The organism is Maribacter litopenaei (genome assembly GCF_025244665.1).
In the GTDB taxonomy this organism is placed as follows: Bacteria; Bacteroidota; Bacteroidia; order Flavobacteriales; family Flavobacteriaceae; genus Maribacter; species Maribacter litopenaei.
The window spans coordinates 230192-345534 of the sequence record NZ_CP104205.1; the positions used below are offsets into that span (position 1 = coordinate 230192).

109 protein-coding genes, 1 tRNA gene and 22 pseudogenes (2 of these 132 running past the window's edge) are annotated in these 115343 nt (G+C 40.3%); 34 read left to right on the plus strand and 98 right to left on the minus strand.

The window, feature by feature from the left end:
- From NYZ99_RS01280 to flxA, 36 genes and pseudogenes are all read right to left on the minus strand, one after another.
- A protein-coding gene (locus tag NYZ99_RS01280; RefSeq protein ID WP_260573142.1) for an MMPL family transporter crosses the window boundary here: on the minus strand, positions 1–190 show its 5' portion. The gene continues 1253 nt to the left of window position 1, outside the view; 190 of the gene's 1443 nt are visible here — the first part of the coding sequence; it begins with the start codon at positions 188–190; the stop codon falls past the left edge of the window.
- 120 nt (positions 191–310) lie between these two features.
- Positions 311–1381, minus strand: a complete 1071-nt coding sequence (locus NYZ99_RS01285) for a DUF2062 domain-containing protein (RefSeq protein ID WP_338039219.1) — start codon at positions 1379–1381, stop codon at positions 311–313.
- A 56-nt stretch (positions 1382–1437) separates the two neighbouring features.
- The gene (locus tag NYZ99_RS01290) at positions 1438–1920 is read right to left on the minus strand and encodes a hypothetical protein (protein WP_260573143.1); all 483 of its coding nucleotides are present in this window, start codon (positions 1918–1920) and stop codon (positions 1438–1440) included.
- On the minus strand, positions 1920–2288 hold the full coding sequence (locus NYZ99_RS01295; protein ID WP_260573144.1) for an ApeI family dehydratase: 369 nt from the start codon (positions 2286–2288) through the stop codon (positions 1920–1922). The genes NYZ99_RS01290 and NYZ99_RS01295 overlap by 1 nt, the downstream gene beginning before the upstream one ends.
- Entirely contained in the window at positions 2289–2606 is a 318-nt protein-coding gene (locus NYZ99_RS01300; RefSeq protein WP_420845157.1) for an outer membrane beta-barrel protein, read from the minus strand.
- Between the two features lie 270 nt (positions 2607–2876).
- Positions 2877–3484, minus strand: a pseudogene (lolB2, locus tag NYZ99_RS23130) (flexirubin biosynthesis protein LolB2).
- Entirely contained in the window at positions 3465–4082 is a 618-nt protein-coding gene (gene lolA2 / locus NYZ99_RS01315; RefSeq protein ID WP_260573147.1) for a flexirubin biosynthesis/transport protein LolA2, read from the minus strand. The pseudogene lolB2 and the gene lolA2 overlap by 20 nt, the downstream one beginning before the upstream one ends.
- On the minus strand, positions 4075–4716 hold the full coding sequence (locus NYZ99_RS01320; RefSeq protein WP_260573148.1) for a polysaccharide deacetylase family protein: 642 nt from the start codon (positions 4714–4716) through the stop codon (positions 4075–4077). Before NYZ99_RS01320 ends, lolA2 begins: the two co-directional genes overlap by 8 nt.
- 126 nt (positions 4717–4842) lie before the next feature.
- Complete coding sequence (locus tag NYZ99_RS20920; protein WP_338039220.1) at positions 4843–4986, minus strand: hypothetical protein; 144 nt, start codon at positions 4984–4986, stop codon at positions 4843–4845.
- Between the two features lie 25 nt (positions 4987–5011).
- A complete protein-coding gene (locus tag NYZ99_RS01325) occupies positions 5012–5911 on the minus strand; it encodes a beta-ketoacyl synthase N-terminal-like domain-containing protein (RefSeq protein ID WP_338039221.1) in 900 nt (299 codons plus the stop codon).
- Complete coding sequence (locus NYZ99_RS01330; RefSeq protein WP_260573149.1) at positions 5908–7107, minus strand: beta-ketoacyl-[acyl-carrier-protein] synthase family protein; 1200 nt, start codon at positions 7105–7107, stop codon at positions 5908–5910. Before NYZ99_RS01330 ends, NYZ99_RS01325 begins: the two co-directional genes overlap by 4 nt.
- Before the next feature lie 62 nt (positions 7108–7169).
- Positions 7170–7424 carry a phosphopantetheine-binding protein gene (locus NYZ99_RS01335; protein ID WP_260573150.1) on the minus strand — a complete coding sequence of 85 codons (255 nt, stop codon included), beginning with the start codon at positions 7422–7424 and terminating at the stop codon, positions 7170–7172.
- On the minus strand, positions 7417–8028 hold the full coding sequence (locus tag NYZ99_RS01340) for a 3-oxoacyl-ACP synthase (protein ID WP_260573151.1): 612 nt from the start codon (positions 8026–8028) through the stop codon (positions 7417–7419). The genes NYZ99_RS01335 and NYZ99_RS01340 overlap by 8 nt, the downstream gene beginning before the upstream one ends.
- A 4-nt stretch (positions 8029–8032) precedes the next feature.
- Complete coding sequence (locus NYZ99_RS01345) at positions 8033–8551, minus strand: methyltransferase (RefSeq protein WP_260573152.1); 519 nt, start codon at positions 8549–8551, stop codon at positions 8033–8035.
- Between the two features lie 29 nt (positions 8552–8580).
- On the minus strand, positions 8581–9093 hold the full coding sequence (locus NYZ99_RS01350) for a methyltransferase family protein (protein WP_260573153.1): 513 nt from the start codon (positions 9091–9093) through the stop codon (positions 8581–8583).
- A 59-nt stretch (positions 9094–9152) separates the two neighbouring features.
- Positions 9153–9455, minus strand: coding sequence for a hypothetical protein (locus tag NYZ99_RS20925; RefSeq protein ID WP_338039222.1), 303 nt, complete (start codon positions 9453–9455; stop codon positions 9153–9155).
- On the minus strand, positions 9445–9591 hold the full coding sequence (locus tag NYZ99_RS22640) for a hypothetical protein (RefSeq protein WP_420845158.1): 147 nt from the start codon (positions 9589–9591) through the stop codon (positions 9445–9447). The genes NYZ99_RS20925 and NYZ99_RS22640 overlap by 11 nt, the downstream gene beginning before the upstream one ends.
- Entirely contained in the window at positions 9528–10190 is a 663-nt protein-coding gene (locus tag NYZ99_RS20930) for a beta-ketoacyl synthase N-terminal-like domain-containing protein (RefSeq protein WP_338039223.1), read from the minus strand. The genes NYZ99_RS22640 and NYZ99_RS20930 overlap by 64 nt, the downstream gene beginning before the upstream one ends.
- Before the next feature lie 98 nt (positions 10191–10288).
- Positions 10289–10724: pseudogene (locus NYZ99_RS01360) on the minus strand (acyl-CoA thioesterase).
- Positions 10714–11049, minus strand: a complete 336-nt coding sequence (locus NYZ99_RS20935; RefSeq protein ID WP_420845242.1) for an ABC transporter permease — start codon at positions 11047–11049, stop codon at positions 10714–10716. The pseudogene NYZ99_RS01360 and the gene NYZ99_RS20935 overlap by 11 nt, the downstream one beginning before the upstream one ends.
- A gap of 2 nt (positions 11050–11051) precedes the next feature.
- Positions 11052–11624 carry an ABC transporter permease gene (locus NYZ99_RS20940; protein WP_338039225.1) on the minus strand — a complete coding sequence of 191 codons (573 nt, stop codon included), beginning with the start codon at positions 11622–11624 and terminating at the stop codon, positions 11052–11054.
- The gene (locus NYZ99_RS20945) at positions 11590–11940 is read right to left on the minus strand and encodes an ABC transporter permease (protein ID WP_338039226.1); all 351 of its coding nucleotides are present in this window, start codon (positions 11938–11940) and stop codon (positions 11590–11592) included. Before NYZ99_RS20945 ends, NYZ99_RS20940 begins: the two co-directional genes overlap by 35 nt.
- A 31-nt stretch (positions 11941–11971) precedes the next feature.
- Positions 11972–12715 carry an ABC transporter ATP-binding protein gene (locus tag NYZ99_RS01370; protein WP_260573154.1) on the minus strand — a complete coding sequence of 248 codons (744 nt, stop codon included), beginning with the start codon at positions 12713–12715 and terminating at the stop codon, positions 11972–11974.
- A gap of 13 nt (positions 12716–12728) precedes the next feature.
- Positions 12729–13735, minus strand: a pseudogene (gene darH / locus NYZ99_RS01375) (BtrH-related acyltransferase DarH).
- Positions 13719–14127, minus strand: a pseudogene (gene DarG / locus NYZ99_RS01380) (flexirubin biosynthesis protein DarG). The pseudogenes darH and DarG overlap by 17 nt, the downstream one beginning before the upstream one ends.
- Before the next feature lies 1 nt (position 14128).
- Positions 14129–14584, minus strand: coding sequence for a hotdog family protein (locus tag NYZ99_RS01385; protein WP_260573155.1), 456 nt, complete (start codon positions 14582–14584; stop codon positions 14129–14131).
- A 5-nt stretch (positions 14585–14589) separates the two neighbouring features.
- On the minus strand, positions 14590–15024 hold the full coding sequence (locus tag NYZ99_RS01390) for a hotdog family protein (protein ID WP_260573156.1): 435 nt from the start codon (positions 15022–15024) through the stop codon (positions 14590–14592).
- Positions 15025–16158, minus strand: a complete 1134-nt coding sequence (gene darB / locus NYZ99_RS01395; protein WP_260573157.1) for a dialkylresorcinol biosynthesis protein DarB — start codon at positions 16156–16158, stop codon at positions 15025–15027.
- Positions 16158–16478, minus strand: coding sequence for a hypothetical protein (locus NYZ99_RS20950; protein WP_338039227.1), 321 nt, complete (start codon positions 16476–16478; stop codon positions 16158–16160). Before NYZ99_RS20950 ends, darB begins: the two co-directional genes overlap by 1 nt.
- 28 nt (positions 16479–16506) lie before the next feature.
- Positions 16507–17085: a flavodoxin family protein gene (locus NYZ99_RS20955; protein WP_338039228.1), complete on the minus strand. Its 579-nt coding sequence runs from the start codon at positions 17083–17085 to the stop codon at positions 16507–16509.
- Positions 17082–17969 carry an LpxL/LpxP family acyltransferase gene (locus tag NYZ99_RS01405; RefSeq protein WP_260573158.1) on the minus strand — a complete coding sequence of 296 codons (888 nt, stop codon included), beginning with the start codon at positions 17967–17969 and terminating at the stop codon, positions 17082–17084. Before NYZ99_RS01405 ends, NYZ99_RS20955 begins: the two co-directional genes overlap by 4 nt.
- Before the next feature lie 24 nt (positions 17970–17993).
- Positions 17994–18236 carry an acyl carrier protein gene (locus tag NYZ99_RS01410; protein ID WP_260575308.1) on the minus strand — a complete coding sequence of 81 codons (243 nt, stop codon included), beginning with the start codon at positions 18234–18236 and terminating at the stop codon, positions 17994–17996.
- A gap of 11 nt (positions 18237–18247) precedes the next feature.
- A pseudogene (locus tag NYZ99_RS01415) lies at positions 18248–19467 on the minus strand (beta-ketoacyl-[acyl-carrier-protein] synthase family protein).
- Positions 19468–19486: 19 nt separating this feature from the next.
- A complete protein-coding gene (gene flxB, locus NYZ99_RS01420; RefSeq protein WP_260575309.1) occupies positions 19487–20218 on the minus strand; it encodes a flexirubin biosynthesis SDR family reductase FlxB in 732 nt (243 codons plus the stop codon).
- 28 nt (positions 20219–20246) lie between these two features.
- A complete protein-coding gene (locus NYZ99_RS01425; protein ID WP_260573159.1) occupies positions 20247–21368 on the minus strand; it encodes a WG repeat-containing protein in 1122 nt (373 codons plus the stop codon).
- The gene (gene flxA, locus NYZ99_RS01430; RefSeq protein ID WP_260573160.1) at positions 21365–22900 is read right to left on the minus strand and encodes a flexirubin biosynthesis tyrosine ammonia-lyase FlxA; all 1536 of its coding nucleotides are present in this window, start codon (positions 22898–22900) and stop codon (positions 21365–21367) included. The genes NYZ99_RS01425 and flxA overlap by 4 nt, the downstream gene beginning before the upstream one ends.
- 118 nt (positions 22901–23018) lie before the next feature.
- Here flxA and NYZ99_RS01435 point away from each other — a divergent pair, with 118 nt between their 5' ends.
- Positions 23019–24263 (plus strand): NAD(P)/FAD-dependent oxidoreductase, encoded by a 1245-nt coding sequence (locus NYZ99_RS01435; protein ID WP_260573161.1) that lies wholly within the window; start codon positions 23019–23021, stop codon positions 24261–24263.
- A gap of 29 nt (positions 24264–24292) precedes the next feature.
- Here NYZ99_RS01435 and NYZ99_RS01440 read toward each other — a convergent pair whose 3' ends face one another.
- The 3 genes from NYZ99_RS01440 to NYZ99_RS01450 form a co-directional block, all read right to left on the minus strand.
- Positions 24293–24646, minus strand: a complete 354-nt coding sequence (locus NYZ99_RS01440) for a hypothetical protein (RefSeq protein ID WP_260573163.1) — start codon at positions 24644–24646, stop codon at positions 24293–24295.
- Complete coding sequence (locus NYZ99_RS01445) at positions 24630–24893, minus strand: hypothetical protein (protein ID WP_260573164.1); 264 nt, start codon at positions 24891–24893, stop codon at positions 24630–24632. Before NYZ99_RS01445 ends, NYZ99_RS01440 begins: the two co-directional genes overlap by 17 nt.
- An 87-nt stretch (positions 24894–24980) precedes the next feature.
- Positions 24981–26117, minus strand: a complete 1137-nt coding sequence (locus NYZ99_RS01450; protein WP_260573165.1) for a serine hydrolase domain-containing protein — start codon at positions 26115–26117, stop codon at positions 24981–24983.
- 367 nt (positions 26118–26484) lie between these two features.
- Between NYZ99_RS01450 and NYZ99_RS01455 the strand changes: the two genes are divergently transcribed.
- The 3 genes from NYZ99_RS01455 to NYZ99_RS01465 all read left to right on the plus strand — a co-directional run bounded on the left by NYZ99_RS01455 (position 26485) and on the right by NYZ99_RS01465 (position 28146).
- Complete coding sequence (locus NYZ99_RS01455; protein ID WP_260573167.1) at positions 26485–26922, plus strand: sodium:solute symporter family transporter; 438 nt, start codon at positions 26485–26487, stop codon at positions 26920–26922.
- Positions 26912–27304 carry a sodium:solute symporter family transporter gene (locus tag NYZ99_RS01460; RefSeq protein WP_260573168.1) on the plus strand — a complete coding sequence of 131 codons (393 nt, stop codon included), beginning with the start codon at positions 26912–26914 and terminating at the stop codon, positions 27302–27304. The genes NYZ99_RS01455 and NYZ99_RS01460 overlap by 11 nt, the downstream gene beginning before the upstream one ends.
- 83 nt (positions 27305–27387) lie before the next feature.
- Positions 27388–28146: a sodium:solute symporter family transporter gene (locus NYZ99_RS01465; protein WP_260573169.1), complete on the plus strand. Its 759-nt coding sequence runs from the start codon at positions 27388–27390 to the stop codon at positions 28144–28146.
- Positions 28147–28226: 80 nt separating this feature from the next.
- Here NYZ99_RS01465 and NYZ99_RS01470 read toward each other — a convergent pair whose 3' ends face one another.
- A complete protein-coding gene (locus NYZ99_RS01470) occupies positions 28227–28982 on the minus strand; it encodes a phosphatase PAP2 family protein (RefSeq protein WP_260573170.1) in 756 nt (251 codons plus the stop codon).
- Positions 28983–29087: 105 nt separating this feature from the next.
- Positions 29088–29991: pseudogene (locus NYZ99_RS01475) on the minus strand (histone deacetylase family protein).
- Between the two features lie 53 nt (positions 29992–30044).
- Here NYZ99_RS01475 and NYZ99_RS01480 point away from each other — a divergent pair.
- On the plus strand, positions 30045–31001 hold the full coding sequence (locus NYZ99_RS01480; RefSeq protein ID WP_260573172.1) for an L-threonylcarbamoyladenylate synthase: 957 nt from the start codon (positions 30045–30047) through the stop codon (positions 30999–31001).
- Positions 31002–31146: 145 nt separating this feature from the next.
- On the opposite strand, the gene NYZ99_RS01485 is transcribed toward NYZ99_RS01480, so the two are convergent.
- From NYZ99_RS01485 to NYZ99_RS01500, 7 genes and pseudogenes are all read right to left on the minus strand, one after another.
- Positions 31147–33291, minus strand: a complete 2145-nt coding sequence (locus NYZ99_RS01485; RefSeq protein WP_260573173.1) for a Tex family protein — start codon at positions 33289–33291, stop codon at positions 31147–31149.
- A 27-nt stretch (positions 33292–33318) separates the two neighbouring features.
- The gene (gene metG, locus NYZ99_RS22645) at positions 33319–33753 is read right to left on the minus strand and encodes a methionine--tRNA ligase subunit beta (protein ID WP_420845159.1); all 435 of its coding nucleotides are present in this window, start codon (positions 33751–33753) and stop codon (positions 33319–33321) included.
- Complete coding sequence (locus NYZ99_RS22650; protein WP_420845160.1) at positions 33743–34396, minus strand: class I tRNA ligase family protein; 654 nt, start codon at positions 34394–34396, stop codon at positions 33743–33745. Before NYZ99_RS22650 ends, metG begins: the two co-directional genes overlap by 11 nt.
- Positions 34344–35302, minus strand: a pseudogene (locus NYZ99_RS22655) (class I tRNA ligase family protein). Before NYZ99_RS22655 ends, NYZ99_RS22650 begins: the two are co-directional and overlap by 53 nt.
- Positions 35256–35396, minus strand: coding sequence for a class I tRNA ligase family protein (locus NYZ99_RS22660; RefSeq protein WP_420845161.1), 141 nt, complete (start codon positions 35394–35396; stop codon positions 35256–35258). The pseudogene NYZ99_RS22655 and the gene NYZ99_RS22660 overlap by 47 nt, the downstream one beginning before the upstream one ends.
- Before the next feature lie 125 nt (positions 35397–35521).
- A pseudogene (locus NYZ99_RS01495) lies at positions 35522–37223 on the minus strand (DUF1501 domain-containing protein).
- A gap of 145 nt (positions 37224–37368) precedes the next feature.
- Positions 37369–38616, minus strand: coding sequence for a DUF1800 domain-containing protein (locus NYZ99_RS01500; protein WP_338039476.1), 1248 nt, complete (start codon positions 38614–38616; stop codon positions 37369–37371).
- A 303-nt stretch (positions 38617–38919) separates the two neighbouring features.
- Between NYZ99_RS01500 and NYZ99_RS01505 the strand changes: the two genes are divergently transcribed.
- The 3 genes from NYZ99_RS01505 to NYZ99_RS01510 all read left to right on the plus strand — a co-directional run bounded on the left by NYZ99_RS01505 (position 38920) and on the right by NYZ99_RS01510 (position 40018).
- Complete coding sequence (locus tag NYZ99_RS01505; RefSeq protein ID WP_260573174.1) at positions 38920–39279, plus strand: YraN family protein; 360 nt, start codon at positions 38920–38922, stop codon at positions 39277–39279.
- A gap of 77 nt (positions 39280–39356) precedes the next feature.
- Entirely contained in the window at positions 39357–39530 is a 174-nt protein-coding gene (locus NYZ99_RS22665; protein ID WP_420845162.1) for a hypothetical protein, read from the plus strand.
- The gene (locus tag NYZ99_RS01510) at positions 39521–40018 is read left to right on the plus strand and encodes an aspartate kinase (RefSeq protein ID WP_420845163.1); all 498 of its coding nucleotides are present in this window, start codon (positions 39521–39523) and stop codon (positions 40016–40018) included. Before NYZ99_RS22665 ends, NYZ99_RS01510 begins: the two co-directional genes overlap by 10 nt.
- Here the strand turns inward: NYZ99_RS01510 and NYZ99_RS01515 are convergent.
- The 8 genes and pseudogenes from NYZ99_RS01515 to pdeM all read right to left on the minus strand — a co-directional run bounded on the left by NYZ99_RS01515 (position 40015) and on the right by pdeM (position 48495).
- On the minus strand, positions 40015–40359 hold the full coding sequence (locus tag NYZ99_RS01515; RefSeq protein ID WP_420845164.1) for a TlpA family protein disulfide reductase: 345 nt from the start codon (positions 40357–40359) through the stop codon (positions 40015–40017). The genes NYZ99_RS01510 and NYZ99_RS01515 overlap by 4 nt on opposite strands.
- A 33-nt stretch (positions 40360–40392) precedes the next feature.
- Positions 40393–41334: a hypothetical protein gene (locus NYZ99_RS01520; protein ID WP_260573175.1), complete on the minus strand. Its 942-nt coding sequence runs from the start codon at positions 41332–41334 to the stop codon at positions 40393–40395.
- Positions 41335–41340: 6 nt separating this feature from the next.
- Positions 41341–42657 carry a serine hydrolase domain-containing protein gene (locus NYZ99_RS01525; RefSeq protein ID WP_260573176.1) on the minus strand — a complete coding sequence of 439 codons (1317 nt, stop codon included), beginning with the start codon at positions 42655–42657 and terminating at the stop codon, positions 41341–41343.
- A gap of 3 nt (positions 42658–42660) precedes the next feature.
- Positions 42661–43936 (minus strand): annotated as a pseudogene (locus NYZ99_RS22670) (APC family permease).
- An 86-nt stretch (positions 43937–44022) separates the two neighbouring features.
- Positions 44023–44358, minus strand: a complete 336-nt coding sequence (locus NYZ99_RS01535) for a TerB family tellurite resistance protein (RefSeq protein ID WP_260573177.1) — start codon at positions 44356–44358, stop codon at positions 44023–44025.
- Between the two features lie 94 nt (positions 44359–44452).
- Positions 44453–45874: a TRCF domain-containing protein gene (locus NYZ99_RS22675; protein ID WP_420845165.1), complete on the minus strand. Its 1422-nt coding sequence runs from the start codon at positions 45872–45874 to the stop codon at positions 44453–44455.
- Positions 45859–47859 (minus strand): CarD family transcriptional regulator, encoded by a 2001-nt coding sequence (locus tag NYZ99_RS22680; protein ID WP_420845166.1) that lies wholly within the window; start codon positions 47857–47859, stop codon positions 45859–45861. The genes NYZ99_RS22675 and NYZ99_RS22680 overlap by 16 nt, the downstream gene beginning before the upstream one ends.
- 78 nt (positions 47860–47937) lie before the next feature.
- Positions 47938–48495, minus strand: a complete 558-nt coding sequence (gene pdeM / locus NYZ99_RS01545) for a ligase-associated DNA damage response endonuclease PdeM (protein ID WP_260573178.1) — start codon at positions 48493–48495, stop codon at positions 47938–47940.
- A 193-nt stretch (positions 48496–48688) separates the two neighbouring features.
- Between pdeM and rbsK the strand changes: the two genes are divergently transcribed.
- On the plus strand, positions 48689–49588 hold the full coding sequence (gene rbsK, locus NYZ99_RS01550; protein WP_260573179.1) for a ribokinase: 900 nt from the start codon (positions 48689–48691) through the stop codon (positions 49586–49588).
- A gap of 65 nt (positions 49589–49653) precedes the next feature.
- Here rbsK and NYZ99_RS01555 read toward each other — a convergent pair.
- The 3 pseudogenes from NYZ99_RS01555 to NYZ99_RS01565 form a co-directional block, all read right to left on the minus strand.
- Positions 49654–52120 (minus strand): annotated as a pseudogene (locus NYZ99_RS01555) (ligase-associated DNA damage response DEXH box helicase).
- Between the two features lies 1 nt (position 52121).
- A pseudogene (locus NYZ99_RS01560) lies at positions 52122–53815 on the minus strand (ATP-dependent DNA ligase).
- A pseudogene (locus NYZ99_RS01565) lies at positions 53812–54835 on the minus strand (ligase-associated DNA damage response exonuclease). The pseudogenes NYZ99_RS01560 and NYZ99_RS01565 overlap by 4 nt, the downstream one beginning before the upstream one ends.
- 95 nt (positions 54836–54930) lie before the next feature.
- Here NYZ99_RS01565 and NYZ99_RS01570 point away from each other — a divergent pair.
- Positions 54931–55362: a tellurite resistance TerB family protein gene (locus NYZ99_RS01570; RefSeq protein WP_260573180.1), complete on the plus strand. Its 432-nt coding sequence runs from the start codon at positions 54931–54933 to the stop codon at positions 55360–55362.
- Positions 55363–55407: 45 nt separating this feature from the next.
- Here the strand turns inward: NYZ99_RS01570 and fbp are convergent.
- Positions 55408–56416: pseudogene (gene fbp, locus NYZ99_RS01575) on the minus strand (class 1 fructose-bisphosphatase).
- Positions 56417–56527: 111 nt separating this feature from the next.
- Between fbp and NYZ99_RS01580 the strand changes: the two are divergent.
- From NYZ99_RS01580 to NYZ99_RS01590, 3 genes are all read left to right on the plus strand, one after another.
- A complete protein-coding gene (locus NYZ99_RS01580) occupies positions 56528–57007 on the plus strand; it encodes a GNAT family N-acetyltransferase (RefSeq protein WP_260573181.1) in 480 nt (159 codons plus the stop codon).
- A gap of 23 nt (positions 57008–57030) precedes the next feature.
- Positions 57031–58278, plus strand: a complete 1248-nt coding sequence (locus NYZ99_RS01585) for an aspartate kinase (RefSeq protein ID WP_260573182.1) — start codon at positions 57031–57033, stop codon at positions 58276–58278.
- Positions 58279–58363: 85 nt separating this feature from the next.
- On the plus strand, positions 58364–60178 hold the full coding sequence (locus NYZ99_RS01590) for a lysophospholipid acyltransferase family protein (protein WP_260573183.1): 1815 nt from the start codon (positions 58364–58366) through the stop codon (positions 60176–60178).
- Between the two features lies 1 nt (position 60179).
- On the opposite strand, the gene NYZ99_RS01595 is transcribed toward NYZ99_RS01590, so the two are convergent.
- From NYZ99_RS01595 to NYZ99_RS20995, 17 genes and pseudogenes are all read right to left on the minus strand, one after another.
- Complete coding sequence (locus tag NYZ99_RS01595) at positions 60180–60674, minus strand: GNAT family N-acetyltransferase (RefSeq protein ID WP_260573184.1); 495 nt, start codon at positions 60672–60674, stop codon at positions 60180–60182.
- Positions 60675–60744: 70 nt separating this feature from the next.
- Positions 60745–61179: a DUF6428 family protein gene (locus NYZ99_RS01600; RefSeq protein ID WP_260573185.1), complete on the minus strand. Its 435-nt coding sequence runs from the start codon at positions 61177–61179 to the stop codon at positions 60745–60747.
- Positions 61180–61193: 14 nt separating this feature from the next.
- The gene (locus NYZ99_RS01605; protein WP_260573186.1) at positions 61194–61517 is read right to left on the minus strand and encodes an ArsR/SmtB family transcription factor; all 324 of its coding nucleotides are present in this window, start codon (positions 61515–61517) and stop codon (positions 61194–61196) included.
- 77 nt (positions 61518–61594) lie between these two features.
- Entirely contained in the window at positions 61595–61807 is a 213-nt protein-coding gene (locus NYZ99_RS22685) for a TM2 domain-containing protein (RefSeq protein ID WP_420845167.1), read from the minus strand.
- Positions 61808–61809: 2 nt separating this feature from the next.
- Complete coding sequence (locus NYZ99_RS22690; protein WP_420845168.1) at positions 61810–61974, minus strand: hypothetical protein; 165 nt, start codon at positions 61972–61974, stop codon at positions 61810–61812.
- Between the two features lie 53 nt (positions 61975–62027).
- The gene (locus NYZ99_RS01615) at positions 62028–62414 is read right to left on the minus strand and encodes a VOC family protein (RefSeq protein ID WP_260573187.1); all 387 of its coding nucleotides are present in this window, start codon (positions 62412–62414) and stop codon (positions 62028–62030) included.
- A 7-nt stretch (positions 62415–62421) separates the two neighbouring features.
- Positions 62422–62878, minus strand: a pseudogene (locus NYZ99_RS01620) (DUF1801 domain-containing protein).
- Positions 62812–63252, minus strand: a complete 441-nt coding sequence (locus NYZ99_RS01625) for a VOC family protein (protein WP_338039231.1) — start codon at positions 63250–63252, stop codon at positions 62812–62814. Before NYZ99_RS01625 ends, NYZ99_RS01620 begins: the two are co-directional and overlap by 67 nt.
- 27 nt (positions 63253–63279) lie before the next feature.
- Positions 63280–64225, minus strand: a pseudogene (locus NYZ99_RS01630) (2-hydroxyacid dehydrogenase).
- Between the two features lie 9 nt (positions 64226–64234).
- Complete coding sequence (locus NYZ99_RS01635; RefSeq protein WP_260573188.1) at positions 64235–64600, minus strand: cupin domain-containing protein; 366 nt, start codon at positions 64598–64600, stop codon at positions 64235–64237.
- Between the two features lie 5 nt (positions 64601–64605).
- Positions 64606–64851: an alpha-glucosidase C-terminal domain-containing protein gene (locus NYZ99_RS23135; protein WP_476738698.1), complete on the minus strand. Its 246-nt coding sequence runs from the start codon at positions 64849–64851 to the stop codon at positions 64606–64608.
- A gap of 45 nt (positions 64852–64896) precedes the next feature.
- Positions 64897–66344: pseudogene (locus NYZ99_RS22695) on the minus strand (alpha-glucosidase); the annotation flags it as partial.
- 95 nt (positions 66345–66439) lie between these two features.
- Positions 66440–67796, minus strand: a pseudogene (gene mgtE, locus NYZ99_RS01645) (magnesium transporter).
- Positions 67783–68652: pseudogene (gene rsmA / locus NYZ99_RS01650) on the minus strand (16S rRNA (adenine(1518)-N(6)/adenine(1519)-N(6))-dimethyltransferase RsmA). Before rsmA ends, mgtE begins: the two co-directional pseudogenes overlap by 14 nt.
- 28 nt (positions 68653–68680) lie before the next feature.
- Entirely contained in the window at positions 68681–69310 is a 630-nt protein-coding gene (locus NYZ99_RS20990; protein WP_338039233.1) for a DUF4286 family protein, read from the minus strand.
- Between the two features lie 122 nt (positions 69311–69432).
- Positions 69433–70866 (minus strand): hypothetical protein, encoded by a 1434-nt coding sequence (locus NYZ99_RS01665; protein ID WP_338039234.1) that lies wholly within the window; start codon positions 70864–70866, stop codon positions 69433–69435.
- Positions 70805–71131 carry a tetratricopeptide repeat protein gene (locus tag NYZ99_RS20995; protein ID WP_338039235.1) on the minus strand — a complete coding sequence of 109 codons (327 nt, stop codon included), beginning with the start codon at positions 71129–71131 and terminating at the stop codon, positions 70805–70807. The genes NYZ99_RS01665 and NYZ99_RS20995 overlap by 62 nt, the downstream gene beginning before the upstream one ends.
- A 207-nt stretch (positions 71132–71338) precedes the next feature.
- Between NYZ99_RS20995 and NYZ99_RS01670 the strand changes: the two genes are divergently transcribed.
- A complete protein-coding gene (locus tag NYZ99_RS01670; RefSeq protein ID WP_260573189.1) occupies positions 71339–72646 on the plus strand; it encodes a ComEC/Rec2 family competence protein in 1308 nt (435 codons plus the stop codon).
- 5 nt (positions 72647–72651) lie between these two features.
- Here NYZ99_RS01670 and serS read toward each other — a convergent pair.
- Positions 72652–73923, minus strand: a pseudogene (gene serS / locus NYZ99_RS01675) (serine--tRNA ligase).
- Between the two features lie 78 nt (positions 73924–74001).
- Between serS and NYZ99_RS01680 the strand changes: the two are divergent.
- Positions 74002–74382, plus strand: coding sequence for a VOC family protein (locus tag NYZ99_RS01680; protein ID WP_260573190.1), 381 nt, complete (start codon positions 74002–74004; stop codon positions 74380–74382).
- On the opposite strand, the gene NYZ99_RS01685 is transcribed toward NYZ99_RS01680, so the two are convergent.
- On the minus strand, positions 74379–75698 hold the full coding sequence (locus tag NYZ99_RS01685) for an HTTM domain-containing protein (protein WP_260573191.1): 1320 nt from the start codon (positions 75696–75698) through the stop codon (positions 74379–74381). The two genes, NYZ99_RS01680 and NYZ99_RS01685, sit on opposite strands and share 4 nt — an antisense overlap.
- The gene (locus NYZ99_RS01690; RefSeq protein ID WP_260573192.1) at positions 75698–76627 is read right to left on the minus strand and encodes a bifunctional riboflavin kinase/FAD synthetase; all 930 of its coding nucleotides are present in this window, start codon (positions 76625–76627) and stop codon (positions 75698–75700) included. The genes NYZ99_RS01685 and NYZ99_RS01690 overlap by 1 nt, the downstream gene beginning before the upstream one ends.
- A 53-nt stretch (positions 76628–76680) precedes the next feature.
- Here NYZ99_RS01690 and NYZ99_RS23140 point away from each other — a divergent pair.
- From NYZ99_RS23140 to NYZ99_RS01715, 5 genes and pseudogenes are all read left to right on the plus strand, one after another.
- Positions 76681–77802 (plus strand): annotated as a pseudogene (locus tag NYZ99_RS23140) (reprolysin-like metallopeptidase); the annotation flags it as partial.
- Positions 77803–78084: 282 nt separating this feature from the next.
- On the plus strand, positions 78085–79656 hold the full coding sequence (locus NYZ99_RS01700) for a proprotein convertase P-domain-containing protein (RefSeq protein ID WP_338039479.1): 1572 nt from the start codon (positions 78085–78087) through the stop codon (positions 79654–79656).
- Positions 79631–80467 carry a T9SS type A sorting domain-containing protein gene (locus NYZ99_RS01705; protein ID WP_260573193.1) on the plus strand — a complete coding sequence of 279 codons (837 nt, stop codon included), beginning with the start codon at positions 79631–79633 and terminating at the stop codon, positions 80465–80467. Before NYZ99_RS01700 ends, NYZ99_RS01705 begins: the two co-directional genes overlap by 26 nt.
- The gene (locus tag NYZ99_RS01710; protein WP_260573194.1) at positions 80464–80790 is read left to right on the plus strand and encodes a LolA-like protein; all 327 of its coding nucleotides are present in this window, start codon (positions 80464–80466) and stop codon (positions 80788–80790) included. Before NYZ99_RS01705 ends, NYZ99_RS01710 begins: the two co-directional genes overlap by 4 nt.
- 181 nt (positions 80791–80971) lie before the next feature.
- Positions 80972–81145 carry a hypothetical protein gene (locus tag NYZ99_RS01715; protein WP_260573195.1) on the plus strand — a complete coding sequence of 58 codons (174 nt, stop codon included), beginning with the start codon at positions 80972–80974 and terminating at the stop codon, positions 81143–81145.
- Here NYZ99_RS01715 and pth read toward each other — a convergent pair.
- The 3 genes from pth to NYZ99_RS01730 form a co-directional block, all read right to left on the minus strand.
- Complete coding sequence (gene pth / locus NYZ99_RS01720) at positions 81142–81771, minus strand: aminoacyl-tRNA hydrolase (RefSeq protein WP_260573196.1); 630 nt, start codon at positions 81769–81771, stop codon at positions 81142–81144. The two genes, NYZ99_RS01715 and pth, sit on opposite strands and share 4 nt — an antisense overlap.
- Positions 81772–81855: 84 nt before the next feature.
- Positions 81856–82512 carry a 50S ribosomal protein L25/general stress protein Ctc gene (locus NYZ99_RS01725; RefSeq protein ID WP_260573198.1) on the minus strand — a complete coding sequence of 219 codons (657 nt, stop codon included), beginning with the start codon at positions 82510–82512 and terminating at the stop codon, positions 81856–81858.
- Between the two features lie 50 nt (positions 82513–82562).
- Positions 82563–83534 (minus strand): ribose-phosphate pyrophosphokinase, encoded by a 972-nt coding sequence (locus tag NYZ99_RS01730; RefSeq protein WP_420845169.1) that lies wholly within the window; start codon positions 83532–83534, stop codon positions 82563–82565.
- A 132-nt stretch (positions 83535–83666) separates the two neighbouring features.
- Between NYZ99_RS01730 and NYZ99_RS01735 the strand changes: the two genes are divergently transcribed.
- Positions 83667–83748 (plus strand) — tRNA-Leu (locus NYZ99_RS01735).
- Positions 83749–83803: 55 nt separating this feature from the next.
- Here NYZ99_RS01735 and NYZ99_RS01740 read toward each other — a convergent pair.
- Both NYZ99_RS01740 and NYZ99_RS01745 read right to left on the minus strand, forming a co-directional pair.
- Positions 83804–85156 (minus strand): TolB family protein, encoded by a 1353-nt coding sequence (locus tag NYZ99_RS01740; protein WP_260573199.1) that lies wholly within the window; start codon positions 85154–85156, stop codon positions 83804–83806.
- A gap of 98 nt (positions 85157–85254) precedes the next feature.
- On the minus strand, positions 85255–85995 hold the full coding sequence (locus tag NYZ99_RS01745) for a hypothetical protein (protein WP_260573200.1): 741 nt from the start codon (positions 85993–85995) through the stop codon (positions 85255–85257).
- Positions 85996–86372: 377 nt separating this feature from the next.
- On the opposite strand from NYZ99_RS01745, the gene NYZ99_RS01750 reads away from it, so the two are divergent.
- Both NYZ99_RS01750 and NYZ99_RS01755 read left to right on the plus strand, forming a co-directional pair.
- Positions 86373–87083, plus strand: a complete 711-nt coding sequence (locus tag NYZ99_RS01750; RefSeq protein ID WP_260573201.1) for a Gfo/Idh/MocA family protein — start codon at positions 86373–86375, stop codon at positions 87081–87083.
- A gap of 46 nt (positions 87084–87129) precedes the next feature.
- Positions 87130–87486, plus strand: coding sequence for a Gfo/Idh/MocA family oxidoreductase (locus tag NYZ99_RS01755; protein WP_260573202.1), 357 nt, complete (start codon positions 87130–87132; stop codon positions 87484–87486).
- 11 nt (positions 87487–87497) lie between these two features.
- On the opposite strand, the gene NYZ99_RS01760 is transcribed toward NYZ99_RS01755, so the two are convergent.
- A complete protein-coding gene (locus tag NYZ99_RS01760; RefSeq protein WP_260573204.1) occupies positions 87498–88154 on the minus strand; it encodes a 3-keto-disaccharide hydrolase in 657 nt (218 codons plus the stop codon).
- Between the two features lie 288 nt (positions 88155–88442).
- Here NYZ99_RS01760 and dinB point away from each other — a divergent pair, with 288 nt between their 5' ends.
- The 6 genes from dinB to NYZ99_RS01785 all read left to right on the plus strand — a co-directional run bounded on the left by dinB (position 88443) and on the right by NYZ99_RS01785 (position 96919).
- Positions 88443–89657: a DNA polymerase IV gene (gene dinB / locus NYZ99_RS01765; RefSeq protein WP_260573205.1), complete on the plus strand. Its 1215-nt coding sequence runs from the start codon at positions 88443–88445 to the stop codon at positions 89655–89657.
- Positions 89658–89789: 132 nt separating this feature from the next.
- On the plus strand, positions 89790–91664 hold the full coding sequence (locus tag NYZ99_RS21000) for a DNA polymerase III subunit alpha (RefSeq protein ID WP_338039236.1): 1875 nt from the start codon (positions 89790–89792) through the stop codon (positions 91662–91664).
- An 8-nt stretch (positions 91665–91672) separates the two neighbouring features.
- Positions 91673–92800, plus strand: coding sequence for a helix-hairpin-helix domain-containing protein (locus NYZ99_RS21005; RefSeq protein WP_338039237.1), 1128 nt, complete (start codon positions 91673–91675; stop codon positions 92798–92800).
- Between the two features lie 107 nt (positions 92801–92907).
- On the plus strand, positions 92908–93648 hold the full coding sequence (locus NYZ99_RS01775) for a family 43 glycosylhydrolase (RefSeq protein WP_260573207.1): 741 nt from the start codon (positions 92908–92910) through the stop codon (positions 93646–93648).
- Between the two features lie 80 nt (positions 93649–93728).
- Positions 93729–94622, plus strand: coding sequence for a discoidin domain-containing protein (locus tag NYZ99_RS01780; RefSeq protein ID WP_260573208.1), 894 nt, complete (start codon positions 93729–93731; stop codon positions 94620–94622).
- A gap of 599 nt (positions 94623–95221) precedes the next feature.
- Positions 95222–96919, plus strand: coding sequence for an alkaline phosphatase (locus tag NYZ99_RS01785; protein ID WP_260573209.1), 1698 nt, complete (start codon positions 95222–95224; stop codon positions 96917–96919).
- A 154-nt stretch (positions 96920–97073) separates the two neighbouring features.
- Here NYZ99_RS01785 and NYZ99_RS01790 read toward each other — a convergent pair whose 3' ends face one another.
- From NYZ99_RS01790 to NYZ99_RS01805, 4 genes and pseudogenes are all read right to left on the minus strand, one after another.
- Positions 97074–98525 carry a TolC family protein gene (locus NYZ99_RS01790; RefSeq protein ID WP_260573210.1) on the minus strand — a complete coding sequence of 484 codons (1452 nt, stop codon included), beginning with the start codon at positions 98523–98525 and terminating at the stop codon, positions 97074–97076.
- A pseudogene (locus tag NYZ99_RS01795) lies at positions 98518–101759 on the minus strand (efflux RND transporter permease subunit). Before NYZ99_RS01795 ends, NYZ99_RS01790 begins: the two are co-directional and overlap by 8 nt.
- Positions 101760–101781: 22 nt before the next feature.
- Complete coding sequence (locus NYZ99_RS01800) at positions 101782–102864, minus strand: efflux RND transporter periplasmic adaptor subunit (protein ID WP_260573211.1); 1083 nt, start codon at positions 102862–102864, stop codon at positions 101782–101784.
- Positions 102865–102996: 132 nt separating this feature from the next.
- On the minus strand, positions 102997–103410 hold the full coding sequence (locus tag NYZ99_RS01805) for a hypothetical protein (RefSeq protein WP_260573212.1): 414 nt from the start codon (positions 103408–103410) through the stop codon (positions 102997–102999).
- Positions 103411–103713: 303 nt separating this feature from the next.
- Here NYZ99_RS01805 and NYZ99_RS01810 point away from each other — a divergent pair, with 303 nt between their 5' ends.
- The 3 genes from NYZ99_RS01810 (at position 103714) to NYZ99_RS01820 (ending at position 106172) form a co-directional block, all read left to right on the plus strand.
- On the plus strand, positions 103714–104124 hold the full coding sequence (locus tag NYZ99_RS01810; RefSeq protein ID WP_260573213.1) for an SRPBCC family protein: 411 nt from the start codon (positions 103714–103716) through the stop codon (positions 104122–104124).
- A 147-nt stretch (positions 104125–104271) separates the two neighbouring features.
- Positions 104272–104682 carry a VOC family protein gene (locus NYZ99_RS01815; RefSeq protein ID WP_260573214.1) on the plus strand — a complete coding sequence of 137 codons (411 nt, stop codon included), beginning with the start codon at positions 104272–104274 and terminating at the stop codon, positions 104680–104682.
- Between the two features lie 266 nt (positions 104683–104948).
- Positions 104949–106172: a site-specific integrase gene (locus NYZ99_RS01820; RefSeq protein ID WP_260573215.1), complete on the plus strand. Its 1224-nt coding sequence runs from the start codon at positions 104949–104951 to the stop codon at positions 106170–106172.
- A 426-nt stretch (positions 106173–106598) separates the two neighbouring features.
- Here NYZ99_RS01820 and NYZ99_RS01825 read toward each other — a convergent pair whose 3' ends face one another.
- The 8 genes and pseudogenes from NYZ99_RS01825 to NYZ99_RS01860 form a co-directional block, all read right to left on the minus strand.
- Positions 106599–107720 carry an ABC transporter permease gene (locus NYZ99_RS01825; protein ID WP_260573216.1) on the minus strand — a complete coding sequence of 374 codons (1122 nt, stop codon included), beginning with the start codon at positions 107718–107720 and terminating at the stop codon, positions 106599–106601.
- A gap of 92 nt (positions 107721–107812) precedes the next feature.
- Positions 107813–108919: an ABC transporter permease gene (locus NYZ99_RS01830; RefSeq protein WP_260575314.1), complete on the minus strand. Its 1107-nt coding sequence runs from the start codon at positions 108917–108919 to the stop codon at positions 107813–107815.
- A 6-nt stretch (positions 108920–108925) separates the two neighbouring features.
- Positions 108926–109645: pseudogene (locus NYZ99_RS01835) on the minus strand (ABC transporter ATP-binding protein); the annotation flags it as partial.
- On the minus strand, positions 109645–110547 hold the full coding sequence (locus tag NYZ99_RS01840; RefSeq protein ID WP_260573217.1) for an ABC transporter ATP-binding protein: 903 nt from the start codon (positions 110545–110547) through the stop codon (positions 109645–109647). The gene NYZ99_RS01840 and the pseudogene NYZ99_RS01835, both read right to left, overlap by 1 nt.
- Positions 110548–110910: a cupin domain-containing protein gene (locus NYZ99_RS01845; RefSeq protein WP_260573218.1), complete on the minus strand. Its 363-nt coding sequence runs from the start codon at positions 110908–110910 to the stop codon at positions 110548–110550.
- An 11-nt stretch (positions 110911–110921) separates the two neighbouring features.
- Positions 110922–111818 carry an HlyD family secretion protein gene (locus NYZ99_RS01850; RefSeq protein ID WP_260573220.1) on the minus strand — a complete coding sequence of 299 codons (897 nt, stop codon included), beginning with the start codon at positions 111816–111818 and terminating at the stop codon, positions 110922–110924.
- Between the two features lie 7 nt (positions 111819–111825).
- Positions 111826–113079: a TolC family protein gene (locus tag NYZ99_RS01855; protein WP_260573221.1), complete on the minus strand. Its 1254-nt coding sequence runs from the start codon at positions 113077–113079 to the stop codon at positions 111826–111828.
- 4 nt (positions 113080–113083) lie between these two features.
- Positions 113084–113695, minus strand: a complete 612-nt coding sequence (locus NYZ99_RS01860; protein WP_260573222.1) for a TetR/AcrR family transcriptional regulator — start codon at positions 113693–113695, stop codon at positions 113084–113086.
- Positions 113696–114087: 392 nt separating this feature from the next.
- Between NYZ99_RS01860 and NYZ99_RS01865 the strand changes: the two genes are divergently transcribed.
- Positions 114088–114465 (plus strand): hypothetical protein, encoded by a 378-nt coding sequence (locus tag NYZ99_RS01865; protein WP_260573223.1) that lies wholly within the window; start codon positions 114088–114090, stop codon positions 114463–114465.
- A 153-nt stretch (positions 114466–114618) separates the two neighbouring features.
- Positions 114619–115343: the start of a TonB-dependent receptor plug domain-containing protein gene (locus tag NYZ99_RS01870; RefSeq protein WP_260573224.1), read on the plus strand. The gene runs 1282 nt beyond the window's last position; 725 of the gene's 2007 nt are visible here — the first part of the coding sequence; it begins with the start codon at positions 114619–114621; the stop codon falls past the right edge of the window.

A 115343-nucleotide genomic window follows, 5' to 3' on the forward strand; every position in this document is an offset into this window, starting at 1 on the left:
CAATGGACTTTAAAACTTTCTGTATACGTCTTGTTTCGGGATTGGAAGGAATTAATGCGGTGATGTCATCCTTAAAATTTACTTTGGAAGTGCAAAAGGCCAAACCTGCAATGACAAGAAGGAGCAAGAAGGTACTGACCTTCCTGTTTTCCCTTATTTTTTGGTATGTCCTGTAAAAGAAATCACCCATTGTTCACGGCTATTTTCCGCTTTCCAAAAAATGTTAGGGTAAGATAGGCTATTCCACCTAGAAGTAAAGCACCACATATGGCCAATACCAAACTTCCTAGAAGATACGCCTTTAGATGAATCAGAAAATCAAAATTTTTATCGATGGAATCCAGTGAAAACGAAAAAGACTCACCCGAATCCAACTTCCTATTTGTAGACTAGCAAGCACAATGAAGGGAATGAACGGTGGTAGACTCACGTTTGAGAACGCAAATGCGATGGGTTTGTTCAATTTTAGTAGAATGGCTAGTGAAAGCACCAAAATCGTATGTAGTCCCCAAAACGGACTTAATCCTATAAAGACGCCTAAGGCAATGGATAACGCCTTTTTCACAGGAGTATCGTTACTACCCAATACATCGTTTAGGAGGAATTTCTTGATTCCTTTTTTTTTAATCTTTCTAAAAAAATCCCTTGGTTTTATATAAAAAATGGTCACTAGTACGAACCAGGTATTAAGGATGCTGATTCGTGTAAAATGCGGTACAGTTCTAAAATGGGAGACGCGGTCTGCATCTTCGTACAGAATTTTTACAGGAACGTTTTTTACCAAGGTACCATGCCATGAGGCTTTTACGATCACCTCTATTTCAAATTCAAATTTGGGCGTATACAAGGATAGCTTTTCAATCTCCTTCAAGGGATATAATCGATAACCGCATTGGGTATCCTGTAACCAAGTGCCAGTTTCAAACCAAAACCGGAAATTGGAGAACTTGTTGCCAAAACTACTTTTACCGGGAACATCGGCCTGGGTCATGTTTCGTGCACCTATATAGATTACATTTTTTGTGGTTTCCTTCTCCAACGCATCCAGAAAGACAGGGATATCCTCGGCAAAATGCTGACCATCGGAATCCATGGTAATGGCATATTCATACCCTTTGTGTAAGGCCTCCGTAAATCCGGTCTTCAGGGCCTTTCCTTTTCCTTGGTTTTTTTTAAGATGAATTTGATGGACTTCTGAAAACCCTTCCAAAATTTTAGGGGTACTGTCCGTTGCACCATCATTTACAACAACAACATTTGAGGTGTACTTTAATACATCCCTTAGAACCCGGGCCAACGATTTTTCGTTGTTATAGGTGGGAATCAGCACACAACAACGCCATTGTTGCATTCTCTCATGTGTGGTTGCTTGGTCGGGCACTGGGCTTAAGATTTAATGAACCTAAAATCTTGGTAAAGATACATAATCAAAAAGGTCTATAAGCCCGACTTTTCTACATCGGAAAAGGCCTTCGAATCCTTTACGAATTTATATATCAAGTTTTTTACGGAGCCGTCCTTTAATTTGGATAAACGACCCGGAATAAAGTTTTTGTCCTCTTCGATATGGTCACGGTATTTTAAAATTTTTGGAGCGTTTTCTTGCACGCTCAGTCGAATAAAGCGGAGCTCTATATTATCCGGTTCAGCTGCTATCGCAGCTTCAATGATACTTACCCCTTCTTTAAAAAATTCTTTTTTCTCCTTTATTGCTTTGGCATGTTTGGCCTTTAAGGTGTAAACGGCCCCTTTGTAACCATAGAGCGTCTTGTCGTCCTTTTGCGAAATGGAAGAAAGTTTTTTATGGAGCATATCTGTTGTGGAGGCATCTTCCATGGCATTTGGATATAATCTCCTAGCTTCCTCTAGATTTATGTAAAAAAGAAAAAAGGATAAAAAACCAACGAAAAGCATTTTCATTACGCTCTAATTTTAAAATTGGCGTTCAATTTTAATGCCAAGGTATCCTCAAAGCTGACCGTATTCTTTATTTTAACTTCATCCCCATTTTCTGCAAGTTCAATTTCAAACTGCACAATATCATTCTTTTCTGGATTGATGACGGCCATAAACTTTACATTGGAGGCCACGGACAACAAAAGTTTTTTTTCTAGGGACTTTTCTGTCAGTTCCTTTATGATCTGTATTACACAGACGCCCGGCAATACGGGGTGGCCAGGAAAATGCCCTTCAAAGATTCTATGTTCCTTGTTAAGTTTTATGGTCGCCTTCACATGAGGTTCTGCGTATTCAAATTCTTGAATCTCGTACAATCCTTCTAACAACATTTATTTAAGTTTAAATTTATAGGAAGCACCTAATTGCAAGACACCGTTCAAGTTGCTCCCATCCTCTTCGTAAAGGTCGTCCGCCCCAAAAAAGTCCACACTTACGGTTCCCTGTTTATAACGGGCCTCAAGGGTAAGTCCAAAATTGAATTCATAGCCTATCCCTCCAAAAACCACCACATCAAAAGGTGATATTTCACCATCCCCGTCTCCATTGAACAAATTCACAAAATTGTTTTTTAAGTTAATGTCCAATCCCGGACCCAAATTAAAATGAAAACCCTTGTTCGGATCTACATAAAATTTATTGGCGGCCATAATGGATAAATAATCGATTTCTACATCTCCATAATCAGGGCTGGTGGATGCTCCTCCTTGTGATGAATATAAAATTTACGGTTGAATAGTGTATCTCGGAAGAAATGGGGATATCAATAAACCCTCCTATATATAATCCCGATTTTGGCTCCAAGCGGGTCTTGCTAATTGTACTTTCGTTATAACCTAACTTTATACCTGGAGCAACCTGTGCTTTTAATTTTGCCAAAGAAACACAAGCAAGAAAAAATAGTATGGGTGTTAAACTCCTCATTTAATAGCCTGTAAAGATATGGCAAGTTTAACGTTTTTGTGCGTGATTTGAATATGTCTTGCCATCCTATTGTCAATTTCTGTAAATTCAATCAGTACTTTTTCCTTTTGATTTCCAACCCTTACAATATCCGATAGCGTATCATTTTCAAACCTATAATAATGTGGTTTGGAACCTATTTTGACTTTGGTCAGTATTTCATTCTCCTTTTTAAAAATTTCCGAGGCGGTCGATTTTTCTTTGATCAAGGCTCTAAAATCCCGCTCCAATACATTTAGAAGTATCTTACGATCCATTTCTTTTAGGATGCGGTTTACCTTAAGTTCTTTTTTGTCGATGGTAAAATCAAAGATGGTATTTCCAAGTTCCGTTGTGAAAGCCATCCGGTGACTGGTATCGTCTAGCTTTTTAAGACCAAAATCCCCCCGAAATTATTCTTAAAAACAGTGATATTGGCCTTGTAGACATAATCCCTGTTCATGTCAGAGAAATATGGGTTGATAATCATTTGAGAGGCACTGTCTGTAGTTTGATATCCCAATTTTTTTGGATAAGAAGTACAACTTACAAGTAGTAGAAGAATACTAAAGGTCAAAAACCGCATCGGGTATGGTTTTGTTTTCTTCCCTATTGGAAAAGACGATCTTTGTATAATCTCCACTAGGTTCGATCATTTTTACCTCTTCCACGGTACCTTCCTTGGAAAATGTGATATGAAAGGCCTTGATGAATTCGGAAAATTGTGTGTCTTTAGGTAAAAAGTGGACTACACTGACACTGGCTTCTTTAAAATAGGCAATCTGAAATTCATCGGCGTTGAACATGTCTCCATTGATACTGGCGCTGATCAAATGGTTTAATTGTTTGAACAATTTATTGGAACCAAGGTCTAGTTTACTTTTATTGCCATTATCGTTTATAAGAAGCTTCTCATCCTTAAAAATAACCTTATAAGAAAAAGGGGATAGATATTGCCAGCTAATGTTATCAGGACTTTTAAAGGCCAATTTGCCGCTCGATTCAATGTCGTTGGACAAAAACTCTAAATGTTTGTATTGTACAAAATCACTGGTAATGGTTTTGGTCTGTTGCGATTTTTGTCTCACCAATTCCTGTAAGGACTTTGCTTCCTCAGCAGTCATATTGGTTTGGGCCATCCCTACCCGGATGCCCAACAAGAAGATTACCAAGAATTTATGCATAGGCCTTTATTTGAAGTAATTGGTGCACCGTGACCGATTTCAACTTTCTTTCCTCCAAAAATACCAATAATCGTTCCAAAACGGCCATAGATTTTTCGCTGGTATCATGAAGCAAAAGGATGGCTCCTTTTTCCGTACGCGAGGTTATCCTGTCTAAAATCTGTTTTTCGTTCCTAAAAGTGGTGTCCAATGAGCGAACGTTCCAACCGATGGATCTAAATTTCAACTCTTTTACCGCCCTTGCTATGCTAGGGTTGGTGACTCCAAAAGCAGGTCGGTACAATACCATTTGTAATCCTGAAAGGTTTTTGACTAGATTGTTCGTGCGTTTCAATTCTTCCACCACCTTTTTTGTACCAAAAAAGCCAAATGCATTTGAATGTGAAAATGTATGATTTCCCACCGAATGCCCTTCTTTTATAATTTCTTGAAAAAGCTCGGGATACTTCTCTATATTTTTTCCGATGCAGAAAAAGGTCCCTTTTGCATTGTACTTTTTGAGAAGGGATAGGGCCTTGGGAGTATGTTCCGGGTGTGGGCCGTCGTCAAAGGTAATCGCTACCTTATTTCCCGTGATTTTTTTATTGGAATTTAAGGATTGTAGGTGGTAATTCCATTGAATAAAAAAATCCACATAAAGTTAATACGAACCAAATAAGTGCTAAAAGAAAGAAAACAGACTTTGGAAACGGCTGAAAAAAGGATAGGGTCAATAGAAGAATAAAGCCGATTAAAAAGATACTATTTACGTTTTTTCGTCTTAGCATTTCTCCAATACTACAAGACTATGGTTCTTTCCCCTGTATTGGTTGTACAATAAAAGTCTTTTCGGTTGATTTACTTCAATATCGTTCCAACGAATAACATCGGGAACTACCCCCGTTTTGAAAATTTTATTCGCCATCCAAAAGCCAAATCCTGAGGCGGTATCAAACTCGCCGAGAAAGGTGCTTGTACACAAACTGTGGTATTTCCTTGAATAGGGAAGTTCCCAAATCGTTATAAATGGAATCGTGCTCAACATCCCCATTGTTTCCTAAAATAACACCATCCAAGTCTTTCGTGGAAAGGTCATTCCTTTTCAGGAAGTCAGAGATGGTTTCTGAAACCTCTGTAGTTGGAAGGGTATTGTAGACGCCCAGATCCACCAATTTGGAATAGGTAGATTCCTGTTTTTGGTTGGACAGTACAAAAAAATGTGATCCTTCCCCAAAGACAATGCCCTTGGTGCCTGAACGGAGCACATTCTCCATAGCAACCGGTTCCTTTTTTATGTGATCTATGAATTGATGGGTCTTTATATGGTGATCAACTACTTCATCTACCGCTCCGACCAAAATAGTTTCAGCTTCTTCATTGGCCAACTGTAACTTGGCGTCCCATAAACTGGATTCGAAGGAAATATTGGCATGGACGTATGTAAAATTGTATCCCTTGCACCCCATATCCAAGGCAATGGAGCCTGCCACCGTGTTATGGGAGGATTGAATAAATCGGGTAGGGGTCAGATATTGCTCGTCGTTATCCAACAAATCCCGCACAAATTTTTCTGAATCGCCCAAGCAGCCAAGTCCTGTACCTACAATAATCGCATCTACATTTTCAAGACCTGCCTCTATCATGGCATTTTGGGAACTAACCGCACTCATTTTAATGCCCTTGGCCATTCTTCGCGCAGCGGCCGGAGGTATGTACTCTTTATAATTTGGATCCACTGCTTTTACGGAAGTACCCTCATAATTGACCACCTCATCCAAAAATCCTGAATTGTCAAACGTTTTTTGAACCGAAACCGAGCCAACGCTATTTATGAAGACTTCCTTTTTCATGCCTCTTTGGTAAAAATAAGGGTAGAACAATTACCTCCAAAACCAAAGGAATTGGAAAGGATCGTATGAATCTCCTTGTTTTTTAATTTTGTTTCCGGTACAAGGTTAAACTCGCTCATCGGAGTTTTAAAATTTAGGTTGGGGTAAATGACGTTGTTTTGGATTGATAATACGGAATAAATGGCTTCTACACCCGCTGCTACGGCCAACGTATGGCCAGTAAAGGGTTTGGTAGAACTAAATTCCGGTACGTTATCCTTAAAAACCCTTTGGAGGGCACGTCCCTCGGAAAGGTCGTTATTGGGTGTAGCCGTTCCGTGCGCATTGATATAATCCACTTCCTTTGGAGAAATTCCAGCCACTTTTAATGCTTTTTCCATAGCCAATACGGCACCATCCCCGTGTTCTGAAGAAGCAGTTTGGTGAAAGGCATCGTTGGCATTACCATAGCCTTTTACATATGCCAATACTTGCTTATTTTCTTTGGATACAATTGCATCCGATTCCAATACCAAAAACGCCGCGGCTTCCCCTAGATTTAGTCCTTTTCGGTTTTCATCAAAAGGGGTGTTATAGGTATCGGATAAAATCATTAAGGTCTTAAAGCCATTGATGGTAAATTTCGAAAGGCTATCGGACCCACCAACAATAATGCGATCCAACTCACCACTTTTTATCATTCTAGCTCCTAACATGATGGCATTTGCCGCAGAGGAACAAGCAGTACTAATAGTGGTTACAAAACTTTTGGATAGACCTATGGCATCGGCAATTTTTTGGGTAGAATCACCGGCGTGCAATCCATTGATATGGTTCCAATGGGCATTGTTTTCGTAAAAATCGTAGAAATATTGTTCGGATTTATCCATTCCGCCGACAGTAGTGCCGGATATCAGTCCAGTTCTGTATTCAGAGATATCTTGGATACCCGCTTGTTTCAACGCTTCCTTGGCAGCCATAATTCCCAATAGCGGAGTCCGTGAATGTGAATCAGAAGGAAAACCCAATAATTTCTCCAAGTCTTCATTGGTCAAGGGCACTTCCCCTACCATTATCTCATTTTCATGAACCGTTTTGATTTGCTTGATTTTGGAAACGCCGGTTTTACCTGAAATCAACGATGCGAAGTTCTCGGCTACATTGTTCCCAATGGCCGAAATCATGCCCATTCCAGTAATCGCAACTCCTTGGTTCATTGAAAATATTTAGACAAACAGCAGATTACACGTTTAAAATATATGTGTAATAGGATATACGGTTATGCTTTGTGCGCACTTATATACGCAGCCATAGAATCTATAGATTCAAAAATCTTGCGCCCCTCTTTTGGGTCGGCCAATTTAATTCCATAATCCTTATCCAACATTACGATAAGCTCCAAAGCATCAATAGAGTCGAGACCTAATCCATCTCCGAAAAGTGGGTCATTGTCCGCGATTTCATCGGCGGTAATATCCTCTAGGTTCAATTGCTCTATTATTTTTTCCTTTAATTCTTGTTTCAAATCACTCATTGATCGTCTTGTATAATCGGTTTATTTCAGCATCGGAATGCACAAAAGTACCTTTCTTTGCTACAACATACAAAAATGCATTATATTTTCCATTATCCACATCTACCCAGCCACATATTACTTTTTCAGCCTTTTTTTCGTCTAATAGTTGGGTCGTATACGGGCTTAGGGTTTCAGGGAAAAATTCCTCAGTAATAAAGAAGCAATTTTCAGAGTATATCTTGTGCTTAATGCTAATCTCGCCCATTAGTATGTTCGCCAAGGTATACACAAATACAGCTGGGCTTGGATAGTATTGAGTAGGGTCCTTTATAGAATCCTGATATCCTCTGTCCGTATCCAAGCTGGACGCTCTGTTTGAGAAGACCATGGCCATATTTTTTTCCGACTCCTCCTTCAATAAAACCTCCGCGGCGCGAACTCCCAATTTGCTAAGGTTATCCATCTTAAAGAACTTGGGGTAGTCAACAATCAGGTTTTTATAGGCCGCTTTCATCACCGATTTAAAATCGGTTTCCAAGGTCTTAAAAATGGCTTCGCCATTGACATAAACAGTACCATTTTTAACATGGCTAAAGGATTCTATGTAATAGGTATTACTCAAAAAACTATTTCTTTTTACAAACGAACAAGGTGTGGAAATCCCCTAGACTTATATCATCTTTTACTGTTAGACCGGCCTCGTCCACAAGTTCCTGTAAATCGGTTGCTTTGTACATCTTGCTATTCCCGTTGGCCGGAGCGGTAAAATATAAAGAGGTAGCCTCAAGTGTGAACTTAGCGTTGTCAAAATTTTGCCGATCCGTATAGGTCTCAATAATAATTAATTCCGTTTTGGAATCCATGGCATTCGCTGCCGTTTTTAGAATCTTCAGGATTTCTTCCTTGGAAAAGCAATCCAAAAACTGGCTCATCCATATGGTATCTGCACCGTTGGGAATTGTGGGGTTTTCAGAAAGCCAATCTATTTCGGTTCCTTTAACCCTATCTCCAAAACCTTTTTCCGAGGTGTTTTTTAAGGCCACTTTCAATTGTCCCGGCAAATCAAAAATGTGCACGTGGATATCCTCATTGTAGGAACAACATTGAATAGCAAATTTTCCCGTATTTCCTCCAATGTCGAACAATAATTTGGGCTCATGTCTAAAAACGATTTTTAAGGCTTCCTCGAAAATGCCATCCGAATAGAAATGGTCAAAATCGAACCAAGACTTCGGATTTCCGGTTTTAATTGGGATAGACCTTCATAAATAGTGGGCCAATCGCCCAGTTCCTTTAAACCGGCCGGTTTGCCTTCGCGAATGGCTTCCTCCAAATGATATAGTCCCTGGTAACAGACATCTTGGGTGAAATTCATATTCACCTGCGTCATGGGATTGTAATTTAAAAAATACCCTATTTTGGTCAGCTCATACCTTTCGCGTTCATCTATGGATACAATATCGGAGCTTTCGGCCATTTCCAAAAGCACGCCAAGGCCATATTCACTGATGGATAGTGTCTCGGCTATTTCCTCCAAAGTGACCCCTCCTTTGGCTACATTCTTGAAAATGAAGTCAAAAACCCCTAGGTTCTTAAGAGAAACGGTTGTCTGAAATACAAAGGGTGCAAAAGCTATCTTTTGTGCTTCTTGAAGTGCGTCGATAGCCTTGATATACTTTTTTGGCATTTCTTTAATTCAAAGATTGAAAGTGGCGAATTTAATATCCCACGTATTAATAACAAAGTTTAGACCTTTTTAAAGATAACGGCTGTATTGGAACCTCCAAACCCCGATGCGGTTTTTAAAAACGCGCCAAGTTCCGTTTTAGATGTTTTGGTAATAATGTTCATTGGTCTCGATACCCCCAACTCTTTAAACCCCAGTGAGGCGAAAAGCGTATTTCGATGTAGGGAATGCATACCTATAATGGCTTCCAATAGGCCGGATGCACCTAGGGTATGCCCAAAATAACTTTTTAGACTGTTCACGGGTGTTTTGGAGAGTCCGGCCCTTTCAAAGGCAATAGATTCCATTTCGTCATTGAACATTGTCGCCGTGCCATGTCCGAGAAATATAGTCTATGTCCTCTTTTTTTAAGCCCGATTGTTCAAGGGCGTTCTCTATACATCTAAATAAGCCTTCACCGGTGCGGGATGGACCGAAATATGATTGGCATCGTTGCAAGATGCCTCACCTATAATTTGAACCGATTCATGTGTCAATTCGCCAGGGTTATTTGTTACCAAAACACTCGCTGCTACTTCACCTATATTGATGCCGGTCCGCGAATTACAGTACGGTCTGCAAGGTTCCAAGCTCAATGCTTGAAAAGCATTAAACCCCGAAAGTATAAATTGCGTTACCATGTCCCCGGCTACCACAAAAACACGGTCATATTTACCTTGTCTAATCAGTCTTTTGGCCACTGCTATTGCCAAAATGCCGGATACACAGGCATTTGATACGATTATAGGATTGTCCTTAAAACCAAAGAATTTTTGTAAATGGTTCCCTAACTCTGCAAGATAGGCCCTAGATTCTAGAAAATTGCTATCCTCCTCCAAAACGTCAATGTTTCCCTTGGTAGTAGAAATTACTAGACCGGTGCGGTCATCCAGGGGTAGGTTTGATTTGGATATGGTATCCGATAGGGAAACCAACATCATTTTTTCCAAACGGGTATGCTCGTATTTGGCTTGAAGCTGTTCGTATCTTTTGTGCAGCTCCCCTTGATCGATTCTCGGATGAGCAAAAGGGAATATGCAAGACCTTAGTATCTTCATAAACTGATAACCCGCACTTTCCCTGTTCTATGTTATCGATTACCGAGACGCTATCAAAACCTAAAGATGAAACGATGTTGTTATGTGATAGGTAGACTTTATCCATCCAACAATCCTACTTTTTTCTTCCAATCCTTAAAAAACTCGGGATAACCAAAGATAGTTCTCCTTGTAGTTCCACAAAAACCTGTACGGTTTCCCCTGTACACACGACTTTTCCTTCGGATTCATGATTTCATACTTGAAGATCATTTTGGCAGCGGCAGAATCCACATACGTCGTCTTAATTTCTGCAACATCGCCATATTTTAAAGGCAATTTGTGCTCACAGGTCGATTTTACAATGGGTGAGGAAAAATTATGTTTTTTCTGATCTAGGTAGGAAATACCGTGGTGCCTTCCAAAGGCCTCCCGACCATCCTCAAAATATTGGATATAGTTGCCGTGCCATACAATTCCCAAAGGGTCGGTTTCCGTAAAACGAACACGGACTTTACTGGTGAAACTTATTTCTTTGGAAGTGCTAGACGGCATTTTTTCTTTCGTTATAAATAATGGCTACCATTGTTGTCGCTATAAAAAATAGAAATAATGCTGAAATTTCGGGGAGTATTTCACCAATTCCTACATTTCTCAAAAATACGTCATAAAAGGCATTTAATCCCCAATTCATTGGAGATAGCTTGGAAATGGTCTGCATAAAATGTGGCATGGCAAAAACCGGTACCCAAACTCCACCAATAGCTGCAAGTATCACTACGAAGGTAGCTCCAAATGGAGCGGATTGCTCTTGGGATTTTGCTATGGTACCCAGTAAAAGACCGAGACCAACGGCCGCTAAACCTGCGAAAAATGCCACTGTCAAAAGTAATGGAATTCTCCCGGCAACCTCCAATTCGGAAGTCCCATAAGAGGAAAAAGATAGATGCCCATTAACAACATTAGCACAAATTGAATAAGGGATACCACTAGAAAGACAACAGCCTTTCCACCTAAAACAGTTGTATAGGGGATAGGTTGTGTCCGTAATCGAATAAAGGTTCCCTGATTTTTTTCGTTTACCATATTAATGGAAAGGGGTAAAATGATAAAAAAAATAGCGAACAACGTCCATGCAGGAATATTGTGCTGGGTAGAATTGGGAATGCCTTCTTTTTTATCGGCATTTGGGACTATTTCAGTAAAGGAAATGAAGCTTTCCGTATCAAAAATGGAACTATTTTCATCCTCGCCCAATTCCTCTTGAAAGGCCCTATAAATAGACTGGCTTTCGATTTGGGAAATCATTTTATCTATATTATTTCGAACCGAATTTTTGAATGATTGTTGGGTAGCTGGATCAAAATAAAGCCTGATTTCCTTTTTCTCGATTTTGGCCAGCGATATTTCTTCCTCTTGTTCAACCCCGAATTCTGCTAAAATTCCGAGATACATTTTGATCAATCTTTCGTTTTAAGTCCTTCGTCAAGTTTTTAGGTAAAATGATGGCCAGTTGATAATCACCTTTTTGCACTAGGTCTTGGGCATTTGTCTCGCTATCCTCTTTTATGATTTCAAAAAGACTGGATTCCTGAAGGTTCCTGTTTACTTGATCGGATACGGTGCCTTGGTCCAAATCGACCAAGAGAATTGGTATTTTGTTTTCCTGAATGGTCTTGAACGTATTGTCCTGAATAAGTGTTATGGTAATCACCAAAAGTAAGGGCATTAGAAACAAAACGGCCAGGCCCCCTAGGTCTCTAGTGAGCAACCAAAACTCTTTTTTTGCCGATACCCAAAGCTTATGCATAGTCTCTAAGTGCTTTTCCGGTTTTGGCAAGAAAAACTTCCTCCGGATGTTCCGCGCCCTGTTCATTTTGAATTAGCTCCTTGGGAGTACCCAAACATACAAGCTGCCCGTGGTCTATGATTCCTACTCGTGTACAAAATGTTTCGGCTTCGTTCAAGTGATGCGAGGTGTAAACTATGGTAGTTCCACTGGTATTCAACTCTTTTAAAAAATCGATAATGACCGTTTTGGATTGAACGTCCACCCCAACTGTTGGCTCGTCTAAAAATAGTACTTTGGGTTGATGAAGTATACTGGCAATGAGGTTTACCCTGCGTTTCATTCCCCCTGAAAAGGCCTTTATTTTCTTATGGGCAAATTTTTCGAGCCCAAGTCTTATGAGGTGCTCTTCAATGGAGTTCTTGAAAAGCGTTCCCTTTAATCCGAACATACTACCAAAATAATAGAGGTTTTCGTAAGCGGTTAGACTGGGGTAAAGGGCATATTCCTGTGGTACAATGCCAATCAATTTTTTTAATTCCTTTTTATTTGATGTGTAATCGAGACCATCTATTTTGAAAGAACCGGAAGTAGGTTTGATCAAACCGCTGAGCATGGAAATAAGCGTGGTTTTTCCGGCTCCATTGGATCCTAAAAGTCCAAATATTTCACCATGGTCAATGTTGAGGTCCAGCCCGGAAAGGGAAAAATGTTCAGCCTCCTTATATTTTTTAGAAAGTTGGTCAATTTGGATCATGGCGTAACCGGTCTTAGACCGCTTTTTTCAATTTTTTGAAGAATTGCTCTTCCCTGTCGGCCAGTGCTTCCAACTGAATGGCCACATCTTCATAACCACGGCTTTCCGAATTTCTGTTTTTGTAGATGCGCGAAGCATCTACCGCAAAGTCGCGCCAGGCATCGCCAATGGAGGTCATTTCCTTGGAAAGCGCCATGAGTTGAGGGTTATTCAAAATTGAACTGGCCTCTTGTAAAAATGCGGCATAAATGTATCTAAAACCTCCCCCACCAGTACCTATTTCCTCCTGCATACGAACGATCTGACCCGGATAATGGTTTGCTTTTTTTGGGCCAAGTTTTTTGGGCCATTTCCGAATGTTTTTAGCTACCCAGCGCATGGCCTTTACCCCAACAATGGGAACAGGAGCGGTCATGTCCCTAGCCGTTTGTTTGATGCCTTTTACTATGGCCGATTCCAAGGCTAGTCTCTCAGGAAAGGAAATAGGGTAGTACATATGTCCTTTAGGGGCAAAGGCACCTTTGGCAAATCGTACTTTTTCCAGTTCCTTTTCGGTTAGGCTGGTAACCTCTTCCATTACGGGGTCGCTGATTAAGTAACGATCTCCCTGTTTTCCATAGACCACCATGTTGTGGGCGTTGAAATGGAAGCGGTATTCATCCGGGAAATATACTAGATTATAAACCCCTACTTGTAGTCCAACTGGATTGTTCTTGGCCAAGTTTTGGTCCAGTCGTTCCTTGGCAACCTTGGGATTTTTAAATTTTTCCCGCTTCATTTTAATACCGATCCGCTTTGCGAATTTATTGAAGATGAATCCCGGCATAGATCGGTAGGTGAATACTGGGGCGTAGTTAACCTTCAAAAAAGGAAGGTAACTGAATAATAAACCGAGCCAATGCCAAACACCATGGGCTCACTTATGTGAAAGCCATTGTGTTTCATGAGATTTGATACAACCCCATTTTCGCAATGTGCCGACTGATTATGTGTAAAGTCTATTTTAAGATTTTCCGTCATCAATAGATTTCAATTGTTCGATACTGATATCGAAGACATCAGCATATTTTTGTAATGTTTTTTGGTTCAATTTTTTGAATACGGATGGCTTAAAGTGTCTTTTTACGCGCCATTGCCAAAGGCCCACATAGCTTGCGGAACGGGCAGATCCATTTTATGGACTTCCATGTAATATTCAATTGGGCTAGTTTCATTATTCAACACCTTTTTTTTGCATGGGAGATTCTTTCCTCTATTTCCATGATGGCATTGTCCAAGGCAATTGTTTTGGGATCCCAGCCAGTACTAAGTGAAGTTGTGTACTTGCCATCGTCATCAACTGCGTATACCATTTCCCGTATGTTGGCAGAGCCAAGATTGCTCTTGTCCTGCGGTACATCTTCTTTCTTCATACTATACTTCTTGAATCAAACAGTTTAAAGTACAATCTACAATTAAATCGTCATTTCTAAAAGTATTGGAGCTCATCGTGCAGATACTGACTCCGTTAAGGTCATAGCGTGACAATAGTTTTGCCTTGGTCACTAGCACCTCATTCACTTTGGGCAATTCAAAAATTTCCACTTTTTTTATGGCACTTATATATCCAATGAGGTTATTGCTGGTACCTTCAAAATCCTTTTCGTCGTAAAAACTTTGTCCTACGATGGCAGAACAGGTTTGGGCAGCATTCTCTATAAGTCCGGATTCGGTAAAAAATCCATTTTCCAAAAAAAGACAGTTAGGATGAATATTGAACTCTGTTATTACGGAAGTACTGTCCACAAAGGGCATATTACTTACTAATAACATAGGAGGTCTGTGGGGCAAGAATTTTCTAATGTCTATTTTTTGCCCATCCCTTTCCATAAGGCTTATGCTAAAGCGGTTTTAATTTCACTGGTGGCGATCAACGTTTCCCCACATTCTATTTTTGCCTCCACCAATGTAACCCCCATGATATCATGTAAAATGGTAACTGTCGTTGTCAATTCCGAGCCCAATTTGGGAAGTTCAAAAATTTCCGCTTTTTTAATGGCGCCAATATAGCCTACCGGAGCGGGCTCATTCTTTAAATAATAGGTATAACCCTTGTGCATGGCTACCGTTTGTGCCATGTTTTCTATAAGTCCCGGCTCTAAAAAGAGGTTATTGGTACAGAAAATATTTTCTTCCTTTACGGTTAATCCCGAAACAATTTTATTTTCCGAAAAATGGTGCAATTTGTCCACCATTACAAAGGGTTCTTTTTGCGGTATAAGTTCAGTGACAAATTCCTTATTTGTAATGGGAGGATGTAACCGACTCATCTAACAAACGGTTAAGTAAGCGTACATATAGGAAAAGCGCGCACTTTCGGGTACATGTAATAATATTTTATCCCCTTTTTTTAATTTTCCGGATGCCACCAATTCCTCAAGCATTACATAAATAGAGGCTGCGCCCACATTGCCAACGTGTTCAAGGTTCAAAAACCATTTTTCCCAAGGCATTGGTATCCCTTGTCTTTCCATTTCCTCATATAGGCCTTCCTTAAAATAATAAGAGGAAATATGGGGTAAATAGTAGTCTACGTCTTCAGGGCCTATTCCATGTTTTTCATAAGCTTGTTTGAGGCTGTCCACTCCTTTAACCAATATATTGGCTCCTAATAAACGGGTGTCCTGCTTCATGGCAAATAAGGACATTTTCCCCCATTCATCGGCTGGAAACTCGCTCCATGGTTTTAGGTTTCCGTCTTCTTTTTTTTCGGCTCCTGCATACATACAGGCATCCATTTCAAATGCATAGGAATATCCTTCCATCCATTCAATTTTTAATGGATTTTTCCCTTTTGGTTCGCTCTCCAATAGAAAAGCACCCGCTCCATCGGATAGCATCCACCGCAAAAACTCCTTGTTAAAGGCCAGTATAGGATTGTCCTCCAACTCTTTTAAATGGGTAACCTCGTTTTCAAAAATATCACTGGTCATCCAAGAAGAAGTGCGTTCAGAACCAGCACATACTGCATTATCCACTTGTCCTGTCATAACCGAAAGATAACCGTACTTAAGCGCATTCATTCCCGAACAACAAGCACCTGATGGAGAATTAATTTCCATATTGCCGTTCTTCAGATAGCCGTGTACCATGGCGGCGTGGGAGGGTAAAATTTGATCCGGACTAGAAGTGCCACAGGACAATAATTGTATATCCTTGGTGGTAAAGTTTTCATCACAAAGCTTCTCAACCACCTCCTTGGTCAATTGTGCATTGTTGTGGGTAGTATTACCATGCTCATCAATAGCATAGTAGCGTTGTTTTATTTGATTGTTTCGAAGGACAACACGTCGTGCTTTGGAAGCTTTACCGTCTATAACTCCCAGTTTTTCCTCCATTTCTTCGTTGGAAACGGGTTTGTTAGGCAAAAATTTGGCAATTTTAGTTATATAAACGTCCTTCATCAATTCTCTTTTAACGCAACCGAAGAATAATAGGCTTTATCAATTCTTCTTCGATTGTAGCTCGGCAAATAAGTCAGCAAAAATACGATAAAAACTATAGGGGCTATGACCCAAATAGCAAATAACAAATAAATTTTGAAGAAACCAATCCATTTAAGTCGTTTGGGATTTCCGGGTTGTCCTTTCTTGATAATATGATTGGCCCACTTGGAAAATAGGACATTTCCTCTTTTATCCGTCATGATGAGGAAGGGGTTTACCTTTACTCCATTTAACTCAATGATTTCATTTTGAAGATTGTCAAAATTGTTTGATTGCAAGGCTTTTTTTATGGGTGTTCCGAATCGTTCAGCATCCTTTATATCCTTGTTGGAAACTCCTGGTTTTGGGAAAATCCCTAAATAGCGATCTTTTCTTCCGAGAAAACATCCAATGGGCAATAGTAATGACACTAATATGGTTTATGTTTCTATCCACTAAAGCTATATGCCCTACTAATTTGGCTTCAGCATCAAGCAACAGTTTTTTCATTTTTTCCTGTGCCATGATCCACATGTTTCTACAGGCCACAACCGTAACTACAGGGGTGTCCTTAAGAATTGATTTTGCTGCGACCGATTTCAGGAAGGAATTAATTGGAATAGAAGGAGTTAAGAACCATACTTGATACCCCAAAAGAACCAAATCATATTTCTTGCTTAAAATATTTTCGGATGGATGCTCAAAATCTTGTGGAATCTGTAAAAATGATTCCGGAAAACTGTCGTAGAATTTTTCCTTTTTCCAGGGAAACTCATAGACAGGTTTGGGTACTATTTCATAGTAGGAAATATTGACATTAGCACCTTCCATATCTTTGGCCATATTTTCCAATATGGACAATAACTGACCTGTTTGGGAATAGTAAATGATTAAAACTTCTTTCATTTCTTTAGACTGTCTTTCCAAAAGTCAAAATAATTAAACCATTGAAAAGGATATTTTTCCAAGATCCACTCCATACTTTGGGTGTATTCCTTTAGTAAGGCTTGCGGATCTCTTGCCTTTGCAATCGCTTTTTTTGCATAAAGATGATATTCCCTTTGAGGCCCTTTCATTACATACACGAAAAGCACAGGAACTTTTAAACGGGTTGCCAAGAGATAGGGGCCTAGCGGGAATTCCGCCTCCGCTCCCAAAAATTCCTGTTTTAGGGTCTTCGTTCCAGGAAGATATCTGTCGCCCGTAAAAACCACTAGCCCTCCTTGATCCAATGCGTTGTGTATCTCAAATATATGGGACATATCTTCCTGCACCACTATAAATTCCATAGAGGATTTTGCAACGATACCGTCCATATATTCCTTAATATTCTCATGTTCCGCATGTGTGGTTACCATAAAAATCTTTGAAATGGAGTATCGGTTCTCCAAAAAATAATGGGAAACCTCAAAGTTTCCAATATGGCCACTTATCAAGATTCCACCTTTATTCTTTTTAAGAAGATGATCAATATGCTCTATTCCATTATGTGTATAATGATACTTGTCCCTAAAATTGGTTGAAATGGCAACCCTATCCGTTAGTACCTTGCCAAGCATATAGTAGCTTTTGTAAATGGCAGGAATACTTTTAAATATAGAATAGTTTAACCTCTTGTTGAAGTAATAAAAAATGGATTTGGAACTTCTAAAGGAGAACAAAAAGTAATAGAAAACTACAAACCTTAGAATAAAATAGGCCGTTCCAATTCCAAATGTGTTGAGGAAAAAAATGTATAGCTTATAACCTAGGACGGTACCTTTAGATTTTCCTTCCCACTCAGTCGCCATTCATCTAAATTCTAAGGATTGGGTTTAGTCCAGTTTTTTTTCAATAAGATTGTAGAAATCCTGAAGAGTAACAACGTTTGCAAAATCCTCACCAACCAATTTAACCCCAAAATTGCTTTCCACGGCGACAACCAGATCCACAAAATCCAAACTGTCCGGACCTATGGTGTCCTTAAGGTTTGCACTTGGTTCCAATTCTTCCTCCTCTACTTCAAAATCTTCTATCAAGAAGTCGTTGATCTTCTCGATAATGGTCTGTTTGGTCATCATATTGTTGGTCAACATTTTTTAACGATAAGGGCAGAGTTTGTTCCACCAAATCCAAATGAATTGGACAAAAATACATCAATTTTTTTATCTATGGTTTTGTTGGCCAAGTTAAGTTTTGCAGAGTCCTCGTCCGGATTTTCCGGATTAATGTTTGGCGCTACAAAGCTGTGCTCCATCATTAACATTGAATAAATTACTTCACTGGCTCCCGCCATCCAACACTCATGTCCTGTCATAGATTTTGTTGAACTGATCAGGGGGTTGCTTTTACCGAACACTTCAAAAAGGGCCTTTGCCTCATTAGCATCCCCTACAGGAGTAGATGTGGCATGAGCATTTATATAGTCAACAACCTCTGCCCCAATGTTCGCATCTTCCAATGCTCTTTTCATAGCTCTTGAGGGGCCATCGACATTGGGCGTGGAAATGTGGTCACCGTTGGAAGAAAACCCATAACCAATAACCTCACCTAAAATGGGTGCACCTCTTTTAATAGCACTCTCGTAACTTTCTAAAATCACGGTAGCGCCACCACCACTGGGAATTAAACCGTTTCTATCCTGGTCAAATGGTCTTGAAGCTTTTGTAGGGTCATCCGGGCGAATACCAAAAACACCCAAACCATCAAAACTTGCCATAGAAATATGATTGGTTTCCTGAGCTCCACCGGCAATGATACAATCCTGTAAACCGCTTTTTATCAAATGGTAGGCCAGGCCAATGGAGTGAGACCCGCTGGCACAGGCTGCACTTAAGGTCAAATTGATACCCCGTAACTTAAAAATAGTGGAGAGGTTCATCGTTACTGTGGAGTTCATGGCTTTAAAGATAGCTCCTGATCCTACTAAGGTGGTGTCTTTCTTTTCTTTGATGATATCTACTGATTCAACAACGGAGAGGGCAGTACTATCATTACCATAAATGATCCCAACCTCGTTTTTCTCAAAAAAATCTTCGGTGATTTGTGCTTTTTGCATTGCCTCTATGGTAGCAACATAGGCATAGCGACTTTCCTCACCCATGCTCACCCGTTGTCTTCGGGAAAGCATTTTCTTAAGGTCCAGATCCTCAACTATACCTGTAAGCGGTGACCTAAAGCCAAACTCTGTTCTTAGAGGGTCTATACCAATCCCCGAGTTTCCCTTATACAAGGAATCTTTTACTTCTTCCGATTCTTGCCAATGCATGAATATATGCCCATACCTGTGATAACCACTCTCTTCATCAGCCTCTACGTTTTCAATTGATCAGGAATAAATGCCTCCGTTGATATTAATTACTTCGCCTGTAATATAGGATGTTTTGTCCGAAGCTAAAAATGAAACTACATGGGCTACTTCCTCAGGCTTTCCAAATCTATTTACGGGAATCATTTTTTTGAGTTCCGCTTCATCCAACTCTTCGGTCATATCGGTTTCAACAAATCCTGGCGCCACGGCATTCACGGTAATTTTTCTCTTTGCAACTTCTTGCGCTAGTGCCTTTGTGGCACCGATTACAGCACTTTTGGCCGCAGAATAATTTGTTTGACCTGGAGTACCCTTGAGTCCGGACACGGATACGATGTTTATGATTCTGCCATATCTATTCGTCAGTAATTTTTGTATGAGGGCGTTGGTTACGTTATAAAATCCGTTTAGACTTGTGTTTATGACGGACGACCAGTCCTCCATGGGCATCCACATGAACAGTCCGTCCTTTTTTATACCTGCATTGTTCACCAATACCTCGATTACTGCATTTTTATGTTGTTCGTGCCAATCTTCCAAGGCGTTTTTAACGTCATTGGAATCGGTAACATTGAATTGGATAATTTGCCCTGAACCACCTACTTCCTCAACCATGGCAAGGGTTTCCTCAGCGGCCTTCTTGTTACTGTTGTAGTTTATTAATAGCTTATAGTCCAAATCCTTGGCAAGTTGAACACAAACGGCCCTTCCAATTCCTCTAGATCCACCCGTCACAAGGGCATATTTGATTTTTTCCTCTCCCATTAAAGAAATTGAATTAATTTTTTACAAAGGGTTCGGCGTTTTGATACCATTTGTTGCCCAAAAGCTCGCCTTTAGTATTGAAAAACCCCCAGCCTTCTTTTGATTTTAAACGGGCGTATTCACCTAAAAAACCTTTATCGTTGTTCCCGGCCAAAAAAGCGAACCCTGCGGTGATGTCATATTCCATGGGAATAATTAGGTTGCCATTAGTATCTATAAAGCCCCAATCCTTTTCTTTTACTGGGGCCAAACCGTTCTCAGAAAATACTTCAGCATCCTTATATTGAAAATCGATTACCTTTTTTCCTTCCTTGTTTATAAAGCCCCAATCTTTATTCTCGGCAACAGGAGCTAGGCCATTTGAAAACGCACGAGCTTTTTTATAAATGGGTTGAATGACCCATTCCCCTTTGGAATTTACAAATCCTGTCATTTTATCCTTTCCGGCATAGGTGAGACCGGAGTTTCCATGGAAGTTCCGGACTTTATCGGCACCATCGATAACATTGAAGGAGCCGTTGTGGATGATTCCAAAACTATCTCCTTTTTTGCCGTATACCCCGGATTCGTTCCAAGTGTTCCCTATTTCCTCGTATTCCACGGGAATAACCACCTTACCTTTGTTATCGATCATGCCCCATAATTCACCATTTCTTACTTTGGCGTATCCATCTCTAAAGGATTTTATTTCATCATAGGATGGTTCCAACACCATTTTGCCATCCGTTCCAATAAGTCCTATTTTATCACCTTGGCGAATGAACGCAACACCTTCTTCAAAATCATAAAATTTTTCTGTTGAAGGTACTTCCAATTCCTTGCCAGTAGGGTCAATGTATCTCCATCTATCCTCCTTTAGGATCAGAGCATAACCGGAATTAAAATACTTTACTTTGTCGTAAGTAGGTTCAATAGCCCAATCCCCTTTAGTATTGATATAACCCCACATTTTGTCCTTTTCAACAGCAGCATATCCTTCAGAGAAGCTTTTGGCACCCTCGTACTGTGGTTGAATAACATATTCACCTGATGTGTTAATGTAACCAAATAGGTCATTTTCACGTACTAGTGCCAATTCTTGGGCAACCGAAAAGACAAATGAAAAAAGCGTTAAAAGTGTTAAAAGTCGTTTCATGATTTTATATTTTGATGGTTTATAATATAGTTCTTTACTTGATTTACATAAGGATACATAATGGTATCTTCTTTGAATGGGGGAACTATGTTACGAACTGCATCGTACATTACCTTTGTTTTGGAAGAAACCTTATCGGCCATTCCTAGATGTTCGATAGCCTGTACAATGGTTATCATTTCTATGGCAACTACCTCATAGGCGTTTTCTATTACCTTTTTTGTAATGAGGGCCGCATTGGTGCCCATGCTCACAATATCCTGATTGTCGTTATTGTTCGGTATACTGTGGACGTACATGGGGTTGGACAACATTTGATTTTCCGCTGTGGTAGAAGTTGCCGTAAACTGAACCCCCTGCATACCAAAATTTAATCCTAATGTACCTAAATTAACGAAAGGAGGCAAGATATTGTTCAATTTGGAATTTAATAAGTAGTTGAGTTGCCTTTCGGCAAGCATACTCATTTTGGTAACTACAATTTTCAACTTGTCCATTTCCAAGGAAACGTAATCCCCATGGAAATTTCCGCCGTGGTAAACATGTTTCTTTTCTACATCAACAATGGGGTTGTCATTGGCGGAGTTGACCTCCTCTATCAAAATTCGTTCTACTTCGTTCAGCGTATCCCAAACGGGGCCAAGAATCTGTGGAACGCAACGTATGGAGTAATATTCCTGAACCTTTTCTTCAAAAACAGACACATCACTATTAGAAGTATACAGATGGTGCTCTCTTTTGCGGGTTAAGGAACTGTCACTTAAATGACTTCGCATGGCCCTGGCAATTTCTCTTTGGCCTTTGTGCTTTTTGGTTAGATTGAGCTCTTCCGAAAGGTGGTCGTCATAAGCCTGCACGATTTCATTAATGGCTGAAGAACAGGATATGGCCCATTCTAGCAACCTTACGGTGTAAATGGCGTTTACAATTCCTATACCTGTCATTACGGAGGTTCCGTTCATGAGTCCCAAGCCTTCCCGCAATGCAACTTTTATAGGGTTAATACCCTCCATCTCGAAAACTTCTTTGGTAGGTTTTCTTTCTCCTTTATAAAAAACCTCGCCTTCCCCAATCAATACCAACGCTAAATGGGCCAATTGCACTAAATCACCGCTGGCACCCACTCCTCCATGTTCATATATCAACGGAACGATGTTCTTATTTAGTAATTCGGTCATTACCTTAATAACCGAAACATGAACCCCTGAATTTCCGAGACTCAAAGTATTTAAACGCGCCAACATGGCTGCTTTTACATACTTTGGCTCGATAGGATTTGCCGTACCCGAGGCGTGACTTCTAATAAGATTGTATTGCAATTGGAGTGTTTCGGAATCTTTGATCTTATATTGGGCCATAGGACCAAAACCAGTATTCACTCCATAGATTACCTTGTTTTTGGAAAATTCCTTCAAAAAGTTGTGACTTTCCTCAACGGTATCTAATAGTTCTTTTGAAAGATCAATGGACTTTTGGTCAAAAATTACGTCGTAAAAATCTTGTATTCCTAGACTTCCTTTAATTTCCGGCATGTATGGTTGATTCTGTAAGGTTTAAATAATACCTTAGTCTTTAAATATAGGCCTCTTTTGGGCAAATTTAAAATAATTAGTGAATTAGGTTAATGATTGTTCAGGAAATCATCGCTCAATGAAAAAAGAAAAAACAGACGTATTGGTAATCGGTGCCGGACCCTCCGGTTCCGTCGCTGCCGCCTACCTTTTCAATGAAGGTTTTTCTGTGAAGGTAGTTGAGAAAAACAAGTTTCCGAGGTTTGTCATCGGGGAAAGTTTGATACCCGGATGCATGGATCATTTTGAGGCTGTTGGCCTCTTGGATTGCTTAAATGCAAAGAAGTTTGAAGTAAAGACTGGAGCCCGTTTCTTGCAAGGGCCAAAGGTGTGCGAGTTTGATTTCAGTAAAAAACATACGAAGGGCTGGGACTGGACATGGCAGGTTCCAAGGGCAGAATTTGATAAGACCTTAACAGACGAACTTTTAAGACGAGGTGTTGATATTGAATTTGAAAAGGAAGTTACTGCAGTGGAGTTTAAAGAGAATTATTCCATAACCACAATTGTGGATGAAGAGGGTAATCCTTATGAAATTGAGGCAAAATTTATTATAGATTCTAGTGGATTTGGCCGAGTGCTTCCAAGATTACTCGATTTGGAGAAACCATCTGAAATTCCCAAACATTCCTCCATTTTCACCCATGTGAAGGATATTAGAAGACCTGAGGGCTGGGAGGGACATCGGATTACATTTGATATCGTGAGCCAGGAAACCTGGTTATGGGTCATTCCCTTTTCCAATGGATATACCAGTATAGGGTACGTTGGTCCCACGGAGTATTTGGAGTCCTTTGAGGGTTCTACTGAGGACAGACTACGAGAAATGATGAAGTTGAGCAACCACTATCAGGACAGGTTTGAAGGTTTGCCTTATGAGTTTGAGCCTAAAATGATAGAGAACATTGCCAAATCCGTAAAACAACTTTATGGAAAAGGCTTTGTGCTTACGGGCAACAGTGCGGAGTTTTTAGATCCGGTATTTTCCTCTGGTGTAACCTTTGCAACGGAATCGGCACATTTGTCGGCAAAATTAATTGCCAAAGAACTTAGGGGCGAAACAGTGGATTGGGAAACCGAGTATTCCCAATATATGTTGGAAGGCGTCAACGTATTTTCTACCTACGTCAAGGAATGGTATACAGGGAACCTTCAAAAAATATTCTTTACCGATTCTGAAAATCCTGTGATCAAGGAACAAATATGTTCCGTTTTGGCAGGCTATGTATGGGATAAAACCAATCCGTTCGTAAAGAACCACCATCGATTGGTGAGGACTGTTGCCCATATTACGGATATGGAAAAAGAAAACGCCGGACTTTAGACCGGCGTTTTTAGATTATTGGGTTTATTCTATAAAACCTTTTTGTCGAATTCTTTTGCTATGTTTTTGGCCAATTTGGCATAGCATTCAGAAATCCTGTACCCGGAGTTGTAATCATATCCCATAGCACCATTTCCTTGAACGTCTCGGTAACTTCCTGAAAAGAGTACATTATCTTTTTCCCCTGTTTTATAAATGGTAAAGGTGGCATCTATTTCAGCATTATGCCGTACGATACCTACGTTGTAACCTGGGTATATTTTTGAAGTATGGATTTCCATGGTGTAGTCCGCCGCGTCCTCTGTTACGGCCAGTTCACCATTATCAAAACGTTTGTTGAATGATTCAATGAATTTAGGATGGTACCTATCTCGGACGGTCATTGAACCATTCCTTTTTGAATCGCTCACCATCGCCGGCCTTTTTTTCTTCGCGTTTGTCCATTTTATCCTTTAGGAACGCCGCCTCATCCTTAAATTTTGGGATGTTTACATCGGTATAATCAAATACTACTTTATAAAGTGTTATTCCTTTTAAGTTTTTAATGTTTCCTTGCTCAACATTAAGTCTTTGGGCAGATATGCTTCCCATTATGAACAAAAAAAGAAAGGGTAAAAATGTCTTTTTCATAATTCGATAATTAATAGGTTAGTTTCAAAAATTAATGATTAATGAGTACCTAACGTAAAAAAGTGACATTTATTCCCATACAGGAAATCAATCATCGATTGCCGTAAAGACCATCTGTCTAAATTTCCAACCGGTATCGTCATTTACAGGTCCCTGTGTCTGTTTCATAATTATACCGATGACATTTTCTTTTGGATCTGCAAAATACTGGGTGTTGAAGTAGCCACCCCAGCTGAACGTACCTTCGCTTCCCTCTCCTCCGGCCATGGCGCCTTTTTCATTGATAATGTCGAAGGCAAGCCCGTAATCCTTGCCGCCATCCCAAATGGAGCCGATTTGGTTGCTGAGGATACTGTAAACGGTAGTTCTGCTTAAAAGTCGCTTGCCATTTAGTTCGCCTCCGTTCAAATACATTTGCAAGAAGGTTGCATAATCCTTCGCAGTGCTTGATAATCCTGCACCACCCGAGAAAAAGGTTCCTTGGCTATTTGGGTAGTCAATATCAAAAATTGGGGTGCTAAAACGTTTCCATTGATTTTCGTCTTTATACTGAACGGCAACCAACCTGTCCGCTTTTTCCTTTGGAAGGTAAAAAAAGGTATCTTTCATTCCTAAAGGTTCAAAAATATGGGTGTGCAAAAATTCGTCGAACGGCATTCCGGAAACTATTTCTATAAAGTATCCCAAAACGTCCAATCCTTCGCTATAGATCCATGCTTCACCTGGCTCATGGTGCAGGGGAAGGGCTGCAAGCTTTTTTATGTTTTCCCCAATTAAAATCTTTTCGGAAGTAAAGGCATCGATGATGCCCGCCTTCGCATATATCTTTCTAAAACGGTCATCCCCATCGATCATACCATAACCAATACCCGAGGTATGTGTGATAAGATCCCTAATGGTAATTTGATTTTCTGCGGGCTTTGTCGTGTAGGTTGAATCAGCTTCGTTGAACGTATCCAAAATTTGTGCCGCTTCAAATTGTGGAATATATTTTGAAATGGGGTCGTCCAATTTAAACTTTCCTTCTTCCCAAAGCATCATAACGGCGGTAGCGGTAATGGCTTTCGTTTGGGAGGCAATTCTAAAAATGGCATCTTTTTCCATTTCTTTACCTTTTTCGGCATTGTCCATTCCATAGGCTTTATGAAAGACAATTTTGCCGTTTACGGCTATTAAGGCAACAGCCCCTGGTAAATTTCCCTTGGATATTTCATTTGTTAGCATCAGGTCGATTCTATCTAACCTTTACGGTGACATTCCTTGGGCCGATGGAGTACCTTCCATAAGAGCCGGACTGTTTTTTATCGAATTTGTTTGCGCAGTGAGGCAGAAGGAAAAAAGCACAAGGAATAGTGTGGCTAAATGTTTCATTTCTTAAGTGTTTGGATTGATTTTTTTAAATGTAGCAAAAGTTTTTCTTATTTAATCTGCAAAATGTGTGAGCTAATATTGTATGTATTATATTCGTTGCCGTGCTTTTGTGTAAATTTCATAATTTACACGCTTCTTTGTGCTTCTAATGATCACTAAATATTTGGTAAGGAGGCACAAGAAGGTATTAAACTAAAATAACCAACTAATTACCCTCTTTATGGATTTTCTCTCAGTATTCTCGTTCCTTGGTTTTACGTTACTTGTGGCCATTATCGCATGGTACGCTACCCGAAGTACCAACGAAAAATCATCCGATGGTTATTTTCTTGGGGGTCGGAGCTTAACGGCGGGGGTCATTGCGGGATCACTGTTGCTTACCAACCTATCAACGGAACAGATTGTAGGTTTGAATGGAAGTGCCTATAAAGATGGATTGTCCGTAATGGCTTGGGAAACGCTCGCGGCCATGGCCATGGTGGTGACGGCGGTGTTTTTGTTGCCAAGATATTTAAAGGGAGGATTGACCACGGTACCCCAATTTTTGGCCGATCGATTCGATGTAACAACCAAAACAATCACTTCGGCACTCTTTTTAACAGGATATGTGGTAGTGTTATTGCCGGTCATATTGTATTACTGGATCTGTGGCCATTAGTGGTATGTTCGATGTCCCTGGCATGTTCAATATCTCGGAGTCAGCGGCATTGGTATATTGTATTTGGGGAATAGGGATTATAGGTTCCATTTATGCCGTTTTTGGAGGGTTAAAGGCCGTTGCGGTTTCAGATAGTATCAATGCTATTGGACTTATTATAGGAGGAATTATGATTCCTGTTTTTGGTTTAATGGCTATTGGGGATGGAAGCGTGACGCAAGGTTTGGACGTTTTAATGACTGCCAATCCGAGAGCGATTCGACTCAACAGGGGAAAAGGGTCAAGAGGTTCCTTTTGTGACCATATTCACGGGTATGATGTTGGTGCAGTTATTCTATTGGGGTACCAACCAACAGATTATACAAAGGGCCTTGGGCGCTAAAAATTTGGCAGAGGGGCAGAAGGGCTTATTATTAGCGGCTTTCTTGAAAATTTTGGAGTCCTGTTATACTGGTGCTTCCAGGTATGATCGCATACTATTATTTTGAGGGAGGTTTGGCCTCCAGTGATTTGGCTTATCCTGAACTAGTGCGTGCGGTCCTGCCAAAGACCTTGGTCGGTTTTTTCGCGGCGGTATTGTTCGGGGCCATCCTCAGTTCCTTTAACAGTGTGCTGAATAGTTCGGTGACCCTGTTTGGCATCGATATCTACAAGCAGCATATTAATAAGGAAGCCTCAGAGGCAACCGTTGTGAAATACGGTAAGATTTTTGGAATTTGTTTGGCGTTGGCAGCGATGTTTATTGCACCCTTAATAGCAAATGCAGGTAGTTTGTTCAATTATCTTCAGGAAATCAATGGAATTTATAGCATTCCAATTTTCACCATAATAGTCGTGGGATATTTAACCAAGCGGGTCCCTGCGATTGCTGCTAAAATAGGTATCTTTTTAGGTTCTGCACTGTATATTATCAGCCAGTTTATTATGAAGCCCCATTTTATTGGTAACGCTTTGGAAGAAGCAAAAAATGCTGGAATAACCGATGCAGGGCAGCTTACCTTGGTAGAGGCCGATGCCTATCCTCACTATTTGCATGTAATGGCCATACTGTTCGTGATGAACTGTATAATCATGTTGGTTATTGGAAAGTTCTATCCAAGGAAAGAGGCTTTCGAATTAAGGTATACGGAACAAGTGGATATTTCACCCTATAAATACGTAAAACAAGGTGGTATCGCAGTAGTGCTGATTGTAGTGGCCATTTATGTCTATTTTGCGAAATAAGTTAAAACCGCAGATTCAGGCCCACTTGTCCTGGGCCAAAAGATAGGTTCCAACTTACTTTTTTGTCATGGTCATTATATTTACTGGTCGTATTTGGAATCCAAATACCTATCTATGGACTCTACGGTTGCAATACTAATTGCAAAGGCAAAAACCATATCGCTCAACCAGTGTTGCCCGTCCCGGACCCTAGAAATACCCGGTATGGCCCCAATAGTATAGATTCCCGCCTTTACCCAAGGATTTTTGAATTGTTTTGCTATGGCATAGGCGTTCGTAAAGGCTAAAATGGCATGTCCGGAGGGGAAGGAGTGAAAGTTTCTGCTTGGATTAAAAGGGTCGAAAGTGTCCTTGCCCAATTCTGCGAGTGGCCGGGCTCTCCCTACTACAGATTTTAATACCTGCTGCAGTAGTCCTGCAGAAGTTGCGGATGCTACAAGTAGTACTCCTGTTCTTCTTAATTTTTCATTTTTTAGTAGTAACCCTGTAAAATAAACACCTGAAGTCGCTATATAATTATTCTCAGGATTTCCGTAGGTTTCCCCATAGTCACGAATCCATCTTGGAACACCTTCCCTATTGTTTCTAATAAACCGGGAGGTATTGTCATCGAACAGATATGTAAAACCCGTTGCTCCCACCACGGTACCAAAGTCTGCCCATTGCTTCCCTTTCCAGTGAAATGGTCCGGTGTAAGAATGACCTACACTCGTAAAAATATTGCCCATATCATAGGTGAACATTTTCCAACGTGTATCCACTGTGTCTTGTGGTACCGTTTGAGCATTACCGTAAAAGCCTAGAAATAATAGAATGAAAAGGAATACCTGCTTCAATTTTTTGATTTTAACCCTAAAGTATTAAAAAAGCTGAGGTTTCAAATGTGGTAAACATTAAAAAGGTAGCTCAAATCATATAATTATACAACTGAATACTCTTGTTCAAGAGAAAATATCCACTGCCAATCTAAATGTATTGGCGTGTGCTTCCACGATTGTCTTAATATCCTTGGAATATCCGCCACCCATACTGCATTGCAGGGGTATCCCGTGGTATTTACAGGTCATTAGTACATATTCGTCCCTTTCTTTGCAACCGCTAAGGGTCAGGCTTAAGGTGCCCAATTTATCTGTGTCCAAGACATCAACGCCACATAAATAGAAAATAAAATCTGGGCGGTGCTTTTGTATGAGTACTGGTAATGTTTCCTTTAAAATGGAAAGATATTCCTTATCCCCAGTTCCTTTTTGCAAGGGAATGTCCAAATTGGATGTTTCTTTTTTGAAGGGGTAATTACCTGCTCCGTGCATGGAAAAGGTAAATACGCTATCGTCTTTTTGAAAGATTTCCGCCGTGCCGTTCCCTTGATGTACGTCCAAATCAACGATCAATATGCGGTTTGCCAATTTTTTGGATTGTAAATACCGGGCACCGATCGCTTGGTCGTTCAACATACAAAAAGCCTCTCCTCTATTGCTATAAGCGTGATGAGTTCCGCCGGCAATGTTCATGGCAACACCAAATTCGAGTGCAAATTCACAGGCCTTCATAGTACCATCTGCAATGATACGTTCCCTTTCTACCAAATTTTCGCTGAGCGGAAATCCTATTTTCCGTGCTTCCTTGTGGGGTATTTTAAGATTTAAAAGATCATAAAAATACTCTGGGTCATGGGCGGCAACAATGTGTTTGTCATTGGGGATTTCAGGAGCAAAGAAATTTTCATCAATACAAGTACCTTCATGTAGAAGCTGTTTGGGCAGCAGCTCGTATTTTATCATCGGGAAGCGATGACCCTCTCGGTAACGGATGTCTGTAAATGGGGTGGTAGGCGATTTTTAGCATCGATGTACTGTCAATGTGCAAAAATATGGAAACCTTAATTACCTTTGACCTCAATGAATACTTCAATAACCACAGATCTTGAAAAATGCCGAAACCTTTTAAAGGAAGGGCAACTGATTGCCATCCCTACGGAAACGGTCTATGGCTTGGCTGCCAATGCCTTGGATAGTAAGGCGGTAAAGCGCATTTTTGAGATGAAGGGCCGGCCTTCTTTCAATCCGTTGATCGTACATATACATCAAATGGAGCAGCTGCCTATCTTGGCGAAGGATATTCCAAAAAAGGCCTATGATTTGGCGGAGGCTTTTTGGCCGGGTTCCCTAACCTTGATATTGCCCAAGCAGGACATAGTTCCTGAAATCATTACGGGCGGAAAGTCCACCGTAGGGGTGCGAATGCCCAATCACCCCTTGACTCAAGAACTTTTAAAAGGCTTGCCATTTCCCTTAGCAGCCCCCAGTGCCAATCCCTTTACGAGGGTGAGCCCAACCTCTGCCCAACATGTATGGGACTATTTTGGCGACAGAATACCGGCCATTTTGGACGGAGGTCCGTGTCAAGTAGGTTTGGAGTCCACGATTATAGGTTTTGAAGGTGACACACCCATTTTGTATCGGAAGGGAGGTATTCCCAGGGAGGCTATCGAGGCAGTTGTTGGTGAACTAAGGGTATCCACAGAAAATGAAACATCTCCGGAAGCCCCTGGCATGCTGCTCAAACATTATTCGCCAAGAACCCCATTAATTGTCTGTGATGATATTAGGGAAGCTTTGAAACAGCATTCCCATAAGCGTATAGGGGTATTGAGTTTCTTTCAGGAAGATTTTCCGTCAGCCACCAAGGTTATTATCCTATCAAAAAACAAAATGATGGAAGAGGCGGCCATGTCCCTCTTTGAGGCTTTGCATACCTTGGATGCCAGCGGATTGGATTTGATTCTTGCCGAACGTTTTCGAGAAAAAGGCTTGGGCAGTAGTATCAACGACCGCTTGTTTCGGGCGCAGAACTAGGGATGTTGGTGTATGTAGAAAACACCCCTAAAGTCCCCTTAAGGGGACATTGGTTTCCTCTTTTTTTAATTTTCTCTAGTAGTTGGTGTGTAGGCATATCAACAATCTGAACTTTTCTATGCAGATATGCTGATGTAGGAAATCCTTACCTTTTGTGCAGCTTCAATTGAATCCGTTTTCTTGGAATGTCAACAGACAAAACTTTTACGATAACCTGTTGATGCAGGCTCACATGGGCGTTTACATCCTTTACAAAGGTGTCCGCTAGATTGGAAACATGTATCAAGCCACTTTCCTTGATTCCGATGTCCACAAAACACCCAAAATTGGTAATGTTGTTCACGATGCCGGGTAACAACTGTCCAACTCGCAAATCCGATATCGTCTTTATATTTTGGTCAAAGGTAAATACCTTGGCTTTTTCGCGACGGTCGAGTCCGGGTTTTTCCAATTCGGATAGAATATCCTCCAACGTAGGCAGTCCAATGGTATCCGAGCAATAGTTTTTTAAATCGATTTCCTTCAGAAGGGCCTTGTTTCCAATAAGTTCCGTTATTCCCTTCTTTTTGTCCGATGCCATTTTTTGCACGATGGAATAACTCTCCGGGTGCACGGCGGAATCGTCCAAGGGGTTTTGGGCATCCTTTATTCGGAGAAATCCTGCTCCTTGTTCAAAAGCCTTACCTCCCAATCGGGGAACGTCCATAATTTCTTCCCGACTGCCAAAGGAACCATGCTGTTTTCTATGGGCCACTATATTTTCGGCCAATTTTGGTCCAATACCGGATACGTAACTCAACAATGGAACGCTTGCCGTGTTGATGTTCACCCCAACGGAGTTTACACAGCTTTCCACCACGGAATCCAAGGATTTCTTGAGTTTCGTTTGATCCACATCGTGCTGGTATTGGCCTACTCCTATGGATTTTGGGTCTATTTTCACCAATTCTGCCAAAGGATCCGCCAAGCGCCTACCTATGGAAACTGCTCCACGTACGGTAACATCGTAATTGGGAAATTCCTCCCGGGCAATTTTTGAGGCGGAATAAATAGAAGCTCCGGCCTCACTGACCACGAATACTTCTATTGGGTTTTTAAACGCCACCTTCTTTACTAATCGTTCCGTTTCCCTGGAGGCTGTTCCGTTTCCAATGGCAATAGCCTCAATTTTGTAGGCGTCGGCAAGTGAGCTCAATTTTTTAATGGCTCCTGAAGTGTCGTTTTGGGGTGCATGGGGATAAATGGTTTCATTGTGCAAAAGGTTTCCTTGCTCATCTAGGCACACCACCTTGCAACCCGTTCTAAATCCTGGGTCTATGGCTAAAATCCGTTTCTCACCCAAAGGTGCTCCTAACAACAATTGGCGAAGATTTTTGGAGAAAACGGCGATTGCTTCGTTATCTGCTTTTTCCTTGGCATTTTTCAGCAATTCATTGGAAAGTGAAGGAAAGAGTAAGCGTTTATAGGCATCGGCAATGGCCAATGCTATGTGTTCCGCACAGGCATTATTTGTTTTGATGATTTTGTTCTCGATGCGTTCCAGTAATCGCTCATCGTCCAGTTCTATTTTTATTCGGATGATTTTTTCAGATTCCGCCCGTAAAATGGCCAATAGCCGGTGCGAGGGACAACGGTTCAAAGGTTCGCTCCAATCAAAATAATCCCGGTATTTTTGAGATTTTTCCTCATCTTTAGCCGCTGTCGACACTTTTGTGGTAATCAACGCAAACCGTTCCAGCTGATTTCTGATTTGGTTTCGTATATCTGTACGTTCATTGATCCACTCTGAAATAATGTGACGGGCACCCTCTAAAGCTTCATCTTCGTTTTGCACCTCAGGTCCCAAGTATTTGGAAGCTATGAATTCAACGTCGTCTGAGCGCTGGGCCATGATAATTTTGGCCAAGGGTTCCAACCCTTGTTTTCTAGCCACTTCGGCCTTGGTCTTTTTACTTTTTTTGAAAGGAAGATATAGGTCTTCTAATTGGGTCAGGTCTTCCGCGGATTCAAATTTGGATTTTAACTCCGGCGTTAAAAGCTCTTGTTCCTCTACCGACTTTATAATTGTACTTTTTCTTTTTTCAAGGGCCTCAAATTGTTCCTTGAACTGAACGATACTGCCAATCTGGACTTCGTCCAATCCACCTGTTGCTTCTTTCCTGTATCTTGATATAAAAGGGACGGTACAATCCTGGTTTAATAGGTCAACCGTGTTTTGGATGGATTTTTCTGATAGCTTCGAATGAAGTATAATGTATTTGACCAAATTGTAATTATTGGTATCCTTCATAAATCAAATAAATATGATTTTAAACTATTAGCTAATGGTTAACCCATTACCAACTCCTTCTTCGTCAGGGTTTACAAATACCAATTTACCTTGCTTGTTCTCCGTCATCAAAATCATACCCTCACTTTCTACCCCACGAAGGGCCCTAGGCGCTAGATTGACCAATACGGTCACTTTTTTACCCACAATTTCTTCCGGGGTAAAACTTTCGGCAATACCGGAGACAATGGTACGAACATCCAAACCGGTATCCACTTTTAAGACCAATAATTTTTTGGCTTTTGGCATTTTCTCGGCTTCTATGATGGTTCCCACACGCATATCCAATTTGGAGAAATCATCAAAGGTAATCGTATCTTTTTGTGGCATAAGGGCTTTGTTTTCTTGTTGGTTTGATTTTTTTGTAGCTTCCAGCTTGTCCAGTTGCGCTTGAATTTCAGAGTCTTCTATTTTACGGAACAAAAGTTCGGATTGGCCTATGCTGTGTCCGAGAAGGCAAAAGGCTGTCTTTGGTAGAAACTTCGTTCCAAGAAGTTTCGACTCCGTTCGACCTGACAGCCAAAATCGATTTCAATCTATCCGATGTAAACGGTAAAAAGGGTTCGCTTAACACGGCCAGTCCGGAAGCGATTTGCAAGGCAACATACATGATGGTTTTTACCCGTTGCTCATCTTCCTTGATAACCTTCCAAGGTTCGGCATCGGCCAAATATTTATTGCCCAATCTAGCCAAGTTCATGAGTTCTTGCCCTGCCTCCCTAAATCTATAGCGTTCCAAGGAATTAGAAATAATCTCCGGAAACTTTTTGAGCTCGTTCAGGGTTTCTTTGTCAACCTGCGTAAACTCACCTGGGTTTGGAACCTCTCCGTTATAATATTTCTGCGTAAGGACCACTACTCGGTTCACAAAATTTCCGAAAATGGCCACCAGCTCATTATTGTTCCTCGCCTGAAAATCTTTCCATGTAAAATCATTATCCTTTGTTTCCGGGGCATTGGCCGTTAAGGTATAACGAAGCACGTCCTGCATATTTGGAAAATCCTTTAAATACTCATGAAGCCATACCGCCCAGTTTTTGGAGGTAGAAAGTTTGTTTCCTTCCAAATTCAAGAATTCGTTGGCTGGTACGTTTTCTCGGAAGGATATAGTCACCATGTGCCTTAAGGATGGATGGAAAAATAATACAGTGGAATACAATGTTGTCCTTCCCTATAAAATGGATCAATTTGGTGTCCTTGTCCTGCCAGTAGGTTTTCCAGTCCTTTCCTTCCCTTTCGGCCCATTCCTTAGTGGAGGATATATAGCCTATAGGAGCATCAAACCAAACATAAAGCACTTTACCTTCACCACCTTTTACAGGCACAGGAATTCCCCAATCTAGATCTCGTGTAACAGCGCGTGGTTCCAAACCTCCATCGATCCATGACTTGCACTGACCATAAACATTGGGTTTCCAATCATCTTTATGGCCTTTTAAGATCCATTCCCTTAAAAAATCCTCATAGCGGTCCAAAGGCAAAAACCAATGGGTGGTTTCCTTGGTAGTCGGCTTACTGCCCGTTATGGTGGACTTAGGATTGATTAAATCGGTGGCATTCAGTGAAGACCCACAATTTTCACATTGGTCTCCGTAGGCCTCTTCATTACCACACTTTGGGCAGGTGCCAATAACAAAACGATCTGCCAAAAACTGTTTGGCTTCCTCGTCGTATAATTGCGCGGTGGTCTCCTCTATAAAATCCCCTTGTTCATACAATGTTTTAAAGAAACCAGATGCCGTTTCATGATGAACTTTTGCCGAGGTTCGGAGTAATTGTCAAACGAAATTCCAAAATCAGCAAAGGATGTTTTTATAATGTGGTGATATTTATCGATGACTTCCTTTGGTGTTACTCCCTCTTTTTTGGCTTTCATGGAAATTGCCACACCGTGTTCGTCACTTCCACAGACAAAGGCAACATCCTTACCGGTTAATCTTAAATATCTCGGCATAGATATCCGCAGGTACATAAACTCCGGCCAAATGGCCAATATGGATAGGATCGTTCGTGTAAGGTAGGGCCGCGGTAATCGTGTATCTTTTGGGTGTGAAGGTAGTCGACATCAAAATAAATTAAAGGCACAAAAATAACCAATTTTAAAGCGGAGAGTAGCCTGTTTTATAAAAAAGAAAAAACCCTCGGTGTACAAGGTACGACCGAAGGTCAAGTTACATAGTGGGGAAACAGTTTAAGCGACCATTACCGACTTACTCATTTTCCTGGTTCTGTACACTTATCCTATAAATGTACTTTCCTGTCGATAGGTGCTTGGGCACGCGCTCTCGTATGTTGATTTCTGTGGACCCCTCCAGCATCATTTCATTAAATACGGTGCCTACATGTTGTCCTAGAATATTGTAAAGTTGAATGTCTACCTGTGCCGAAAATGGCATTTCCAAGTAAATATGTGGTGTGCTATCCGTAGGATAGAAAGGTTTGTGTACAATGGCATTCAATAAATCCGGGTTTACGGGATCCGTGCCTTCCTCGCCCGGTGGGGTAGGTGGTGTTACAGGTCCATCGCTGTAAACTATATCAGGAAAATCAGTACCACTACAGTTAAATCCTAAATTTACAGGATTGTAAGGGTGGTTCAATAAATGTTGTTCTACCAATGGAATATCCACACATAACCATTCCGCTAAAACGGTGGCGTATAAATCTCGGAAGTCCATGGTGTACTCCAGGTTTCCACGGCCATCGGGGTTGTCCAAAGTGGGGTGGTCACCCACAAAGGCGCTGCCATTCAATCCCGAACCAAAGAACAGGGTTGGGGCCGCCTTTCCATGATCGGTACCATTGGAACCATTTTCGAATATCCTTCGTCCAAACTCTGAAAAGGTCATACTTAATACTTGGTTATCCTGTTGGGTATATCCCAAGTCCTCATAGAAATTATTAAGGGCCACGGAAAGGTTTGTCATTAGTCGCTCGTGGGCAATAGGCTGGTTTCCGTGGGTATCAAAGCCTCCCATAGAGACCATATAAACCTTTGTTCCCAAGTTTCCTTTGATCAACCTTGCCAATAGTGCCATTTGGCGTGCAAATCCGTTGTCCTGGTATTCTACTTGGTTTTGGCCTCTTTCGTAAGCCTCATGTATCAACCCGGAATATTCATAGGTGGTATTTGCAACCCCTCTTAAAAACTTTAATTGATCTCCATACATACAGCCATTGAAAAGTGCATCATCCAAACCGTAAACAACCCCAGATTCTGCAATTTCCTGTAATTGATCTACATTGGAGGTCACAAAGGCATAGTTGGTTTCTTCTCCTTGGAAAATTAAATTCCCAAACTGTCCAATCTGTATGGCCGCCGGTGCAGCCGGAGGATTGATTAAATAATCGGGATAAATGTTTTCAAAGTGTCTTCCCATCCATCCGGTATTTAGACCGCTAAAACCGGTTGTGGTCAAATCCGTATTGGCATAAATGTCAGAACCTGTAAAATGGGAGAGACTTTGATTTTCGTACCCTACTCCGTGCACTGCTTTAAATTGTCCATTTCCCCACATTGGCTCCAAAGCGCTCATGTAGGAAGGAACCCCAAATTCATCCGTTAACTTTAGGACCTTACTTTCCGGGATATATATATTGGGCCTTGCATTGGCATAACTGTCATATTGCTCAATGGGTATAACGGTACTTAAACCATCATTACCTCCGGATAGTCGTATAAGGATTAGGATGTTATCCGTTTCGGCCGCGGCGATTCCCGCAGTCAATGGAGAGGGAGAGGATGCCGTAATCATATTGGCTCCCAATAGCATAGAACCGGAACCGGCGATTCCCAATGCCTGTAAAAAGGAACGACGGCTCCATATTTGATGCTCTTTATCATGACCATCGTGTTCTAATCCTTTGTGGGGTGAATGGTGTGTATGGCACATAGTAGTAGGTGTTGTTATTTTAATTGATATTCAGGTTGTCTCGGCAAGGTATTGCATCAGAAGATATACTTGATAGGGGGCTTGCGGCCAGGTAGCCAAGGTCCAGGACTCTTGGTTACCTCCTTCGTAATAGACGTCTTCTACGTCACTTCTGAAGATGGCAAATGCCTTTGCATATTCTCCTTCGTCCAATAATCCCTTGGGCAGGATAAAGTCGATGATTAGTCCGGCAACAGCATCTCGGATTGGTACTTGTCAATCCAATGGTTCCCGTAATGGATAATCCTAATGACCTGAATTGTTCGTTGTCTTGTTGGTAAAAAGCTTCCAATAAACTTTCTATGGTTAGCCATCTACCTATAATAAAATTGGTGTTGATCCAAGTTCTGTCCCGCTGCCATCCAGCAACATCAAAGGGGTCGAACAACTCTTGACCTAAAAGTCCGCTGTAATTGAGCATGGAGCCCAACACGGTATCATCATAGGCAAAGCTTGTTTCTTTTAAGGTGTTTAAATAAAAATCGAAAGGACTTTTTATGATTACGCCAATGGCCTCATCGTCAAAAAAGTGTTGGCTTTTAAATAGCTGCCGTAAGACAGGGGCCAACTCGAAGTTGTTTGAAACAAACGTCGATGCCATGCCGTCAATAATCACTTGAGCATTGTTCATGTCATCTTGAGAATCTGGATGTACAAAAAACTCATAGAGTTTACGACAGATGAATTCAGCTATTTCAATAGGCCTTTGTTGAAAAAGGATATTGATTACGTCATCATACCCCCATGCACCTGTCTCGCCTAAAATGGTTTTGGTTCCGGAATCATGTTTTGTGGCATCAAAGGTAACTTGAGTACACCCTATCTCCCCGCGCTCCACATATCCACTGAACGCCCTTGCCGTTTCAATGATATCCTGCTCTGTATAACCATTGCCTTCACCAAGGGAAAAAAGTTCATACAACTCCCTAGCATAGTTCTCATTTGGATTGTTACCATTATTGTAGACACCATCCAAGTAATACAACATTGCACTTGTAAGGCCAATTTCGCTAACAAATGTCCTAAAGTTGCCAATGGCATTTCTTTGAAGACAGTTGATATAGTAATATAGGAATGAATTACAATTGTAAACATCCAATTCCGTCACAAAATGGTTGCTCCAAAAAAAGCTTAAACAGTCCCGTAAAGTATTGTTTAGCAAACCATTGGTATAACCTAATGCAAATTCTGACCGCTGTTGGTTCTCCATTTGTCTACGGGCATCGTCATCAGCCGGATAGTTGGCATTGTTCCAATCTGCCCAAGCAGGGGCCGGGGTGGGAGCCATATTGATGGCTTGATCCACAAGAGAATCCACTAGTGTTCCGGCGTTTTGGCCTACAGCCTGATTAATTGTATCAACTGAGGCACTAAATCCTAATCGTCTGTAAAGGTGTAAAGCTCGGTCTGATCTAAAGGTACTGTGTACGGCGCTAGAGTAGAAGTATTACAGTTAATGAAATATTCCATAGTCCTAGATAGGCATTAATAATGTTACGTTCTATAGAGTTGGGGCTTCTATTTAACGAAACGAAACTTGGGATAGTATTTTAATCCGTATATTTTCGTTGACCGACACTCGAAATTAACATGTTCCATTTTTAAAAACGTTAAAAAACTTATTTTTTCGACGAAATACACTTTTTTACAGAATATTATGGGAAAACATAATGAATTCGGAAAGGAGGGGGAGGAGATGGCAAAAAATTATCTTCTTAAAAAGGGATACAAAATCTGTTACCAAAACTATCGTTATCTTAAAGCGGAAATTGATATCATTGCCCAAAAGGATGATATTTTGGCCATTGTAGAGGTGCGTTCACGAAGCTCGGACTTTTTGGAAAATATAGCAGAAACGGTGACTCCCAAGAAAATAAAGTTGTTGGTTATGGCTGCCGATCATTATGTGACCTCCCAAGACTTGGATGTGGAAACCCGGTTTGATATCATTACGGTTTTGAAAGAAAAGGGAGGTTTTCAGTTAGAACACCTAGAATCCGCATTTTACCACTTTTAAGTCTTGAGCAAAAGAATTTTAAAAACATTTTGTTTTATTTGTAACAAGTTGTTATATTTGCACATCAATCAAGAATTATGAAGACCATCTCATCTGTAGTAGAGCATTACATTAAAAAGAAGCCATTCCTTCAAAGTGCATTGGCTCAAGGAATCATCAACCTTACGTCACTTTCCGAGAATCGTAAAACCAGGAGATTGAAGCGGAACTGGGAAAAGATATTAGAAATGGCGCCATCGTTATGGCATTGAAGCGTTTGTCCGATGATCTGGAATTTAGGGCAACCCATAAGATTTTAAAGGTCTTAAAGAATATTGGGGAAATCACTGTAAGATCTTCTCTCACTGATTATACTTTTTTGGCTTCAGATAAAATCTTGGTACACCAGGCAAAATTACTGGAAGAAATTAATGACAACCAAGATGTTTTTTATACTTCGAGTAGGGGAGTGAACGAAATCAATATTGTGATAAGCAGTATTATGGATGCTACGGTCCAAAAATTGTTCAAGGATGAAAAGTGTACCCAAAAGGCGGACAATCTTTCTTCCATAACTGTCAAATTACCTGCAGAAAATGTCTCCGTGCCCGGTATTTACTATTTCATCTTCCAAAGATTGGCTTGGGAAGGAATCGTTCTCTATGAAGTGATTTCTACCACTAATGAGTTTACCATCCTTGTAAATGATGAGCAGGTAGATATCGCCTTTAAAACGATAAAGGACTTAAAGACCCTTTAATGTTTCTTTAAATATTCCAATACTTTCTCCGCACTCTCCGGCCTGTCCAAGATGCGTTTGTTTTCGTCCAAAATGAAATAAGTGGGCGTTTGCTGTATTGCAAAAGTTTGCACATAGGGGCTGTCCCATTTCTCAAGTGCAATGGCATGATGAAAATCCGCCAGTCTAGGAATGGTCTTTTTCCAGTTTTCCAAACCATCCTCCAATCCAACGGCAAGTACCTCTGTATCCTTAATATTCTTGAGTTCATCATAGAGCCCTGGTATTTCATTTAAACAGTGGGAGCAAGTACTACTCCAGAATATAAGGAGGTATTTGGACGCTCCCGATAAGCTGGACAATGATTTTCTTTCACCATTTTCCTCCCAAGTTATTTACGGGGATACCGCTCCAGTACGTAACCTTGTTTGGGTTTCGATATTCGTAATAATATTTTCGTTTCCTGTCGCCAAAGCCAATTTTTTCAAATAGGTTTCAAAGATGTAATCTGAAACTTCATAAACTTTGCTTTCATTGGCTTTCTTCCATGACTTGGCCCATATATTAGTTTGTAAAATCTTGGGAACCACTGTCAATTTAGAGGCAAGATAATCTACATTTTTATTGATTTCAGATACCAGCTTATTATCAGGTGTTCCCGGCGGAATGGCCCGGAACATATAATTCAAAAGTTTATCCGTAAAAAACTCTGAGGACTGTAACGTACCATCTGTAAAATCTATATGGTCAAAATAATGTTTCTTCTTCTCTATGAGATAGTCGTTCAGCGGTATGTACTCTTGTGGTAGATAGTGTCTATTGGCCTTTATAAAAGTATCTGCAATCAATTTTTTTGATTTGGCCTCATAGGTATTTTGAACCTGTTTCAAGCTATTTACCAATTTCATATATTCCTTTTCATCAGATTTTCCATCGCTGTAAAAATCCATGAGTGCATCCTTGGCATTTTCAATATTATTGAAATAATCATAGTAAATAGAATTTTCTTCCGAACTAACGATTGTAAGTCCCGATTCCAAATCAAAATTGAAAACGATATTCTCCTCACAGTTGTAGATGATATCAATAAAATATTCATCTTGGGGAACAGCATATACCAATCTATAGATTCCAGGGGATACGGAGTTGGGCAGGGTAAATGAAAACTGTCCGTCCTCTACCCCTGTATCCGTTACATACTGTATGCCATTGTTGGCCGGATGGTACACCATGATATAGCGGAAGGAATTGGCCGGTGAAAAATTGCCTGAAACCGTATGTTGCGATTGAACACCTATTGAAAAAAACAGTATTAATAAAACTTGTACAAACCTCATGTATCCTTAATTTCTTTGATTTTCACTTTTATCTTTATAGGGTCCGTATACGGCATCCCTGAATTTTTTATGCAATCCTATTTGGTCGTAGGGGAACAACTGTACAAACATTACAGTGGTTAATTTATTGACCGGATCCACCCAAAAGAGGGTACTAGCCGCACCGTCCCAATAAAATTCGCCCACCATGCCATTATTTTCTTCTGCATTGGCAGGTGGCGCTACACGAACGGCAAAATCGATACCAAACCCTACCTGACCCTTGGAGGGTAACCAAGACCTTTCGGTTATACTATCGGCCAATTGGTTTGTGGCCATCAATTTTACCGTTTTAGGCTTTAAAATTTGAACAGAGTCGAGACTACCATCATTTACCAGCATTTGGGCAAATTTCATGTAATCGTCTAATGTGGAGGTTAGCCCGGAACCACCTCCGGTCATTGGCCACTGTTCCGTGTAATTACTATACGTTACTGAATCTTTTACCAATTCTCCTTCTCCAGTTCTTATGTACAGTCTTGAAAATCGATCACGATCCTCTTCGGGAATAAAGTATCTCGTTTCTTGCATTCCGAGTGGATCCAATACATGCTTTCTCACATATTCCCCATAGGGAATCCCGGAAATTCTTTCTACCAACAAGGCTTGAACATCTACGCTTGGGCCGTATTCCCATTGGGTGCCCGGTTGAAACCAAAGTGGAATCTCTCCTAATTTTTTTCCTAAATCGCTCAAGGTAGTTTCGCGATCGTAGATATTCTTTTCCTCTAAAAGGTTACTCAATCCAGGTATATCGGGTCTATTTGGAAACCCTGCGGTGTGTCCGGTTACATCCCGTATAGTTACTGGACGATTCAAAGGTTCCGTGGTAATTTTCCCGTTTGAATCCACTCCAGTGTAGACTTCCATATTGGAAAATTCCGGTGCATATTTTGATATTGGGTCATCCAAGTCAAACTTACCTTCTTCATAAAGTGTCATAAGGGCAGTTCCCGTAATCGGTTTGGTCATGGAATATATTTGTACAATTGTATTACGATTCATAGGTTTTTGGGCTTCCTTTTCTGCAAAACCAAAGGCATTGTAGTATACTTCTTGTCCTTGCTCATAGATGAGAGCAGACACACCAGCGATGTTTCCGGCATCCACGAAGGATTGTAAGGTGGAATCAATCCTACTTTTGGCCGATTCCGTGACCACTGAAATTTCAGTGGTTTTATTTTCCGATTTTTTTATATCCTCCTTACACGACACCAATACTAGGAACGCAAGTCCTAGACTAATGGCAAAAGGTTTCCGAAGATCATTGAACAAAGTCATCATAAATTACTTTTTGGATTTCTTATAAATGAATTCCATAAGAAAGCAGCTAAAGATAATTGAAATTGATACGATTACTCCAAGTTTATTATCCGAATATTGCTGCAAGATGAGAACAAGTGTTGCAATCAAGCAAAGAATAAATCCTATCATTGGTATGGTTTTTATTGCTTTGATTTCCGTCGATAGTCTATAGGCACTATAATTCACCAAGGAAAAAATCAAAAGAAAACCCACGCTTCCGAGAGGTGGAAATACTCTCCAATTCCAAGGTATTTACCAGTATCAAAGTAAGAATTGCGGTAATTATAAGGCCTATGGGTTGGTTCCAAAATTGGCTTGTAAGTTCGTGTGGAAGTTCGTCATCTTCGGCAATTTCATAACTTACCCTGCTTCCACCGTAAAGGGAGGCATTTATGGCCGAAAATGTAGATATCAATGCCGCAATTGTCATGATGGTAAACCCTACCTTTCCCAACATTGGTTTAGCTGCTTCGGCCAAAACATAATCCTCTGCTTTGGCAATTTCTTTAAAAGGTAACGATCCGATGGTTACTCCGGCAATGATCATATAGAGGAGAATCACGAAAATTACCGACCAATAATAGGCCCTTGGAATATTTTTTTCGGGATTTACAATATCCGAAGCGGAGTTTGCTATCAACTCGAAGCCCTCATAGGCCACAAATATGACCATACCACCAGTCATAAGATTGAGTGGCCCTTCCCAATGTTCCAAATGGAATTGCTCCAGTTGGGATTTCCGATTAGCCCGATGATGCCAACACCAATAAATCCAATAAGAATGACCAATTTGATCATAACGGCATAGGACTCTATTTGGCTTACAACTTTAATACTGTAATAATTGATGGCCGTCGCTATTATGATGATGGCACTTGAATACAAGTGTGCGTCTAAATTAGTGTCGCCGGTTATGGAAAGTAGATTAGGTGCATAGGAGCCGAATGCCGATGCATAGAGGCCCAACATTACGATATAGCTTATCCACAATAAATTGTTAAGTCCTCCACTAAAGACATTTTTGCCTAATCCTTGGTTAATGAATTTTACAGTACCACCCCTATCTCGGATACACCAAGGACAATTTCGCGTAACTATAGGAAGTCAGCAAGGCTAAAGAACCGGCGATTAAAAATGCAATTGGAGTTCCTCCTTGAGCTAATGACACTGCAAGGCCCAGCACGGCAAAGATACCTCCACCCACCATGCCGCCTATACCAATGGACATGGCTTCTTTAAGTCCAATTTTATCGCTCATGCAAACTTTATAGTCATGCTTTAAAAAAGCATGTGCTACAAGGTAAGGCTATAAATTGGTAATTCTAAGTAGAATCGGTTTAGGACTTAGACTTTTGAAGATTTTATTTCTAATCTAATGGAGGAAAGCACGTTTTCCATCATCTCAATTTCTTTTTGATGGACAAAACCGTCGGATTTTGCAACCTCTTCCATAAGATCTTCCAATAATTCTTTTTTTTCATGGGAAAAATTCCTGACCATGGCAATACTTTGTTCTGTTTCCGGATTCCTTGCCTGAATCAAAAAGTTGGCATCAAAATCCAAAAGGCTCATCAATTTTGCAAAAGCGTTGATTTCGCCATTGTGTACAACACCATCGGCATGTATAAGAGAGTCGATAACCTTTACAATGGCCAGTTTCTCTGATATTTCAAATGTCATTTTTAACAATTTGAATGGGCTTTTTAGTTTTGCTAAGATATTTCAATCCCTTGGTAAGAGACTGTTAAATCTGTTTAAAGGAGTATTTTTTGGATTAACCTCTTTTTTGCTCTTGCAATTTTGAGATATTTTCATTTTTGGGGCTTTTTTCAAGTGGCAGCAATGCCTGCAAAGCCTTATCTACGGTTGAAATGTCATCAAATGTCAATAGTAAACGAAGCCCGTTACGGGTCTGCTTTTCCTTTATCCTGCATTTTTGGTGATGTGCCTGTACATATTGAAGTACCCTGGTAAAATTCTCGGTTTGGTAGAAGTCAGATTGTTGGTCGCTGATAAAATACCCGATCATCTTACCTTTCTTCATGACAATTTTTTCCAAACCAATGCTGTTTGCAATCCATTTAATCCGTACGGAATTCAAGAGGTCCTCCGCTTGGGGTGGCAGCTCCCCAAACCGGTCGATTAGTTGTTTTTCAAAGTTTTGGAGTCCTTCTTCGTCCTCCACTTTGTTCAAATCGGTATAAAGGGTAAGCCGCTCCGTAATGTTATTGATGTAGTCATCTGGGAACAGTAGTTCAAAGTCCGAGTCTATTTGGGTTTCCTTTACATATACCTTTTCATGGGGACCTTCCACTTCATCATAGAGCTCCTTGAATTCATTCTCCTTTAACTCCTCAATGGCTTCCGCCAATATTTTCTGATAGGTTTCAAAACCAATTTCGTTGATGAAGCCACTTTGTTCGCCCCCAAGTAAATCGCCAGCACCACGGATTTCCGGATCCTTCATGGCAATGTTGAAGCCACTGCCCAATTCGGTAAATTGTTCCAAGGCTTCGATACGTTTGCGGGCGTCCGTGGTCATAACCTCATAAGGTGGAGTTATAAAATAACAGAACGCCTTTTTATTACCTCGCCCCACACGCCCTCGCATCCGGTGCAGATCGCTCAATCCAAAGTTGTTGGCATTGTTGATGAAAATAGTATTGGCATTGGTAACATCCAGTCCACTTTCTACAATCGTTGTGGAAACCAGCACATCAAATTCACCGTTCATAAAACCTAACATCAAGGATTCCAGTTTCTTTCCGTCCATTTGGCCGTGACCAATGCCCACTTTTGCATCCGGAACCAAACGTTGGATCATTCCGGCCACCTCTTTGATATTTTCAATTCTGTTATGGATAAAAAAGACCTGTCCGCCACGTTCAATTTCATAACTCACGGCGTCCCTGACGGTTTCTTCATTAAAACGAATCACTTGACTCTCTATTGGATAGCGGTTGGGCGGGGCCGTATTAATGACCGATAAGTCTCGCGCAGCCATTAAACTAAATTGTAGGGTCCTTGGTATCGGAGTGGCGGTCAAGGTCAAGACATCTACATTTTCCTTAATAGACTTCAACTTGTCCTTTACGGAAACACCAAATTTCTGTTCCTCATCTACAATCAAAAGCCCTAGATCTATGAATTGTACGTTTTTGTTTACCAATTGATGCGTTCCTATAATAATATCCACTTTGCGGAAGCTAAATTCTCAAGGGTGTCCTTTTTTTCTTTAGCTGTTCTAAAGCGGTTCAGATAATCAACGGTAACCGGCATATCCTTCAACCGCTCGGAAAACGTTCTGTGATGTTGGAAAGCCAAAATAGTGGTAGGGACCAATATGGCCACCTGTTTGCCATTATCTACAGCCTTGAAGGCTGCCCGTATGGCGACTTCGGTCTTTCCAAAGCCCACATCACCACAGATCAAACGATCCATGGGGCGTTCGCTCTCCATATCCTTTTTCACGTCCTCTGTGGCCGTGCTTTGGTCCGGAGTGTCCTCATAAATAAAGGAGGCTTCCAATTCATTTTGTAGGTAACTGTCCGGGGCATATTGAAATCCCTTTTCCAGTCTCCTCTTAGCATATACCTTAATCAGGTCAAAAGCGATTTTCTTGACGCGATTCTTGGTCTTATCCTTTATTTTTTTCCAGGCCCCTGAACCAAGTTTATATATTTTTGGAACTGCCCCGTCCTTACCATTGAATTTTGATATTTTGTGCAGGGAATGGATGCTCACATAAAGAATGTCGCGCTCACCATACATCAGTTTTATAGCTTCCTGTTTTTTCCCTTCAACATCAATTTTTTGCAGTCCACCAAATTTTCCGATACCATGGTCAATATGGGTTACGTAATCCCCAATTTCCAGTTTGTTGAGTTCCTTTAGTGTGATACTCTGTTTTTTGGAGTACCCATTCTTGATATTGAACTTGTGGTAGCGTTCAAAAATTTGATGATCTGTAAAGCAGACCAGTTTTAAATCATCGTCCACAAAACCTTGATACAAGGGAAAAACAATCGTCCGGTAGTGTACCTTTTCATTTATTTCCTCAAAGATGTCCTGAAATCTTTTGGACTGCTGTTCGCTAGCACAAAAAATATAGTTGGTATACCCTTTACTCCTGTAATCGTTAAGGTTTTCAATCAGTAAATTAAACTTCTTGTTAAAGGAGGGCTGTGGTTTGGTAGTGAATTTAAATATGTTTTCGTTGACTGCATTTCCATCAGAACTCAACAATAAAAAGTGTTGTAAGTGTTCTTTAAATGAATCCCCACTCATAAAAAGCTCTTCAGGGTTTGAGTGCTTTATAGCCTCGGACAATTTTGAAAAGGCTTCTTTTGCTTTATCGAACAAATCATTCAGGCGACCAAAGAGTAAATCGGTATTCTTACTAAAAACCAGTGTATTACTGGCGATGTAGGTTAAAAAGGATTGGCGCTGTTCTGTAAGAAACTTATTGGCCATGTTGGGTACAATGGATATGCTCTTTACCTTCTCATTGGATAGTTGGGTTTCTACATCAAAGGTTCTGATACTATCAATTTCATCCCCAAAAAATTCAATTCGGTAAGGCTCGTCGTTGCTAAAAGAATATACATCTACAATTCCACCTCGAACGGAAAATTCACCTGGTTCAGTTACAAAATCTACACGCTTAAATTGATACTCGAACAATACCTCATTTAGAAAGTCAAGCGATAAGGTATCGCCCAACTTCATTTTAAGCGTGTTTTTGTCCAACTCTTTTCGGGTCAGTACTTTTTCAAATAGGGCGTCCGGATAGCTGACGATGACCGCTGGTTTCTTTCGTGAATTAATACGGTTTAATACCTCGGCACGTAACAGTACGTTGGCGTTATCGGTTTCCTCGATTTGATAGGGGCGCCGGTAACTGCCTGGATAAAAGAGCACTTTATCTTCCCCGATGATTCGTTCTAAATCATTAAGATAGTAAGCCGCTTCTTCCTTATCGTTGAAGATGGTCAGAAATGGGCGGTTCTGTGTATTGAATATTTCCGCTAAGACAAAGGATAAGGAAGAACCAGAAAGCCCTTTTAGACCAATTTTTGGAAAATTATCTTGTTCGGAATCTTGAAATTGGGATATGGATTCCTGCAGTTTCCCTAGTTTGGGAGACTGTGCAAAGCTTTGTTGGATTTGGGAAGGACTCAACAATAAAAATTTTTGCAAATATAAGGATACCTTCAAAAGTGAAAGCCCGGACTTCATTTAAAATTACCCTCGGAATTATTAATATCTGCGCTTTTTTCGTTTGCTTATTTTGATGGGAACAGGAAGTACGGCATCACCAAGCAGGGCAAAAACCTCACAATCCTCTAAAGGCTCCATAGCATATGATCCAGTAAATTCCCCAAAAGCAGGCAAAACCATTTGTATTTTGGTCTTATAAAAACAGGGTAAACGAACGGATTGCCTGCCCGGACCATTCAACCGAATGGCGGGATGAATATGCCCGGAAAAATTAAAATAGTTTTCCCTTTCCTCGGGATGGTGGGTCAATAAAAAATTATCCAAAAGTAACTCCGGAACAATTTCGACACCTAAGTTTTCATACTTAAGGGGAGAGATGATATCATGATTTCCCGCCACCAGAATGAAATTTACAGATTTTGATTTGACCCATGTTTCGAAAAGATTCCATTCATTATTGAGATGGGAATGAAAGAGATCCCCCAAGAACAAAACAGTTTTTGGTTCAAAGGCTTCTATAGCCCCGTCCATGGCCATAAAGTTTTTCTGAACAGCTTGTTGTGGTACCGCAGCCCCGAATTTTCTGAAATGGGACACTTTGCCCAGGATGTACATCGCTAATTAGTAACATTGATTTATCCTCCCGAATAATGCACGAGAAAAGTGCATTTGAAAGCTTTGCCCATATATATCCAAGGAGAGTTTCTGCATAGTGACAAAGTTAAAATTTCATCATTGGATTTCTGATGGTAATTTTCTACTTTGTCCGAGAAGACCTTTAAATTTTTCAATGAAACGCCTTTATGTAGTTGGAAGTTCCAATACGGATATGGTTGTGAGAACGGACCGATTTCCAGTCCCTGGGGAGACCATCATGGGTGGTGATTTCTATATGTTTCCAGGGGGTAAGGGAGCTAACCAGGCTGTAGCGGCCACCCGTGCCGGTGGAAATGTACACTTTATATGTTCCTTGGGGGATGACCTATTTGGAAAAAATGCAATCAACGGGTATATCAAAGAGGGAATTGACGTGTCTAGGGTCCAAGTTATATTAGGGAAAGCTTCGGGTGTTGCCCTTATTACAGTAAACAATGAAGGTGAAAATGAAATTGTGGTCGCTCCCGGAACCAATGCGGAATTAAGTGGCAATCATTTGGAAAATATGTTGAAGGAAGATTGGGAAGACTCTTTAGTACTTACGCAATTAGAAACACCTATTGAAACCTTGATACATTTGTCCAAGATATGCAAGGAAAAAAAGTGGCCTTTGATTCTAAATCCGGCTCCGGCCCAAGAATTGCCTAAAGTGATTTTGGATGGATTGTTTTTAATTACACCTAATGAGACCGAGGCCAAATTGTTAACAGGAATTACTGTGAGGGATGAACCAAGTGCCATGGTTGCTGCCAGTTCATTAATGGACAGTGGGGTAAAAAATGTTATCATTACCATGGGTTCCAAAGGGGCATTCTTTAAAAATGCAGAGGAATCTTTTTTTACTTCGGCACAAAAAGTTAAAGTGGTGGACACCACGGCAGCAGGCGATGTTTTTAATGGAGTGCTTGCCGTAGGTTTGACCGAAGGTCTGTCTTGGAAGAATTCTATTATAATGGCCACCAAGGCCGCGGGTATCTCGGTCGCCAAAATGGGTGCACAGGATTCGGTGCCGTATAAAGAAGAGTTCACCTAAAGGTATAATCTTGTTTTATAGGCTATTTTTGGAAGCCCCAAAATACCTTAAGGTTGCAAGAAGGTTTATTTCATCAAAATAGCCGCCATTCTACGAATGCGGTCTTCCAATTTTTCACTGGAAAGACGCTCGCGGCTCAAACGGTCGGTAATTAAAGGAAAGGCAAAGGGAGTGGCCTTTTCACATTGTTTCCAAACTATTTTTTGTTCTGCAATGCGTTCCAAAGAAAGTCTTAACCTACCTTCTTCCAGCTGGTGTTCAAAAGTTTCAGTAAAGGCTTGTTGAAACAACAAATTGTCCGGTTCGTAATCCCGGAAGACTTCGAACAACAATTGGGAATTACTTTGTAAGTGTTTCATTTTTATCCCTTTGTTGGGGTATCCTGTAAAGACCATCCCACTAATGATCGCTATGTCCCTGAACTTTCTACGTGCCATTTCCGTAGCATTCAGGCTCTTTTGAAGGTCGTCCAAAAGAAAATCGGTCGTGAACAGATTATTGTCCAATACCTGTTGCATGTCTATCGGTTTGTCCGAAAGCAATTCAAATCCATAATCGTTAAAGGCAAGGGAGAATGTGATAGGGGAGAGTAGACTGATGCGATACCCCGGAAGACTGCCCATGGCTTCATGGACAAAACGTCCCTCAAAAGGATAGAAAACGGCATGATAACCATCCCTGCTCTTAAAGGTTTCTATTAGAAATTCTGAGGGCTGGGGAACAATGCTTTCTCTGCGCTGTCGCTCAAAAATATGGGCCAAGGATTGTATTTCCACAGATTGTTTTTCTACAGCTTCGCCTGAACTATAGAGTTCGTTACGAAGTAATTCCGACATCCGGGCAGAGAGCGTTAACCTACTGCCCATCCAACTGGAGACCTTACTGGTTTTTTTGTTGGAATTTTTGACATGCACTTGCATATCCTTTATTCGGATAAATTCCAGGTTTCTCCCTGCAAAAGTGAATACATCGCCCCTATTCAGTTTGGAAACGAAGTATTCCTCAATAGTTCCTATATATCCTCCTTTTTGATATTTCACCGTGAGGTTTACGTCCCCCACAATGGTTCCTATTTGAAATCGATGCCGCATGGCAACACCCCGGTTATTTACCTTGAATTTGCCATCGTCTTCGATTTCCACCTTTTTATATTCATCGTAGGATTGAAGGCTTTGACTACCCATTACCAAAAAATTCAGCAGCCATTGCCAATAATCTTCACTCAATGCCTGATAACAAAAGGTTTCCGATACTTCCCTGAATATCTCTTTCGGGTAGAATCCGTCCGATATGGCCAAAGTGGTCAAATACTGTAATAGCACATCGTAGCTATTGAGGTAGGGAATGCGATCCTCCACCGTATTGTGTTTCACGGCCTTTTGCAGTGCAGAAGCTTCAATAAGCTCAATGGCATGGGTGGGTAAAAAATAAATGACACTCTCCTTTCCGGGTCGGTGGCCACTTCTCCCTGCACGTTGTAAAAATCGGGCAACGCCTTTGGGCCCACCAATCTGTATAACAGTTTCTACTGGAGCAAAATCGACCCCAAGGTCTAAACTAGAGGTGCATACCACAGCTTTTAAGGTTTCATTCCGTATGGCGTTTTCCACCCGGACACGCGTTTCCTTGTTAATGCTACCATGGTGCATGGCAATTTCCCCAGCAAATTCAGGATGCTTTTCCAGTATTTTTTGAAACCAAATTTCACATTGACTTCGGGTATTCGTAAATAGGAGGGTAGTCCTACTATTTTTAATGATGGGGACTACATATTCCAATAAATGGAGACCGAGATGACCCCGCCATGGGAACGTTTCCATTTTCTTGGGGATAATACTTCTGACGGTGATTTTTTTGTTGATGTTGGTTTTTATCAAGACCGAATTTCCCAAAGCTTTGGACTGTGGCCCTAGCAATACTTCCCTTGCTTGTTCCATATTCCCAATAGTGGCTGAGATACCCCAAATCCTGAGTTTTTTGGAAATGGTTTTGAGTCGGGATAAGGCAAGTTCCATTTGAACGCCCCGCTTGGTGCCCAAAATTTCATGCCATTCATCTACCACTATGGCTTGGCAATCCTTAAAGATTTTGTCATAACCTTTGGTGGCCAAAAGGAGCTGTAAGCTTTCAGGTGTGGTAATGAGCAGGTCTCGGCATTTGTTTTTTTTGCTCTGCCCTAGTCTTGGTTGAGGTATCCCCGGAGCGAATGCCAACGGTCATTTGGATCCCTAAATCCGAAACCACTCGCTCGGCGGATTGTCTTATTTCCTGGGATAATGCCCTAAGGGGAGTTATCCAAATAGCTTTTAGTCCCTTTTTATGTTTGGTCTTATAATCAGGATTTTGTTTAATATAATTTAAGACTATAGGAAACCATAGCGCGTAGGTCTTGCCGCTTCCCGTCGGGGCGTTCAAGAGACCATTTTTACCTTGTAGAAAAGCCTTCCATGTTTTCTTTTGAAAAGGAAAAGGAGACCAGTTTTGTTGTTCGAACCAATTCTCGGCAATGCTAAAAAGTTCCTCCCGATTCATGTTAGGGTATCATTTCTTTTAAATCGGTCAATGAATTGGCTTCGTGGATGTTTTTATCCTCCCGCCACCGTAGCATTCGGGAAATCTGGTGGCAACCCCACTTTTATGTCTTTTGGAATGCGCAATTCCTTCAAAGGCAATTTCAAATACATGATGAGGGGTCACACTTCTTACGGGGCCAAAACGCTCTAGGGTATTTTTTTTAATCCAAGCATCCAGTCGCCTAAATTCGGCATCTGTGAGTCCGGAATAGGCTTTGGCAAAAGTGACCAACTCTCGTTCCCCTTCTTCATTATCATCCCAAAGGGCAAAGGTATAATCCGTAAATAAATTGCTTCTCCGGCCATGACCTCGCATAGCATAGGTAAGCACGGCATCAATGGTCAAGGGTCCACTTTCCATTTCCACCAATCCCCTTTTTTTCTTCCCACTAAATAAGGTGAATCCTTTTTTTTCAACATCAATCCTTCACTATGCTTTTCCCTAGACAAATCTCTCTCATGGGCCACAGCCTTCCAGGAATCAAAACTCATGGTCTCCGAGAGTTGTATGGGTAGGTCACTTCGACACCGCTCAGTTACCCCACTTCGACTTTGTTCAGTGGCCTTAATTTTGCTTTTGTGAGTACCCTTTGATAGATGGTGGCTGAGCGTAGTCGAAGCCACTTTATCAAACATTTGCTCCAATAGCCTTCTGCGTTCCAAAAAAGGCTTATTGCGAATATCTTTTCCTTCCCATTCCAACAGGTCATAAGCCTTTAACATGACTGGAACCTTTGAAAGAAGTGATTTTGACACCATTTTTCGCCCGATCCGTTTTTGAAGGTCATTAAAGGTTCCGATAGTTTCATTGATATAGGGAAGAATTTCACCATCTATGACCGTACCGTTTGGAATTTCACCAATAAGAGATTCAAACTCCGGGTATTTATCCGTTACTAGCTCTTCACCTCGACTCCGGACGAATAGTTCATCATTTCGAAGGATAACTTGGGAGCGTATTCCGTCCCATTTGTGTTCCGCTGACCATTGCGCTACTTCGCCCAAATTTTCAGGAGTTTCTTCCAAAGCATAGGCCGAGATAAAAAGGATAAGGTTTGGAGAGGTAGTCATTTTTGTTCTCCTCCAATACCAATTGTTGAAAGGAAATGGTATTTGGATCCCAATTCCCCATTAATTTGTAGGCCAAAATATCCTCATCAATTTCTGTGGCCTTGGCAAGTGCCCTTGTCATTAGTTTTTGACTTACCCCAATTCTGAAACCGCCGGTTATCAATTTGGTAAAGACGAAGCGCTCGTAGTAATTCAAAACCTTCCAGTTTTCAAATAGGTATGCCTTTTTATCAGTATCCTTTTTCTTTTTAAGTGCAATCATCTCATTTAAAAAAAGAGTCAAGGTCTTATTGGTGGAAGATTGGGAAGAAGGTACCACCAGAGCAATTGTTTCGGCTAAATCTCCAACAATATGGTAGCTTTCCTCAAAAAGCCATAATGGGATATTAGCCAATTCCGAGGCCCATTCCCTTAGTAGCGTTGTGTTCACTGGTCTAGGAGGTCTCCTGTGCGAAAGAATGGCTATCGTCCAAACTTTATCGGTGTCACCTGCTTCCAAAAAGTATTGAGTCAAGGCATCAACTTTTACATTGGTCTTGTTTGTACTATCCAAGGTTTTTATGAGTTGGGCGAATCTTTTCATATATCTGCCGTTGATTTAGAGGATTCCAACTCACCTTGCTCTCCTTCATATTGTGTGGCTTCCGTTCCGGCATCATAGCCTAATTCGCGCAGATATCTCGGAGAAAATATCGCTATAGCCATGCGTACAAATGACTTTTTCTGCACCCGTGGCTTCTATGCTGGAGAGTAACCCTTGCCAATCACAATGATCGCTGAGGACAAATCCCTTGTCAATGGCCCTTCGGCGACGAGCCCCTCTAAATGTCATCCATCCACTTGCCGAAGCTGTAACATACGGTACCATCTTCCGAATCCAACTACTTCCATGGGCACTTGGAGGGGCCAAAACGATATTACCCGGAAGATCTTTTTTGGTAGTTTCTTTTGTAATCAACTTGGTAGGTGGAAAGGATGCCAACGGTCGTAAAACTTCGGTCATGTTTTCAATGGCACCGTGGGTATATATTGTCCCAATCCCGGTATCCAAATATTTTAATAGCCTTTGAGCCTTGCCAAGACTGTAACCAAACAAAATGGAAGTCTTGCCTTCATTTTTGTTTTCTTGCCACCAATTATTGATATCGCTTAAAACCTCTTGTTGTGGTAACCATTTAAAAGCCGGAAGTCCAAAAGTACATTCGGTAATAAAAGTATGGCATTTGATGGCCTCGTAGGGCGTGGATATCCCGTCGTCTTCTGTTTTGTAATCACCGGTGAATACCCGGACTTCACCCTTATGTTCTACCCTCACCTGTGATGATCCTATAATATGGCCCGCAGGATAAAGGCTGAATTTCACATTGTTTATGGTGAATGTTTCCCCCCATTCAATACCAGTAGACTTAATTTCCCCCAGCCTATGGGAAATTATTGGTATGTTTTTATGGTGTGTAATATATTCTTTGTTCCCCCATCGACTATGATCTGCGTGTCCATGGGTTATGATGGCTTTGTCAACTGGCCTCCAAGGATCCAAGTAAACGTCCGCTTGCTTACAATAAATTCCTTTATCGGTAAATTGAAGAAGGGGTGTTTTCATAGCATCGGGAAGTTACAAATTTGCCATGAAACAAAGTTCGGCCGGATATAAACTATGACCTCTAAAAAAATTATATTTGCCCAAAAGAATACATTATGTCAATTTCAGATTTTTTTGATAGTGGCTTCCAAAAGAGGAACCAAGATCATTTTGCAGCCATAGTTAGGGTCGCTATGAGCGATGGGGTTATCAACAATGAGGAGCGGGCTTTCTTGGACCGTTTGGCTAGGAAACTAGATATATCGGAGAACGATTATAAAGAAATTTTGAAGGATTATGCTTCCCATGACATAAATCCTCCAACGAGTTATGATAGAAGGTTGGAGCGTTTATTTGACTTGGCAAGAATGGTTTATGCTGATCATGAACTAGGAGAGAAGCAAGTAGGCATGCTGGAACGATTAGGAGTCGGCCTTGGCTTTAACCCGGTTAATGTAACCTATGTGGTAGATAAAGCCCTTAAACTTGTACAGGCAGGTGTTGATGAAGACAATTTCATTGATGAAATAAAAAATATGAATCGGTAAGATTCAAAAAGTGTTAGTAAAAAGGGGAGCAATTTGCTCCCCTTTTTATTGATACTTTTCCAAGAACTCCTGAAGTTTTTCCACCATTTTTTTGCTTCCACAGTAAAATGGAACTCTTTGGTGCAATTCGGTAGGTTGAATGTCTAAAATCCTTGAGTTTCCGCTTATGGCCATGCCATTTGCCTGCTCTGCAATAAATGCCATGGGATTGCACTCGTATAATAGACGTAGTTTTCCACTTCCTGTAATACTACTTTTAGGGTATAAATAAATACCCCCCTTGATCATGTTTCTGTGAAAGTCAGATACCAAAGATCCAATATATCTTGAGGTATACGGCCGGTCTCCCTCCTCCATTTGACAGTATTTGATAAAGTCCTTTACTCCTTGGTGAAAATGCACATAGTTTCCTTCGTTTACGGAATAGATTTTACCAGTTTCGGGAATTTCATATTGGGGTGGGATAGATAAAAGGTTCCCAAAGCTGGGTTTAGGGTAAAACCGTTAACTCCATCCCCAGTAGTATAGACAATCATAGTAGAGGTTCCGTAGACCACATATCCTGCGGCTACCTGTTGGTTTCCGGGCTGTAAAAAGTCCTCTAGGGTTACAGGGGTGCCCACAGGGGTTACCCTTCTATAAATTGAAAAAATAGTTCCTACAGATACATTAACATCGATATTGGAAGAACCATCCAATGGATCGATAAGAACCACATATTTGTTTTGATGGTTTTCATCGTTACTGTTTATGGAAATAAAACTATCTTCCTCTTCGGATGCTATTCCACAGACTATTTCACGATTCGTTAGGGTCTCGGATAAACTTTTCATTGGCAAAAACATCCAGTTTTTGCTGATTTTCCCCTTGTATATTGGTTTCTCCAGCGGTTCCAATGATATCTACAAGACCAGCTTTGTTTACTTCGTGATTCACTACTTTGGCAGCCAACCGTATCGCATTGATCAATTTGGAAAGCTCTCCGAGAGGAATATTGGAACGATTTCTGATTTTCAATGATAAACTCACCTAATGTCTGTTTTCTATTGGTCATCATAAGAGGAATAGGTTAATCTCTCTACAAATAACGCCTATTTTGTGAAACTCTTGTGTTTGGTTTTTACTTGTTTGTTTAAAATTATAACTTTGTGTTTTATTTGTAACAATGAATTTTATTATAAGGAATTCCCGAAAAGAAGATATGGGCCAAGTCTTGAAGTTAATTCGAGAGCTCGCCGTATTTGAAAAAGAGGACAATGCTGTTGAGGTTACCGTTGACGATTTGGAACGATCTGGTTTCGGTGATGAAAAACTGTTCCATTGTTTTGTTGCGGAACAGGAAGGTTCCATTGTGGGAATGGCCTTGGTTTATCCCGGATACTCTACTTGGAAAGGACCTATCATCCATTTGGAAGATTTGATCGTTACCGAGAAAATGCGGGGTAGTGGTCTTGGTACGGCTTTGTTGAATGAGGTAGTAAAGTATGGAAGTGATTTAGGTGTAAAGCGTATTAGCTGGGAGGTACTGGATTGGAATGAGCCGGCCATTGATTTTTATAATAGTAAAGGTGCGGATGTGAAACGTGATTGGGATGTGGTGCATCCGGATGAAAAAGGAATAGCCAGTTACTTGGCCAATATGTAAAATAGTAGAATCGAATTTAGTGTATGAGAGTATTTAAATTTGGAGGAGCCTCCGTTAAGGATGCAGAGGCTGTAAAGAATGTGGTTAATGTCTTACAACAAGTAGGGTACGATAATACACTTCTAGTGGTTTCCGCCATGGGAAAGACCACAAATGCCATGGAAGAAGTAGTAAATGCCTATTTCAAGAACAAAAAGGACATACCCTCCAAAATTTCGGACATTGTAGAATACCATGATGGTATACTTACCGATCTTTTTGAAAACAAACAACATAAAATTTATAAGGACTTTAAGGTATTGATCGATGAGATCAATGGATTTTTGGTCCGGAACAAATCGCCTAATTATAATTTTGTCTATGATCAAATTGTAGGTTATGGGGAATTGATTTCTACAACCATCATTAGTGCCTATTTGGAGAAAGTGGGCATTTCCAATAATTGGCTCGATGTACGCAATTACATTAAAACAGACAATAGTTATAGGGATACCACCGTGAACTGGGAAAAGACCCAAGCCAACGTTGCGGATATTGATAAGAAAGTACTGAACATAACTCAAGGGTTTTTAGGCAGCGACGATAATAACTTTACGACTACCCTTGGTAGGGAAGGTTCGGATTATACCGCCGCGATTCCGGCCTACTGTCTCAATGCGGACTCTGTTACCATTTGGAAGGATGTACCTGGGGTCTTGAATGCTGACCCTAGATATTTCAAAGAAACCCAGTTGTTGAACAATATTTCGTATCGAGAGGCTATTGAGCTTGCTTTTTATGGTGCTTCGGTAATTCATCCAAAGACTCTTCAACCTTTGCAACGTAAGGAAATTCCATTACACGTTAAGTCTTTTTTAAATCCAAAAGATCCTGGTACAACAGTAGGTAAGGGAATGGGTATAGAGCCCAAAGTTCCATGCTTCATCGTTAAGAAGAATCAAGTTTTAATGAAGTTGTCTTCCTTGGATTTTTCCTTTATGGTGGAGAACAATATTAGCGAGATATTTAAACTGTTTCACGACTTCAAGATCAAGGTGGATCTTATCCGGAATTCCGCAATTAGTTTTTCCGTGTGTGTAGACAATAAGTTTGGCGGTTTGGAGGATCTCTTGCAACAATTGAAGGGTAAGTTTAAGGTGGTACACCATGAGGATGTTTCTCTTTACACCATCAGACACTTCAATACCCAAGCGCTTGAATCACTGGTAAATGGGCATGAGGTACTATTGGAACAGCGCGGCAAGGAGACGGTACAATTAGTGGTAAAATAGGCGTACTTCCCACTTTTCCATTTGTTAAAATGGTGACCTCCACATCCTATTTTCCTATATTTATGCTTTGAAATAAATCAGATATATGGGTTTAGTGACCGCAAAGGAAGTGGCAAAAGCCGTTAACTTATCCAAGTATGGCTTTGTTGGAACTTTTATTGGTTGGGTGTTGATGAAGGTCACGCGTATATCAGGGGTTAATCGTTTTTACGATAGTATTTCTCATTTACAGGGAACCGATTTTACCCAAGCGGTACTTGACCATTTTGAGATCGATTTTGAAATTCCTGAAGAAGATTTCAGAAGGTTGCCAAAAGAAGGCCCTTTCATTACCATAAGCAACCATCCATTGGGGGCCATTGATGGGGTCCTGTTGATGAACCTAATGCTTCCCAAAAGGCCCGATTTTAAAATCATGGCCAACTTTCTTTTACAAAGAATGGCCCCTTTGGACCCTTACATTCTTCCAGTAAATCCATTTGAAGGACACAAGGACGCAAAAAGCAGTATTAGTGGTTTTAAACGAACGCTGGAGCATCTCAAAGAAGGTCACCCGTTAGGCATATTTCCCGCAGGCGAAGTATCTACCTATCGCGATGATAAACTTATAGTGGACAAACCCTGGGAAGAAGCCGCACTTAAGCTAATACGTAAGGCCGAGGTTCCGGTCGTACCCATTTATTTTCATGCAAGAAACAGCAAGCTATTTTATAGGCTTTCCAAAATGAGTGATGTATTTAGAACGGCCATGATACCTTCTCAGCTCTTCTCTCAGCATAGCAGACCTATTAAAATAAGGATTGGTCAGCCCATATCTGTGCAAACTCAAATGGAACAAACTACAATGGAGGAGTTCTCCGATTTATTACGAAGAAAGACCTACATTCTGTCCAATGCCTATGAAAAGGAACGGTTGATAGATCAAATTCCTACCTCTTTAAAAATACCCAAACCACCCAAGAAAATAGCGTCGGCCATGCGAAAAGAGGTGATGCAGGGAGAAATTGAGAAGCTAAGGGAAAAGGATTGTCGGTTGCTGCAAAGTAAGAACTATGAGGTTTTTTTGGCAAAGGAAAAGGACATGCCCTTTATCCTCAAGGAAATTGGAAGGCAGCGAGAGGTTACTTTTAGGGAAATAGGGGAGGGCACCAACAATGCCATTGATCTGGATAAGTTCGATTCCTACTATTATCATCTCTTTCTTTGGGACGATACGGAAAAATGTATTGTGGGCGCTTACCGAATGGGTCTCGGGTCCGAGATTTTTCCGGAATATGGAATAGATGGTTTTTATTTACAGGATTTGTTCCGTGTAGAGCCCGAGCTTTATGGTATGATGAAGAACTCCATTGAAATGGGAAGGGCTTACATAACCAAGGAATATCAGCAAAAGCCTATGCCCCTGTTCTTACTTTGGAAAGGAATTGTTCATACTACATTGAGACATCCGGAACATAAGTATCTTATTGGCGGAGTGAGTATTAGCAATCAGTTCTCCAATTTTTCGAAGAGCCTAATGATCGAGTTTATGAAATCCCATTATTGGGACCCATATGTGGCCCAATACATACGTCCAAAAAAGGAGTTTAAGGTGAAGCTAAAGGATGCCGACAAGGAATTTGTTTTTGACGAGACTCAGGCTGATCTGAACAAATTCGATAGGATGATAGATGAGGTGGAACCGGGAAGTCTTCGTTTACCCGTACTTATTAAAAAGTACATTAAGCAAAACGCAAAAGTGGTCGCTTTCAACGTAGATCCACTTTTCAATAATTCTGTGGATGGTTTAATGTACATTAAAATAGCCGATTTACCCGAAAGTACGGTAAAACCGGTCATGGAGGAATTTCAAGCAGAATTGGAACGGAAGTTGACCGAGGCACAACAGAACCACGAATAGACTATTCCACTCCGATTTTTGTGCTTCTTCTTTCAAAAAGGACATTATCTATCCATCGACCTTTTAAATTACCGACGCGTTCCCGTTTTCCAATTTTTCTAAATCTCAATGATTCATGGAGCTTTATACTTGCCTTATTTGATGGGAAGATTCCTGACTGTAATGTCCGGAAACCTTCCTTTTCACTTTCCAAAATCAAATGTCGTAGAAGGACTTTTCCTATCCCCAATCCTCTAAAATCTTTACCAATATAAATACTTACTTCAGCAACGCCCCTATATACATAACGATTGGATACAGGAGATAATGCAGCCCATCCAGCTATACTGTCTTTGTAAAGCCCTACAAATCTGCAATGTTTTAGGTGGGAACTGTCCCATTTGTCATATGCAGGAACTGTGGTCTCAAAGGTAGCCATACCTGTGTCAATTCCTTCTCTGTAGATAGTGGCCACTTGAGCCCAATCGGATGCGTCCATCGTTCTAATGGAAATCATTGAAAGTATTTAAATAGTTCAACAACAACCACTGCCAGGAGCACAAGCTGAAGCAGACTCTACACTAGTTTCACGGAACACCGCATATTTCCTTGGCCTTGCAATCTGTTTTTTCTACCCCTAACGTAAAAATTAGATCCTCATTGGTAACCTGATAATCGTTAACGAACAATTGGGCCGTGTGAAAATTACTGTTGCTATATTCAAACTTTACCTCAACGTCCCTTTCCATAGGTTTTACTTTATCCACTTTTTTAAGAATAGAAAGCGCTTTGAAGGCGGACATATAGTCCTTTTTACCTATTTCCGAGGGACTCTCCCATAATTGGATGATAGTTTCTTTCCGGAAATCTGGTCTTGCCCCGCAATCAATGGAGTCAATGGTCACATTTTTTACTTCCGTGATATGATAATTGGCACCTACCAAAAGACCGGGAGCATATTCAAAAAGTAAGTTTTTACCGGAATTTCCCTCAAGGATGTTCAAAAGTTCTTTTGTTTTCATATTGTAATTTTTGTTTAACAGCAATTTGTTTTAGTCTTATTGAAAAAGGAGTTTAGCATTTCTTGAATGGCCGACCATTTTTTAAGATTGATACAATAGCATACCCTCTTACCTTCTATTTCCCCTGAAATCAAATCGATACTCTTGAGTTCCTTTAAATGTTGGGAAATAGTAGGTTGGGCTAGCCCAATTTCATCCACAATATCATTACAGATACAGGCCTCCTGCTTACTGATGTATTCTAGGATGGCAATCCTTGCTGGATTGGCCAATACTCTTAAAATAACGGCCAATTCGTTCTGCTTCTCATTAAAAATTTGTGTTTTGGTAACTCCCATTGTAATATTTGTATATTGCAATATTACGATAATAAATGAAAATAAAAAAGCCTTTTTTAAAAAGGCCTTTAAATTCTCTAGAACCAAGGTTTTCTGCCTACTTGATAGGTGTTATAAAACTCCTCGTCGGATTTGGTCAAATAGATAATACCTTCGATAAGCCCAATGACCCAGGCTACCCATCCGGCGAGACCACAGGTAAGGATTCCTAAAATCAATGTAGCTACTAAAAGGATAATACCTTCTTTTGTGTAGCCTAAAATAAATTTATGTATTCCGAATCCTCCCAAAACTATGGCCGAATTCCGGCTAAGAGTTTTTTATTTTCACCTCCTACTCCCGAAAAGGCTTCCTTGGCTCCATCTGAGAATTCGTTGGCTGTCTTTTTCGCTTCATTGGCGAAATCTTTGGCAGCATCTTCTGCCTTATCTTCAAAATCTTTGTTTTCTTCTGACATTGTATTGTTTTTTGGTGGTTAATTGTTGCTTAAATGTAAAGAATAAAAGTATATCACAAAAATGCTTTGTCAATAGGTTCCCATAGCTCCAGTTTATTGCCATCCGGATCCAAAATCCACCCAAATTTACCATAGGAGTATTCTTCCATTTCTCCTACTACGGTAACACCTTCTTCCTTTAAGGCCTCCAATAGCTCTGCAAGATTCTCTACCCTAAAATTCATCATAAAAGAAGATTTACTAGGTTGAAAGTATTCGGTATCCTCTTTCATTGGGCTCCATTGGGTAGAACAGTCGTTTCCTTCTTTATCTTTCCACCAAAACGTACATCCGTACTGATCTGTATTTAACCCTAAATGATTTTTGTACCACTCTTTTGCTTTATCTGGATCGGAAGTCTTAAAAAAGAATCCACCCAAACCTGTTACCCTATTTTTCATGTTTTTGTTATTTTTTTATGTTTTTCTCATACAGTTCAATCCATTGTTGAACCGTCATTTTACCGCTTAGTTCGGCTATTAGTTGGTAAGGTATGTCATCCATATTTTTAAAACGAATACAGCTTTTGCCCATATCCAGTTTTCGTGTACAATATTTTGGGTACTCATTGGTAAACCAATCCAAAAGTTTGGGATCTGCATAGATTCCAGAATGATAGAGTGCCACAAAATTCTTTTGGGATGCCAAATTCATAAAGGGTAGGGGAAGCTCCGGATTTACATGATAGCCGTCTCGGATATAATGAATGGGGTATCACATAACCCAACATTCCATAACTCATCTGCTCTTCAAAACCTTCAGGGATGTTTTTTAATATGAGCTCCCTTATTTTAGATATCACGTCTTTTCTCTCTTGTGGAAGTTGAGAGATATAGTCTTCCGGTGTTTCTGCTTCGGATTGCATCTTAAACGTGTTGGTCTATTAAAATGGGGTTGCCATCCTGGATCTACCAATGTAATACTTGCTGAATCCGTAGTGCCTTCTTCAACCTTTCTTATAAGATTTATTCCTTTAGCTTCTAATTTTTTTTGAATTTCACGAATGTCAGTAAACTTTTCAAGGGTATTGGCATCTGCATCCCAACCGGGATTATAGGTAAGGATGTTTTTTTCAAACATACCTTGGAAGAGTCCTATGATGGAAGTTTCGTTTTTCAGAATCAGCCAATTCTGTTCAGTATCCCCGTGAAATACGGCGAAACCCAAGGCTTCATAAAATTCTTTGGAGGCCTTAATATCCTTGACATTAAGGCTTACTGAAAAGTTACCTAAATTCATTTTTGTACGATTAAGATTGATTATCCTTTAAACTACAAATTTATTTTTGATTTTGTCTACAACGGTCTGTGCCAGTTTGACTTTGCTTTCCACCGTCCAACCGGCCACATGGGGAGTTAAGATCACATTGTTTGCCCTTATCAAATATTCAAAAGCGTCAGGAAGTCCGTCGCCAGTGAACATATTTTCAAATGAGGATTTTTCATATTCTAGAACGTCCAATCCGGCAGCCAGCACTTTCCCTGATTTTAGAGCAGTGACCAAATCGTCAGTTTTTATACATTTTCCTCGGGCCGTGTTAATGATCCAGGATGTTCTTATGGAACTTATTCAAGAAGTCGGAATTGACCATGCCAACTGTAGACGCCGTTTGTGGGACGTGCAGGCTTAAAACATCGGTTCGTTGATGCAATTCCATAATCCCGACCTGCCGGGCATTTTCATCCTCAACGCCTCCTTTGATATCATAACAGATTACTTCGTCCACGTCAAAACCCTTCAGTTTTTTGGCAAAGGCCTTGCCCATATTTCCATACCCTATAATTCCTACGACTTTGCCCTCCAATTCTACACCTCTGTTACCCTCACGGTCCCATTTTCCATTTCGGACTTCGGCATCGGCTTTATTCAGGTTGTTGAAAAGGGACAGTAGCATGCCTAACGCATGTTCTCCAACGGCATTACGGTTACCTTCCGGCGCGGCCGCCAAAAAGATTCCCAGGGATTTGGCATATTTCGTATCTATATTTTCCAAACCTGCACCTAAGCGTCCAATGAATTTTAGGTTCTTTGCCTTGTCCAAAAATGTAGCATCAATGGTAAACCGACTTCGTATAATGAGTCCGTCATATTCACCTATTTTCTCTTCTATTTCTTCCTTGGTTGAAGTATAGTCCTCTTCATTTTCAAAGCCAAATTCCTTGAATTGCTCAATAATCAAGGGATGGTTTACGTCTACATGTAATACTTTCATAGGAACTGATTATATTTTTGGATAGGCCGTTTGGGTCAATTCATGGGAGACGTTACCTGTATGTGCCGTGGTGAGTTTTTCAAATAACAACACATGAACAACCTCATCATTTTTTGTCTTAGGGCAATGTTCCACTCCTTTTGGTACCACAATGATTTCACCCTCCTTCACTATCTCGGTTCGATCCCTAAATTGCATGTACAGGGTACCTTTTAACACCTGAAACAATTCATCCTCGTGTTCATGGGAATGCCATACGAATTCACCCCTTACCTTTGCCAATAATACCTGCATATCGTCAACGACCGCTATTTGATGTGGATGCCAATATTTGTCAAATAAGGATTGTTTTTCATCAAGATTGATCGTTTTCATATGCATTACTTCAGGGTAATTATAACCGCCTGATAAGGCAATAATTCAACTTGTTTATTGGACACGCTAATGGGCTCCAAATTGTTAATCCATTCAGCTCCTAGATTCCAATTGTCAGGGATGCTCATCGTTGCAGTATCCGTTGAAAAGTTGAGCAGCACGGCTATTTTTTCATTCCCCAAAGTCCGAGTATATGCGTAAATAGTGGGATGCTCCTTCGCTATAATTTTATAGCCCCCATATACGAGCACATCATGTTCTTTTCTAAGTTTGGTCAAAGCCTTGAAATGGTTAAGAACGGAATTTGGGTCCGTTTCTTCTAAAGCCACGTTGATTTCGGTATAGTTTTCATTGACCGGTAACCAGGGTTTGCCGCTGGTGAAATTGGCCTTGTCCGAATCATCCCATTGCATGGGGGTTCTGCCATTGTCCCTAGAAGAAAATTTTAAGTCCTTTAGGTAGGCATCGATGTCACCACCTTGGTTTACTACCTTTTTATATCCGTTTATGGCGGCAATATCCTGATATTCCTCAATAGTATCAAAACCAATGTTGGTCATACCTAGTTCATCTCCATAGTAGCAGTAAGGTGTCCCTCTCATGCTTAAAATAAACGTGTTCAGCAATTTTGCAGAGGGAGCACGAAATTCGGGCGAGTCATTCCCAAACCTACTTACCAAGCGCGCCTGGTCATGATTGGCGAGAAATATGGACAGCCACCCGTCTTCTGCAAATTCCTTGTCCCACTTTGAAAAAACCTCTTTTAACGTGGAAAGTTCATAGCCATCAGATTTTGCAATATCCACCCCTTCAAAGGCATAGGCCATATTCAGCTCATTGCGGTCAGCATCCACTAATTTATGGGCATCGTCAAAATTTCTTCCGGCACCTTCGGATACAGACATTACATCGTACTTGCTAAAAACCTCCTCGTTCATTTCCTTCAGATAGGTATGCAATCCGTCCTGCATGGCATAATACTGGATAAAGTTTTTTTCTAGGTCATCATCGATGGCAGGGAATGTGGTATCCTTTGCTGCGAATTGAAAAGCATCCAATCTAAACCCATCCACCCCTTTTTCTGCCCAAAACTTCATAATATCGTATACTTCTTTTCTCACTTTGGGGTTTTCCCAGTTGAGGTCCGGCTGTTTTACGGAGAAGTAATGCAGGTAGTACGCATCTGTAATGGAATCATATCTCCAAGCCTCCCCTTTTTCATCGAATAGGCTATACCTATAATTAGGTTTGCCTTTTTCAGCAGGCCACCAATGGTAATAGTCCCTGTACGGATTGTCCCTGGAGCTTCGGATTGCTTGAACCATTCATGTTCATCACTACTATGGTTCACTACCACATCCATGATGAGCTTGATGTCCCGCTCATGCATACCTTGAAACATGGCATCAAAGTCCTCCATAGTGCCAAAGTCCGTCATGATATTCCTGTAGTCGCTCACATCGTACCCATTATCATCGTTTGGCGAGCTATATATTGGGTTCAACCGGACGGCCGTAACGCCCGGACTTTTTATGTAATCCAATTTTTCGATGATACCCTTAAGATCGCCTATGCCGTCTCCATCGGTATCCTTAAAACTTCTTGGATAAATTTGATATATGATGGACTCCTTCCACCACTTTTTATCCAATTCCATAGGTTCTTTTTTGGGTTCTTGAGTTTTTTCTTGACAGCCTATAAGTATTAAAGCTACAAGGATGATTAGTTGATGAAATCGTTTCATTTTAGTGTTCTGATGAGTTGGTAATGGTTATTTTGAAGCATACTTTCTTCAATTTAAGAATAAAATGGAGTCCGATAAAACCCAGTAACTAATATTTAAATTCCAAGGATTAATTTGGCAATCATAAAATAAATGAGAATACCAAAAATATCATTGCTGGTGGTAATGAACGGACCCGTTGCAATGGCAGGGTCTATCCCTCTTTTGTGAAGAAATAAGGGGACAAAAGTACCTATCAATCCCGCCACGATGATTACGGCTATCAAGGAAATAGAGATGGCAAAGGAGATATTCATCTTTCCTTCATAAGACCGAGACGAAAATGAAGAGCAAAATAGCCAATATAATTCCGTTCAAAGTGGCCAGTAGCATTTCTTTGATTAACCGGTTGCTGATACTTCCTTTTAAATCGTCATTGGCAAGTCCTTGTACGATTATGGCACTGGATTGAACTCCCACGTTTCCCGCCATGGCGGCAATCAACGGGGTAAAAAAGAATATAATGAACTGTTCCTGTTTAAAATCTTCCTCAAAACCACCCATGATCATGAAAGCCCCAATACCACCAATGAGTCCAAGGATTAACCATGGTAACCTGGCCCTTGTAAGGTCTAAAATACTATCGTCCGCTTCCACATCTTGCGAGATACCTGCGGCCATTTGATAGTCCTTGTCCGCTTCTTCCCGTATCACATCCACAATATCATCAATTGTAATACGCCCTACCAACCTACCAATTTCATCAACCACGGGAATGGCTTCCAAATCGTATTTTGACATAATCTTGGCTACCTCTTCCGGCTTTTCATTTACATTGACGGAGTCTACCTTGGGAATATAAACGTCCTTGATATGGGTTTTTGTAGAGGTGGTCAACAAATCCTTGAGCGATAGTCTTCCAATAAGCTTGTCTTCTTCATCAACTACATAGATGGAATGAACCCGTGTTACATTTTCGGCCTGGGCCCTCATTTCCTTTACGCAGGTCAGGACATTCCAATTTTCCCTGACTTTTACCAACTCCTTGGCCATAAGCCCACCTGCGGAATACTCGTCATAGCGGAGTAGGTCAACAATGTCCTTGGCATGTTCGCGGTCCTCTATTTCGGATATAACTTTTTGGATCATTTCCTGCGGAAGCTCCCCGATGATATCGGCCGCATCGTCCGTATCCAATTCAGCCAATTCTTCCGCAATTTCCTTGGAAGAAAGATTTCTAAGTATGGCCTCCCTAACATCCTCGTCCAATTCCGTGAGTACATCGGACGTTTTATGGCTATCGAGAAGTTTTATAAGATAAGTGGCCTCATCTTCATTTAATTCATTGATGATTTCTGCAACATCCGCATAATGCACATCTTCCAACAAAGTAGTTAAGTCACTATCCCTTTGGTTTTCAATGAGCTCTTCGATCTGAGCAATGAGTTCCTCTGTGAGTTTAAACGGTGTCATTTGCTATCTTCTTGGTCAACGCAATGAACTCGGAAACAGAGAGCTGTTCCGGGCGTTGGTCAAATATAGCATCTTCTTTAAGATTATCTGAGAGTCCCAGTATTTTTAAACTGTTACGGATGGTTTTTCTCCGTTGGTTAAAGGCGGTTTTAACTACCGTAAACAACAATTTTTCATCGCAATCCAGTATGTATTCCTTTTTTCTGGTAAGGTTTAATACCCCGGATTGCACTTTTGGAGGCGGGTCAAACACCTGTGGGTGTACGGTAAATAGGTATTCTGCATCGTAAAAAGCTTGTGTTAATACCGAAAGGATGCCGTAGGTCTTACTACCTTCTTTGGCGCAAATCCGTTGGGCCACTTCTTTTTGAAACATACCCGAGAATTACGGAACTTGATGGCGCATTTCGAGCATTTTAAAAACAATGCGGGTAGAAATATTGTATGGGAAGTTTCCGGTTATGGCAAAGGGTTCGTTACCAAACAGCACGTTCAAATCATATGTTAGAAAATCTGCTTCCACTACCTTGAAGGAACCCTTGCCTTGTAGAACCTTGGGATGTTCTAAAGGAAAGCTGTGATTTAGGTAAATAATGGAGTCGGAATCCAAATCCATGGCGACCAAATCAATTTCCTTAGTCAAGAGATATTTCGTGAGAACCCCTGTTCCGGGACCTATTTCCAATACTTTTGTATAACCATTGAGGGATAATGTCTCGGCAATTTTTTGCGCAATGCCTTCATCTTTTAAAAAGTGTTGCCCAAGATGTTTTTTTGCTTTTACAGGACTATTTTGTATGGTATCATTTCCATTTTCATAACGCGACTTTTTATTTTTTCCCTTTCTCTTTCCCATTTCTACATTTTAAACGCATCCTAGAAAACTACTTTGCCAAATATACCCAAGCCTTTTTTCCTGAACTTAAACTTACCTCAATTCTTTTGTAGGCATCCCCTTCATAAAAATCGGCTTTTTTTAATTCATCACTTGTCAATATATATACTTTCCCTTGAATTTTGTCCTGCGGGTTTTCCGTTGGCTCCAAAGTGGGGTACAGTCCCGCGACTTTAGTATTAGAGATTTTATAAGCATACAGGTTGTCATCATACCCTCCCAATACCCTAGAAAAAACACCTAGCTGCACTTCTTTTTCCTGTAAGGTGCCATACGTAAAAAGGTGATGGGTAGCGGTGTTTTTGTGCACAAAAAATTCATCGATCACTTCCAGTTCCGTCCTGAAGGAAATCAATTGGTCCGCAAATAGTTTTAATCCTTCCTTCCTTAATTTGGGAGCATTCTCCTCATAGTACGATTCAAGAATCTCTTTGCTCGCTACGGTATATTGAACGGAATAGGTTTGCCCTGTGCCTTCTTCGGTCAATACTTTGGTCATTTTTGCACTTAGGAACTTACCTGTGGCAAGTACCTCCGGAATATGGATGGTTTTCATCCAATGAAGCCATTCATCATGGGCTTTGTCCTCTATATTGCTGGTTACGTTGTAAATGTACATGGTATTTTTAAGGGTAATGAAGTGTAAGACAACATCAATTAATGGCGTCGCCCCTTAGGATTCTAAAGTTTTTTCACGCTTGAGGGAAATAATAACTGTCCTGATAATCATAAATGATACGTTCATAATGTGCTTTCGCCTTTTCCTGGCTGGTCAAAAATAGTCCTATAGAGCTCCCCAAGGGCAAAGTGGGCGTCGTCCGCCAAGATTCCATTTCCGTAGAACTCAATGATTTTTTGATAATTGAATTCAGCGGCTTCGTATTTTTTTTGAGATTCTAGCAATTGCGCCTGTTTAAGGAGCGCTTCGTCCTCGATTTTCTCGCCCTTATGATTTTCTAGGATATCATTAAGACCTAGAATGGCCTCATCAGTTTTATTCTGATAGGCTAAAAAGTCGGCACGGGCATATTTTTTTAAGGCTGTTTGGGTAGAGTCCTCCAATGAATTATCTGAAATCAATAAACTTAACTGCATGGCATCGTTGGCAATGAGTTGGGATGTGGAGCCCCTAAGGACTTTAAGTTGTGTTAGAGCCCAATCAAAATCACCTTTGTAAAAACTGGTTTCCGCTACTTTGTAACGTGCATCTTGCCCCATGACATCGTTTTTCAATTTGTCCTGAACTTGGGAAAAGTAAATGAGCGCCTCGTTAAAGCGTTTATCATATACCAAAATATCTCCAAGTGCCAGTTTGATGTAGGCTTTGCTTCTTTCATTCAAAGGGAGTTCCAAACTATTTTTAAGCAGTTGAATGGCCGGATCAGGTTCGTCCTTTTTGAAGGTAAGAAAATTGGCATAGGAAACCTGTAACTGTAACGTTTGGGTTTGATATCCATATTGGTCGATCAGGGTCTCGTATTGTTTCCGGATATTGTTCCATTGATTCTTATCGACCTCTTCTAAATCTATATCGATTAAATGCAACTGCGCATTCAATTGAACAATTGGATCTGCACTTTCGTCTTTAATATATTCAAAAACATCCTTTGCAACTTGGGTTTCTTTCTCTTCAAGGGCGGCTGCTCCCAAATTTTCCAGTCTTCCGGTGGAACTACCTTCCATACGTCTATATATGGCCTTTTCTTGTCTAAAAGCACTTCCAAACTGTTTCTGTTTTACGAACAACCAGCTCAGCAATTCGTTCCATAGGACATCAGGATTTTTCCGGGCTTTTTGAAGTAGTATAGCCCTTAAAGTCCGGTTGTTGACATCTTCAGGGTCAGATGTGATAAAGTCATCTATACTTCTAAGAATATTGGATTTGGATGTTTTATTGTTCACCAAAAGCTCAAGGTAAGAGGCGTACATTTTTTCAATATCGCCCTGTTCCCCATAAATTCCGGCCAATTGATAATTATAGTCAAACGCAGGATTCAGTTCCATTGATTTTTGATAGGCCTCAATGGCTCTATTCAATAACGTGTATTTTTGGAATTGATATCCCAGGGCATATCCGTAATTTGGATTTACCTCGATAAAAGCCAAGGCTTGGTCATAATATTCGTTGGCCCTCTCTCGGCATATCTTGGAGCGAATAGTTATAGCCCATTTCAATTAATAGGGTAGGATGGGGATTTCTTTGATTCAATTGATCAAGCAGATAGGCCTCAGCATCTGTATATCGTTCCAATTGTTGATAGCAGGCTATCAATCCTTGTAGGTAGTCTGTCCTTCTAGGGTTTTGTTTGGCCAATTTTTCGTAAAAAACGACAGCTTTTTCAAAATCCCCATCCGCAAAATACTGCTTGGCCAAAAAGTCCTCTTGGGCATTAATGGATATGGAGAAAAGTAGAAAAGTAAAAAACCCAAGAAACTTCATACTTGAAATTTATCAAATTTAAGCAAGTGCTTCCAAAGAATCTGTTAACTGAACCATAATTAGGTCGATACTACCCTTTTGAATATGGTTTCCCTAGCAAACCGTACAGATTTCGATACAGGTTATCATAAATTGTGTTGTAGGAATATTATTAATAATGTAGCTTTAGAAAAATGGACAGACTATTGTCCATCAACCGTAATTTTGATGGAAACAAGATTTTTAGGATCTAAAACAAAGCGTTTTTACTTTAACAACGGAGTTGAAGATGTTAGTTATGTGGTGATTTATGGCGATGAACTCATGGTTGAACCACTAGAGGATAACATAGCGGATAGTTACAGAACTGCTATTTATAGAGGGCGCGAGGGAAAAATTGCATCCAATACCACGTTATTAAAAAAACGTAGTCTAGAATTTTATTTTTTGGATATTGGTCAAGGTGATGCATCCTTTACGGTAACCCCTGATAACATTAAAATTTTGGTGGACGGTGGATTAAAGGACAGGGCTTTGGGATTCCTTATTTGGAAGTATCGCTTAGATCAGCCAGATACCAGTGTGGTGATAGATCACTTGTTCTTGAGTCACGCAGATAACGATCATATTGATGGTTTGGCGCCACTGTTGGAGCATCCGAAAATCACGGTAAAACATATTTATCATAATGGTATAGGACTCTATTCCGATGGACATAATACGGACTTGGGTACATTGGAAAATGATAGGTTAAAAACGATTCACGATTCGGTTCAGGATTTGGAAAATGAAAGCTTGAAGGATGATTTTAAGGAATGGATAGACGCGGTAATCAGTTGCGGTGCAAGCTATCAAAGAGTGGATGCTTCGGATGGATTTCTCCCTATTGGGGATGCTAGTATTCAATTGGAGATTTTAGGCCCAACCTTGGAAACGGACAATAGCTTGAAGTGGTTCGGGGGTAAATCCCATACCATTAATGGGCATTCCTTGATTTTCAGAATTGATTATGATCATGTCCGTACTTTTTTTTCAGGGGATTTAAATATTGAAGGTAGCGAGCATTTACTTGCCATACCTGGAAATACGCTTAAGGTGAATGCCCATATTTTTAAAGCCCCACATCATGGAAGCCATGAGTTTTCTCAAGACTTACTTAATCATGTAAACCCAATGGTTACTGTAGTGTCTTCAGGGGAGACTCCGGATCATGGTCATCCCAGGGCCGTGTTTTTGGGAGGATTGGGCCTTGCAGGAAGGGGAAAAATGCCCCTTATCTTTTCTACGGAGCTTTCTGCCCTTTTTGTGGATGCAGGTGATGTTGAGGCCCAAATCCATTCAGATTCCACCGTGACTACCTTGGACGACCTCGATTTTTCGGACTCCTTGGCAAATACCGAAGCCCGTCAAAGATTCAAAAAGGTATTGCCGGGAATTATAAACGTTAGAACAGACGGTGAGCGTATTTATGCCTTCCGACGTGTTCAGATGGGCTATCAATGGGAATCTTACGAATTAAAGTATAACGACCTTTAGGGAGCTTAGTCGATTAAATTAAATCCACAATAGGGTACCAATACTTCGGTATTTGAATACCTTTTTCGGTTTGATAGTTTTCCAATATGCCGGCCAATACCCTAGGAAGTGCCGAGAGAACTTCCATTCAAGGTGTGTGCTAGTTGACTTTTTCCATTACCATCCTTGAATCTCAACTTCAGGCGATTTGCTTGATAGGTTTCAAAGTTGGATACGGAACTTATTTCCAACCAACGATCCTGTGCCGTAGAAAACACCTCAAAATCATAGGTTAGGGCAGAAGTAAAACCTAAATCACCACCACACAATCGCAGGATACGATACGGTAATTTCAATTCCCTAAGAATAGATTTTACATGCTCCACCATAGAATCCAAAGCCTTATAGGAATTATCTCGGGTGCTCCACATGAACTATTTCTACTTTGTCAAATTGATGAAGTCTATTAAGGCCGCGCACATGAGCACCATAGCTGCCTGCTTCCCTTCTAAAGCATGGGGTGTAACCAGTATATTTAATGGGGAAATCACTTTCTTGTAAAATGGTATCCCTAAAAATATTGGTCACGGGAACTTCGGCGGTGGGTATTAAATAAAGGTCGTCAGCAGTAACATGGTACATTTGCCCCTCCTTGTCCGGTAACTGTCCTGTTCCAAAACCGGATGCCTCGTTCACTAAATGCGGCACCTGCATTTCTGTATACCCGGCGGCAGTATTTTTATCCAAGAAATAAGAAATCAAGGCCCGCTGAAGACGTGCTCCTTTGCCTTTATATACTGGAAATCCGGCCCCGGCAATCTTGACCCCGAGCTCAAAATCTATGATGTCATATTTTTTGGCAAGCTCCCAATGAGGTAAAGCATCATCCACTAATTTGGGTATATCACCTTCTTTGAAAACTTCTTCATTGTCTTCCTCAGAATTGCCGGCTGGCACTAGTTGATTTGGCACATTTGGAATTTGATACAAAAGCGATTGAAGTTCTTCTGATGTATTCGTAAGTTCATCCCCTAGTTTTTTGGATTCCTCCTTAAGTTCAGCAGTTTTTTCCTTGAGGATATTGGCTTCTTGGGCTTTGCCGATTTATAAAGCATCCCAATTTCCTTTGAAAGTTTGTTGGATTCTGCAAGAATAGTATCCAATCGTGTTTGGGTAGCCCGTCTTTTTTCATCCAAAAGCAGTGCCCCGTTCAACATGGATTCGGCATCAATGTTTCTTTTTTTAAGGGCTTCCAAAACTCTATCCTTTTCCTCTCTTATGACCTGTAACTGTAGCATTGCTTCGTATAATTTGGCAGCAAATTTAAGGGAAAGTTCTCATTTAAAGGCATACTTTTAATTCCTAAAAGAACGTCTATGGTTTTTGAACATTTTGCACTAAACGTAAGGGATATAGGACAAGTTGTAGATTGGTACTGTCAGAATTTGCACTTAACAATTGTAAGCGAACAAAAAACAGCACCCTATATGACCTTTTTGGCCGATAGCACAGGTAGGGTCGTTTTGGAGCTTTACAGCCGGGAGGATGCCGATATTAGGAATTTTGAATCAGAGCATCCTCTAACCTTTCATGTTGCTTTTGTCTCGGAGGATGCTAAAAAAGACAGGAACCGTTTGGTGGCGCAAGGCGCTTCTTTATTTGAGGAAGTCCATAAGCCGGATGGTAGTCATTTGGTCATGTTAAGAGATCCTTGGGGAATGCCTTTGCAATTATGCCAAAGATATCAGAAATTCTAATTATCCAATTGGGATGGCAGGATCCAGTCACTGTGCTTGAACGGACGCCACGAAATATTGGCTAGGTCTACGGTTGGGTCTATAAAAGGTGACGGGGGTCGACCATTGATGCTCACTTTTGAGTTCATTAAATATACGGATACTTCTTCTCCTTGATTTTCAAGGTCACGTTTTAGATATTGAGCGAATTGCCAAGTAAAATCAGGATAGGATAATACCTTTCTTCGCTGACCTACATTGAGATAATTTTTTAAATCTATAAAGACTTCTTTTCCGTTGTCACGAACAACTTTGAAACGGCCGGTTCCACTTCGTTCCCTTAACATCATTCTCCAACTCATCCTGTGGCCTTCTTCCGTCCATAAAACATCGTCTTTTATAAAATAGTGTCTAACAGGTAGTAGTAGTTGTAAAAGAAAATAGATATAAAAACAAATTAGGAATGGGTTTTTATAGCTAGGCACTAATGTTTTATGGAGGACAAGTGGCACTTTATTTTTGAAAAATAGTTTGCGGATCATTTCTGGCTCAAAGAAGAAAACGATAAAAGCCAGGGACAGATACGGGAATATACCAATCTGAAAAATGATAGAATTAAATAAATGAAAGAAGATAGAGGAGATAAAGGCCACTTTTCGGGTAGGTTTCCAAAGTAGGGAGGGTATTATAAAAAGGTCAAAAAGAATTCCAAAGGACCCAATAATTTTATGGATCCAAGGTTCTTGTAAAAGGTCTCCTACCAAGAAGTAATTGACCTTTGGCTTCATTAGTACGTCGATCATGCTGAAGTCCAACCAATCACCATACAATTTGGCGATGGAGGCATAGGTATATACGATAAACAATTGTAGTACAATAATCCATTTAACGTAGCCGTACATGGAGTTTTCCTTTTGAACCTTTCCCATTCGAACATCGAAGGAATAATCCTTATGGGCAGGGAAGAGGCACATTAGGGAAGAGACAAGAACAAGTAAGTAATAGTGGTTATTGTAAGCAGATTTTTGCATGAGATAGCTCCCGATCCAAAGTAACGTAAAGGCTATAATCGAGAACCGATATCTAAAACCAAGGGCTATAAATATGCCCAATATTCCCATCAGCGAAAAGTAGAAATACATTTCTGGATCGGTAAGAGTTTCTAGCCAAGCAAAATCAATAAAAGGGAAGGTGTACTGGGGTTCAACAATATTCCTTTTGACCCAGCCTGTGGCGATGGCGCCAAAACATTCCAAGGAAACAAGAATACCAAAAAATATACGAAATATGATAAGTGGACTGTTGTCAATTCTTTGAAAAAACAACCTGTTGAGCATTATCTATTGGATATATATTGAAGGGATTTCTTTTTGTCCCTTGCCAATTGTGTTTTAAGCCCTTCTAGCGAATCGAACTTCTGTTCATCCCTGAGTCGGGACAACAGTTCTATTTGCAATTTTTTATCGTAAAGGTCGTCTTCAAAATCAAAAAAATGGACTTCAATGGTCTTGGAGGTGCCATTCACCGTTGGGTTGTAGCCAATATTCATCATACCATACACGTCGTTGCCATGTATGCTGCTTTTTACGATGTAGGATCCATTTTTAGGAATTAGCTTATAGGACTCTTCTATGGTTACGTTCGCGGTTGGAAAATGGATTTTTCTTCCTAACCCCTTTCCTCTTTTAATTGTTCCGGTAAGCATATAGTCATAACCTAGATAGGAATTGGCGGTTTCAACATCTCCTTGTTCCAACGCCTTTCTGATTTTGGTAGAACTTACCGAAACTTCATCTATTTCCTGTGCAGGAATTTCCTCAACTGAGAAGTCCAACGTGTTTCCAAAGGCGATTAAATCAGTAATGTTGGCATTTCTATTTCTACCAAATCTATGGTCATAGCCAATGATGATTTTCTTGGATTTTAATTTATTAACTAAAAGGTCACGTACAAATTCCGTTGCGGAGAGACGCGAAAATTCCTTGGTAAATGGATGGATGACCAAAATATCCAAGCCCATTTTTTCTAGGATGGATTTTTTTTCGTCTATCGTATTCAGAAGTTTTATATTGGCATCCTTTTGTAGTACCATGCGAGGATGCGGGAAGAAAGTAAGTACTGCTGATTTAAGATCGGAATTCTTGGCATGATTTATGACTTTTTCCAGTATTTTACGATGACCTATGTGTACTCCGTCAAAGGTACCAATGGTAATGGCAACAGGGTGGTTTTCATCGTATTTGGAAATGCTTTGAACTGTAATCAACTGTGTTAGAAAATAAAAAGAACTATATTTGATTTGGAGATAAAAGCCCCGCAATGACCGCTAAATTACGTCTTGTTTTCTCAATTACCATAGCATTTCTTTCCTTTTATGGGGTTGCACAGACCAAATACTGGCACGGTGTAGATCTTAAAAACCGGGATAGACAAATAACGTTAAAGCGATTAGATGTGCAAAAGGCCAAGGCGTTCTCATTGGATGAAGAGATTTTAAAAGCGGAACTAGCAGATATCTCCGGTTCCAAAAAATCTTTTGGAACTATCTATTTTCCCAATGAAGAAGGTGGCCTAATTCCTTTTCGTGTGGAGGAATCCCAATTATTCGCTCCAAATTTGGCCAAAAAATATCCAACTATAAAGTCTTACAGGGGAATTAGTGAAGATTCGGAAGGTAAAAGAATCTTTTTTAGTATTTCTCCAAAAGGAATACAAACCATGATTATGGATCCAAGGAAGGAAGGGACCGTTTTTATGGAAAAGGGGGCAAGTGGTGATTATATTATTTACAATGCAAAAGACCATTTGACCCGTAAATGGGATTTTATTTGTAAGACAGATCCTACTACCTATACGTCAATATCCGATCCATCCACGGCCAAGTTGGTGGATGACCAAAGTCTACGGAAGTTCAGGGTTGCAATAGCCGCATCCGGGGAATATACCCAATTTCATGGTGGTACCATAGCCGATGCACTTGCGGCAATTAATGCTACTTTGACAAGGGTAAACGGTGTTTTTGAGCGGGACCTTGGTGTTACGCTGGAGTTGATTGCAAATACAGATCAGGTGATATATACCAATCCGGATACAGATCCATTTTCCTGGCGGATTAAGTTCACAGACACAAAATACCTTGACCAGTGTCATTGGAGAAGCCAACTATGACATAGGCCATTTGTTCAATCAGGAAGAAGGGGCCTTGGATGGAAATTCGGCTTTATTGGGTCAGTTTGCCAGGATAATAAGAAGGGAAGTGCTTACACCACATTGTTTTCTCCACAAGGTGATATTTTTGATATTGACCTTGTGGCCCATGAAATGGGACATCAATTTGGGGCAAACCACACATTTTCACACTTGTCCGAAGGTACATTGGTACAGGTAGAGCCTGGAAGTGGTACTACTATAATGGGGTATGCTGGTATAACAGATGCTAATGATGTTGCCTCAAACTCAGATGATTATTTTCATTATGTCAGCATTGTCCAGATCAGGGATTATTTAGAGTCCATCACATGTGGTGAAACCATTACCTTAACCAATAACGCCCCTATCATAAATCCAGTCAGTAACTACACAATTCCAATAGGAACCGCTTTTGTACTCACAGGTAGTGCCAGTGATCCAGATCTTACAGATGTACTGACCTATGATTGGGAGCAGATAGATAATGGAATAGTTACCCAAGCTACCTTTGGACCAAACAACCCAACGGGTGCTATGTTCAGATCCCTTCCTCCATCTGTTTTACCCGAACGCTATTTTCCAAGATTAAGCAGAGTGGTTTCCGGCAACCTTACCCAATCTAATCCCGTTGAAGGTGGTGCATGGGAGACTGTTTCCAATGTGCAACGCGATTTAAATTTTTCGCTTACGGTACGTGATAATGTTTTAAATGGAGGTCAATCGGCTTCAGATGAGGTTACGGTAACCGTTTCTAGACAAGCTGGCCCTTTTGTAGTCACCTCACAAGCCTCTGCCGCTTCTTATGTGGCTGGTGAAACCGAGACCATCACTTGGGACGTGGCCAATACCAACATTTTGCCCATTGCCGCTCAAAATGTAGATATTTTTCTTTCTACTGATGGAGGAATCACTTTTCCGAACCTAATTGCGCAAAATGTAACCAATGACGGTAGTCATGCTCTAGTGATTCCGGGAGGTTTTAGTACAACTTCGGGTAGATTTATGGTTAAAGCTTCCAATAATATTTTCTTTTCGGTCAATCAAGCGGATTTCACTATTGCGGAGTCTGAAGTGGTACTTAATTTTGACAATCTCAATTATGAGGTCTGTAAACCGGACGACCTGGTCGTCAGTTTCAATTACGAGTCCTATTTAGGATTTACGGAAGAAAGTACTCTTAGTGTTGAATCATTGCCCATTGGGGTCAGTGCCGTTTTTTCCCAGGATACAGTATCCGTTTCGAACACACCAATAGATATTACTTTTTCGGGCACTAATAATTTGGCTATAGGCAGCTATTCAGTAGACGTGGTGGCTACTTCGGCAACAATCACTAAAAGCTTAACCCTACAACTGAATGTTTACGATACCAATTTCTCTGAAATTGTACTTACGGCTCCGGCAGACGGAAGTTTGGACGTATCAAAGGATGTGGTTTTGGAATGGGAACCGGATTTGATAAGCACCTCCTATGAAGTTGAAATAGCTACGGATGCCGGTTTTTCAAACCTGGTTGAATCCAAGTTAGTGAATACAAATTCCTATCAGCCCGATTCTTTGTTGAACGAAACCCAATATTTTTGGCGGGTAAAACCCTTGAATAGTTGTGGGGAAGGGACTTTTGGGACTCCATTTAGCTTTACTACAATACAATTTAATTGTATTACTAAAGCCAGTAACAATGTTCCCATCAATATTTCACCAATTGGTACACCTACAATATCTTCCGTAATTTTGTTTTATCAGGACTTGAATCCGGCCGATATCAATGTGAATCTGGATATTGAACATACCTATTTGTCAGATTTGGTTATTAGCCTCACTTCCCCAGCTGGAACTACTGTGGTTTTGGTCTCAAGTGCTTGTGGTAACAATTCGGACATAAATGCCATTTTTGATGATGAAGCCGCAAATGCCTTTACCTGTTCAGGTTCTCCCGCCATAAGCGGTACGGTTCGTCCCATTGGTACGCTGAGCTCATTTTATGGTGAATCTATTCTTGGGGAATGGGTCTTGGAAATTCAGGATAACGCCGCTTCCGATGGAGGTAGGCTCAACAATTTCTCACTAGAAGTCTGTGTTGAGGGCGACTTTAGACCGAGATGAAGATCAGGACGGAGTATTTGATGATGGTGACGACTTATGTTTGGGTACCCCTCTTGGCCAGGAAGTGGATGCATCCGGCTGTGCCATTTATAGGTTTACCCAAGAAAACTTCAATGTAAGTTTGGAAAGCGAGACCTGTAGAACAAATAATGACGGCGCCCTCAGGATTGTTCCGAAGGTCTTTTTGGACTATGAAATCACTATAAATGGAAATGGTTTAAATATTACCGATAACTTCACCAATAGTTTTAACCTGACGGATTTAGGTGCAGGAACCTATAATATTTGTATAACGGGTTCAGATGGTACCATTAATTACCAGCCTTTCTGTTTGGAAGTGGTCATAACCGAACCGGCACCCTTAAATGTCACCTCTAAAGTTTCCTTACAGGCTTCCCAATTAGTTCTGGATTTGGAAGGTGCAAATGGATACTTTGTGGAATTGAACGGTTATAGTACGTATACAATAGATAAGCAGGTTTCATTGGAGCTGGCCAAGGGCATTAACTTTTTAAAGGTGTATACTGATATTCCTTGCCAAGGAATCTACGAAGAGGAGATTATAGTTTCGGATGGCCCTTTAGTCTTTCCGAACCCGTTCCATGATAGTGTTCAAATCTATTTTGATGTTCCTACACAGCGAGCCTCTATCATGTTGTTCAGTTCGGATGGTAGGCTGCTACGTAACGACAAATTGAAGGATGGTATATCTTCTAAAGAATATGATTTAGGCATATTGCCCGTAGGGATGTATTATTTGCAATATGATAATCGAGGAATTAAAAAAACAACTAAAATTTTAAAAAGATGATTAGGAGGATAGTACTTCTTATGTGCCTTTTTGCAGTATTTGGTTGTAAAAAGAAAGATAATCCAAACCCCCCTGAGCAGGTTCTCTTGTTGTTCCCTGAAAAAAATTCGGAGTGCACAACGGGCATTGATCAGGATGCAACAACCAGCAGTGTAACTTTTAGATGGCAAAGATCAGACTACACGGACAGCTATGAGTTACGGGTAACCAATATTAACACCAATACGGTCCGGACTATTTCTACCCAAAACACAACCGCCAGTCTTCCTTTGGTCAAGGGACAACCTTATTCTTGGTTGATCCGTTCCGAAACAATCAGGTAGAAAATACAATATCTAGTGAGGTTTGGAATTTTTATAATGCTGGATCTAGAACCACATTTGCACCTTTCCCAGCAGAAATATTGGCGCCGAATATGTCCGAAAGGGTCTTTAAGGATATAAACAATGAAGTGACCCTTTCTTGGTCGGCATCTGATTTGGATAACGATATTGAGAATATTCGGTGTATTTCTCCGAGCAGAATCCGCCAATAAATTTAGAAGCTACTCTGTCCGCTACGGCCTCTTCATTAAAAGTATCCGTAATTTCAGGAACCACCTATTATTGGAGTGTGGTTACTAGGGATTCTGAGGGAAATGCAACCAATTCGGGAGTGTATAGCTTTAGTGTCCTTTAAGCCCCATTAAACTGATTCATAGTTCCGGCTACACCGGATAGAACAAAGGATTCGATTAATGAGACGGACTTTTCCAATCGTTCTTTCATTCTGGTACTTTCCTCTTCGCTCCATTGCCCCAGTACATATTCCACTTGTCTCCCCTTTCCGAAATCTGCACCTACTCCAAATCTAAATCGATTGTAATTAGTGGTCTGAAGCACTTGTTGAATATCCTTTAAGCCATTATGTCCGCCATCACTTCCCTTGGTTTTTAATCTTAGTGTGCCGAAAGGAAGGTTGATGTCATCCGTTATTATGAGCAGATTTTCCAAGGGTACTTTTTCCTTATCCATCCAATAACGAACGGCTTTGCCACTTAAGTTCATATAAGTGGATGGTTTTAGGCAAATGATGCTTCTGCCTTTCAGTTTATATAAGGCTACATCGCCTAACTTCCGGGTCTCGAAATTCAGTTCTTTTTGATCCCCGAGGGCGTCCAATATCTTAAAACCTATATTATGTCGGGTTTCGGCATATTCATCACCTATATTTCCTAGTCCGACAATTAAAAACTTTTTCATGGGGTCTTCCTCCTCTAAAAATGGGCCTTTAAAGCCTAAAAATTCCTTAAGATATTTCAACATAGAATATCTTTTTACCGTTGGCTAAAAATACAAAAGCACCCCAATAATAGTACTGGGGTGCCTTTTGTTTTTTGTAAATCAATTTTATTCTTGAGCAGCTTCTTCAGCTGGAGCCTCAGCCCCTTCTGCACTTGCTTCTGCTCCTTCTGCTCCTTCCTCATCTGTTTCTTCATCCTCATCATCGGTCATCACCGCGGTACGTGCAGTCTTAACCTGAACCACCGTTGTGGAATCCGGGTGAAGAATCGTGAAATCGTCACTTAACAAAGATGAAACGGCAATGTTCTGTCCAATTCTAAGTTTGGAAATATCTACATCAAAGAAATCCGGTAATTTGTCAGGTAATGCCTTAATGGCCAATTTTCTTTTTCTGAAAAGTAAACGACCACCGTTTCTAACCCCTGGTGAGTTACCTTGTAACCTAACAGGTATGTTCATGGTTACAGGTTTGTCCTCGAACAACTGATAGAAATCAATATGCATGATGCTATCGGTCACTGGGTGGAACTGTATGTCCTGCATTACGGCGTTTACTTTGGTTCCATTATCCAATTCAATTGCAACTGTGTGCGCATTGGCGGTGTAAACCAAATCTCTGAACGCTAGTTCATCTGCTGAAAAGTGCAATGGCTTATCCCCTCCGTATACTACGCAAGGAACCTTTCCAGCATTACGTAGGGCCTTTGTTGACTTCTTGCCCACGCTTTCTCTTTCTGATCCTTTAATTGTAATTGACTTCATTATATGTATTAAAAATTAATAATTTAAATATTGGCCATTTCGAATTTCTGCTACATCAGAAATTTGGACGAAATGGAATTATTATTATGTACTTTGTGCATTACATCAGCAAACAAATCTGCACAGCTCAGTACCTTTACTTTATTGCTTTTTATTTCCAACGGAATAGAATCAGTGATGATTAGTTCCGTTAGTTTTGACTTTTCTATTTTCTCGTAAGCGTTGCCCGATAATAAACCATGAGTAGCAATGGCCCTAACACTAACGGCACCTCTTTCCATCATCAAATCGGCCGCTTTTGTTAAAGTTCCGGCAGTATCTACCATATCGTCTACCAATACCACATTCTTGCCTTGTACGTCTCCAATAAGTTCCATGTGGGAGATTACATTGGCCTTGGCCCTTTGCTTATAACATACAACTACGTCACTGTCCAAGGCCTTGGAATAGGCATAGGCCCTTTTTGAACCACCCATATCAGGAGAGGCAATGGTCAGGTTATCCAATCCTAGATTTTGTAAATAAGGCAGGAACAACGTAGAGGCAAACAAATGATCCACTGGTTTTTCAAAGAACCCTTGAATTTGATCTGCATGCAGATCCATGGTTATGATTCTTGTAGCTCCAGCAGTCTCCAACATTTTAGCTACAAGCTTGGCCGCTATTGGCACCCTAGGTTTATCCTTTCGGTCTTGTCTCGCCCAACCAAAATACGGCATTACAGCAGTGATATGACGAGCAGAGGCCCTTTTGGCGCCATCTATCATCAGCAACATTTCCATAAGGTTTTCCGGCCCTGGGTGGGTAGAGCCAATAATAAAAATTCTAGCGCCCCTTATGGACTCCTCAAAGGAAGGTTGAAATTCTCCATCGCTGTAACGGGAAAATATAACGTTCCCCAATTCCACGCCATAGGCCTTGGCAATTTTTTCTCCTAAAACGGTACTCCGGGTACAAGCGAAGAATTTAGGTTCGGAACGCTGTATGGCATGTCTTATTTTCTTGATTCTCCCTAGGGTCAAAAGGAACTCGAAAGTCCCTGTTTTCTAAGGAGGTGCAAATTTAGAAATTAATTTGTCTTGATAAAGTATAATTGTTGAATTTTTTGGTGTAGAAATAAAAATATTTTTTAGTTTTGCAGTCCAATTTTATAGGCTCGAGTGGCGGAATTGGTAGACGCGCTGGATTCAAAATCCAGTTCTTTCGGGAGTGTGGGTTCGATTCCCACCTCGAGTACAAGGAAAATCCCCAGCTGTTGTTGGGGATTTTTGTTTTCACCTCTAACCTAGAATCAGTTGACTGAATAACTAACAAAGGCCAACTTTTTACTGTCAGGGCTCCAAGAAGGCACATTGATGGTTCCTTGACCCCCAAAGAAAACTGGGGTGATATCACGAATTTCCTTGGTTTCCACGTCCATAAGTCTGAGTTTGACCTGTTTTCCAAACAGGTGACTTTGTTTTTGGTCAGAGGTATATGCAATATAAACAATCCATTTTCCATCAGGTGAGGGGTGTGGGAACCAATTGGAGTTTTCGTCAAAAGTCAGCTGTTCAGGTCTTTTACCATTTGCATTCATCCTCCAAATTTGCATATGCCCCGTTCTGTAGGAATTGAAATAAATGTACTTTCCGTCCGGTGAATAATCGGGACCGTCATCCAATCCTTTGGCACTAGTTAGTCTTTTTTCCTTGCCACCGTTTGCGCCAATAGTGTATATGTCGTAATTCCCATTTCGTTCGGCACAATAGGCTAGGGTTTTACCATTGGGTGACCAGCCATGCCAATATGAAGGTACGTTTGTAGTTATACGTTTTGGTATCCCCCCATTTATAGGCATAATAAAGATGGCTGATTTATAGGATTTGGGGGAAGGATTATTTTTATCATTATGGCTTATGGCCAACCATTGATTATGCTGGGAAATGCCATGATCATTGTTGCACTGATTTGCAAAACCGGTATCAAGCGGGTTCAATTTTTGCGTACCAAGGTCCAGAGTATATAGTTTCCCCTTGCTGTTTATAATCAAATAACCTTCCGGATGCCAGTTGGGTGCTTCAAAATGTTCATTAATACGTATTGCTGTCTCAATTCGGCCAGTTTCTATATCAACAGTTTGGATGTAACTGGTGGTGTCTATCTTATTTTCAGGTGGATGGTTGTAAAAATGCATGGACTGGCCAACAAGCTTCCAATCATTATCGAATTTTTCCAAAAAACGTACCTCATAGGAAAGTGTCTCCTTACCTTGTGTGTCAACCGAAACCTCGTCATGGCCAACCCATGCCGTATGTTCACCAATATTCATCTTATGGTTGTAATGAAAGGCGAAACCTCCGTTGCCGATAATGTTGGATGGCGGGTCGATGGACATACTTACTGGGATTTCAATGAAATTTCCGTTCGCTCGTGACATCACATTGATGGCATTTGGAGTGGCCTTCCAGCATTCGGCATGCTTTTCTTTATCTCCAAGACGCCAAGTGAGTCCCTCTTTTTCCAAGAGCCTGATAATTTCTATAGAATCTTTTTCTCTTTGGGAATATAATGTGTTACAAACAAGGATAGCAAAAAGGGGTATCCAATTTCTATGAAATGGACTTAATTTAAAATTTGCCCAAAGATTCAGGTTTTCTTTCATGGTAATCTCTATTATGTACTTGTTATAAAAGTACATTTTAATTACACTAAACCTTACTTATTTTATTTATAAAGGCGAATAAACCGTGTAAGTTCCCTTTACTTATTTACACTGATCATAACGGCTTCACAACTCTGAAGGTCCGAGTTCAAGATTAGGTTTTCAGACTTCGTCCCATCCGAAATTTCAACTGAAACCGTATTTGGTGGAGCGTCTCCCAGGTTATGCGCATATAGAAATAGGTCATTGGATTTGTTTGGGTTCAGCTTTACCTTGAATTCACGCTTGTAATAGGTCAAATAATGTTTTGAAACGACGGGAGATCCATTTAGGTATATGGAGACAATGTCCCCATCCTGTCTACCATAGTCCCAGATCTTGATTGTAATGTTTTCGCTGTCAAAGGTGAGTTCTTCTGTATAAGAAATCTTTCTTCCATCAAACTGCTCTCGTATAGTGGGTTCCTGTTTTGGGCTTTCCCGAGTGGTATTGGTAGATACTGCCTGTACTTGCTCTTTCTTTTCCCGTTGTTCTTTTCGTTTTTCACGCTTTTCCTTTCGCGTTAATTCTCTCTTTGCTTCCTCTGCCTGCTCATGCTTTCTTTTTCGTTCGTCCGAAGCTTTATTGGCAATAGAAAAAAAAGGGGTTACGAACTTGGCTATGTTGTATTTGTCATCCGGGAATAGTTCAATGCCCACTACTTGATATTGATTTCCCGAACCTATATTTTTCGCAAGCTCTATTCCGGTGGCCGTACCCGTATTTGAAAACGAACCCAATTCCTGTACCACCATTTCGTTCCGTACCGAGAAAAAAACGTATGGATTTATCAGCTCCAATATTTTGGGTGGTGCATTCCAAGGAAACCTGTTGAGGAATTGACCAAACCGTACTTTGGTCGGGGTTTATAATCTGTATACTGGATTTGCCTTCCTGCGAAAATCCAATGGCGCCAATAAGGCAAAAAAGAAATGTAATTAGGGGGTACTTCAAGTATAGTTTGAAAATCAAAATAGATGCACTTTTATTATTTTATATAAAGCTATAAAAAGAACTGATTTTAATTACAACGCTAATTCCCTAAAAATGTTGGGTCAATTATATTTAATACAACCCATAGAATTAAATAATGATGAAGGAAATATTGGTGAGGGGATAGTAGCCAATTGTTATTTTAAGTACTATTTTAGGGGTAGTAGTTAAAACCACCCTTAATATGAGTTCAAGAAGAAAATTTATAGAGAATATTGCTGTTTCGTCCATTGGTGTTTCCATACTCGGAAATCCAACAAGACTTTTTGCATCACCGATAAAGGAATATGATGGATCCATGCTGCGGGTAGCCATTATGGGACTGGGAAGTTATGGGAATAGGGTGGCGGAAGCCATGTTGGATTGTAAAAAGGCCAAATTGGTGGGTGTAATTAGTGGTACCCCATCGAAAATTACCGATTGGCAGGCGAAATACGGTATACCTAAAAAGAATTGCTACAACTACGATAATTTCGATGCCATTAAGAGCAATGATGATATAGATGCGGTATATGTCATTACTCCGAACGGATTGCATTGCGAACAAACCATTCGGGTTGCAAAGGCAGGTAAACATGTCATTTGTGAAAAACCGATGGGGATAAATGCAGAGGAAGGACAAAGGATGGTAGATGCCTGTAAGGCTGCCAATGTAAAACTATTGATAGGGTACCGCATGCATTTTGAACCCAAAACGGTTCATGTCATCCAAATGCGCAAGGACGGGGAATTTGGGCAGCCTAAATTTTTTCAGGGGCAATCTGGATTTGTAATTGGCGACCCCACACAATGGCGCTTGAATAAGGAGCTTGCCGGCGGCGGTGCCATGATGGATATCGGAATTTACTCCATTAACGGGGCGCGATATGTTCGGGTGAAGACCCTATTTGGGTAACGGCTCAAGAAACTAAAACGGACCCGATTAAATTCAAAGGAGGGGAGTGGACGAAACCATTCAGTTTCAAATGGGTTTTCCGAGCGGTGCCGTTGCCAATTGTCTTTCTACTTATAATATGAACAATCTGGACCGTTTTTTCATGACGGGCTCAAAAGGATGGATGGAGATGAAGCCATCAACCGGGTATGGACCTATCGAGGGGCGTACACACAAAGGGGAACTTGATCAACCTCATGTAACGCACCAAACACTCCAAATGGACGGGATGGCCGAACTTATTTTTGAAGGTAAACAGCCTATCGTACCAGTAGATGGCGAGGAAGGGGTAAAGGATATGAAAATTATCGACGCCATTTTCAAAGCCGCGAAAACAGGGGATAAGGTCGAAATTAATTTATAATTTCTTTTTGACTATCTATATTCCAATAATTCTATTTTTCTAAAATCTATGGGATGGCTGTTGGATTGCAGCGAAATATACCCACTTTTCACGGTTGAATCCCCTTCTTTTATAAAAGCTCGGGCGAATTCATTTTCGGGGTCATATACGGGGTTGGCATAGTTCATAATTTCTTCCCCGTTAACAAAATGTTTCATTTTGCCATCCTTTACATCAATCTCTATAGTGACCCATTGGTCACCATGAAAGGTTTTAGACACTTTGGCGGGATTGCAAAACAGGTCACTCCGTTCCCCATTAATTTCTACCTTCATACCTATACCGCAAATAGCGCCTAGCGGCCTCTCTTCGGTTCCATTACCACCATGTAGATTATATTCCAAACAAATAGGAAAGCTCCGGTTCAATTGGACGGTACCGGGAGGCTGGGTATGTATCTGTACCCCACTATCCCTAAAGCCCCATTCCGGGGCACCAGGGGCGGTTTCTCCTACGAATCGATATTCAACTTTCAATCGATAATCGGATAATTCCTTGTCATAGAAGAGTGCTCCAAAACGTTCCCCGAATTCAGGTCCATATGCGTCATAGCGTATTTTTAGGATACTGTCCTCTACCCTAAAGGTATTTCCAAAGTTTTCGGCTAAAGGATACCCATTTATCTTCATGATTCAACCATTAAGGTTTTCACCATTAAAAACAGATATCCATTGGCTTTGAACACCCTCAGGTTGCATGATACCCTTTTCCTCTTTTTTATCCTTACAGCTTATGAGAAAAACCGAGACCTGTGAATAAGGAAGTTTTAATAAGGGTAACTATATGCTTCATCGTGTTTCGGTATATGATTTTAAATGTAATAATAATAATCCATCGCTAATTATATAAAATATATTATGGATTATTTCCAATAATATGGAATTATTCCATAATTTAGTCTTCCTCTTTTATTATTAATGGACAAGACTATTTTACATTTGGATTTGGACACGTTTTTTGTATCCGTAGAGCGCAGGCTGGACAGCAAGCTACTTAAAAAGCCGATTCTTGTTGGTGGGTTGAGTGACCGTGGCGTGGTGGCTGCTTGTAGTTATGAGACACGTGGATACGGAGTACATTCCGGTATGCCCATGAAAATGGCAAAGGAACTTTGTCCTGAGGCCATACAGATAAAGGGGAATGCAGGTACCTATAGTCAATACTCGGACGTGGTCACCGATATTATCAAAGAGAGCGTTCCGCTTTTTGAAAAGTCCAGTATCGATGAATTTTATGCGGATCTTACGGGTATGGATCGTTTTTTTGGAGCTTATAAATATGCCTCTGAACTACGCCATAGGATTATTAGGGAAACCGGACTCCCTATTTCCTTTGGACTTTCAGTGAACAAAGTGGTCTCTAAAGTGGCTACCAATGAGGCGAAGCCCAACAACCAATTGAAGATAGATTATGGACTGGAAAAGCCTTTTTTGGCCCCGCTTTCCATAAAAAAGATTCCTATGGTTGGTGATAAGACGTATCAGACCCTTAGAAATTTGGGACTCCGACAGATACGTACCATACAGGAAATGCCTATGGATGTAATGCAGCGGGTACTTGGAAAAAATGGTACGGTTATTTGGAACCGTGCCAATGGTATAGACCATACCCCCGTGATTCCGTTTTGTGAACGCAAATCCATATCAACGGAACGCACTTTTGATCGTGATACCATAGATGTGGTAAAGTTAAAGGGTATCCTTATCGCCATGACGGAGAACCTTGCCTACCAACTTCGCAGGGGAGAAAAGTTGACGGCTTGTGTTACTGTGAAAATCCGGTATTCCGATTTTAATACCTATTCCAAACAATTGCGGATTCCCTATACGAGTGCGGATCATATCCTTATTCCTAAAATTTTGGAACTGTTCAGGGTATTGTATAACCGAAGGTTATTGGTACGGTTGATAGGTATCCGGTTTAGTCATTTGGTATCGGGCAATTATCAGATCAATCTTTTTGATGATACAGAAGAACGATTAAATCTTTACCATGCCATGGACTATATTAGGAATCGCTTTGGGGAAAAGAGCGTCATTCGGGCATCGGCCATGGGAAAGAATACTATAGGGCGTATGCATAATCCTTTTGATGGTAGACCGCCCATCGTGCTAGCACATCGGAAACAGTAAAAATTAGTTACTGGTTGTTAGTTTTTAGAAATAGATATTATTGATTACCAACAACCAGTAGCTTTTGAATTTGAATTTGAACTTGACACTTGAATTTGTCCCTTGTACTTGAATTGCCACACATATTACAGTTTGCGCTACGGAACCTTTTCCGAGGAAGAGCTTTTGGGTTTGGCCCAAAAAAATGGTGTTACACGGTTAGTACTTACGGATATCAACAATACATCTGCATGTCTCAATTTTGTTCGAAAAGCTTCCGAATACGATGTCACACCACTATTGGGGATTGATTTTAGAAATGGCGTGGAATCTTGTTTCATAGGTATAGCCAAAAACAACGATGGGTATTTGGAACTGAACAATTTTCTTTCTGAGCATTTGCATAAGGAAAGACCATTGCCCATAGTTGCGCCAAAGTTTAAGAATGTCTATGTCATTTATCCCTTTGAGCAGGTACTTCGTAACGAGATACAAACCTTTGCAGATTATGAATTCATAGGTATCTCCATTGCCGATTTGCGACGTTTGCCGTTTTCAAGACTATTGTGCTTAAAGGATAGGTTGGTGGTACAACAACCGGTTACTTTTCGCAATAAAGGCGATTTCAATGCCCATAGATTGTTGAGAGCCATTGATAAGAATGTATTGTTGAGCAAGTTGGAAAAAACAGAGGAAGGCAATGAGGATGAAAAAATGTATCCTATTGAAAATTTGGCCGCTGCTTTTTCTGAATATCCCTTTATTCTTGAAAACACAGACCGTTTGTTGAAATCCTGCTCTATCCAATTTGATTTTTCACAGGATAGGAAACCTCAAAATCTGCAAAACTATACGGACTCTAGGGAGGAGGATGAACGGATGATCGAGCGGTTATGTCTTGAAGGCTTGCCGTATCGTTATCCCGATGGTGGGGAGGGTATTATGGAACGTTTACAAAAAGAGTTGGGGCTTATTAAGGAAAAGGGGTTCGTTTCTTATTTTTTGATCAATTGGGATATTGTTTCCTACGCACGTAAGCAAGGGTTTTTCTATGTGGGCAGGGGCAGCGGTGCCAATAGTATTGTAGCTTATTTATTGCGAATTACGGATGTGAATCCCATGGAACTCGACCTATATTTTGAGCGCTTCATAAACCTCTATCGTACCAATCCCCCTGATTTTGATATTGATTTTTCACATCACGATCGACCAGTAATGACCCAATATATTTTTGATCGTTTTCAGCATGTGGCCCTTTTGGGAACCTATGTTACTTTTAAGGAAAGAGGGGTCATTCGGGAGTTGGGAAAGGTATTTGGGCTTCCTAAAGATGAAATCGATTTCCTTTCTGAGGGAAGATTCGATTCGGGAAAGCTTGATGAGGTGGCACGGTTGGTCCTAAAATACGGTCGGTTGATCATGGGAATGCCCAATTACCTGAGCATTCACGCCGGAGGTATTTTAATAAGCGAAAGACCGTTGCATTGGTTTTCCGCTACGCACCTGCCGCCAAAGGGCTATCCTACTACCCAATTTGATATGGTCATTGCAGAGGATGTAGGATTGTACAAGTTCGATATTCTTGGTCAAAGGGGGTTGGCAAAAATCAAGGAATCCTTGGAGATTATTGCCTATAACCGCATAGATAATCCTGATGAAATCGATATCCACGATGTCAAAAAATTCAAAAAGGATTCCAGGATCAATGACCTGATTAAGACCGCACAATGCATGGGATGTTTTTATGTAGAATCCCCTGCCATGCGGATGTTGTTGAAAAAACTGGAGGTCGACAATTACCTTGGCCTTGTGGCTGCCAGCTCTATCATTAGACCAGGGGTGGCCAAAAGTGGTATGATGCGTGAATATATACTCAGGCACCGGGAAAAGGGGAGAACAGAAGAAAGAGCACATCCAGTAATGTTGGATATTATGCCTGATACCTATGGGGTCATGGTATATCAGGAAGATGTGATTAAAGTGGCCCATTATTTTGCGACTGTGATCCGGGAGAAGCCGATGTTTTAAGAAGGGGGATGAGCGGAAAGTTTCGTTCACGGGAAGAGTTTGAAAAGGTGCGTTTAAAATTTATCGAAAATTGTCGCAAAAAGGGAGAACCGGATAGTGTCATTTTTGAGGTATGGGAGCAGATTGCCAGTTTTGCCGGTTATGCTTTTGCAAAGGGTCATTCCGCCTCCTATGCGGTAGAAAGCTACCAAACCTTGTTTTTAAGGGCGTATTATCCGTTGGAGTATATGGTGGCCGTCCTTAATAATGGGGGCGGTTTCTACCGAACGGAATTTTATATCCATGAAGCTCGAATGCTGGGGGCCACGATACACCCTCCATGCATTAATAGGAGCAATCATAATAATGTAATCTATGGAAAGGCTATTTTCTTGGGACTGGGCTATTTACGGGATTTGGAAAGTAGGGTTGCGGAACGCATCCTAAGAGAAAGGAGTCGGAAAGGTACCTTTACCTCCTTGGAGGATTTTTTGGACCGTGTCGTAATATCCATAGAACAAGTCAGTATTCTGATACGAATCGATGCATTTAGGTTCACAGGGGTCAATAAACATCAACTATTATGGAAGGCCCATTTGTTTTTGAACAAGGGTGTAAAATTGGAACATCCTAAACTTTTTCCGGCAGTACATCAAAATTTTAAGATGCCCCCTTTGCATACCAGTGATCAAGAGGATGCCTTTACGCAATTGGAGTTGTTGGGATTTTGTCTTTGCAGTCCTTTCCAGCTATTGGCAGCACCTCCAAAAAATACGAACGGCAGTAAGGATTTAAAGCAATACCTAAATGGCTACATAGACATTTATGGATATTTGGTTACGGTAAAAAATACCAGTACCCATACAGGAAAACGTATGCATTTCGCCACCTTGGTGGATCAACAGGGAATGGTTTTCGATACGGTGTTGTTCCCACCCGTAGCGGCCAAGTACGCTTTTAGGGGCAGGGGCATTTATCGATTTTATGGAAAAGTGGTGAGCGAGTTCGATTTTTTGAGCATAGAAGTAATCAAAATGCGAAAAGAGGATTATATACCGAGACCCGCGTTATGCCGATATGAAGACCAGTACCAAAATCTTTGCCGAAAAGGATGTTTTATCATTATCATCCAATTCAAAAAAAATATAAAGGTTTAATAACTACATGGTTATTATGTTTATGTGCTATAATTAGATAGTGGTTTTACAAATTTAGATTTCCCAAATTTTGTTACTTTCATGAGGATAATGCTAAAAGAAGAATCATGCGAGATATAATTACTTTGATACTTTCACTTGCTTTTGGGATTACTGTTTCCTTTGCTCAACCAGCCACTTATTGTAATCCTATAAACATAGATTATACCTATATGATTTATAACGCCCACGAAGATTTGTCGTATAGATCTGGTGCGGATCCGGCCGTAGTCAGGTTTAAGGATGACTATTACATGTTCGTTACCAGATTCATGGGATACTGGTACTCAAAGGACATGCACCATTGGGAATTCATAAAACCTAAACAATGGTATTTTCAAGGATCAAATGCCCCGGCCGCATTCAATTACAGGGATTCTGTTTTGTATATGGCCGGTAATCCATCAGGTTCCATGAGTGTATTGTTCAGTGATTCTCCGGAAAATGGAGAGTGGGAAGCTACCCCATCCATACTGCATAACTTACAAGATCCTGCATTGTTTATAGATGATGACGGTCAGGCCTACATGTATTGGGGGTCTTCCAATACATTTCCAGTACGTGCCAGGAAGTTGGATAAGAAGAAACGGTTCCGTCCGTCTGATGAAATCCATGAATTTTTTAACCTAGAGCGAGAAAAACATGGCTGGGAACGGTTTGGTGAAAACCACTCAGATAGCATTAACGGTGGATATATTGAAGGACCATGGATGAATAAAATAAATGGGAAATATTATTTGCAATATGCAGCTCCCGGACCGAATTCAATGTCTATGGGGATGGGGTTTACATATCGGATACTCCCTTAGGGCCGTTTAACTATGCTCCCAATAATCCATTTTCTTATAAACCCGGAGGGTTTATTAATGGAGCTGGACATGGCAGTACCGTGTTGGGACCTGGAAATCAATATTGGCATTTTTCATCCATGTCCGTTGGGGTCAGTGTTGGTTGGGAAAGAAGAATAGGTATGTTTCCTACCTTTATTGATACAGATGGACTTCTGTATGCCAATACACGATTTGGTGACTATCCTCATTATGCACCATCGGAAACAGATAGGCATGGGACATTTACGGGATGGATGCTACTATCCTATAAAAAGCCGGTAAAGGTTTCATCAGCCCTTGAGGATTATAACGCTGAAAATTTGGTCGATGAAAATGTAAAAACTTTTTGGGTTGCCCAAGAAAATGGAGAAAACCAGTGGATTGAAATTGATTTGGAACAACCGGCAGTGGTAAAGGCCCTTCAGATTAATTATAATGATTATAAGTCTGACTTATATGGAAAAATTCCTGGTCTTTATCATCAATATAGTATAGAAGCTTCATTGGATGGAATCCATTGGGAAACGGTAATCGATAGGAGTGAAAATAGCAAGGATGTACCCAACGATTATGTGGTACTTCAAAACCCTATAAAGACTAAACACATTCGATATCGTAACGTACATGTGCCAACCTCTTATTTATCTATTTCAGATATTCGAATTTTTGGGAACGGTTTTGGTAAGGCACCTAAGCCATTAAAGAAATTTACTTTGGAACGGAAGGATATGCGTCGGGGAGCCAACTTATCTTGGAATGCGGTTAAAGATGCACAAGGATACAATGTTCTTTGGGGTATTGCCCCAAACAAATTATATAGTTCTTGGATGGTTTATGAGGATACAAGTTTGGATATAAAATCCTTGAATTCGGATCAAACGTACTATTTTTCTATAGAAGTCTTCAATGAGAATGGTGTGTCTGAAAAATCTCCTATCCTAAAACTGGAGTAAAACCCTTCTAATAAAATAGAAGTAATAAGGTGTAAATGGCAAGCAGTATAATACACTTTTTCATAATGTATTGTATTTGGTGTTAGTTTATTTATACTACTAAAGTAACTACAAGAGGGTCTCTATCGGCAAACTCTTCGAACACCTGAGGGAAAATATCGGTAAAAACCACTTCTCTTTCTTTAAGCCCCAAAAAAGTGAAGACAAATGATCATCCATTTGAGAGTGTTTAAATGATCATATCAGAATTTGAACTAAAATAGTTGCTGTTTACGAAGGTGTTTTCGTTACTCAGTAACTCCAACTTAATTAAGGATAACTATATGAAATCTGTTAAGTTATAAATCAGATTATACTAGATTTAGTCACATATATCTAAATTCGTGGAGATGATAGTACCTGTAATGATTCGCTGAGTCTGAATTATAGTTGCGTATACCCTAGGAACCAAACTCCTTACAACAAACTGCAAAATTAATTTTGGCGTAGGTTGATTGGAAAGAATTAAAAAAAAATAATATACGCAATTGGCTGTCCATGGTATTTTAATGGCTGATTAGGTAGTTCCTTAATAATGGGAGCGATTAAACATGTTGGAAATGAAAATTAATAGTTTAAAAAAATATCTGTTAACACTTTGGATTCTAGTCTGTGCATACCAATTTACCTATGGACAGGGAACTTATAAGGTACATTCCCACAATGATTATCATCAAGACTTTCCCTTTATTAAAGCTTATATCAACAACGCTTCTTCCATAGAGGTAGATTTATTTCTAAAGAATAATACCTTGTATGTTACCCATAATGAATCTGAAATTATAGAAGGGCGAACTTTGTCATCTCTTTATTTAGAACCTTTGCTTGAACTGGAGAAAGCGGGAAAGTTAAGAGAAATACAACTTTTACTGGATATTAAATCGTCTTCTGAGACGACCCTGAACGCGATACAAGATGTATTAAAGAAATCTCCTTGCCTTATTCAAGGAAATAAGGTGTCCTTTGTGATTTCAGGTAACCGTCCTAAACCAAGAGATTATAATAATTATCCCGAATACATTTCCTTTGATCATCAAAATTTGGATGATTTGGATTCCGTACCTCCGGACAAAGTGGCAATGATTAGCCTTAGCTTTCAAAAGTTCTCTGTCCGGAACGGATACGGACGCATGGTCGAAGAAGAATTAAAGCGGATTAAAGAGGCTATAGCCATAGCGCATGCCTTTGATAAGCCCTTTAGGTTTTGGGCGACCCCGGATACTAAAACTGCTTGGGCCCGGATGGCCAAATTAGGAGTTGATTTTATCAACACGGATCAACCGGCATTGGTATATGACTATTTGGAGTCCTTGGATGAAAATATATATAAAGGGGAGGTTAAAACAACATATAATCCCGAATACAATTTCGACCCTAACTCTAAACCTACAAATATCATTCTTATGATTGGTGACGGTAACGGGTTGGCACAAATTTCCGCCGCTATGATTGCGAATAAAGGTCGATTGAGCATGACAAATATTAGGGATATTGGGTTGATCAAAACTTCCTCGTTTGATGATTTAATAACAGATTCGGCCGCAGGGGCAACGGCGATGGCCACGGGACAAAAAACGAATAATAGGGCGATAGGGTTAGGCCCAAACGGTGAGGAGCTAAAAAACTTGGTGGATGTGGCATCCGACATGGGATACAAAACTGGAATCATTACCACCGATGCCATTTACGGTGCAACTCCATCGTCATTCTATGCCCATGTAAAGGATAGGGATAATACGGAAGGGATACTTAACGGTTTGATAGCAAGCGAACTTGATTTTTTCATTGCTGGGGGAGAACGTTATGTTGCTGAATTGGACACAGTTTTTAATCGAACCACACTTACAGCATTTAACGATTTACATAGAAAGACTGCGGTTTTTTTGGGGGACAATAAGATGCCCACCATGGAAAAGGGTAGGCAGGATATGTTGCCAAAATCAGTAAAAAAATCTATGGAAGTTCTTTCAAAGGGTAACGAGCCCTTCTTTATGGTCTTAGAAGGAGCCCAAATTGATAATGGAGGTCACTCAAATAATACGGCCACCATAATAGATGAAATGTTGGACTTTGATGCGGCGGTTACCGAGGTATTAAAATTTGCCGATAAAACGAAAAATACATTGGTATTGATTACGGCCGATCACGAAACGTCTCGGCTTTGGAATCGTTGGTGGAAATTTGGAAAATGGAGAGGTTCAAGGAGATTTTTTGACCATCGATCACACAGCTATCATGGTACCTTTATTCGCGTATGAATCAAAAGCACAACATTTTCAAGGGGTGTATGAAAACTCTGAGATATTCTCAAAGCTTAAGAAAATTATGGAGGCCAGGAACTGACCATTCTTGGAAAAAATAAAAAAAGCCTCCCAATTGGGAGGCTTTTAAATATAGGTTTCGGGAGAATGATCAATTCCATCCGCCACCAAGGGCTCTGTAGATGTCCACACGGGCAATCAATTGATCTCTTTTGGTTTCGACCAGTTCCATTTTAGATTCCAAAGCCTCACGTTGTGTTAGAAGCACCTCAATATATTCGACCCTTGCTGATTGAAACAATTGGGTGGAAAGATTAATGGATTCGGTTAAGGTCTTGACTTGGTCCGCCTTTAATTCATAGGTATTTTTGAGATTTTCAAGCTTTGATAACTGATTGGCAACTTCAATATAGCCTCCCAATATCGATTTCTCATACTCAAATACCGCTTGTATTTGTCTTGCATTTGCCGTATTGTACGCTGCTTTTAGTGCATTTCTGTTGATTAATGGGGCAACAAGGTCACCTACTGTGGAATACAACAAGGACTGCGGGGTCTCGGTGAGATATTTGGGCTTAAATGCCTCTAACCCGATACCGGCCTTGATGCCAATGGAGGGGTAAAAATTGGCCCTTGCAACCTTGACATCAAGTTTAGAAGCCTGCAATTCAAATTCAGCGCGACGGATATCCGGTCGGTTTTGAAGCAATTGAGCAGGTATACGCGAATAAATGGTGTCAATTTCACTTTCAATAAAACCTTCCGAATTTCTTTCAATCCGTTGAGGTGACCTACCAATGAGGAAATTGAGCTTGTTTTCCGTTTCTACTACCTGCTGCTGTACTTCAAATTTGTGACTCTTATTTTTTAGGACCTCCGCTTCAAACCGTTTTACGGCCAACTCCGTGGCTCGAGCGGCTTGTTTTTGCAAACGGACCATCTTCATGGCATTTCCTTGTATTTCCAAGTTTTGTTCGATAATGGACAATTGATTGTCCAAAGCGATCAATTCGTAATAAGAATCGGCGATTTCGGCAATTAAGCTCGTTATCATAAAATTTTTACCTTCCACAGTAGCCAAATATTCCAAAACTGCCGACTTTTTGGAATTCCTGAGCTTTTTCCAAACATCCAATTCCCAAGAGGCAAAAATACCAGCAGAATAATCTGTTAATGGTTCAGGAAATTCTTCATCTTCCCGAATATTCAGGTTTTTTTCCACTGCACCGTTTCGGGTGTATTCTCCCACTTTTTCGACTTCGGCTCCTGCCTTAACATCAACAAAAGGGAGGTATTCCCCTTTTCCGGCCTTTACCTCGTTTTGCGCTACATCTATTTGGCGTAGCATGATATTCAACTCCTGGTTATTGACCAAGGCCGTATCTATGAGACTTATCAAATAGGCATCAGAGAAAAATTCCCTCCATTGAATCGTGGCTGAATTTAAGGTGTCCGTTGTTTTTCCCTGATAATTCTCCGGAATGGCTGTGTTCTCCTCCCGTATAGATTTAGAAGGGATGCAAGAGTAGATTGTCCCCAACAATAACAGGCAGACGACGACCGGTTTAAGACCAAGTGTTATATTCAATTTAAAATTATTCATCGTCTTTTCTTTTGGTTAATTTTTTTAAAAGTTTTTTCATTTCCGTTAGGGCAGTTTTTGTCCTGCTTTCTTCCTCTGAAATTCTCATGAACTCTTCTGAAACAGGTTCGCTGGACTCATCTTTAATAAGGCTTCTTCCTTCTGCTATTTTTGCAAAAATGTAGTACAGACCTGGTATCACAAGTACGCCCCCGATGGTTCCAATTAGCATACCTCCCAAGGCGGAGCCCCCAATGGTTCTATTTCCAATAGCTCCGGCTCCCGTAGCTATTACCAAAGGAATAAGCCCGGCTATGAAGGCAAAAGAGGTCATTAGGATAGGTCTGAAACGTGCTCTAGAACCTTCAATGGCGGCTTCTATAACAGTGGCTCCCTGTCTATGCTTTTGTACCGCAAATTCTACGATCAAAACCGCATTTTTTCCCAATAATCCCACTAACATGATTACCCCAATTTGGGCATACACATCATTTGCCAGCCCCATCAGCTTTAATAAGGCGAAGGATCCAAATACCCCAACTGGGAGGGAAAGAATTACCGCAAAAGGAAGTAGAAAACTCTCGTACTGGGCGGCCAAAACAAAGTATACGAATATGAGTACCACTATGAAAATATACAGGGACTCATTTCCCCTGTTGGCCTCATCGAAGGATAGACCCTCCCACGCAATATCGTAACCTCTAGGAAGTGATTCCGCTGCTACTTCCCTTATAGCATTGATAGCGTCTCCGGTAGTGTAACCCGGCGCTGGAAGACCGTTTATAGTAGCAGAGTTATAAAGATTATAACGTGTTATTTCGTTAGATCCTAACCTTTTCTCCAAGGTCATAAATGCTGAGTAGGGCACCATTTCGCCTTCTTCGTTTTTAACGAACAACTTTTCCAAATCAGACGGTAATGCCCTATATTACGGAGCTGCCTGGGTATAGACCTTAAAGAACCTTCCATAAAGAATAAAACCTTGCTCATAGGTACTACCAATAAGAATGTTGAGGTTTTCCATGGCCTTTCCAATGGAAACCCCTTTTTGCATGGCAATTTTATTATTTATTTTAAGCTCGTATTGCGGATAGTTTGCCGAAAAGAACGAGAATAAGCCGGTAAGCTCTTCGCGTTTGCCCAAAGCTTCCATGAAATCATCGTTTATCTTACCAAATTCATGATAATCCGTTGAATTGGTCTTATCGAGTAAACGCATGGAAAAACCTCCCGAAGAACCAAATCCTGGAACAGCTGGCGGCTCAAAATACTCGATCCTTGCACCAAGATTCTTTGTTTCCTCTTCCAACTCCTCCATGATCTCATGGATCGAATGATGTCGTTCTGACCATGGTTTTAAGTTGATTAGACAGGTACCCGCATTGGAACCACGTCCCTCTGTCATGATCTCATAACCTGCCAAGGATGAAACGGACTCAACCCCTTCCGTTTCCTCACAAATCTGTTGAAGTTTACGGGCAACATCATTGGTCCTTTCCAAAGTAGACCCTGGAGGAGTCCGGATAATCGCATAGATCATACCTTGGTCCTCGTTGGGAATAAATCCTGCCGGAAGCGATTCGTTGGTAAAGAAGATACCGGCACAGAAAGCAATAAGGATTCCAAAGGTCACAACCCTACGGGCAACAATTTTGTTCAACAGTCCAACATATCCACTGGTAAGCCGTTCAAACCCTCTATTGAACCAGTCGATAAATTTATCTATGGGGGATTTCTTTCTATGCTTACCATGGTTGTTTTTCAACATAATGGCACATAGAACTGGTGTCAAGGTCAAGGCCACAACAGCCGAGATTACAATAGATCCTGCCATGGTTATGGAGAATTGCCGGTAGAATACGCCAACGGGCCCGGTCATGAACGAAATTGGAATGAATACAGAAACCATTACCAGGGTGATAGCAATGATGGCCCCACCAATTTCGCCAAGTACTTCTTTGGATGCCTTGAATGGGTCCAATTTTTCCTCTTCCATTTTAACGTGTACCGCCTCTACGACCACAATGGCATTATCCACAACAATACCAATGGCCAATACCAAGGCAAATAGGGTAATTAGATTAATGGAAAGTCCAAATAGCTGCATCACGAAAAAGGCACCGATGAGGGAAACCGGTACTGCGATAATGGGTATCAAGGTAGATCTCCAATCCCCTAAAAAGAGGAACACAACGATAGCAACTAGAATAAATGCATCTCTAAGGGTGTGTAATACCTGTTCTATGGAGGCATCCAAAAAGTTGGCGACATCATAGTTGATACTATAATCCACTCCAGGAGGAAGTTCTTCCTTTAATTCCGTTAATTTGGCCTTAACCTGATCAATTACATCCTTACCGTTACTGCCGAGTGTCTGTTTTAAAACAATGGAAGCCGATGGATGTCCATCCAAGTTGGAATAGATATCAAAGAATTCGCTTCCAAGTTCTACATCGGCCAAATCCCCCAGGGTAATTGTCTCACCTTCGGCGTTGGCACGAACAATAATTTCTTTGTACTGATCGGCTTCATTATACCTTCCTATATAGGTAAGTACATATTCCAGCGATTGAGATTTAATGCCCGAGCTTTGCCCCAATCTACCGGGACGTGCAATGATGCTTTGCTCCTGCATGGCCTCCATAATCTCCTCGGCAGAAACGTTATATGCACGCATACGGTCAGGCTTTAGCCAAACTCTCATCGCATATTTTCGGCTGCCTAAAATCCGGGCACTGGCTATACCGTTTATACGTTGAATTTCCGGTATGATCTTGGTGTAAGCGTAGTTATAGAGGAACTTTTCATCATTGTGCCCGTCCTCGTCGAAAAGGTTAACATACATCAACATACTGGGCTGAACAGGTGTAATAACAATCCCTTCGCGCTGTACCAATTCCGGTAAGTTCGGCATAACCTGGTCTACTCTTGTCTTCACCATAACAACTGCCCGGTTTGGATCTGTGCCAGGTTCAAAAATGACCCTAAGGGTTCCCTCACCCGCACTGGTGGCATCGGATGCTAAATAGCGCATTCCTTGGACCCCGTTAATAGCCGTTTCCAAGGGGATAAGCGTAGAGTTTACCAATACGTCCGCACTAGCACCGGGGTAGGCAATAAATATGTTGACCGTGGTAGGTGCAATTTCGGGAAATTGCGAAATGGGCAATTGTTTTATGGCCGAAGGCCCGTAAAAACTATCATAACCGATATGACAATGGCCAACACCGGTCTTTTTATAAACTTTTTAAACATTTTTTAGGAATTTGTGGGTTACCTATTCGGCGTATAGGGACAGATTACCGATTACGGAATTCGGTTCTACGAACTCCGTTTCGATTGTATCACCGTCCTTCACCATTCGTATGCCATCCAATATGATCCTTTCCTTTTCGGATAGGCCTTTGTCCACCAAGAACAAATCAGGTAATTCCCCTACAACGGAGATTTCCCTTTGATTTACCTTACCTTGGTTATCGACCACAAATACAAATTTTTTGTCCAAGACCTCAAAAGTGGCCTTTTGAGGTATGATCAGGGCATTTTGAAAAGGTATGGTCATCAAAATACTGCCTGTTTCACCATGTCTTAATATTTTGTCCGGATTTGGGAAAGTGGCCCTGAAAGCAATGTTCCCTGTTTCGTTATTGAACTCACCTTCTATGGTCTGTACAATTCCAATTTGGTTAAACTGCCTATTATTGGCCAATAAAAGACCGACGGATTTTTTTTCATCTTTGTCCTTGCTCATGATATAATCCGGATATTCGGCTTCGGGAACATTGAAATACACCCACATCTCTGAGTTATCGGATAAGGTTGTCAATAACTCTCCTTCATCGAGTAAGCTACCTTCCCTTACGTGAAGGTGATTCATGATACCATCAAAGGGAGCCCTAACATCTGTAAAACCTAAATGCGTCCGGGCAAGGGCAACTTCCGCCTTTGCTTTTTCCAACGTAGCTTTGGCCATAGAAAGTTCATTTTCTGATACGACGTTTCCGTCTGCCAAGAGCTGGGTATTTTTGAGTTCTATTTCCGCAATTTTTGCTTCTGCCTCCGCTTTTTGTAAATCTGCCTGATATACATTGGGCATGATATTGAACATTTTTTGCCCTTTTTTTACAAATTGACCTTCATCAACATGTATTTCCTTGAGGTATCCTTTTTCAAGGGCCCGTAGCTCTATATGTCTAATGGAATGTATTTGCGCCACATAATCCTTGGTTATGGATGTATCCTTTACAATGGGGCTGGTGACCAAAAATTGGGTCTCCTCTTTATGTGATTCTTTTTTGTGGTTACAATTAGTTAGGCCTGTAATAACGAAAAGGCCTACAATCATGGGGATTCTCCTCATAATTAATTATTTAGAAAATTATTTAAACTTAGAATTGAGATAACACCAAACAACCTAACATAGCTCTAAGTGTCTTGCGCTGTTGTAAGGATTTTGCTGAAGGTCAACGGCTTATATGTTGACCGTTATATTCTATAGCCTAAATACCTGATACTGGATGTATCTTCTAAACGGGAAAGTTGTATCCGATGCACTAAGGGCGGCAAAGGATTTTTTTGTATCAAAAAGGGAATGCCATAGGAATTGGGCACTCAATAAAGTAGCTGAAACGGCACCCAAATGTTTGCTGTTCTGAGAAGGCGTGGTATGGCGTACCTCCTCTTCTTGCTCTTCACTTTCGGCAACCTCAATAGCAAGTTTCTTATCACTGGATAAGGGATTGATACCAATACTGGCATGTTGGTTAACGTCTTTTAGTTCAAATAAAGATTCCTTGTTATCTGAACTTACGGTATCCTCAACCTTTAAGTTGGAATGAACAAAGTAAAGCCCACACAATAAGGTGAGCACTAATGGCAATGCATATCTAAAAAATCTTTGTTTCATTTCGAAGGCGAAATTATATCAAGAAAATACTGTTAACAAAAAGTGGTTGTTAAAAAAATGTAAAAATCGATAGAAAAGTGATTATTGAAGCCTAGTGGAGCTTTTTTTATATAATTAGTAATTAATGGATTACTAAATGTCAATCTTGGCAATGCACTAAACCCTTTCTTTTCAAATAAAAGACATTATTCAGGATTTGACGCATTTACCCCTTTTATTGTCGGGTTTGCCAAATTTCGAAAGGATATCGTAGAGTATATTTGAAGTAATAGATTAAAAACAAGTCAGTTAAAATAAATAGATATGAAGACAATAGAAATTTCTACAGTTGTAGATAGTAGTATAGAAAAGGCTTGGACATATTGGACAAAGCCGGAACATATTCAAAATTGGAATTTTGCTTCTCCTGATTGGCATTGCCCAAAAGCGGAAAGTGAATTAAAAGAAGGTGGTAGATTTTCAAGCAGAATGGAAGCCAAGGATGGTAGTATGGGATTTGATTTTGGAGGTCATTATACCAAAATAGTCCCAAATAGCACTTTGGAATATACCTTGGATGATGGACGGGAAGTATCGATTAAATTTTCGGAAAATAATGGCAAAACTAAAATAGTGGAGACCTTTGAGCCCGAAAACCAAAATCCATTGGATTTACAACGCCAAGGGTGGCATGCCATTTTAAATAATTTCAAGAACTATGTAGAATCCAATTAAATAAGATTAACCAATTAGTCATATATATTTTAAAATCGTAAGCTTAAAATGATTTTTTGGATACTACTGATTTTCGATTCTTTGTTGCTTGAATTTCTTTCTTATAAAGTTGGTTATATTTGATTAATCCACCTAATCGTAAAAAATATGAAATCAATTTGGCTAAATCTGCCAGTAAAGGATATCGAAGCTTCCAAGGTATTTTTTAAGCAAATTGGGTTTAGGGAAAATCCAATGCACGCCCATGCCACTCATATGGCAAGTTTTTTAATAGGTGAAAATGATTTTGTGTTAATGCTCTTTCCGGAGTATGCATTTCAACATTTTACTCAATCTGAGATTTCCGACACCAGTATAGGTTCAGAAATGTTGATTAACCTAGACGCACAAACAAGAACAGAGGTAGACGAAATGACAACTAGCGTAAAAAAGGCAGGGGGAAAGATTTTTGCAGAACCAGCCGAGGTGGATGGCTGGATGTATGCAATGGGTTTTATGGATCTAGACGGTCATAGATGGAGCATGTTGTATATGGAAATGGATAAAATGCCCAAGTAATTTCAGTGGATTTAAAAGTTTAGAAAACCAACGGAAAACAAAAAAGCCTTCAAGAAATTGAAGGCTTTTTGCGGTCTGGACGGGACTCGAACCCGCGACCCCCTGCGTGACAGGCAGATTTTATTTAAATTCATATGAATTAAAAAGTCAATAAATACGGGGATTTTCAGGGGTTAGTTGTATCTTTAAGTATATTTAAGACCATAAAAAACCACTTTTTGCGTGCAAACTGCGTGCAAATTTGCGCGCAGACTTTAACATTTAATATGGCTACATACATAAAGCTCTCATTGGATAAACGAAGGAAAGATATCAAAATCTTCCCATTAATTTTTCGATTGACCCATAATCGAAAATCCACAAGTATAGGTACAGGATACAAATTATCAGCTTCCGAATGGGATGATAAAAGGCAAAAAATTAGGTCATCCTTCAAAGGCACAGAATCGCCTTCCCGTCTGAACAACCTTTTGCAAAAGAAAATCGCCCGTATGGTCGATATCCTTGCTAAATTGGAGGAGGGTGACAAATTGAAGTATATGAGCGTGTCCGAGGTAAGGAGCCATATTACCCGTACCACAAAAAAGGTGACTTTTTACCAGTTTGCCGAAAAGCAGATAGCAGACCTAATAAAAGCGAACCGTATTGGAAATGCAAGGGCTTACAAACATGCCTTAAAAGCGGTAAAGAATTTCAGAAACAACAAGGATTTCACATTTGATGAATTGAATCTCGAATTCCTAAACCGATTTGAAAAGCACCATTTGGCCAAGGGCAATAAACTGGGCGGCCTTAGTGTCTATTTAAGAACCATTCGGGCCATTAACCGTAAAGCTATAAAGGCGGGGGTTGCGGACAAGGAAGGATACGCCTTTGACGATTACGTAATACGTAGCGGAAAACCTGAAAAGCGGGCCTTGACCTTCGATGCCATTCGCAAAATTGCTTCGCTTGATCTTGAAGAAGGCACGGCTATTTTTAGGGACAGGAATATTTTTATGATGAGCTTCCTGCTCAACGGCATGTCCTATGTCGATATGGCTCATTTAAAGTTGTCCAACATTGTTGACGGTCGTATCAAATACTCCCGTAAAAAAACAGATGAACCTTACAATATTAAAATCCATGACCAACTTAATCCATTGTTATCATATTTTACTGAGGGAAAGAAAAAAACTGAGTATCTATTGGATGTAGTCAAAAGTGAAAATCCAATTGAAAGCTACAATCAAATAGTTTGGGCAAGAAAAAGGTTTAACGATAATTTGAAAAAGCTTGCTGAACTTGCAGGAATAGAAGAAAATATAACAAGTTACGCCGCACGCCATTCATTTGCTTCGAGTGCCAATGACATGGGAATTCCGCTGACGGCCATTTCCCAAATGTTGGGGCACAAACGCATCAGTACCACACAGGCATACTTAGCAGGGCTTAGGAAATCCAAAATTGATGAATACCAGGACGAAATTATGGACAAGCTCTCGGGATAGTCCTTTCCCTAGTCGGCTTATCCATAATTGGACTTTCACTTCTTTTTCCCTAGCAACAAAAATCCAAAAAACAGTTTTGAATACGGAATTAGAAATTGAATTTATTCATCGTATTCTAAAAAGTGAATATCCAACAATACACAAAGAAGAAACTTTCCTTGGCGAACTTCGACGTTGTGATTACCCTTATTATTATCAGTGCTTGTATTTGCCAACGGAAGAAATCACCATAAAGTGTTAAACATGTCCAATAGGAACTGGAGCATCTTTCTGAACGAGTTTTTGATGATTTATGAAAAAAGGGCAGCTTGCTGCTTAAGTCAAAATCCTGCTATATACAAAATATTAACGAAGTGGTTAGGTTTACTTTTAATTTGAGATATATTGTAACCAATTTTTTCTTATGTTTTTAAGGACGACTCATCTTTAGGTGGTTTTTTTATAACTCCAAACGGCCAAACCATTCATTACAATTGCATAAGCCAATGTTTTTATGGCCAATGGAAAAATATCGGTAAAGCCGGAACCTTTGAGCATTACCATTCGTATAATCTCTACAAAATATTTAATGGGATTGAATTCTGTCAGTATCTGCGCCCATTTGGGCATACTTTCTATGGGTGTAAACAAACCACTCATCAAAATAAATATCACGATAAAGAACCAAGCAATAAACATGGCTTGCTGTTGGGTATCGGTAAAGTTTGAAATAAACAAACCCATTCCTAAAATCACCAGTATATACACCGAAGTATAGCCATAAAGAAGCAGTAGGTTTCCGAGTATGGGCACGTTAAAAATAAATTTGGCGAGAATTAACCCAACGGTCAAGAGTCCCATACCCAACACCCAAAACGGAAAGAGTTTGCCAATGATAAATTGATATTTTTTTATGGGCGTTACATTAATTTGCTCCAATGTGCCTATTTCTTTTTCCCTTACAATGTTCATTCCTGATAAAAACAGCGTAATCATAGTAACGAGTAGCACCAAAATACCTGGTACCATAAAAGTTTTGTAGTTGAGGGTTTCGTTATACCAAAACAACGGAATACTCTCTATACTACTGGGTTGCTGAACGGAATCTGAAACCTGTATCAAGTCTGTTGCAATATGTTTGTTATAGTTTCGTATAATTTGGTTTGCATACACATTAATGACTCCTGCCGCCGAACCGTCAATGGCATCAATAAATACACCTATTTCGTTGTGCTGGTTTTCCTGTAAATCACGTTCAAAATTTGTTGGAATGCTGATATACACATCCACACTGCCATCTTGCATTGCAGTATAGGCATCTTTTTGAGAAGAAAATTTTTCTGATACGTTAAAATACATTGAAGACTCAAATCGTTCGATTAATCCTCCGGAGGTGCTGCTGTTATCGGCATCCACATAACCAAAAGTTATGTTTTTTATTTCGTAGGTAGCTGCATTTGACAGAATGACCAATTGTAGGACTGGTAAAATAAAAATGATGGGCAGCATTCCTTTATTTCTAAAGATTTGCTTGAATTCCTTTCTTATGATATACAGGATAATTTTCATCGATATAAAAACTAGCTAGACTTTTTGGTTAGGTCTTATTCATGTTGATCAGCAACAAATTTTTTTAAAAATACCCTTTATAGGTTTTCATTTCATTCGAGCCTAATCTTATATTTTTTAACGCTGATACCCATAAATACTAAAGTCATAGCAAATAAAATCAATGTTTCCTTTAATAGAAAGCCAATACCAACCCCTTTGAGCATATTACCTTTAACAATAATGATAAACCACTTGGCGGGAATAATGTTGCTAATACCTTGTAATGGCAAGGGCATACTGCTGACAGGGAAAATAAATCCGGATAGCAATATGGTGGGCAGCATTAAACCCATAAGGGAAATCATCATCGCGGTTTGTTGGGTTGCCGAAATGGTTGAAATTAAAATACCCAACGCCAATGATGTAATTATAAACAAGATGCTTTCAAACCCTAACAAAAACAAACTGCCCTTTACGGGAACATTAAAAATAAATATACTCAACAGCACTATGACAATGGCATTGATAACCGATAAAAAAATGTAAGGAAACACTTTGCCAATAATCACCTGAAAGGGTTTTAAGGGTGACACTAATAAAATTTCCATGGTGCCTTGCTCCTTTTCGCGGGTGATGGATATAGAGGTCATCATTGCGGACACCAACATCAAAATAACCGTCATTACACCGGGAACAAACATATACACACTTTTAAGTTCTGCGTTATACACCATACGGATCTGCGGTACAATCTGGTAATCAATAGTCACTTCGTTGTTTAACTCCTGTTGGTAATTTTTAAGGATGGACGAGATGTAATTACTGATGGTATTTGCCATATTGGGGTCGGTGGCATCGGTCAATATTTGTACGGTTGCTTGCTTTTCTTTAATGAGGTGACGCCCAAAATTATTTTCAAACTGAAGTACGGCTTTTACCTTTCCTTTTTTGAATATGGATTCTATGGACGACTCTTGTTGAATGATATCTACAATACTAAAATGCCTTGAAGCAGCAATTTTATTGATGATTTCTTTGGAAGTAACATCATTGGACTGGTCTAAAAGAGCGATATCCACATTGTTGATTTCATTGGTAATTGCAAAACCGAACAAAAGGATTTGGGCAATAGGCATCCCGAACAAAATAAACAGTGAACGCCTATCACGGAAAATATGATAAAATTCTTTCCTTACAAAACCTACAAATCGTTTCATCCTCTCGGCAAGTTTTAAAAACACATCGTTCATTGTATCTGTTTCATAATGTTCTTTTAACTTTTTGGGTGTGTCCAGGGCTTCGATTTTTCCATTTACCATTATAGATACACGGTCGCAATATTCCGCTTCGTCCATATAATGGGTAGTTACGAATATGGTAGTGCCATTGTGGGCAGCTTTGTAAATGAGTTCCCAAAATTGTCGTCTCGTAATGGGGTCAACGCCACCGGTAGGTTCATCTAAAAACACAATTTTGGGTTCGTGCAATAAGGACACCGAAAATGCCAGCTTCTGTTTCCAGCCCAAAGGCAAGGAGGCCACCAAACTATTGGTTACTTCTTGAAGTCCTAATTCTTCAACCATTTCGCAACGTTTTTGGTCTATTTGTTTTTTGGACAAGCCGTAAATACCACCAAAAAATGTAATGTTTTCTTTTACCGTGAGGTCATCGTACAAGGCGAATTTTTGACTCATATAGCCAATGTTTTTTTTGATGGATTCGGTTTGTTTGTAAACATCAAATCCAGCTACTGTGGCTTTGCCCGAAGAAGGGTACGAAATTCCAATAAGCATTTTCATTGCAGTAGTTTTTCCGGCACCATTGGCACCGAGAAATCCAAAAATCTCCCCAGCTTTTACGTGGAAACTTATTTGGTTTACCGCTGCAAAATCACCAAATAGTTTGGATAGATTATCGACTTCTATAACGTTTTGTGCTTTCATCATTTGGCTAATTCCATAAAGGTATCTTCTATGGTGGGTTGGGTACGTTCAATGTGAATATTGGTAAGTCCTTGTTGTACTAAATAGGATTTTATTTCCTCAACATTCATTGCTTCTCTCTTATCGGTATAATGCACAAATTCCCCGAAAGGGAAAACACTATAGGTATGCTCATAATGGGTTAAACTCGTAATTAAGCTGTACATATTAGAAGCACTGATATTATACAGTGGTTTTGGAAAGTGGCCAACTATAGCTTTTGGGATATCTATTTCAAGGATTTTACCGCCTTGAATTAATGCGATGCGGTCGCATAAAGCGGCTTCGTCCATATAGGGTGTGGATACCAAAATGGTGATACCTTTTTGCCGCAAGCGTTTCAGCATTTCCCAAAATTCTTTTCTTGAAACCGGGTCAACGCCAGTTGTGGGTTCGTCTAAAAACAAGACTTTGGGTTTGTGAATCAAGGCACAGCTCAAGGCGAGTTTTTGTTTCATTCCGCCCGAAAGTTTGCCCGCTCTTCTATTTTTAAAAGGTTCTATTTGCACATAGATGTCTTTAATTAAATCGTAGTTTTCCGCTATGGTAGTGCCAAAAATGGTGGCGAAAAAATTTAGGTTTTCCTCAACGGTTAAATCTTGATACAACGAAAAACGTCCCGGCATATAGCCTACACTGTTTCTAATGGATTTATAATCGCTCAACACATCAAAACCTGCAACAGTTGCTTGTCCTTTATCAGCAATCAACAGTGTGGTTAAAATCCTGAACAAGGTGGTTTTGCCGGCGCCATCGGGACCGATTAAGCCAAAGAGTTCGCCCGGTTTTACATCTAATGAAATATTGGACAAAGCCGTTACCTTATCATAGGATTTTGATATATTCTTTACAAGGATTCCCATTTATTTTATCAATAAAAAATGACTCTTTTTTAGCGCATCAACTTGGTGTTTTACATTGGCTTCAATAAAGACATAATCGCCTGCTTGTAAAGTTTCTTTAGTGCCATTTTCATCAGAATAAACGGCTTTACCGCTCACGCATACCAAGAATGCCGGTACTTTGGAAACGTGTTCTTTTAGGCTTTTGTTTTTTTCAATTTGAAGCGAGATTACTTTCTCGTCCGTAGGTTCAAACAAAAGTTGGGTTTGTACGTCTTTTTCTTGGGTGTGCAAGGTCTTCAAGTTCATCGTAGGGCTATTTTTTACGGTACCGCAACTCCATAAAGTGGCGATTGTTAATGTTATTAATGCTAGTTTTTTCATGGATTCTATATTTAGTTTTTTGAGTTTAACCACATTTCTGCAGGCATTCCTATTTTTAGGCTACCGTCATTTTTTACCTGTATTTTTACGGCATAGACAAGGGCAACGCGTTCTTCTTTGGTTTGAATGATTTTTGGTGTGAATTCAGCTTGCGAAGCTATCCAGCTAATAATGCCGTCGTACGATTTCACCCCCTCTTGATCATCGATTTTTACGGTTACGGTTTGGCCAATGGCAATAGATGCCAATTGGGTTTCGCTTACATAGACCCGCAAATCCATTGTTGATAAATCTGCAATTTTATAGAGCGGTTTGCCAAAACTTACAATTTCGTTAGGTTCGGCATATTTGGTCAACACTGTTCCGTTTACAGGGTTTACGATCTTGCTTTTTTGAATTTGGTCGTCTATTTGTAGCAGTTGTATATCAATACCTTTAAGCTCGTTTACCACCGGAGCGTTTTGAATTTCAACACTACGGATGCTGTTTTTTAAAACGGCGATTTCGCCATTAACATCATCCAATTGTTTTTGCGTTCCGGCGTTGTCTTTAATGAGATTTTCAGTTCTTACCTTATTAGTGTTGGCGGTTCTTAATTTTGCTTGTAACACATTAATCTGCGACAATACACCTTTAGATTTTGAGGTAATGACCTCTTTTTGTACCAAAAGCTGTTCTTTTTTTAAGTGAAGCGGAATGGTATCTATAGTACCTATTCGTTTATATTGTTCAATGACCGTACCTTCATCAATGTTAAAAGCTATGAGTTTTCCAGTGTTTTCGGCAGAAATGGTTATTTCGGTAGCTTCGAAGTTTCCGTAACCATCTGCTTTGTCTCCATTGTCGTTACACGCGATCAGTAGTGTTACAGCGGTGGGTATAAGTAGTATTATTGGTATATTTTTCATGGTTTTTCTAGTTTAAATCGCCCTTTAAGGTGTTGTAATTGGCTTTAGCCAGTTCCAGTTGGGTTTTATGTTGGTTAAATTGATTTTCAGCTTCGAAAAGCTTGGTAAGTTCAATAATGTATTGAGATGTGGTAATGACACCATTTTTTAATTGTGCATCAAAAGTGCGGACAACTTCTTGCTGAAGGGATATTAGTTGTTGGTCGATTGCCATATTACTTTCAAGAGTTTCTATTTCTTTTTGTTGTTCATGTAAGGAGGTATTGGTGTTCAGTCTAAAAACATCTTCCTGATTGCTGATGAGTTCTTTTGAAAAGTTGAGTGCTTGCCGTTGTTTTTTATTGCCGTTCCAGTCAAACACATTCCAGTTGAGCTTCAACCCAACAATGTAGTAGGCAGAAAAATCGTTTTCTAAAAAGTTGAGTCCTGGATTGCCCAAACCGCCTGTTGCAAAGGCATTTACTGCGGGTGCTATGGCTTTGGACAAAAGATTTTGTTGTTGTTCAATTTCTTGTTTTTTTAGGTTGAACAAGGATAATTCGGGTCGGTTTAAATCCTTAGTTTCTACAATAGAAAGAAACGGTTTTTGAAAACTGGTTTCTGTATTTAGTGTTACACCGATTAAAGTGGATAAGGATGTGATTAATTTGGATTTAGTATTGGTGGCTTCCTTGTATTGCTGTGTAATTTTTAATAATTCGGCTTCAATGACTTTATCTGATGTAGGCAGGAGAACCCCATTTTTTACACCCGATTTCACCTCGTTCAACGTGCTGTTCAATTGTTCTTTTTCGGCGTTTAACAAGAGTAGTTGGTCGTCGATTAAAAGAATAGAGAAATAGAGTTGGTTGACCCGTTGTTTCAATTGGTACAAATTGACCTCGACTTCTTGTTGTTTTCTTTGGGTACTGCTATTTTGCAACTGTTGGCTCGCCTTAATTCTTCCGCCATTGTATAGCAACTGATTGGCAGTAAGCGTTGTGCGATATTGGTCGTTGTTCAACGAGTTGATGTCCCCATTGGGGATAGGCACTTCGGTAACCTCACTTTGATAGGTCGCTTGCGCATCGAGGTTGAACTGAGGCAATGTTTTTGAGGTGATTGCCGAAAGTTCAGCAGTGTTTTGTTGTTCTAAAATTGCGCCTTGCTTTGCCAACGGATAATTGGCTTTTAAACCCTCGTAACAGGCATCTAAACTGATGCTGTTTTGGGTATGGCCAACAATTGTTGAAAAGAAAAATACTATCAATAAAAATCTCATTTGCTTATTTTTTTATAGCATTGATAATAAAATCTGAAACTGCCGTTTTTCGGTCTTCCAACATCGCTTTGTAAGCATTGTCATCTACATTTGTAAAAGCTTTGATTAATGGAGAAGCCACAAACGGAAAGACGTTTAAGGACAAAATATTGATAAACAACTGCTCTGCATTCACCGAAACAATAGTTCCCTTTTCAACTTCCTGTTCCACTTGCATTTTAAATTTTGAAATGTTTGGAAATGCCACGTTGTTTTTAATACTTTCAATAAACTTTGGGTTTCTGTTGAGCTCTTGAATGATGAAGTTGGGCAAATACGGATGCTTCATCATAAAACTGATATAATTTTGTGTAAAGCTTCTTATTTTATCTTCTAAAGCAGAATCGTCATTCAAAATAGCATTGAGTTGAGGCGCCAATAAGGCAAAGGCTTTATTAAACACCGCTTCAAAAAGCAACTGTTTGCTTCTGTAGTAATAATGTAACATTGCCTTGTTTATCCTTGCCTCATCAGCAATTTCCTGCATACGGGCGCCATCCATTCCTTTAGCCTGAAAAACCTGTTGTGCCGCGATCAATATCTTCTCCTCGGTTTGATTGTCCTTATGCTTTGTCATCTTAGATTATTTATCAACCAATTAGTTTAACCATTCGGTTAACAAATGTACAAAAATAATTTTATTGATAGAATCTCATTGAAAAAGTTTTGCTGAATACAATACATGGGGCCATGAAACATAAAAATATAACAATTCGTATGTACGCTTTCATTCCACATTTTAATCTTTCAGAGGTTCTATTAAGAAGGGCTGTATGTAACTTAGCTTGTATTTACCATAAACATAAATTGCTCCCCAAGTGTTGAGAAGTAATAAAAGATATTTTTATCCTTTATTTCTGATATTTGTCATATTCTTTAGGGAGACGCCTTCATAGATTTGTACTTATTAAACGGTAATCTCCATTTTTTATGGGATATACCGGCTACTTTTGCAAATCGAATTAGATAATGAAACAAGTCGCTATACTTTGTGTCTCCCTGGCCATGTTGGTCAAGCCCCTATGTCCCATAGTGGAGTACATTGTTAATTACGACTATATCGTAAACGTTCTGTGCGAAAACAAAGATCGTCCAGAGTTACAGTGCGACGGAAAGTGTTACTTAGCCAAACAGTTGGCCAAGGAGACCAAGAATAGCGAGGATAATCCCTTTGGGGAAAAGCGCTCCAAGTTGGAGAGTATACACTTGGTCTTTTTTGAAGTCTTGGCCCCAATAGATTTGACTTTTACGGTTTTTGATAAAAAACGGAACAACTTCCCAAGGGTTACTGGGTTAATTTCTTCACTTCTTTTTTCCGATTTCGGGAAACCCCCGGAACTGTCCTAAATACAGTATCCATTTGATTTTTGTGTTTGCGTCCACGGTCATGTGAAGACGTAAAGCACCCCCTGTATGGGTAAACTTAAAAACATTACTATGTATTATTTCTTTAAAATGTTGGTGTTTTGGGTATTAAAAGGCCCAAAAAAAACTATAAACATGGCCTTATTGGCACTTTGTTGTCTAAGTTTTCATGGGAAAGGTATTGGACAGGAAGTCCCCGTTCCTATAGATCAGGATTCCATCTTACCGATCAACCTCGCGGAGGTTATTGTAATCGCACCCATTTATAAGGATATGGAACATCGTACATACCAAAAATCTCTTGCTACCCTAGATGGATATTTGGAGTCTTCCCAAAAAGTTTCCATGATAAAAAGAGGGGCCTATGCCTGGGAACCCATGATCAATGATATGGCTTCGGAACGTTTGTCTGTCACCATAGACGGTATGCGAATTTTTGGGGCCTGTACCGATCGTATGGATCCCGTTACCTCGTATGTGGATGTTTCAAACCTATCAAATGTACATATTGCCAGTGGCCAACAAGGTGCCAAGATGGGCAACGCCATTGGTGGGGCACTGGATATGCGCCTGGAAAAAAGTGGATTTGTTCAAACGGATTGGAAAAGTGCCGTTGAGACCGGTTTTGAAAGCAATAATAATGCAAGTATCTATGGATACGAGCTTAATTATGCTTCGGATAGTTTCTATATTGATTCGGATATCATTTATAGGGATGCAAACAATTACATTTCGGGCGACGGGCAAGAGGTGGCATATTCCCAGTTTACCAAATACAATGTCTCCGTGAACACTGGGGTAAAATTCTCCGAGAGCCAAAAACTCCTCGCAAGTTTTATTTTTGATGAGGCGAAGGACGT

Bases quoted from the DNA above. Each gene is read 5' to 3' on its own strand.
- NYZ99_RS01290 (WP_260573143.1), bottom strand. From the start codon at position 1,920: ATGAAAATGCTTTTCGTTGGTTTTTTATCCTTTTTTCTTTTTTACATA.
- NYZ99_RS01295 (WP_260573144.1), bottom strand. From the start codon at position 2,288: ATGTTGTTAGAAGGATTGTACGAGATTCAAGAATTTGAATACGCAGAA.
- NYZ99_RS01300 (WP_420845157.1), bottom strand. From the start codon at position 2,606: ATGGCCGCCAATAAATTTTATGTAGATCCGAACAAGGGTTTTCATTTT.
- lolA2 (WP_260573147.1), bottom strand. From the start codon at position 4,082: ATGCATAAATTCTTGGTAATCTTCTTGTTGGGCATCCGGGTAGGGATG.
- NYZ99_RS20920 (WP_338039220.1), bottom strand. From the start codon at position 4,986: ATGGCGAATAAAATTTTCAAAACGGGGGTAGTTCCCGATGTTATTCGT.
- NYZ99_RS01325 (WP_338039221.1), bottom strand. From the start codon at position 5,911: ATGAAAAAGGAAGTCTTCATAAATAGCGTTGGCTCGGTTTCGGTTCAA.
- NYZ99_RS01330 (WP_260573149.1), bottom strand. From the start codon at position 7,107: ATGAACCAAGGAGTTGCGATTACTGGAATGGGCATGATTTCGGCCATT.
- NYZ99_RS01335 (WP_260573150.1), bottom strand. From the start codon at position 7,424: ATGAGTGATTTGAAACAAGAATTAAAGGAAAAAATAATAGAGCAATTG.
- NYZ99_RS01350 (WP_260573153.1), bottom strand. From the start codon at position 9,093: ATGCCAAAAAAGTATATCAAGGCTATCGACGCACTTCAAGAAGCACAA.
- NYZ99_RS20925 (WP_338039222.1), bottom strand. From the start codon at position 9,455: ATGTTCAATGACGAAATGGAATCTATTGCCTTTGAAAGGGCCGGACTC.
- NYZ99_RS20930 (WP_338039223.1), bottom strand. From the start codon at position 10,190: ATGAAGATACTAAGGTCTTGCATATTCCCTTTTGCTCATCCGAGAATC.
- NYZ99_RS20940 (WP_338039225.1), bottom strand. From the start codon at position 11,624: ATGTATCTCGGAATTTTAGCAGAATTCGGGGTTGAACAAGAGGAAGAA.
- NYZ99_RS01370 (WP_260573154.1), bottom strand. From the start codon at position 12,715: ATGATCCAAATTGACCAACTTTCTAAAAAATATAAGGAGGCTGAACAT.
- NYZ99_RS01385 (WP_260573155.1), bottom strand. From the start codon at position 14,584: ATGGAAAGGGATGGGCAAAAAATAGACATTAGAAAATTCTTGCCCCAC.
- NYZ99_RS01390 (WP_260573156.1), bottom strand. From the start codon at position 15,024: ATGAGTCGGTTACATCCTCCCATTACAAATAAGGAATTTGTCACTGAA.
- darB (WP_260573157.1), bottom strand. From the start codon at position 16,158: ATGAAGGACGTTTATATAACTAAAATTGCCAAATTTTTGCCTAACAAA.
- NYZ99_RS20955 (WP_338039228.1), bottom strand. From the start codon at position 17,085: ATGAAAGAAGTTTTAATCATTTACTATTCCCAAACAGGTCAGTTATTG.
- NYZ99_RS01405 (WP_260573158.1), bottom strand. From the start codon at position 17,969: ATGGCGACTGAGTGGGAAGGAAAATCTAAAGGTACCGTCCTAGGTTAT.
- NYZ99_RS01410 (WP_260575308.1), bottom strand. From the start codon at position 18,236: ATGACCAAACAGACCATTATCGAGAAGATCAACGACTTCTTGATAGAA.
- NYZ99_RS01425 (WP_260573159.1), bottom strand. From the start codon at position 21,368: ATGAAACGACTTTTAACACTTTTAACGCTTTTTTCATTTGTCTTTTCG.
- flxA (WP_260573160.1), bottom strand. From the start codon at position 22,900: ATGCCGGAAATTAAAGGAAGTCTAGGAATACAAGATTTTTACGACGTA.
- NYZ99_RS01435 (WP_260573161.1), top strand. From the start codon at position 23,019: ATGAAAAAAGAAAAAACAGACGTATTGGTAATCGGTGCCGGACCCTCC.
- NYZ99_RS01440 (WP_260573163.1), bottom strand. From the start codon at position 24,646: ATGACCGTCCGAGATAGGTACCATCCTAAATTCATTGAATCATTCAAC.
- NYZ99_RS01445 (WP_260573164.1), bottom strand. From the start codon at position 24,893: ATGAAAAAGACATTTTTACCCTTTCTTTTTTTGTTCATAATGGGAAGC.
- NYZ99_RS01450 (WP_260573165.1), bottom strand. From the start codon at position 26,117: ATGCTAACAAATGAAATATCCAAGGGAAATTTACCAGGGGCTGTTGCC.
- NYZ99_RS01455 (WP_260573167.1), top strand. From the start codon at position 26,485: ATGGATTTTCTCTCAGTATTCTCGTTCCTTGGTTTTACGTTACTTGTG.
- NYZ99_RS01465 (WP_260573169.1), top strand. From the start codon at position 27,388: ATGATCGCATACTATTATTTTGAGGGAGGTTTGGCCTCCAGTGATTTG.
- NYZ99_RS01480 (WP_260573172.1), top strand. From the start codon at position 30,045: ATGAATACTTCAATAACCACAGATCTTGAAAAATGCCGAAACCTTTTA.
- NYZ99_RS01485 (WP_260573173.1), bottom strand. From the start codon at position 33,291: ATGAAGGATACCAATAATTACAATTTGGTCAAATACATTATACTTCAT.
- NYZ99_RS22660 (WP_420845161.1), bottom strand. From the start codon at position 35,396: ATGTCGACTACCTTCACACCCAAAAGATACACGATTACCGCGGCCCTA.
- NYZ99_RS01505 (WP_260573174.1), top strand. From the start codon at position 38,920: ATGGGAAAACATAATGAATTCGGAAAGGAGGGGGAGGAGATGGCAAAA.
- NYZ99_RS22665 (WP_420845162.1), top strand. From the start codon at position 39,357: ATGAAGACCATCTCATCTGTAGTAGAGCATTACATTAAAAAGAAGCCA.
- NYZ99_RS01510 (WP_420845163.1), top strand. From the start codon at position 39,521: ATGGCATTGAAGCGTTTGTCCGATGATCTGGAATTTAGGGCAACCCAT.
- NYZ99_RS01520 (WP_260573175.1), bottom strand. From the start codon at position 41,334: ATGAGGTTTGTACAAGTTTTATTAATACTGTTTTTTTCAATAGGTGTT.
- NYZ99_RS01525 (WP_260573176.1), bottom strand. From the start codon at position 42,657: ATGATGACTTTGTTCAATGATCTTCGGAAACCTTTTGCCATTAGTCTA.
- NYZ99_RS01535 (WP_260573177.1), bottom strand. From the start codon at position 44,358: ATGACATTTGAAATATCAGAGAAACTGGCCATTGTAAAGGTTATCGAC.
- rbsK (WP_260573179.1), top strand. From the start codon at position 48,689: ATGAAACGCCTTTATGTAGTTGGAAGTTCCAATACGGATATGGTTGTG.
- NYZ99_RS01570 (WP_260573180.1), top strand. From the start codon at position 54,931: ATGTCAATTTCAGATTTTTTTGATAGTGGCTTCCAAAAGAGGAACCAA.
- NYZ99_RS01580 (WP_260573181.1), top strand. From the start codon at position 56,528: ATGAATTTTATTATAAGGAATTCCCGAAAAGAAGATATGGGCCAAGTC.
- NYZ99_RS01585 (WP_260573182.1), top strand. From the start codon at position 57,031: ATGAGAGTATTTAAATTTGGAGGAGCCTCCGTTAAGGATGCAGAGGCT.
- NYZ99_RS01590 (WP_260573183.1), top strand. From the start codon at position 58,364: ATGGGTTTAGTGACCGCAAAGGAAGTGGCAAAAGCCGTTAACTTATCC.
- NYZ99_RS01595 (WP_260573184.1), bottom strand. From the start codon at position 60,674: ATGATTTCCATTAGAACGATGGACGCATCCGATTGGGCTCAAGTGGCC.
- NYZ99_RS01600 (WP_260573185.1), bottom strand. From the start codon at position 61,179: ATGAAAACAAAAGAACTTTTGAACATCCTTGAGGGAAATTCCGGTAAA.
- NYZ99_RS01605 (WP_260573186.1), bottom strand. From the start codon at position 61,517: ATGGGAGTTACCAAAACACAAATTTTTAATGAGAAGCAGAACGAATTG.
- NYZ99_RS22690 (WP_420845168.1), bottom strand. From the start codon at position 61,974: ATGTCAGAAGAAAACAAAGATTTTGAAGATAAGGCAGAAGATGCTGCC.
- NYZ99_RS01615 (WP_260573187.1), bottom strand. From the start codon at position 62,414: ATGAAAAATAGGGTAACAGGTTTGGGTGGATTCTTTTTTAAGACTTCC.
- NYZ99_RS01625 (WP_338039231.1), bottom strand. From the start codon at position 63,252: ATGAATTTAGGTAACTTTTCAGTAAGCCTTAATGTCAAGGATATTAAG.
- NYZ99_RS01635 (WP_260573188.1), bottom strand. From the start codon at position 64,600: ATGAAAACGATCAATCTTGATGAAAAACAATCCTTATTTGACAAATAT.
- NYZ99_RS20990 (WP_338039233.1), bottom strand. From the start codon at position 69,310: ATGTACATTTACAACGTAACCAGCAATATAGAGGACAAAGCCCATGAT.
- NYZ99_RS20995 (WP_338039235.1), bottom strand. From the start codon at position 71,131: ATGAAGTTTCTTGGGTTTTTTACTTTTCTACTTTTCTCCATATCCATT.
- NYZ99_RS01670 (WP_260573189.1), top strand. From the start codon at position 71,339: ATGGAAACAAGATTTTTAGGATCTAAAACAAAGCGTTTTTACTTTAAC.
- NYZ99_RS01680 (WP_260573190.1), top strand. From the start codon at position 74,002: ATGGTTTTTGAACATTTTGCACTAAACGTAAGGGATATAGGACAAGTT.
- NYZ99_RS01685 (WP_260573191.1), bottom strand. From the start codon at position 75,698: ATGCTCAACAGGTTGTTTTTTCAAAGAATTGACAACAGTCCACTTATC.
- NYZ99_RS01700 (WP_338039479.1), top strand. From the start codon at position 78,085: ATGTTCAGATCCCTTCCTCCATCTGTTTTACCCGAACGCTATTTTCCA.
- NYZ99_RS01710 (WP_260573194.1), top strand. From the start codon at position 80,464: ATGATTAGGAGGATAGTACTTCTTATGTGCCTTTTTGCAGTATTTGGT.
- pth (WP_260573196.1), bottom strand. From the start codon at position 81,771: ATGTTGAAATATCTTAAGGAATTTTTAGGCTTTAAAGGCCCATTTTTA.
- NYZ99_RS01725 (WP_260573198.1), bottom strand. From the start codon at position 82,512: ATGAAGTCAATTACAATTAAAGGATCAGAAAGAGAAAGCGTGGGCAAG.
- NYZ99_RS01740 (WP_260573199.1), bottom strand. From the start codon at position 85,156: ATGAAAGAAAACCTGAATCTTTGGGCAAATTTTAAATTAAGTCCATTT.
- NYZ99_RS01750 (WP_260573201.1), top strand. From the start codon at position 86,373: ATGAGTTCAAGAAGAAAATTTATAGAGAATATTGCTGTTTCGTCCATT.
- NYZ99_RS01760 (WP_260573204.1), bottom strand. From the start codon at position 88,154: ATGAAGATAAATGGGTATCCTTTAGCCGAAAACTTTGGAAATACCTTT.
- dinB (WP_260573205.1), top strand. From the start codon at position 88,443: ATGGACAAGACTATTTTACATTTGGATTTGGACACGTTTTTTGTATCC.
- NYZ99_RS21005 (WP_338039237.1), top strand. From the start codon at position 91,673: ATGAGCGGAAAGTTTCGTTCACGGGAAGAGTTTGAAAAGGTGCGTTTA.
- NYZ99_RS01775 (WP_260573207.1), top strand. From the start codon at position 92,908: ATGCGAGATATAATTACTTTGATACTTTCACTTGCTTTTGGGATTACT.
- NYZ99_RS01785 (WP_260573209.1), top strand. From the start codon at position 95,222: ATGAAAATTAATAGTTTAAAAAAATATCTGTTAACACTTTGGATTCTA.
- NYZ99_RS01790 (WP_260573210.1), bottom strand. From the start codon at position 98,525: ATGAATAATTTTAAATTGAATATAACACTTGGTCTTAAACCGGTCGTC.
- NYZ99_RS01800 (WP_260573211.1), bottom strand. From the start codon at position 102,864: ATGAGGAGAATCCCCATGATTGTAGGCCTTTTCGTTATTACAGGCCTA.
- NYZ99_RS01805 (WP_260573212.1), bottom strand. From the start codon at position 103,410: ATGAAACAAAGATTTTTTAGATATGCATTGCCATTAGTGCTCACCTTA.
- NYZ99_RS01810 (WP_260573213.1), top strand. From the start codon at position 103,714: ATGAAGACAATAGAAATTTCTACAGTTGTAGATAGTAGTATAGAAAAG.
- NYZ99_RS01815 (WP_260573214.1), top strand. From the start codon at position 104,272: ATGAAATCAATTTGGCTAAATCTGCCAGTAAAGGATATCGAAGCTTCC.
- NYZ99_RS01820 (WP_260573215.1), top strand. From the start codon at position 104,949: ATGGCTACATACATAAAGCTCTCATTGGATAAACGAAGGAAAGATATC.
- NYZ99_RS01825 (WP_260573216.1), bottom strand. From the start codon at position 107,720: ATGAAAATTATCCTGTATATCATAAGAAAGGAATTCAAGCAAATCTTT.
- NYZ99_RS01830 (WP_260575314.1), bottom strand. From the start codon at position 108,919: ATGAAACGATTTGTAGGTTTTGTAAGGAAAGAATTTTATCATATTTTC.
- NYZ99_RS01840 (WP_260573217.1), bottom strand. From the start codon at position 110,547: ATGGGAATCCTTGTAAAGAATATATCAAAATCCTATGATAAGGTAACG.
- NYZ99_RS01845 (WP_260573218.1), bottom strand. From the start codon at position 110,910: ATGAAAAAACTAGCATTAATAACATTAACAATCGCCACTTTATGGAGT.
- NYZ99_RS01850 (WP_260573220.1), bottom strand. From the start codon at position 111,818: ATGAAAAATATACCAATAATACTACTTATACCCACCGCTGTAACACTA.
- NYZ99_RS01855 (WP_260573221.1), bottom strand. From the start codon at position 113,079: ATGAGATTTTTATTGATAGTATTTTTCTTTTCAACAATTGTTGGCCAT.
- NYZ99_RS01860 (WP_260573222.1), bottom strand. From the start codon at position 113,695: ATGACAAAGCATAAGGACAATCAAACCGAGGAGAAGATATTGATCGCG.
- NYZ99_RS01865 (WP_260573223.1), top strand. From the start codon at position 114,088: ATGAAACAAGTCGCTATACTTTGTGTCTCCCTGGCCATGTTGGTCAAG.